This is a genomic window from Methanosphaerula palustris E1-9c (assembly GCF_000021965.1).
Classification (GTDB): Archaea; Halobacteriota; Methanomicrobia; order Methanomicrobiales; family Methanospirillaceae; genus Methanosphaerula; species Methanosphaerula palustris.
On record NC_011832.1, the window covers coordinates 1,831,301 to 1,946,643 of the forward strand.

The following is a 115,343-nucleotide window of genomic DNA, read 5'->3' on the forward strand; positions in this document are numbered from 1 at the left end:
GTCCAGTTCATCAGCAACACGGGAGAAAAAGACCTGGAGTTTCTGGCGATTGTCGACCCGATGTGGGATAAAGCAGATGAGATCTGTATCCCCTGCAATCGATAAACTGATAATAACAGACGAACAACCCCACCTTCCTTAAGAGGATGGTAGTTTGATTTCCTCTCAATGAGAGAACTTTCGGTATTGATCCTGTCACTTCAATATATTAATGAGGTGGTGAACTCCAGTACTGAAGAAATAAAAAAGGTGAAGATCCCTCGCAATATCAGGAGGTACACAAGATCGGGATGGAAGAACAATATATGCAGAACGTGTTATACTCTGAAATCAGAATCTACAATATTGCCACCCCATTTCAGGGAATCAGCAGACCTGACGATCTGCTGGTTGGAACCTTTGCAGGCGGATCTCTCCCTTTTGGGATCAGACCGATCCCGTTGAGATGATCATACATGGAAAAACAGCAACAGCAGCACTGCTGCATTCAAAACAAATCGGAACATGGGTCTGAACTTGTCCATATCGATTGTGTCAGCCATATCTATCCAGACGGGTCTGTGGGTATTCACCAGATGTGTTTTCGCGTTTACCAGCATGAGATCGTCGCACTCTGTGGAGCTAACGGTGCTGGAAAGTCGACCCTTATCGAACACCTGAATGGGCTGCTCGAACCTGCCGAAGGGAGGGTTCAGATCCGGGGAGAAGAGGTCACGCAGGAGATGAAGAAGTCCCTCTGGAAGACAGTCGGACTCGTCTTCCAGCGTGCAGAGGACCAACTCTTTGCTCCGACGGTTCTCGATGATGTGATGTTTGGGCCGTTGAACCTTGGACTATCTCCCGAAGATGCGCGCATCGAGGCTACACAAGCGCTGTCCGCAGTTGGGGCCCTGGACCTTGCAGAGAAGATACCGGCTTATCTGAGTGGTGGACAGAAGCGGCTGGCCGCCATCGCAGGGGTGCTGGCCATGAAACCGGCAGTGATCGCTATGGACGAACCGATGTCAGATCTTGACCCGTCCCATGCCGCGATCGTAGAGAAGATCATCTGTGAGTTACGCGACCAGTTCAACATCAGTATTGTGATCTCAACCCATGATCTCGATCTGGCAGCCAGAATCGCAGACAGGATCTGCATTGTCAAGGCAGGGTCGGTGGTCGCAGAGGGGTCTGCGGAGGAGATTTTCTACAATCAGCCCCTGTTGGCCGAAGCTTCACTGATAGAACCCCAGGTGGTGGCGTTATACCGAGCCTATTGCCAGAAAAAAGGCGTTCAGCCAGACCAGCACCCGATCACGCAAAAAGACCTGCTCGAAGCGATCACCTCATGATGGCATCAGAGGAAGCAGGTCTTCCAAGTCAGCGAAAAGAGGAGACGATAAAAAAGAATGGAGATCCTATCTCCGCAGCCCATTGATGACCAGCCAGAACCCGAGGAATATTACGAGAATGGCACTCAGATACGGATAGATCATCGCCGGGAACCAGAGAAGCCCCATACCATAGATCAGGAACAGGACGCCGATCAGCATCATCAGATATGACGATGTAGCCGAAGAGACTGGATAATTCTCCTCATTCTTCCTTCCCCATTCACGGAATACACCACTGAATATAAAGCCGGCACCAAGGCCGATCAGCACGCCTATGTCAGCTCGTCCAAAGATCATTCCTGTTCCAAGTCCAATCAGGATCCCACCAGGGATGAAGAACCCATACCTGTTATGTCGATGTTCAGCCAGAACCATCACCCTGCATTTCTATGGCCATTTATGGTAATAGAACCTTATCCTTTTGTTTTGATTGAGATTTATTCCAGGTAGTATCGATCAGGATGATAAAATTGGGAGATGGACATCCGGAATGAAATGAAACAGGAATGTCTATTTCGTTCCAGAACGAAGGATGGGCATGCAATTCCTGAAACGTCCTGGAATGAAGTTGATTATTGTCCTGATCATTGTAGGCGTGGTCCTGCTGATTGGTTTAAACCTCCACAAGGGGACCTCAGGACCTTCCTCTCCGACAGACACCCTGTACCAATACTCAACGATCGATGCACTGATGTTGGGGCTCTATGGAGGAGGAGTGACAATGCAGAACCTGACCACTCATGGAGATTTTGGTATCGGAACCTTCGATCACCTAGATGGAGAGATGATTGTGCTGGATGGAACGGTCTACCAGGCCAGAGCTGACGGAACGGTATCTCAGGCTGCTCCAGCAAATACATCACCATTCGCAGAGGTCACTTTCTTTAAACCAGACCGATCATATCCCCTCACCAGATCCGACAATATCTCATCCCTGACCTCGGCCCTTGATGCATTCCTACCCGGGAAGAACCACTTCTCCATGATCCGAATCGACGGCACCTTCCCGACCGTGAAGGTCAGGGCCATACCCGCTCAACAGATACCCTACCCAAAACTGGAAGATGCTTCAAAAGAGCAGAAGGTGTATACCCTCTCCAATGTGAGCGGCACGGTCGTGGGGGTCTGGTCCCCGTCATTTGTACAGGGAATAACAGTCCCGGGATATCACCTCCACTTCATCAGTGCTGATCGGAAGAGTGGCGGTCATATCCTCGACATTTCAATTGACCAGGCCACCTTCTCACTTGAAGAAATATCTGGATTCACCATGGATCTCCCGACCACAGGAGATTTCCTCACCACAGACCTCTCAGGCAACCAGTCGACAGCGCTCAATACCGTGGAGAAGGGGGCGGCATCAACCAGGTGATAAATGATCCTGGAATAGATCGAGGGGCACTGAAAGAAGAAAAGATCCTTTTTTAATATAGACCCAGACTTTAAATTGCAGTCTGGAGTATGCTGTATCCTATGGAGGTAAATCTGAAACGGTACGGACTGTACCTGATCCGGTGGCAGTTGAGCACTCCCATTCTAGCAGGTGTCCTGATGGTCCTCTCATCGATGAGCGCCCTTGTCGCGACCATCATCGCGAACCTGATCGGCGGACTGATCTTCTTCTGGGTCGACCGGTTCATCTTCACCTCCCGCACCCTCGAGGCACAGTGGGAAGTGAGGGACAATATCAGATGTGTGGACTGCGGAACGATAGCCCGTGGATACAGACTGGTGAAGACCGGCTCCTATGACCGTTCAGAGGACCGTGAGCCCGAGTTCAGATGTGAAACCTGTTCAGAGCGAAAATCTGAGGAACTTCGGGAACGGGGTGTAAAACACTAAGAATAAAGGTTGTTACCCCAGTTCAAACGTCGAAACACCAAAGATCTCATCGAGTGGCAGGTCAGGAATGAACCGTGTGTACATGCGCGCCGTGCCAAAAACCTGAATCATCTGGTGGGATGAGGCAAGGTCGACAGCCTTGCTGTTCGGTTCAGGGATATCGAGGAAGATCTCTTCACCCGGCACCGAGGCCGCAAGTCCGCAGAAGAGGGCTTCGGCCACTTCAGCGGAATCCGCAAAGAGCGGACCGATCTTATGCCCGACTCTGCACTGCCTGATAACCCCATATCCCCGTATTCCATCCTCATCGACTGATGCCAGTGCAGCCGCATCCTGCTGCGAGAGAAACGGTTTCAGGAACCGGGGGCGGGGGGCCGGGAAGTGGGCGGTATCATATGCCGCAATCTCGTCAAAGGAGATCTGGTCGATGGGAACCAGGCCAGGAGGTGTCGATCCACCCCCTGTCCCGGCATACCTGAAATTTCTATATGCATAGATAAATCCAACCTGCCGGTACCGCTCCTGCATCGCAAAGACTCCGTCGATCCCAAGGTTCAGGGATCCGGCAAGGTCCAGGGCATGCTGTTGCATCTGCAGTCCAAAACCCTGACCACGCTCTTTCGGGTTGAGGATATAGAGGCCACCAAATGCAAAGTCGTCGGAGTAGTGTACGATAGAGAAGGTACCGACGAGTTCGCCATCGATCTCTGCACCATAAAACCCGGTGGGATCGGTCTGATAAAAGATCTCTGCATCATGCAGCCCCGGGTTCCACCCCTCAACAGCAGCCCAGTCCAGTGCAGTCGCGACCTCTGAACGGGTCAAGGATCGAAAGGTAATATCCCGGGTCATAGGTCCATCACACTCCGATCATCGACGTGGATGCTTATCAACGATCTGATCGGGAGAGGCCCAAAAAAGGGAGGGTTCAAAGCATGTTGAAGAGCTGGACGATATCGTTGAAGTCAATCTGTCCGTTATGGTTGAAATCAAACGCTGCAAGCGGTTCATTTTCCGCGATCCAGTCCATCTGGTTGAAGAAGAGGACCACGTCGTTGAAGTCGATCACCCCGTTCCCGTTCAGATCCTCATACAGCCCGTCGTGATTGGGGTCTGTCGGCATCGCAGTCTGTCCATAGACACGGACCACACCACTGACCACCGGTGATGTAACCGTAATATAATTCGTTTTGGTGACGGTCATCACACCTCCGCTGTTTCTGACCATCAGGCTCACCGTATAGGTGCCGGCGGTTGTGTAATTATGCACAGGATTCTGTGCTGTCGAGGTCGCACCGTCACCGAACTGCCAGAACCAGTTGGACGGCTGGTTCAACGAGCGGTCCGAGAACTGGACCTGGAATGGAGCGGTTCCCTCCGTTGATCCCGCAGAGAAGTCCGCGATCGGGGACGGAAGGTTTGCAACCACACAGGCAATCTTCGAAGTGTTCGATACCCCATACTGGTTGAAGACGATCATCTGGACGGTGTAGACCCCTTCATGGGTATATGTATGGACCGGGTTCTGCAGCGTCGAGAAGTTTCCATCACCAAACTGCCAGTAATACCCGACCGCTGTTCCACCGGTCGACATGTCGGTGAAGGAGACGTCAAACGGCACGGTACCGACCTGCGGTGTGGACGTGAAGGCTGCAACCGGTTTTCCTGCGAGATGGATGTACGCGTCCTTCGTGACGGACGTGGTGCCATACGGGCTTGTGGCGGTCAGGGTGACCGTATAGTTGCCCCCATTCTGGTAGAGATGCACTGGATTCTCCTCCTTTGAGGTCGTTCCATCACCAAAGTCCCACTGCCAGGCCGTTTGACCATTCGGCGTGGTATCGGTGAACCTGATGGTCGTCGGCGCAATACCGGTGGTGGCGTCTACACTGAAATCAGGGTCGGCAACGATATAATCGGTCTTGGTCTCATGATCGCTGCTCCCAGGGAAGGAAGCGGTCAGCTGGACCGAATAGACACCAGTGACCCCGTACAGATGCTGTGGATTCTGGGAGGCGGAGACACTACCGTCACCAAAGTTCCAGATCCACCCCGAGGGGGCACCAGACGAGTGATCGGTGAACTGGATGGTCTGACCGGCGGTGATCGTTCGTGGGGTGGCCGTGAACCCGGCATAGACCCCTTCACCAACCGTGATAATCTTTGTGGTATTACTTGAGCCGAATGAATTTGAAACGGTCAGCGTGACCGTCTCTATCCCGTCTTCCAGATACTGGTGCTGGGGGTTCTGGAGGGTTGAGGTACTGCCGTCCCCAAAGTTCCAGGACCAGTTCGCAGGCGACCCGGTGGAGAGATCCGTGAATGAGACAGAGAGCGGTGCCGACCCGGTGAGAGGGGTCGCCTGGAACTGAGCCACCGGGGAATGAGTCGCTGGCTGGGTCGGCGTGACGTTCACCGTCGGGGTGACATTCCGTGAATCATTCGAACCCCAACTGAGCGAATAGGTGTTACCCTGCCCCTCCTGATTGATGATCGGCAGGGAGGTGTTGTTCCCATAGGCCGTGATATTGAAGGACGAATCGGTGACCGGGTACTGGTAGGCTTCCTCATCATAATACCATCCGAGCATCGACTGGTAATTCAGGTTACCGCCGATATTATTCTGTGAGAAATGATTCAACACGATATGATCTGCAAAGGCCGACCAGAGTCCCCAGAACAGATTGTCACTGGTCGTGCAGTTGTTCAGAGTGATATCGGAAGCGGCTTTCACAATCTTCCAGCCATAGGTCGAACCGGTATCTGTACAGCCGTTGAAGACCACATTATTCCCACCCTGGACAAAGTAGCCGGCATTCTTATTGTTCTCGGAGATACAGTTGGTCAGCACTGCATTGAAATGGACAAAGTAGCCTGAGAGGAAGGTGTCATGGTAGGGGAACTGCTGCGGGTTCCGCTGGCCATTGTCTCTGCTGACACAATCGGTCATGATGATTCCTTTCTTGACCGTGGGCGGGGTCTTGTCCTCACCCGGTTCAAAGTGGAACCCGGACTCCCAGTTATCCTCTGCAAGGCAGTCGATCAGCTGGACGTCATAGAGATCATTGTCCTCCTGCAGATCATACCCGGTGATCCACTCGGACGGGGAACCGCCAGACACCCCGAATCCACAGCGGATGGCCTGACAACTGATGAAGCGTATATTTCGGGTCTCCTTTGGCAGGTTGATCGCATTCAGATGGAATCCATGAGTCACCGAGTCGACAGCCTTGCAGTTGATGAAGATCACATCCTCGATGGTACTCCCGTCCCCCCAGAGATAGAACATTCCGTCATTCTTGGTCGAATACCGCTTGCCATCAAGGCCGATACTGGTCGCCGTCACATCCTGCACGATCACCTGACTGGCACGGATCGTCACCGCCCCCTGCCCCCGAAGGGTGAAGCCCCGGAGGGTGATCCCGGAATATTTGACACTGATCGAGATATAGGAGTTGAGCGGGTTGAGCATCTCGATCACCGTACTATCCTGCCCACTCCCCAACAACTCAGATCCAGCAGTCGGAAAGATCACATCAGAACAGTGAAAGGTGCCCTCTGTCAGTTGCACCGTCCCGACTTCACCAGGTAGGGCATTGAAAGCCGCGTTGATCTCAACCTGGTCATTATATCCATCACAGATATAATTAGCAGCTGCTTTGGATGCAGCGCTGCTGTCACTGGCGGCCACCGTCACCGTCTGCGCCGTCACCGGACCGATCAGCAGAAGCAGCAGCACGATACATCCAAGAGCAACGAAAAAGCCGGCTCTGCCCCCACAACGGGTCTCCTTTCCATCCATCATTCAGATCCACTCCAAAAAATTATTTTGTTCTATTCACCAGAACCCACCAGCCTCTACTCCCATGATCCAGACCCCCAGGGGGAGTGATCACACGGAACGACCCAGATCGAACCTTGAGAGAGATGCTGAAGATCCTCAAACAGGTATGCCACAAACAGAATGCTACCCCAATGAATGGGAGGATCCGCTGGTAGTCGTGATATCAATAAGTGAGTATTTTTTCTCACCATATTATTTATAGGTAGATATTCTAACCACCCCAAATATTCTGAGTAACCGGGAAACAACGTAATATTCTCGAATATCCATAAGGAAGATCATTTTTTTTTCAGGAGAGGTACCCTGGAGAAGTCTCCAGGGTCAGGGAATAATGGTCCACGTCCTGACAGGCGATGATCAGATAGAACTGATGGCGTGAGGTCTGCAGAATCCGACTCATGGTACCGGGATAGGAGAACTGCATACCAGTGACAATCGTGCCGGTATCGGCATCGACCAGTACCATCTGAAACTGTGCTTGTTCTGGATGGGTGACCGCCGTGACCGTACAGTTGATCTTCCAGATCGGATATTGGACAGTGAAATTGTTGGTCAAGCCACCCCGCTTATCTGAAAGATAGGCGAAGGCGATCGTATCATTGAACCGCCAGGCCGGGTCTGATGCACCAAAAACATTCAAATTGTCGGGCATTTGGTATCGCGGGAACAACCAGGGTGTCTTGGTGAACGTGAGTTGTTGGAGATCGGACTGCTGTCCAGTCGGAGCTGCTATCACAATCGGAAGAGGGATGGTGGGGATAGTGGTCTGATTGGAGGTGACAACGGTCATATTTACGGTTGGAACAGGAGTCTCCTTCACCTGTTGAACCCCGATTTGAGGTGGATGGAGCACCAGCGAGATGACCAGTACAATCACCACTCCCACTACAATCGTAAGGATGTCCCGTCTGTCCACGATTATAATATTGCAGAGTCTCGCTGAAATGGATTTCCATTCGTCCGGATGAACTCAATCGGGTCTTTGAACGGAAAAAAACCTGATGTATATGCGATAACGAGATGATCTGATATACCAGAGTTTATATCATCTGATCCATACAACAGTATGATATGGAGATCCCTGGCATCAGGACTTGGATCATCTACTATCTGATCTCATTTGTTGTGCTGCTGTGGGCAGTCTTTCTCTCGATACAGGGAGTGATGCTCTGGATAAGCCTGATGCTGGTGATCATCGTCGTAGGGATGAACTTCTATACACTATCAGGCGAACTGAAGAAGCATGCCGCACGGAGGGCGATGATGAGAGAGATCTCACAGTTCAATGAAATATCAGTTGAGACAATGCCAAAAAAATTACCCTGATCAGGGGGCCTTTATAAATATCTTCTGAATAGCGTTGACAGGTACAAAGAGTGACTCGATCTCACGCCCGAGGTACTCGGTCTTCCCCATCACATAATAGCCCCCTGACACTAGGGCTGTATGAAAGGTTCTGGCTAGGTCGTTCTTCTGCCCTTCAGTGAAGTAGATCGTGACATTTCTGCAGGTGACAAGATCCAGGTACCGCGCAATGGGGATCCCGGACATCAGATCATGTTTGCTGAACCGGATCATCGCCTTGAGATGGGGTTTTACGGCAAAGGTTCCATCTCCAAGATCAGTGAAGTGTCGACGGATCTGGTTATCGGTCAGTTTCTTCAGGGATTTCTGGTCATAAACCCCCTCTTTGGCCCTGGCGAGGATCTGATCGTCGATATCGGTGGCATAGATCACACCGGACAGATCAGTTCCGGAATTTGTGAGGTCATAGAGGATCATAGCCAGTGAGTATGGCTCCTCACCCGACGAACATCCGGCACACCAGATCCGGATCTTCTTTCGGTCCGAAAGCACCGAGGGGATCAGATCCCGTTTGATCAGTTCAAACACCTCAGTGTCCCGAAAAAACTCGGTCACATTGATCGTCAGAGCATTTCTGAGTTTTTCCGATTCCTCAGGATGTGACCGCAGGTATCGGAGGTACTCCTCATGGGTAGCCGTGTTGGTCGACCGCATGCGGGAGAGGAGGCGCCGCTTGATATAGGCCTCCTTGTAGTTCTCGCAATGAATATGAAGGGTCTGTTCAATCGCCTTCTTTAACGCCTCGAAATCGTCCATATCAGATCCTCTACTGGTTTACCAGCCGGCTCAGCACCTTCAGCATATCGATCCAGATGATCAGGTCGGTTGTCTTCCCCTCTGCATCGTCACCCTTTGCCTTGATGATCCCTTTTACAAACCCGGAGAGGTCGGATGAGGCATCATCCTTGATCTGCTCGATATCAGTCACCGGCACCTGGGTAACGCTCTGGACATTGTCGACGATGATACCGACATTGATCCCTTCTGCAGCATCAGGGACGAGAACGATGATCTTCTGGTTCTGATTGACCTCCTGCTCAGGGAGTCCCAGCAGTGTATACAGGTTCAAAATATTGGTGATCTCGCCCCGGAGGTTGATGATGCCTGAGATATATGGAGGAGAACGGGGGATCGGGGTGATCGGAATCATCTCAACGATCTCGCGTGCCAGCTGTATATCAAGTGCATACCGCTGACCAGCCATTTCAAATGCCACCACATCCACCATCGTGGTTGAGGCCTGTTTTTCCTCTCGATTCTGTTCTGTAGCCATAGATCTCTGTTCCTCTATCTTTGTGGGCATCCTCTGCTCCTGCAAAGGACTGACGATCTTCAGATCTGGTAGAACAGCTGCCGGCACTGATGATACTGGTTCAGGTACCAGATCCTCATCCTTAACGGGGGGAACCAGCGTTTCAGGAAGTTCCGTCTCAACAGGTGCTGCCTCAACCGGTACCGGCTCATGCTGTACTGCCAAAACCCCATAATCAATTGTGGGAAGAGCAGGTGCTGGAACTGGTGACTGGACCGGTGCGAGCCGGATACCTGCACTGTTCACGGCTCTCCGCACCTCAGAGAGCGGGTCCTGATCCTGAACCTGGAGGGAAGTGAACCCATCTGTCCCGAGCAGTGAAAGACCCAGCACAACCCCGGCGCTGCTCTCCTGCAGCCGGTCAGCGCTCTTCACCTGATCTTGCTTTATCGTTTCGATCGTATCGATCAGGGTCTGCTCCGCATCTGAGGGTCCCGCAGTCTCCGGTACCTGGTTCTGAACCTGTTGCCGGTCGGCCGTCTGTTCGTAGTCTTCGATCACTGCACGAACCCGGTCGACAGCAGTGTTGAACACCCCTTTGATCGAACCGAAGGGATCGCCTTCATCGATCTTCAAATGAGAGGTAAAGTCCCCATCTGCCAGACGGGAGATTCCCAGTCCCAGATCCTCAACACTCTGATCGATGAGAAGATCGCGACTCGATGCCTCCTCTTCGAGTGTCAGGATCGTCTTTTCCTGGGTTTTTTCATGCGTCTGATCATCGAAGAAGACCAGCAGGTTGGTCAATGTTCCCTGGTCGTCGCGGAGGGGGAAGCAGTAACGCTCAAGGTCGTGGATTCCGCTGACGAACTCCATCTTCACTTCCCCAAAGGCCCCTTCGCTCTGCTGCATGATCTCCTCAACCGGGAGTCCAGTCTCTGCAAGGAGGGAAAAGGCAGAGATCGGCATACCGAGAAGATTTTCCAGCGTGTATCCACTCATCGTGACAAAGGCATCATTGGCAGAGACGATGACCGCCTCGGGGTCGAGGAGCAGAATCGGGACGGGCGTCTCGCGCATCAGGGTATCGATCAGCCGTTTCTGCTGCAGAACGGTGCTGGAGAGTTCACTCACCTGGTGCTCGTCCGCTCTCTCTGAAGAGATGTCCTCGAGGGCACAGAGGATGATCATCCCCCTGGGAAGGCCTTCGCCAGGCTGTTCGGTGAGCAGGACCAGATCCTCTCTGAGAAGATGGAGGCCGGTTGGAAACTCCACCGAGATCTCACGAGAGATTCGACGCTGATCTGAGGAGAGAAACGCTCCTGCCGTGAGTGCAGTGAGGTTTGCATACTCGTTCAGCCGGACCGTCAGTAGATGCTCCCGGCTGTACCCGCTCATCTCACAGAACGCAGGATTGACATCGAGTATTGCATCTGCTCCGTCGATGATCATCACCGGCGTCGGAAGACCGTCCACCAGATTCTTGTTCTGCAGTTGTTGCCGTTCAATCTCCTCTGACAGAGATATCCGGGCTTTCTCCTCCTGTTTCAGAGCGGTCTGATCCGTAAAGATCACCTGCAGAGCCTCCACAGCCCCGAACCGATCGAGGATCGGAACCGCGTACTGTTTCAACATTTTGGTCCCAGCTGGCAGGTCGACGGTGATCTCCGCCTCCACAGGCAAACGCTGGCGGATGGCCGTGGCCAGGCCGTCACCCTGCCGCTCACGCTCAGCAATGACCGAGATCTGATGCCGGATCAACTGCGATCGCAGCAGTCCGCTCATCTGACAGAACGCACTATTCGCCTCGATGATCGACAGGTCAGGGGAGACAAAGAGCACCGGCAAGGGGTGCTGCTGGATGATCGCTGCGATCCGCTGCTGCAGATCCTCGATCTCTGCCTCTTTCTCTTTGAGCAGTGCAGGGTCAGGACCCGGTTCCGACACATGAGAGGGAGGGGGCGTCTCGGTGAGCCGGAAGACCGCTGCATTGACCGCTTCGACAAGCGGAGTATATTTGATATCCAGATCGGCAGGGTGCACCTCCGTCGACCTGGCACCGGATAACGCTTCAGTCAATGCGCTGGTGACCGTGCTGATCAATCGCTCTACACTGGGATCAGGGCCCCGTACTTCGGCTCTTTCTGCCACTGCCTCCCCCACAGGGGCCGGTATCGCCGTCCTCTTCTGTGCCGAGGTTCCAGCGAACAATGCTCTTCTGCCTGGTCGTTCTGCCATCTCAATCCCCTCCTCTCACGCTCGTGTTCTCTCCGGATCTATGATCTTTCATTCCGATTCACTCCAGCTGGAACTGAACGATCAGCCCCTTCACATGGTCAGACATCGTGGTGAGCTCCCCTGCAGCACTTGAGATCTCCTCAGAGGATGCACTCGTCTCTTCAGCGAGGGCAGCCAGATCCTCCATCATTCCCAGGTTTTCCTTGACATTGCCGGCAGATTCCTCGATCCCTTCCATCACCCGGTTGGTCGCCTCTGCCTGGTCTCCTGTCGCCCGTGAGATCTCACTGATCCCCTCAACCAGTTTGTCAGCTTCGACGGTGATCCGGTTCAAGGAATCGATCGTCTTTCCGACACTCTCGATGCCCACCTTGATCTCATTGTATGAGGTCTGCATTGAGGAGGCAGTCTTGTCAGAGTTCTTCTGGATCGACACGATCAGATCCTCGATCTGCTGACTCGCCTTCCTCGATTCACTGGCAAGGTTCTTGACCTCGCCGGCAACGACCGCAAATCCGCGACCGTGTTCACCAGCACGGGCCGCTTCAATGGCTGCATTCAGGGCCAGCAGGTTGGTTTGGTTGGCAATCTCAGTGATCAGGTTCACGATCTTGGTGATCTGGTGCATCTGTTCATTGAGCTGATTGATCTCATGCACACTCTGCTCAGAGATCTCCTCCACCACCTTCATCTTCTGCGTGGCATCCTTTCCAAGCCCGGCCGCCTGGTTCCCTTCCTGGGCAACTCTGGCTGCCAGGTCCCGGACCGTCTGGGAGGTACTGGCGATCTCCTCGATCGACGCCGAGAGATCCCCAATCTCTCTGCTTACCCCTTCGATTCGATCGAGCTGCACCTTTGCAGCCTCAGAACTTTTCTGGGTTGCGATCGCGACTTGTTCGACAGCCCTGGCCACCTCTTCAGTGGACCTGCTGGAATCCTCGATGGTGAGGTTCAACTGGACCATCGATCCTCTGATACTAGCAATAACATCCCGGATAGCCGCTATGGCGTCATTATAATCTCGCTTGACCCCGGTCAACGGGTCACCGTCCTCGATGGACACGACATGTGTCAGATTTTTCGCCGCGATCAGGGACATGCACTCGTCGAGATCGACACAACTCCTCGAGAGTTGATCAGCCTTCTGCTGCGACTCCTTCATCATCACCTGGATCTCCTGCTCCTGCGCACGCTGCGTGGTCACATCATTGTACACGATCAGGATGTTGACCAGGGAACCATCATCGGCAAGGATGGGGATTCCGTACTGTTCAAGAGTACGAGCGCCTATTGGAAACTCAACGGTCACCTCACCGGTAGCCGGCAGATGTTCCCTGACCACCCGACGGAGCCCCTCCCCCTTCTGCTCAAGGATCTTGAAATCACGTGCATTCATCCGCTGCAGACGATCCCGATCGATACTGGTCAGTTCCACATAGGCGTGGTTGGTGACCACGATATTGAATTCGGCATCAGTCAGCAGGATCGGCATCGGGTTCTCCTGCACTATCGTCTCAGACCGATGCTTCAACTGGCTGATCTGATGCATCTTCTGCCGTTCCTCGGTCACATCATTGTACACGATCAGGAGCCTCGAAAGTTCACCGGCTGTGGTGAAGACCGGAATGCCATGCTGTTCAAGGGTCTTTCTCCCTGCAGGGAAGTTGACGATCAGCTCGCCGTAGGTCCGCTGTTTCTTTTGGAGCAACTCACGCAACCCTTCGCCGCTATGCTCAATGACGTCGAGATCAGTGGCAGACATGGTGAGCAACCGCTCCTTCTCAATGCCGGTCAGTTTCACATAGGCATCGTTGGTGACCATGATATGGAACTTCTGATCCAGAAGAATGATCGGCATCGGATTCTCCTGCACTATCGTATCGGTCTGGTGCTGGAGCTCCCGGATCTCTGTCATATGCCGTACAAGTTCCTCTTCACCGCTCTTCCGGTCGAGGTAGGTCTTGAGCATGTCCGAGAGCGAGTTGATCAGGTTCCGCTCCTCTGCGAGGAACGGTCCCTCAGCCTCGGCCGGCTTCTCTTCGAGGTATACGACCTCGATGACACCCTCTTTTCCACCCTTCACACTGAACTGAGCAGTCTGTGACCAGGAAGTCTTCCGATAGTTCCTGGTCCTGACATCGACGTCACCCACCGTGATCCTCGCTGCTGTCACCTCGGGGTACTGCCAGCCGGGCGGGATCAACTCAACAATCTCGGAGAGAACCTCTGCCGTGGTGTGGAGATCATCCTGGATCAGCGTGGCTGTCGAGTAGAAGAGGGTCTGTTCCTTGACCCGCTCGCCATAATTATGGAGCAGTGCTTCCTGCTCTTTGATCCGCTCTGCCAGGTGCTCATCACCGCTCTTCCGGTCGAGATAGGTCTTGAGCATGTCCGAGAGCGAGTTGATCAGGTTCCGCTCCTCTGCGAGGAACGGTCCTTCGACCTCGGCCGGCTTCTCTTCGAGGTATACAACCTCGATGACACCCTCTTTTCCACCCTTCACACTGAACTGAGCAGTCTGTGACCAGGAGGTCTTCCGATAGTTCCTGGTCCTGACATCGACGTCACCCACCGTGATCCTCGCTGCTGTCACCTCGGGATACTGCCAGCCGGGCGGGATCAACTCAACAATCTCGGAGAGAACCTCTGCCGTGGTGTGGAGATCATCCTGGATCAGCGTGGCTGTCGAGTAGAAGAGGGTCTGTTCCTTGACCCGCTCGCCGTAATCATGGAGCAGTGCTTCCTGCTCTTTGATCCGCTCTGCCAGGTGCTCTTCACCGCTCTTCCGGTCGAGGTAGGTCTTGAGCATGTCCGAGAGCGAGTTGATCAGATTCCGCTCCTCTGCGAGGAACGGTCCTTCGACCTCGGCCGGCTTCTCTTCGAGGTATACAACCTCGATGACACCCTCTTTTCCACCCTTCACACTGAACTGAGCAGTCTGTGACCAGGAGGTCTTCCGATAGTTCCTGGTCCTGACATCGACGTCACCCACCGTGATCCTCGCTGCTGTCACCTCGGGATACTGCCAGCCGGGCGGGATCAACTCAACAATCTCGGAGAGAACCTCTGCCGTGGTGTGGAGATCATCCTGGATCAGCGTGGCTGTCGAGTAGAAGAGGGTCTGTTCCTTGACCCGCTCGCCGTAATCATGGAGCAGTGCTTCCTGCTCTTTGATCCGCTCTGCCAGGTGCTCTTCACCGCTCTTCCGGTCGAGGTAGGTCTTGAGCATGTCCGAGAGCGAGTTGATCAGATTCCGCTCCTCTGCGAGGAACGGTCCCTCGGCTTCGAACGGTTTATCCTCAAGATAGACCACCTCAAGAGTTCCACGGTTTCCATCTTTGATAGCAAAGGAGGCCTCCTGCTTCCAGGCAGTCTTTTGAAAGTGGGGGGTCCTGACATCGATATCACCCACCGTGATCCTGGCCGCCGTCACTTCAGGATACTGCCAGCCGGGTGGAATCAGGTTCACCACCTCTGAGAGCACCTCCTCAGGAGTCAGTGAATCATCCTGGATCAGCGCAGCCGTGGCATAGAATAACTTCTGCTCCTTGACCCGTTCACCATAGTCATGGAGCAGTTTCTGCTTGATCTTCTCGGTCTCTTCCTCCGCCCGGACTCTGCGGGTGATATTTTTGAAGATGAAGACCACTGTACTGATCTGTTTACCCTCTTCACATACAGGAATACAGTACTGTTCCAGGGTCTGCACCCCTGCAGGGAAAGTGATCGTGACGGTCCCGGTCGTTCTTCTTCGCTGGGTGAGGGCTTCACGAGCACCTTCCCCCTCCTGTGAAGAGATCATGAAGTCCTGGATCTTCTTGCCGACAAGTTTTTCCTGAGATATTCCACTCAGATCAACAAACGCTTCATTTCCCTTCAGAATCGAAAACTCACCATCGGTGATCAGAATCGGTTGGGGACTGAGTGAAAAAACGGTCGACCACTGGGAGGCGGCTTGATTGAGATCTAAGGAGTTCTTACTCTCCATATTCATATGTGATGCCACCGACCGCTGGTCAGCGCTGACCTTCTGTCCATCCATGCGACCAGAGTTGTTCTCTGTCACGACCTCTTTACGAGTCATCTCCATCTCATCACCTCATCTGCAATCTTCTTGTACGCTCGAGTTGCATCGGTATCCGGAGCGAACTGGGAGAGGGGGAGACCGCGCTGCTGCGCCTCGTAGACCTCGGGCTGGAACGGAACGGTGTATACCAGTTTGAACTTCTTTCTGACCACCATCTCCATCCGAAGCATCCGCTCACGTTCCTGCTCCTTTTCCCTCTTCACCCTGGTCTGATCTGCTGTGAGCACAGGTTCCTGTGCCTTAAAGAGTCGCCTGGCAAGAGCGGTGAAAAAACCGACGTTCTGCTCCAAGACCTCAGGTTCAGAGGTTTCAGACCGCCACCGGGTCAGTATGGCCATCTCTGGACTGACCTTCTTTCCAACCATCGACTCGATATCTGAGAAGATTGCTTCAAGGGCATCGATGCCACGGAGTGCAAAGATCCCCGCGTCAAGCGTGATGATGATATGATCCGAGGCGACCAGACCATTGATGACAAACTGGCCCATACTCGGCGGTGTATCGATCAGAATATAATCATACCCACCAACCACCGGGGCGAGCAACTCCTTGAGGACAGTCGCACGTTCATCGAGCGTGTACAGGGGCGGTTCGACCCCGACGAGATCAAGGTTTGAAGGGGCGAGGTCGATCCCGGATTCAGTCGGAATGATGATCTCATGCAGCGGCACTTCAGGGAACCCCTCGAATATGCCCATAAAAACATCATACATATTCTGCTTCTGTGAATCAGGGAAGATGCCCAACCCCATCGTTGCATTTGCCTGGGGATCACAGTCAACGATTAGCACCTTCTTTCCGGCGTCGACCAGCGCACCAGCTATATTCAGACACGACGTCGTCTTACCAGTGCCACCTTTATGGTGAGTGAACGCGATGACCGGCATAGATACCACTTAGTATGGTGTAAGTGTCAAAAGGATATATAAGGTGTATATCCGCGCCATCCGGGATTTCTGTCATTTGGGTGAGAACTGAACGATTCTATCGATTCATACGGGATGGTGGATCTGTCAGGAAAGGGATTGTGACCGGATCGGATTCACCAGTCACTGACCTGCAGTGATGACCTGATTCAGCGCAATCACCAGATCATTGATACTGTAGGGCTTGGGAACGACACCACTGAATCCATATGTCCTGAAATCAGCCATGATCGGATCATTGGAGTACCCACTTGATACGATCGCAGCCACGGTCGGATCGATCTCCTGCAGGGTAGTGATCGCCTCTTTTCCCCCCATACCTCCGGGGATTGTCAGGTCCATGATCACTGCATCAAACCTTTGATCCGCCAGGAATGCCTCACGATAAGCAGTGATCGCCTCAGACCCGTCCCGAGCGCAGACCACCTCAAATCCACGACGTTTGAGCATCTGACTCATCACATCGAGAATACTCTCCTCGTCATCCATCAGCAGTACCCGGCCAGAACCCATGACCTTTCCTTCCTGCCTCTTCTCCACCGTACCAGCTCCACCACTTCTGCAAATACATCTGTGGCTGAAAGATATATGGTGATCGCTCATTCCCCCTTCCATCGAGGAGATCCCAATCCATCTCCTTCACTGATCTTTCAAGAGAGTCTGATCACTTCAGGGTGAACTGCTGGACAAGACCCTTCAGTTCCACCGCCATCACCTTCATCCGACTTGCTGCGTTGGCGACCTCTTCTGTGGAACTGCTCGACTCCTCCGAGAGTACTGTCAGTCTGACCATCTGCTCTTCGTCGGCGTGCATCAGTTCATTGACCCGGTCCACGCTTCTGGTCATGTTGTTGGTAGCATTGGCCTGTTCCTCTGTCGCTTTGGATATATCTGCAATGCCATTGACTGTGTTGCCGACGTCAGCAGTCAGATTGTTCAGCGCACTGATCGCTTTATTCACAATCTCTATACCACCGATGACCTCACGGTAGGCATTGTTCATCGCCTCGGCAGTCTTCTCGCTGCTCGTCGTGATCTCGCCGATCACATCCTCGATGCTGGTGGTGGCCTGCTTGGACTCCCCGGCCAGCGAACGGACCTCGCCGGCAACAACGGCAAACCCACGGCCGTGTTCACCGGCACGGGCCGCCTCAATGGCCGCGTTCAGGGCCAGCAGGTTGGTCTGGTTCGCAATCTCCGTGATCAGCCTGACGATCTTACTGATCTCACCCAGTTTCTGGTTCAGGTGAGTGATCTGCCGGACCGCCTCGCTGGAGATGGCCTCCACCTTCTTCATCCGGTCGGTCGCCTCACTTCCCAGGGCAGCTGCTTCATTACCTTCCTTCATCACCTGCAATGAGAGGCCCCGCACCTCGCTGGAGGTGCTGGCGATCTCCTCGATTGAAGAACTGAGGTCCGAAACCTCCCCGGTCACACGATCGAGCTGGTCACGCTGGGTCTTTACACCATCAGCAGTACGCTGTGCCGTGCTGGCCACCTGCCGGGTCGATTGGGCCAGTTCTTCAGCACCTCTCCCCACATCGATCACCACCTCTTCGAGGCTCACAGCCTGTTTGGAGATCTGCTCCATCGTCTGTCGTAACTGTGAGATCGTCTCGTTCTGATCAGCCTTCACCTGCCCCAGCGGATCACCGGGATAGGTCTTTGCAGGGAGGGTGAGGTTTCCACGAGCCACAGCCGCAAGACTCTCAGCCAGTTCACCGACGCTCTGATTTAACTGCTTGTCACGTTCCAGCTTTTCGGTAATATCGCTGTACACCGACATGATATTGACGATCCTCTCCTCCTTGTCCAGCAGCGGGATGGTGTGTTGCTCAAGGTTATGAACCCCCGAAGGGAATTTGACGGTCACATGACCGGTCACACCCATCTTTGTCTGCAGCGCTTCACGGAGGCCGTGTCCGCTCTTTTCGAGGATCTTGAACGATTTGGCGCTCATGGATTTGAGTTGATCAGCAGAGAGACCACTCATCTTCAAGTATGCCCGATTGGCTGATGTGATGTTTAAGTCAAGGTCCATCAACAGGATCGGGAGCGGATTCTGTTCGATCATGGTGAAGGTATGCTGCTGAAGCTCGGCTATCTCCTCCATCTGCTTATACATCGCGCGTTCGTTCTTCTTCCGCTCGGTTGAATCACGAATGATCGCAAGGACAGCCCGATCCTTACTGAATACCACCTGGGAAAGCCTGACATCGGTATCAAAGAGAGAGCCGTCAGACCGTTTGAAGATCCACTCGGTCGCCTGAGCATCGCCGGCTTTTGCGTTCAGGAGCATCCGGCTGAACTCTGCCGGAGTGTTCCCCCCCTCCGGTGTGGAGGGACCAAAGAGTGTACTGATAGCAACCCCAAGCAACTGCTCCTTCGTCGGATACAGGAACAGGTCGGGCGTTCCACTGTTCATTTCAACGATCCGTTCATCCCGAATCAGCATGATCGCGTCATAAGCAGCGTCGATCATTGCCTGAAATTTCTTCTCTTCCTCCAGATGCTGTTCATCGTCACGGCGGTGCTGGAGACGGACAGCCGCCTCAGACAGTTCACGTTCAATAGCAGGGACCAGTCGGGCATACCGCCCCTTGGTGATGAAGTCCTGTGCTCCAGCCTTCATCACCCCAACAGCAGTGTCCTCGTCGATCACCCCAGAGACCATGATGAACGGGAGATCAGGATCAATCTTCCGGGTCAGGTTGAGGGCTGACAGACCATTGAATCCTGGCATGGCATAGTCGGATATTACCAGGTCCCATTGTTTATTCCGGAGCGCATCCTCCATCGCGACAGCGGTGTCGACCCGCACCCACTCAACATCATAACCACCCTTCTTCAGTTCATAGACGAGGAGTCCTGCATCGTCCTCAGAGTCTTCACCGATCAGTGCACGTACATTCTGCGTCATAACAACCTCACCTTAAAATTTTGTTCATATCCGGGGAATTCACGGATGATTTCTGTTCATCCTCAACAGGGGGGACTGACTGTTTCACCGGAAGGGTGAACCTGAAGACTGCGCCTCCAAGAGGCTGGCCCTCCGCCCAGATCACCCCGCCATGACGATGAACGATCCGTTGTACCGTGGCGAGGCCGATCCCGGTTCCGGGGAACTCAGAGATCGGATGGAGCCGATGGAATGGAGCGAACAGGTGTTCGGCTTGCTCCATATCAAAGCCGGCCCCATTATCCCTGACACCAATGACCTGCTCGCCACCCTGCTCCTCACTGAAGATCTCGATCTCCGCATCGACAGTCTTTCCAGTATATTTCCATGCGTTCTCGATCAGATTCCAGCAGACACTCTGGAGCAGTGAACGATCCGCCGTGGCCATGATCCCCGGTTCGACCCGCACCCGGACCTTCCGTCCCGGATGGGTATGCGTCAGCTCTTCAAGGATCTCGGATGCCATCCTGCTCACATCGATGGATTCATAATGGAGGGTAGTCCTGCTCAGCCGGGAAAGGAAGAGAAGTTCGATGATCAGGTCATCCATCTTCTTTGCAGCTGCCTGGATCCGGGACAGATACCCCTTTTCATCCTCCCCGAGTTTTTCATCACAGAGGTCGAGGAGGATCGAAGTGTAGCCGTCGATGGTCCTGAGCGGCGCCCTGAGATCATGAGAGACCGAGTAACTGAACGCCTCCAGTTCCCTGTTTGTTGCCGCGAGTTGTGCCTGTTGGGACTTCAACCGCTGCTCCACCCTGTGCCTGGAGAGAACCAGCTGGATCGAGGAATGAAGATCCCGTTCGCCGAACGGCTTGATCAGGTAACCATACGCTCCGGTCTCCACAGCCCGTGCAATCGTATCATCATCTGCATAGGCAGTCAGATAGATCACCGGAAGGTCATACCGCTCATGGATGATCTGTGCTGCCTGGATACCATCCATCCTACCCTGCAGGTGAACATCCATCAAGATGAGATCTGGTACCCGTTTCTCAACCGCAGCGATTGCATCATCTCCAGTAGCCACTATCCCGGTGACATTAAAATGAAGGCTCTTCAACCTTTTTTCAATAGACAGGGCGACAATCGCCTCATCTTCCACAATCAGTACCGACTCAAATGTCATGTGATTTTAACTCCAGACACCCATGCTCAGAGGAGCGAACTCCACGGTATGCTGATCCAGAAGGTGGACATTGCACCGTTCCCCATGGTATCAAGCGTCACCTTCTTTTGGTTGGCAGGATGATGACCTGTTCGATCGTTTAAAATCAGGGGGATGAAGTCCGGAGAGCCGGTTCAGGATCCGACAGTGCATAAACCACCTGAGATGAGATAATCAGGCAAAGTTGATTCCAACCTGCCTCAAGGCATCGCCTCTATTATCCACTCATTCATCTGTTCATTTAGGAGCGTATTAAATCTGTGATCTGTATCTCAATCTGAATTCGACCGGAACAACTGAAAATAGAACCATTCCCTAACCAGATATGACAGCCGACCTGGTGAAGCAGATCGAACAGAAGATTGGGACCGATCCGAATCCCCTTTGATATGCGCGGCATGGAGACCTGAAACAGTACTTTCCCATGCCCACCCCATCCAGGCAAGACCGTTGAGACCGGACGACATCTCATCTCACCTGAGAGATGAATGCAGTCCGGGTCAAGCCAGATGGGAATCGGTATCGCAGTCGTTCCTTCTCACCGATCGGTGCTCCTCTCGCCGGGAGTACTAAAGGGTATGATGGATCGAACTGAGAAGGTACCTGATATCGATCCAGATGATCAGTTCTGTGATCTCCTTCTCCTTTATTTTAGTCTTCTTTTTGATGATCCCAATGATGGTGGTGTCCTCAGTCGTGGTCACCCGGGTCTTGTCGACCTGGGTAAGCGAGAACGTCGAGACCGACGAGACATCATCGACCATGATACCTACCTTTGACTTGGTGATCCGGTCATCAAGCACGATGATCCTGCACTCTTCGTCCCGGACTTCGATGTCGGCCGGAATGTTCATCTGCTGTTTCAGATCGATGATCGTGGTGATCTCACCACGAAGGTCGATGATCCCTTTGATATAGGAAGGAGTGTTGGGGAGTTTTGTGATATTGGTATACTCCACCACCTCCCGCACATCGAAGAGATCGATGGCGAAGTGCTCTTTTCCGAGGAGAAACTCGACCACCTGAACGTCACCTGATAGTGCGCCCGATTTATCTCTTGCCGTTTGCGGCGAGAGGATGTTCCCGGGTTCTGCTGAAGGTTCTGTCATCTGTACACCCTCGTCATACCGTGAACTTGCTCATCTCTCTGGCGACGGTATCAGCGATCATATTCACATTCTCGACGATCTTCCGGACCTCGTCGATCGCAGCCGAGGTCTCTTCACTCGCTGCGGCTGCATCGCCGGCTTCACTGGCAGTGCCTTCAACCAGACTGCCGACTTCGTGAACACTGGCCGTAATCTCCTCGACGGTGGCTGCCTGCTCTTCAGAGGCGCTCGCGACCTCTTCGACCGAGCGGGTGATCTTCTCGACGTCTGCCACGATTCTATTGAAGACGTTCAGGGTCTCAGAGAGCACTGCAGATCCCTCGCGGACCTCCTTTGATGCGGATGCCGTGGCCAAAGCCGCCTTTTCAGACTTGGTCTTGAGCCCCCCGATCATCTCTGCGATCGACTCTGCAGAGGTCCTCGACTCCTGAGCCAGGGACTTCACCTCGGCTGCAACCACGGCAAACCCACGGCCGGCATCGCCGGCCCGGGCCGCCTCGATGGCCGCGTTCAGAGCGAGCAGGTTGGTCTGGCTGGCCAAGTCCGAGATCAGACCGACGATCTTTCCAATCTTGTCCATCTCAGCCTTGATTTCGACGATGATCTGGTCCACTTCTGTGGTGGACCGGGTGATCCCGACCATCCCCTGCTCGGCCTTCCGTGCGAGTTCTGCTCCGTCCTTGGAGAGCGTGTTCGCACCGTTGGCGAGGGTGGCCACGGACTCGGTACTGGCGGTCACCTCCTCGACGGCTGCAGAGAGATCCTCCATCGCCTTGAGCACCTGCTCGAGGCCCTGGTTCCCCTTCTCAGCGTTGGAACTGACCTGGCCGGCGTTGTCGGCGACCTGCTGTGCCCCAGAGACCACCTCCTCAACGCTGGCCGCTGCCTCCTCAGCCGAAGCGGCAAGGTCGGTCACCTGGATATTGATCGCACCGACGGCGTTCGTCACCGCGATACCGATACTATCCAGAGAATCCTCAAACCTGACAAAGTCTCCTGCAACCCCCAGACTCCGATCAAACCGGGCTGTGAAGTTATACTGGGAGAACTCGTGCGCGACCCGCAGCGCTTCGTTGACCGGCGCAATCACGGCATCGAGTGTCTTGTTGACCCCCTCGATGATCTTCCGGAAGTCGCCCTGGTGTCTGGTTGCGTCCGCCCGGGTCGCGAGCTTCCCTTCAACTGCTGCCACCGAGAGCATCCCCGCATCCGCGACGAGTGCATTGAGGTTGTCGATACAGTTGTTGATGCTCCTCTGCATCGCGACGATGTCGCCGTTCACCTTGTTGGTTCTCTTCGCAGGAATGTCACCATTACCGATTTTATTATAATAATCTATGGCTACATTCAATGGAGCGATGATGGCATCAAGCATCGCATTGACACCCTCCATCATCTTTTTGTTACCGCCCTGGAACTTGGAAGGATCGGCGCGTGTTGTGAGTTTACCCCCAATTGCAGCCTCTGTCAGCATATCGAGTTCAGTATTCCGCATCACAATCACATCGATCTGCTGATTCAGGTTATGCATCAGAACATTGAAGTCACCCTGATAATCCGCTGTGATCTTTTCAGGTGCGATCCCTGCGCTGATCTTGGCAACAAAATCGGCAGCGATATTCAATGGTCCGATGACCGCATCGAGGGTCTGATTGAATCCCTCGATGATCTTCCCGTAGTCGCCCTTATGTTTTGTTGCGTCCGCCCTTATCGAGAGTTTGCCTTCAACGGCCGCTTCAGCAAGCATCCCCGCATCGTTGATGAGGCCATTGATCGCCAGCTGCGCCTCCCGCAGGTTCTCATTCATCTTCACAAAATCATCATGCTCTGCCTGGGTGAATTTATCAGCCGGCTTGACGGCCAGATTGAAGTTGAGGTTTCCTTCTGCAAGCAGAGTGAGATTGGTGGCCATCCGGTCCACCTCGGCCTTGATGAAGTCACGGACCGCAATGACCGAAGTGAGATCCTCCACGACTTCAACATATCCAATCTGGTTACCATCCTGGTCGCGAAGGGACGAGGTGGTCTGTTTGCCATTCATATCGCCCCAGACGAAGTAACTCTCGGTGACCCCCTTGTGCAGCTGCCGGATCCCACACCCATCGGTGTTGCATATCGTCGCATTGGCAGTGGAGCAGGGCAGCCCCATAGAGGAGTCGCGGTTTTTAATTGTCCCCTGCTGGATCAACGTCTTCTCAAAGGCCGCATTCATCAGCGTCCACTTCATATCCATATCAGTGACATGGATCGGGAACGGCACCGCGTCGATGATCGCCTTGTACCAGTTGTTCTTCGCCACAAAGATGTCGAGGAGGTTGTTGATCCCATCGGCCATCTTCTTGAAGTCACCGGTATGAAAGGCCGGGTCCGTTCGTGCTGAAAAGTCCCCTTTTTCCACCTTCTTCGTGACGTTGACAATATCGGCGACTGCCTTCTTCTGTCCGGTCACTTCAGGGAAGTACTCGATTGCACCGATCACCTTTCCAGAACTGTCAGTCAGGGGTGCACCGGTCACATTGATGACCACATCCCCCATGGTGATCTCAACACTATAATTGATCCCCTTCTCCATCGCAATCCTGCACGGACACTCAGGGGTGTTGCAGTTTGGAGAGCGATAGAGGTCAGAGCACTTCTTGCCGATGATATCGTCCCGCTTTTTTCCTAGAAGCGTAGCTGCAGCCTCGTTCGTATAAAGAATCCGGTAATCTGTACCGATCACATGCATCGGAACGGGTATTCGGTCAAGCCCCTGAGTGAGGAGCGCCATCGTAGTTGGATCAGGTCCCAACGATCCAGATGAATTGTCCACGCTTTGCGGAGACATGTCAGGCACTCCTGCTGAAAAAATCTAACAGCATTCCAGATCTTCCTGCATACCACATATTCAAACCCGGAACGACCTCGCCGATCCAGGACTCCCTCACTCCTCTGAAGATTCTCATGATATTCCCTACTGAGTGCACATCTGCTATGCAGATCCGCATCATCTATCCAGTAGGAGGGTCTTGTATATAAATTAATTCTGTCGCATTGCAAATATGCTAATCACTATGCAAGGCATAAATACCCGGAGCAGACTATGTTTAAGATATATTATAACCCGGAGGTTAACAGGACGTGAAGAAGGTATGATCTCGGTAAAACAGAACCTGGCATCCATCAAGGAAGTCCTGAAGAAGAACCCGCGGGGACTTTCCATAACTGATATCTCACGGGAACTGAGCCTGAACAGGAATTCCGTGGCAAAATATGTCAATATGTTGATGGTCTCAGGCGACATTGAAATGAGATCCTTCGCTGCGGCGAAGGTATATTTTCTATCAGATCGGGTACCGATCTCAACGATGCTCGATTACGCATCAGATATGATCGTCGTGCTCAACAGTGAACTGAAGATCCTGCAGGCAAACGACAACTTTCTGACCTTCACTGGAAAGAAGCCGCAACAACTGCAAGGTCGCTCCCTCAGTTCCCTCAATCTGACCATTCTCAAGGAGACACCATTGCTCAACTGGATCGTCAATGCTCTGCATGGAATGTCATACAGCGATGAGATCGAATGGAAGATTGACGAACGATCCATCTCATTTCAGATTAAACTGATCCCAACGGTCTTTGAGAATGGCGGCGCAGGGGTGACTCTGGTCTTCGAGGACATCACCGAGAAGAAAGAGGCGGTGGCGGCTCTAAAGCAGAGTGAAGCACGCTATCGGGCCATCGTCGAGGAGCAGACAGATCTGATCTGCAGGTTTCTTCCAGACGGCACGCTGACATTTGCAAATAATGCCTACTGCACCTTCTTCAATATGGCAAAAGAGGAATTGATCGGGCATTCCTTCAAACCGATAATTCAGAACAGCGAGCAGAGGAGATTGAACCAGTTCGTCGATGACATCACACAGGAATGTCCGGTGTTGACACTTGATGAACAGGTGATCCGTCCAGATGGTGAGGAGGTTTGGCTTCAGTGGACCAATCGGGCGTTATTCGATGATTCAGGGAACATGGTCGAGTACCAGGCCGTCGGAAGGGAGATCACAGAACTGAAACATACCGAAGAACAGCTCAAGCAGGCCCTGAAAGAGAAGGAAGATCTGATAGAATCGGTGGGAAACCGGACACGAGGAATGTTTCAACTTATCCAGAGCCTCTTCGATCTTCAGAAACAGTACTGTACCATTGCTACCGATCTCGGAATCATCAGAGAATCCCAGAACAGAATCGCCGCCCTAGCCCTGATCCATGAAGTGCTTGAGGAGTCTGCCGATCCCGAGCATATCCCGATCAGAGACTATACACAACGACTGGTCGAACTGATCTTCTCCACATATATTCACGATACAGAACAGGTGACAGTCGATCAGAAGATCGAAGATGGACTGATCCAGACCGATATTGCCGTTCCCTACGGTCTGATCCTCACCGAACTGCTGACCAATTCATTTCTCTGGGGATTCCCGGAGGGAAGGCGAGGAACCATGACGATCGAGGTGGCCTGTCAGGACAGGTCGACCATCCTGACCATCAGCGACGATGGCGTGGGCATCCCAGACGATCTCGATCCTGCCAGGTCGGATACGTTCGGACTCGACCTGGTATATGCCCTGACTAGACAACTGGGTGGAACCCTTGATCTACAGAGGAAGAACGGTACCTCATTCAGGATCACCATCCCAGACCCGGTCAGGAATCACGACCAGAATATCCCTCCCCAGATCTCAATCAGATCATTTTAATCCCACCAGGATGAACATACAGAGTATATAATGTCCAGAAGTCGCGCATCCCTCCTGATCTTGCTCATCCCGGTGATACTGTTGACTGTTCTCTCCGGATGCATGACCACAGAATTCGGTACCATCTCCTATACCCCGGGCGCGCTGCATCTGAATGTCAGTGGTGCAGAGAACAGAACCGACGCTGTGTTGCAGGTGACCGTCTATGCTCTCCAGGATCTCCAGCAGCAAGAGATCTACAAACAGGCAGATTACATCTCCGTGAAGAAAGGAGAGAACAGTTACACCGAGTCCATGACCTTAGACCCCGGTTCCTACCGGGTCTACCTGTACCTGACCTATGGGAATGAACGAAAGGCCGCGGTGATCCGGGATCTGAAGGTCTGATCATGGATCGGTTGATCGCCGCTGCCAGAGGGGAGGTCCCGGCAGATCTCCTCTTCACGGACGCCGAACTCTTCAACCCGTTCACCTGTTCCTGGGAGTCGACCTCGTTTGGGGTGAAGGACGGGATTGTCCTTGGAACTGGTCTGTTTCATGCCCGTCAGACCTGCAGCCTGAAGCATGCCCGGGTGGTGCCCGGGCTGATCGATGCCCATGTGCATGTCGAAAGTTCGCTGCTGACCCCCTATGAGTACGCTCGCCTGGTCTCCAGCCACGGAACGACGACAGTGATCGCAGATCCCCACGAGATCGCCAATGTCCTGGGCAGTGCCGGGATCCGGTACATGCTCGCTGCACGGCCGGCCCTTTCGATCGATCTGCTGATCATGCTCCCCTCCTGCGTCCCGGCCACGCCCGACGACCTTGGAGGAGCCGTATTGAATGCCGGCGATCTCAAACCGTTCCTGGACCTGGACGGGGTCGTCGGTATCGGGGAGATGATGAACGTGCCCGGCGTCATCGGCAACGACCCGGAGGTCACGCGGAAATGTGCACTCTCCCCGATCGTCGACGGCCATGCCCCCCTCCTCTCCGGCCATTCGCTGGATGCCTATGTCCTCGCCGGGATACAGAGCGACCATGAATGTACCTCAGCAGGGGAGGCGAGGGAACGGCTCGACAGGGGGATGTATCTGTACCTCCGGGAGGGATCCACCGAGCAGAATCTGAAGGCCCTGGCCAGCGTGGTCTCCCGATGCACGGTTTCTCGCTGCTCGTTCGCCACCGACGACCGGCATGCCGACCTGCTGGCGAAGGCCGGGCATATCGACGATTGCATCAGAAAGGCGGTCGAGTACGGTGTCGATCCGGACGATGCGATCAGGATGGCCACCCTCTCGCCAGCCGAACGGTTCAGGCTCATCGACCGGGGGGCACTGGCGCCGGGCCGGCGGGCCGATTTCTGTGTACTGGAGAAGGGATCGGTCTTTACAGTTCGGCAGACCTTCCGGGGGGGACGGACGGCCGATGCAGAGGGCCGGGAGATGCCGCCGATGCCGCACCCGGTCAGGACGTACGCCTGCACAGCACCCGACCGGCACGACCTGGCGATCAGGGCCGATGGTCCCTGCCGGGTTATCGGCCTCGTCCCCGGGCAGATCCTGACCGATTCATTGATCCTCTCCCCCACAGCAGGCATCGTCCCCGATCTCGACGAGGACCTGCTGAAGGTCGTAGTCTGCGATGCCTATCGGGGATCGCGGTATGGTGTCGGCCTGGTACACGGGTTCGGATTTACGAGCGGAGCCATCGCGACGAGTGTCGCCCACGATGCCCACAACATCATCGCCGTGGGGACCTCGGACCAGGAGATCACCAGGGCGATCGATCAGGTGATCGGTGCCCATGGAGCTCTCGCCGCCGTCCTCAAGGAGAGAACGGCGGTTCTCCCGCTGGAGTGTGCCGGGCTGATGTCGGTTCTCCCCTACCAGCAGGTGGTGGCCGACCTCGATCTGGTCAACGACCTGGCAACCGATATGGGGGGGATCTGCGACCCGTTCATGTACCTCTCGTTTCTGGGTCTGCCGGTGATCCCGCATCTCCGGATCACCCCCGGAGGGCTCTTCGATGTCGATGCGCAGCATCCGGTTCCCCTTCGATATATCGAAGGGGATGAATGGACTGATCAGATATCTGAAAAAAGAGAATAATCAGATCAGGGCTTCTGAAATGTGGCCAGCACCTCGGCCCTGACCAGGGGTTCTCCCCGGACTGGCATCGTCCAGCGGTGGGTGGTGACGAACCGGGGGATCATACCGCTAAAGAGCGAGGCCACCTCCTCTTCCATGAAATAATGGGTGAGGATCCCGTTTCCCCGAAGATAGGTATCCTCCTCAACCCGGGCCCCTTTCCCTGCTCTGAGGTCCTCGCAGCTGAATCCCCGGAAGAAGAGGTCTCCGCCGGACCGGATCACATCTCGACACGCAGCCGCAAGCACCGCCCGATCGCCGGACCGGAGGTGCCCGGCCACATGATAGAGGATCACGGCGTCGAACGAGCCGGCCCGAAACGGAAGAGAACGGCCGTCGGCCACCAGCAGATCTGCCCGGAGACCCTGCCTGACCTGGACCTGTGCGAGAGAGATTGCCGATGGGGAAAGGTCGAATGCGGTGATCTCCACTCCCCGGGTCGCCAGGGCAGCCAGGTTCTTTCCGTCACCGCACCCGACCTCCAGTACCTTCATCCCCCCCAGGAAGGGAGGGATCCCCTGGGGGGTTCCCCCCCAGAGTCGACCCTTGCACTGGTATTCCCGGTCCCACGCCACCCCCGATCGGGTCAACATCTCCTTCACCATCAGGTTCTTCGATCAAACCGGTCGAGGGAGACCTCGTAGGTGTTCCTCTTCTCGATCACCCGCTTTTCAACCAGGGCTTTCATCTGCGAGTAGGTGAGCCTGGCGATCGCTCGTCGGAGCCGGTCCTCGAGGGTAGCTGCCTCGGAGGAAGGAACCTCGATCACATCCGGCGCTGCCGTCGATTCTGCGTCAAAATCCCGTTCATAGACCCAGTCGTCGGAGAGATCATCGTAGCGTTCATAATACAGGCCGCATTCATCGGAGAGGGCCCTGATCAGCATGGCCGGATTTTCTCGGGTGTACCTGCCCTTCGGCGGTACGATCACCCAGAAACGTGCATCCATGGTACGATCAGTGCACGGGATCGATATCAATCCATCCCAGAGACGGGTTCCCCATAAGATCTCACAGCAGAGAGAGGCCGATCGGGGACGATGCGTTCTCTATTATATAGGAACCAGAGTAAGTACTGATCAATAGGAGACCTCCGGACCAGTCACGATACCAGCAGACCCTGCCGGCATCCCGGTCCGAGAGACCAGGAACCAGAGACCCTGATGACGACACAGCCCCCTTCCTCCAGCGGAACGCCAGCATATACGAACCGGTACATCATCCTCATCATCGTCCTGACCGGGATCCTGATGGCAGTCATCGACGGGATCGTGGTGAGTATCGCCCTGCCGACGATGACCAGTTATTTTGGGGTGGATGTGGCCCAGTCCCAGTGGACGATCACCGCCTATCTGATCACCATGACGAGCCTGCTGCTGGTCTTCGGGAAGGTCTCAGAGTATACCGGAAAGGTTGTCCTCTTCATCGGGGGGATGGCTGTCTTCACCGTCAGTTCCCTGGCCTGCGGCCTCTCGACCAGTCTGATGATGCTGATCGGGTTCCGGGTCGTACAGGCGATCGGTGCGGCGATGGTCTTCTCGATCAGCGGGGCCATCCTCTTCACGGCCTTCCCGGTGACCGAACGGGGCAGGGCGATGGGGTACCTGGGTGCGACGGTGGCCGTCGGGTCCATCGCGGGCCCGGTCGTCGGGGGGTTTCTGGCCGGGACGCTCGGCTGGGAGTATATCTTCTTCATCAATGTCCCGATCGGGGTGGTGCTCCTCCTCGCCGCAGCCCGGTACCTGCGGGTCGACGAGCAGAGGAACGCACATCTCAACCTCGACCTGCCTGGCTCCATCTCGCTGGTGGTGCTGATGGTGGCGCTGATCCTGACGCTCGGCGACCTCGCCGACGGGGCCAGCCTGACGACGCTCCCCCTCGCCCTGGTCTTCCTCCTCGCAACAGGGTTCTTTATCCGGCACGAGCGGCAAGCGAAGAACCCGCTCGTCGAACTGGAGATCTTCCAGAATCCCCTCTTCTCCCTCCCAATGATCAGTATGGTCCTCTACTTCATTGCGAACTTCATGCTCGGCGTGATCGGGCCCTTCTACTTCGAAGGGGTGATGGGCATGGAACCGACCCAGGTCGGCCTGGTCTATCTGGTGATGCCGACGATCATGGTCTTCCTCTCCCCCCTGACGGGATGGCTCTATGATCGGCATCACTCTCCCCATTATGCCACCATCGGTATGGCCGTGGTAGCAGGGGCACTCTTTGTCGCGGGATATGCTTCGGTCAGACAGGACCTGACTCTGATTCTCCTCGCATTCGCCGGGGTGGGGATCGGATCTGCCTTCTTCCAGAGCCCGAACAACACCGACCTGATGAGTGCGCTGCCACCCCAGAAGATGGGGTTGGCGTCGAGTGTCACGGCAACTGGAAGAAACCTCGGGATGGCCCTCGGGGTATCGATCGCCACGATTCTAATCTCCGTGTTCCTGCGGGTCTTCGGAAACGAGGATGCCGTGATGGGAGCTCCGGTCTCCGTGCTCGCCGCCGCCGTCGGGATCGTCGCGGTCATCTCGGGGCTCATTTGCCTGCTCGCCGGGTTCTTCTCGTATCTGCGTGCCCGTTCCGCCCTGAAGGTCGATCACCCCACCCACCCCGTTCATTGATGAGAGCCCGGCCTTGCGCCCTCTGGAGCACTCAGGCAGGGATCGGTCATCAATCCCGACCAGAACAGACATTCCTCCCCGCCGGTAAATGGCTGATATACAAACAAATATTTCAGTTGAACTCCGAGATCCGATCATGACACCTGAATCCGGGTCCGGATGGGATGGTGAAACAGCGTACCAGAGTGGTGGTGCAGAACTTAGGATCACCAGTACATCGGCTGAGATAGCCCCGTTTGCAGAACTGGCAACCGCCGCCACCCCTGAAGGGTGGTGCAGGCAGGGGATGGCCGCCTATACGACAGGTGCCTATGAGGAGGCGGTGGACTGTTACAACCATGCCATCGAGGAAGATGCAGTACCGCATCATGCCTGGTTTGAACTGGGTGCGGCCCTCTACAATCTCGGCAGGTACCAGGAGGCCGTCGAAGCTTACGACCAGTACCTGGACCTGTCCGGTGATGACGCAGACGGCTGGTATAACCGCGGTCTCTGCCTTGGCATGGCCGGACAGCACGAGGAGGCGCTCCTCTGCTTCAATGAGGTGCTGACCATCGAACCGACCGATACCGCTGCCCTCTATGCTGGTGCCGAATGTCTCGAACGGACAGGGGAACTTTCAGAGGCAGTGCTCTGGTATCAGGAACTGCACACACTTGCTCCTGATGAAGAGAATGCCTGGCTCCGGGAAGGCTACGATCTGATCCGGCTGAAACAGGTTGATCTGGCTGTTGCATGCTTCGATCATCTCCTCTCTTCCGATGGCGGGAACCAGAGAGCCCTGCTGGCGAAGGCGTTCTGTCTGGCTGAACGCGGAGATCCGGATCAGGCGTTCTTGGTCTACGACCAGATTCTGTTGACCGATCCCGACTGTGAAGAGGCCTGGCTGGAGAAAGGGACACTCTGCAAGAAGACAGGGAATCATCAGGAGGCTCTTCGATGCATCGAGATGGTCCTCGAGGAGCATCCGGAGAACGAACGGGCCCTCATGGAGCGTGGCCATCTCCTCCGTCTTTGCGGGACGTATCCAGAAGCGATCAGGTGTTACCGGGAGGTGACAGCCCGCTCTCCAGAAAATACCGAGGCATGGTACCTGACCGGGCACTGCTATGCATCCCTTGAAAAGAATCTGGAGGCGATCGACTGCTTCGACCAGGTGTTGAAGTTTGGGGATGTCGGCACACGGGGATACGTGGGGAAGGCCCGCTGTCTGATCAGTATGGGCCGGTTCGTTGACGCACTCGCCTGTTACGAGCAGATGATCGAGGCGGATCCGCTGGACGAGACGGCGTTCTACCAGAAAGGAATCTGTCTTGTCGCGCTCGAACGTGAAAAAGAAGCACTCGAATGCTTCAACGAAGCTCTCGAACTCGAGCCGCTCTATGAGCGAGCGAAGATCGAACGGGACAAGATCCTCGGGAAGATCGGCTGCTTTGAAGAGGAGCCCTGTTGCTATTCCGAGTACGATCTGGATGAGGATCTCCCCAACCAGGATGAAGAATCGTATGGAGACTACGGGTTCAGCGATTACGAGGACTGAAGGGGTACCCCCTTCGTTCACGTCTCTCCGGATCTTCTCCGGCACTCTCTGATAATCACTTTTTTATACGCTCTCTCCTTTACCGGGAGATTTCACCTGAAAGATAAGCCTGAGGCCTGGAAAAAAAAGGGATTGTCCTTCCGCCCGTTCAGGCGAAGTTGATCCAGTTGATGTTGGCGTAGTTCCCCGGGAACGCAAGCTTCAGCCGGTGCTGCCCGGCCGGCAGGGTCACCAGGACCTGGAGGGTCTGGAAGGCCGCATCGTTGCCGGTGTTCGGGACGTTCACCACGGCGAGAGGTGTCGCGCCGTCGTCGAGATACATCTGGACGGACGAGCCGGCATGGGCCGAGGCGACCCGGAACCCGGCGGTGTAGGTGCCGGCCGTGTTGATGTTCACGGTGTAGGCGAGCCATTCGCCAGCACGGGTCCAGCCGACGCTCGGACTTCTGTCGGTATCGATCTGTTCGATGTCCACATCGTCATGCCGGTAGACCCCGCCCTCGTTGCCGGGTGTGGTGTCGTGGTAGGCGACGCCCTCGCCGCCGAGGTCGTAGTCCTCGGCCTGTAGCTGACCGGGGATCGCATGGGTGCCGTTGTAAACCGGAGCTGTTCCGGTCACGGTCGGCGAGACGGTGGTGGTTGGGATTGTCGTTGGGGTTGCCACCGCCGGCACGGTCACATTGATGGTCCTGGTGGTGGACCCGGCCGCGTTGGTTGCGGTCTGGTTGATCGTGTAGTTGCCGGGCTGCCAGTAGGTGTAGGTGAAGTTCGGATAGGCAGTGGTCGTCCCGTCGCCGAGGTTATAATGGACCGAGGTCGCATTCACTGCGGTGTTGGTGACCTGGATGCCCATCGAGCCCGAGCCTCCCTGGAATGTGATCGTGAAGTTGGCCACCGGCAGGTTCGGGTTTACGGGTGTCTGGGTTGGCGTCACAGTCATCGTCGTTGGTGAAACGGTCGTGGTCGTGGGTGACCCGGCCGGCACGGTCACCGTGACGGTCTTCGTCGAAGACCCGGCGTCGTTGGTCGCGATCAGGGTGATCGTGTAGGTGCCGGGCTGCCAGTAGGTGTACTTGAAGTTCTTATAGGCGGTGGTGGTACCGTCGCCGAGGTCGTACTTCACGGTGGTGGCGTTCGTCGTGGCGTCGGTGACCTGGATGCCCATCGAACCTGCTCCGGCCTGGTAGGTGACCACGAAGTTCGCGATCGGCAGGTCATGCCCGGACGAGGTCGGCAGCGGGGTCACGGTCGTCGTTGCGGTCGTCAACGTCACGGTTGGAGTGACGGTTGTTCCGGTTGGAGTTGGTGTCGTCGCGGTCGGCGAGACTGTCGGAGTCCCTGGACCGGTGACGGTGATGTACTGTGGGATCGTCTTCACCTCAGCCCCGGTGGAACCGATGGCGACGAGGGAGACGGTGTAGGTGCCGGCTGCCGAGTAGGTGTGGACCGGGTTCTTATCGAACGAGGCACCGCCGTCACCGAACTGCCAGAAGTACTGGCTGATCGTACCGGTCGACAGGTCGGTGAACTGCACAGCCAGTGGGGTCTGGCCGGTCGTCACGTTCGCCGTGAAGTTAGCCGTCACCGGCTGCATGGTCGGAGTCGGGGTCACCGGGATCGTCGTCGGAACTGTCGTCGGGATCTTTGTTGGTACTGTCGTTGGAATGGTTGTTGCTATCGTCGTTGGAATGGTTGTCGGTACGGTTGTTGGAGCGGTGGTGGTCGGTGCTGTTGTCGGTGCGGTCGTCGTTGGTTCTGTTGTCGGCGGCACCACAGCGTGGACGGTGATGTAGTTCGTCCTCACCGTGGTGTTGGACCCGCCGGCATTCGTCGCTGTCAGGTTCACCGTGTAGTTCCCGGCTGCCGCGTAGGTGTGAACCGGGTTCTGCATCGTCGAGGTGTTGCCGTCACCGAAGTTCCACGACCAGGTCACCGGAGCTCCGGTCGACAGGTCGGTGAACTGCACGGCCAGTGGGGCGGTGCCGTTCGTGATGTTCGTGTTGAAGTTCGCGACCGGAGCCGACGGGCTCTCGGACCCGGTGACGGTGATGTAGTTCGTCTTTGTGATGGTGTTACTCCCGCCAGCGTTGGTCGCCGTCAGGTTCACCGTGTAGTTTCCAGCCACGGTATAGGTGTGGCTCGGGTTCTGCACGGTCGAGGTGGTGCCGTCACCGAAGTCCCACGACCACGAGGCCGGAGTGCCCGTCGACTGGTCGTTGAACTGCACGGCCAGTGGGGCAGTGCCGTTCGTCACGCTAGCGCTGAAACCGGCGACCGGGGCCGGAGGCACGGCTGTAACCACGTAGCCGCTGGCCCCCGAATTTATGGGATTGTTTGTCCAGGTGATCCCCTGTCCCTGGTTCGAGGCACTGCACCAGGCGTACCCATTGAAGGCGGCCTGGGTGCTCATGTTGGTGAAACTGTAATCCACCTTCATGGCTCCGTTGTTGTTGAGCGTGGCACCCGGGAAGGTGCCGGGCTTCATGTTACCGGCCTTGAGATCGATGAACATCAGGTACTGTGCCGTCGAGGCATCGCTGATGTTCTGCCCGTAATAGAGGGGCAGCGATGGGGTCACCAGGTCGCCGGGACCCGGTTTCCAGGTCTGTGGTCCGTAGATGAAGTCTGCCTTTGAGAAGGTCTGGTCGATACCGGTCACGTAGGTGTAGTCGGTCGGGGCGGTCGGGTTGTAGACTCCGGCGGCTGCCGGCGTCCAGGTATATCCATTCGAGGTCACATGGATGCCGAAGTCGTTGGGGATCGGGCCCTTCACCGAGACGAGAAGGATGATGTCGTTATCGAATCCCCTCCCCCCGGTGTTCGAGACATAGAAGGTGCCGTTCTGGGCACTGGTCGTCGTGACCTGGCCGTAGGGTGCGTTCACGTCGTTGGTGAGGTGGAGCTCATTCATTCCGGGATCTTCGGCTTTGATGTAGTAGGTGTTGTTCGGACCGCCATAGGTCGCTCCGTCCAGGTTGTACTTCACGCCGTTCGCGGTGTTGATGAAGATATGCTTCGGGGCCGAGAGCGGGGCCACGGTGATCGTGGGCGTCGGGGAAGGTGTTGGAATCGCCGGTGAGGTAACGGTGATATAATTCGTCTTCACCAAGGTGTTGGAACCGCCGGCGTTCGTCGCCGTCAGGTTCACGGTGTAGTTCCCAGCCGCCGCGTAGGTATAGGCCGGGTTCTGCACCGTCGATGTGTTGCCGTCACCGAAGGACCACGACCAGGTCACCGGAGCTCCGGTCGACAGGTCGGTGAACTGCACGGCCAGGGGGGCAGTGCCGTTCGTGATGTTCGCGTTGAAGTTCGCGACCGGAGCCGTCGGGGTTTCTGACCCGGTGACGGTGATGTAGTTCGTCTTCACCGTGGTGTTGGATCCGCCGGCATTGGTCGCCGTCAGGTTCACGGTGTAGTTCCCGGCCGCCGTATAGGTGTGGCTCGGGCTCTGCGTTGTCGATGTATTGCCATCACCGAAGTCCCACGACCACGAGGTCGGGGTACCGGTTGACAGGTCGTTGAACTGGACCGCAAGCGGTGCAGTGCCGTTCGTCACGCTCGCATTGAAGCCGGCGACGGGGGCAGCCACAGGGGCTGTGACCGAGTAGCCGCTGGCGCCCGGATTAAAGACATTGTTTGTCCAGGTGATCCCCTGCCCCTGATTCGAGGCATTGGCCCAGGCGAATCCATTGAAATCTGCACGGGTGCTCAGGTTGGTGATACTGTAGTCCACCTTCAGGGCACCGTTGTTCAGCGTGGCACTGGGGATGACGCCCTGCTTTACGTTCCCAGCCTTGAGGTCGACGAACATCAGGTACTGGGCCGTCGAGGCGTCGTTGATGTCCTGCCCGGTGTAGAGCGGCAGGTATGGGGTCACCAGGTCGGCCGATCCCTGGTGGGGCCCGGGCTTCCAGGTCTGCGGGCCGTAGATGAAGTCGGCCTTCGAGAAGGTCTGGTCGATACCGGTCACGTAGGAGGAATCGGTCGGGGCAGTCGGGTTGTAGACTCCGGCGGCTGACGGTGTCCAGGTGTAGCCGTTCGAGGTCAGATGGATGCCGAAGTCGTCGGGGATCGGGCCCTTCACCGAGACGAGGAGAATGATGTCGTCATCGAATCCACGGCCGCCGGTGTTCGTCACATAGAAGGTGCCGTTCTGGGCACCGGTCGTCGTGACCTGGCCGGAGGCAACATTCGCGTCGTTGGTGAGGTGCAGCTCGTTCAGTCCGCCACCGTCGGCCTTGACATAGTAGGTGTTGTTCGGGCCGCCGTAGGTCGCACCGTCATAGTTGTACTTCACGCCGTTCGCGGTGTTGATGAAGATATGTCGAACAGCTGATAGGGGGCCCACGGTGACCGTCGGGGTCGGAGTTACCGATGCAGAGACGTTGATGTAGTTCGTCTTCACCTCGTTGTCGGACCCGGTCGCGTTCGTCACCGTCAGGTTCACGGTGTAACTGCCGGCTGCGGTGTAGTTATAGATCGGGTTCTGCACAGTCGATGTGTTGCCGTCGCCGAACGCCCAGGACCATGCCGTCAGGTTCACACCGAGCGAGGTGTCGTTGAACTGCACAGCCAGTGGGGCGGTGCCGTTTGTGATGTTCGCGCTGAAGTTCGCTATCGGAGCTTCCGAGGCGGTGACGATGATGTAGTCCGTCTTCGTGGTGGTGTTAGAGCCGGACGCGTTCGTCACCGTCAGGTTCACGGTGTAGCTGCCGGCTGTCGTGTAGTTGTTGATCGGGTTCTGCACCGTCGAGGTGGCGCCGTCGCCGAACGACCACGACCAGGCGGTCAGGTTAGTACCCAGCGAAGTGTCGTTGAACTGCACCGACAGCGGAGCGAAACCGGTCGTCACGTTTGCCGTGAAGTTCGCAACCGGCAGGGGCACGGCGGAGACGTTGATGTAGTTCGTCTTCACCGAGGAGTTCGACCCGCTCACGTTCGTCACCGTCAGGTTCACAGAGTAACTGCCGGTTGTTGCGTAGGTATGGATCGGGTTCTGTTCGGTCGAGATGTTCCCGTCGCCGAACGCCCAGGACCACGCCGTCAGGTTCGCACCCAATGAGGTGTCGTTGAACTGCACCGACAGCGGGGCGATACCGGTCGTCACGTTCGCCGTGAAGTTCGCCTCAGGCAGGGGCTGCCGGGCGACTGATATGTAGTCGACCTTCTCGGTCGAGTTGGAGCCGCCGGAATTGGTGACCGTCAGGTTCACGGTGTAGTTCCCGCCTGCTGCATAGGTGTGGACCGGGTTCTGCTCGGTCGAGGTGGCGCCGTCGCCGAACACCCACGACCACGCCGTCAGGTTCCCGCCCAGCGAGGTGTCATTGAACTGGACGGCAAGCGGGGCGGTGCCGTTCGTCACGTTCGCGGTGAAGTTCGCCTCAGGCAGGCCCGGGCGGTCGAGGACCGTGATATAATCGGTCTTCTGGAGATGGGTGCTCCCGAGCGAGTTCGAGGCGGTCAGGTTGACCGAGTACAGGCCGGCAGCCGTGTAGGTGTGGGTAGCGTTCTGCTCGGTCGAGGTGGCGTTGTCGCCGAAGTCCCACGACCAGTTCGTCGGGGACCCTTTCGAGGTGTCGTTGAACTGCACCGAGAGCGGTGCATACCCGGTGGTCGGAGTGGCGGTGAAGTCGGCCACGGCCTTATCGGTCAGGATCGAGAAGATACCGCAATAACCAGGGAGTGTATCCCTGTTGGTCTGCTGGATGGCAGAAGCTGTCGTCGGGTAATTTGAACTTGTACTACCACCCACAACGGCATCCCCCTGGTCGTTGACCCCGATACCATAGAAGAAGTTGTTACAGTTTTCACCATTGCCACCGATAACGGTCGAGTACAGCGCGTTCCCCGCGGGCCCGAACTTGACGACGAAACCGTCAGTGCGTCCAGAAAAGGCACTTTGTGCCCCGTTGATGATGGGGTAATCCGTGGACAGTGTTGCCCCGGCCACATACGCATCTCCAGCGCCATCCACGGCGATGCTGTATGGGGTATTCGTGCCCGAAGACCCTCCCCAGTAGGTCGAGTAATCGAGAGAGGTGCCGGAGGGATCGATCTTGGTGATGAAGGCGGTTGAGGTCCCCTTCATCGCACTCTGGGCCGGGTTGACCAGGGGAAAGTTGGTGGACCCGGTATTTCCAGTGACGTAGACCGCTCCTGCCGGATCGACGGCGAGGTCATAGGCGACGTCACTGGTCGTTCCTCCGAGGTACGTTGCATACACCTTCGAGCCTGTCGCGGTGTACTTGGCGACGAACGCATCGGTTACCGTGGTGGTCCCTCCATGAACCGATTGGTATGGATTCAGGGTCGGGAAGTCAGTGGACTTGGTGGAACCAGAGACGTAGACGTTGCCGGCCGAATCGAGGCCGATCCCCATGATGCCAGGGGTTGATCCGGCGGTGCTCACATAATTTGACCCCCCTTCATCCTTGGCGCCGCCGAGGTAGGTCAGATACATCAGTGAGCCATCAGAACCGATCCTGGCAAGGTAGGCATCGTACGTCCCGCTAAGGGCCGGCTGAGCGGCATCGGCGGTGACCGGGAGCGTGGGGCTGTTCGAAACCCCTGCTACATAGGCGCCTCCGGACGGGTCGGCGACGATGCCATTGGCACCTGTGCTAACCCCGTTTCCGGTGTTACCGTCGATATAGGTGGAGTAGACAAGCTGCGAGCCGGCAGGATTGGAGGGGTTCAACTTCGTCACGAACCCGGCCTTGCCCTCGTTGTTTGTGAGCTGGAAGGGCGACTGGAGAGGAAAATCAGTGGATGCCGTTACGCCAGCCAGGTAGATGTTTCCTGAACCATCGATACTCATGCCCCGGACGACATCGTCCCCGGAACCGCCGAGGTACGAAGAGTAGAGGACCGCAGTCCCCTCGGGGTTCAGCTTCGTCACGAAGGCATCATTTGAGCCTCCAGGAGCCTGGTTGGAGTTCTGAATTGTGAAATCGGCCGAGCTGGTCAAGCCCGCGAGATAGATGTTGCCGGCCGAGTCGAGGCGGACGCGGGTGATGAAGTCCTGATTCGATCCGCCGAAGTACGAGGAGTAGAGCAGGGTCGGGTCGATGACGAGCGGCCGGGACTGGTCGTAGGCTCCGACCGTGAACCCGACGGTCCCGTCGTCCTTCAGACGGTACGAAGACGTGACCGGTACCTTTATGCCGTCGATCGCCTGGTAGGCGACCGGGGCCTCGTCGGTCAGCACTCCGAGGGAGGTGGTGATGGCAAGCGAACCATTTTCAGCGATTGCGAGCCCGTCGATGCCGTCGTAGGCGATGGCGATCTGGTCGGGGCTGGTTCCGGGTGCGACGACGAATTCACGCTTCAGGACACCCTGGGTACCGTTGTACCGGAGGTCGATGCCGGGGTACAGCTGCTGGTACTCGACCGATCGATAGGTCGGCACGTCACTCTGCCATCTGGACGAGTCGTTGCCGAGGAAGAAGCTCGCGTTCCCGGGCAGGCGGTCGAGGCCGGCGATCGCCGGCGAGGCAGAGGAGCCGGGGAAGGTCATCGTGACTTCAGCGCTTTTCGTCGTGTTATTCACGTCCTGGCTGGCCGCGAGCACGATCCGATCCGGCTCAAACGCGATCGAGTGGCCGGCCGCATTGACCTGGTACTTCACCACGTCGGGCGACTGCCCCTGATTCTCGATGAAGCTGAGCGGGAGCGAGAGCGTCTGCTGGTTGATCGAGGCACCGGTGCCGGTGTCGTTGGGCAGTACAAGTCCGGCCAGGGCCGGGGTCGCCAGAGCGGCGATCATGATGATCATGAGGAGAAGGAACTCTCCTGGTTTACGGTAACGAATCATGAATCAAATCACCTGTTGTGGGGAGCAGGCTGTGAGCCGTCCTCGACGATGCCACCCGGTCTGAATGGGCGCTGAGCGATAGGCAAGCCTGAGCAAGGCGAGCACCGGGTACTCAGAAAGAACCGACCCGTGGTGTGTGTCGACGGGTTGTTCAGACCGGATGGAATCGAACAGAAGAGATTACAAAAACACAATAGTTAATCGTTGTGGTTTGAATTTTTGGAGGTAAGTTAACTGCATTGTTTATTTTGGATCGCCTGAATCGGTCGGGGCCAGGTACTGCCTGTTCATATCGATTATAGCCAGCCAGCGCGCGTCTATGCTACAAATAGGATCGCTCTCTCTGAATCAGGCAGGTTTTGACGTTCCTGTTCCGGGATTAAAACGGTTCCTTCCCATCTTTCATTCATCAGTGATCGTGAGAGGAGAGTCTGTCGAGAGAGGGCGGGTCGAAAAAAGGGATTGTCCTTCTGCCCATTCAGGCGAAGTTGATCCAGTTGATGTTGGCGTAGTTCCCCGGGAACGCAAGCTTCAGCCGGTGCTGCCCGGCCGGCAGGGTCACCGGGACCTGGAGGGTCTGGAAGGTCGCATCGTTGCCGGTGTTCGGGACGTTCACGGTTGCGATCGGGGTTGTGCCGTCGTCGAGATACACCTGGACGGACGAGCCGGCATGGGCCGAGGCGACCCGGAACCCGGCGGTGTAGGTGCCAGCCGTGTTGATGTTTACAGTGTAGGCGAGCCATTCGCCAGCACGGGTCCAGCCGACGCTCGGACTTCTGTCGGTGTCGATCTGTTCGATGTCGACGTCGTCATGCCGGTAGACCCCGCCCTCGTTGCCGGCGGTGGTGTCGTGGTAGGCGATCCCTTCACCGCCGAGGTCGTAGTCCTCGGCCTGCAACTGGCCGGGGATCGTGTGAGTCCCGTTGTAGGCCGGAACGGTGCCGGTCACGGTCGGCGAGACGGTGGTGGTTGGGATTGTCGTTGGGGTTGCCACCGCCGGCACGGTCACATTGATGGTCCTGGTGGTGGACCCGGCCGCGTTGGTTGCGGTCTGGTTGATCGTGTAGTTGCCGGGCTGCCAGTAGGTGTAGGTGAAGTTCGGATAGGCGGTGGTCGTCCCGTCGCCGAGGTTATAATGGACCGAGGTCGCATTCACCGCGGTGTTGGTGACCTGGATGCCCATCGAGCCCGAGCCTCCCTGGAATGTGATCGTGAAGTTGGCCACAGGCAGGTTCGGGTTGGTTGGTGTCTGGGTTGGCGTGATGGTCGGCGAGACGGTCGCCGTTGGAGTTGGCGTCACGGTCATGGTCGTGGGTGACCCGGCCGGCACGGTCACCGTGACGGTCTTTGTCGAAGACCCGGCGTCATTGGTTGCGATCAGGGTGATCGTATAGGTGCCGGGCTGCCAGTAGGTGTACTTGAAATTCTTATAGGCGGTGGTGGTACCGTCGCCGAGGTCGTACTTCACGGTGGTGGCGTTCGTCGTGGCGTCGGTGACCTGGATGCCCATCGAGCCTGCGCCGGCCTGGTAGGTGACCACGAAGTTCGCGATCGGCAGGTCATGCCCGGACGAGGTCGGCAGCGGAGTCACGGTCGTCGTGACCGGGATGGTCGTTGTCACGGTGGGAGTGATGGTTGTTGTAGTGGTTGGAGCTGGCGTTGTCGTTGTCACCGTTGTTGTCACGGTCGGCGAGACTGTCGGAGTCCCTGGACCGGTGACGGTGATGTACTGTGGGATCGTCTTCACCTCAGCCCCGGTGGAACCGATGGCGACGAGGGAGACGGTGTAGGTGCCGGCTGCCGAGTAGGTGTGAACCGGGTTCTTATCGAACGAAGCCCCACCATCACCGAACTGCCAGAAGTACTGTCGGATCGTGCCGGTCGACAGGTCGGTGAACTGCACCGAGAGCGGGGTCTGGCCGGCCGTCACGTTCGCCGTGAAGTTGGCCGTCACCGGCTGCATGGTCGGAGTCGGGGTCACCGGGATCGTCGTCGGAACTGTCGTCGGGATCTTTGTTGGTACTGTCGTTGGAATGGTTGTTGCTATCGTCGTTGGAATGGTTGTCGGTACGGTTGTTGGAGCGGTGGTGGTTGGTGCTGTCGTTGGTGGCACCACGGCGTGGATGGTAATATAGTTCGTCTTCGTGGTGGTGTTGGAACCGCCGGCGTTCGTAGCCGTCAGGTTCACGGTGTAGTTTCCGGCCGCCGCGTAGGTGTAGGCCGGGTTCTGCACCGTCGAGGTGTTGCCGTCACCGAAGTCCCACGACCAGGTCACCGGAGCTCCGGTCGACAGGTCGGTGAACTGCACAGCCAGTGGGGCAGTGCCGTTCGTGATGTTCGCGTTGAAGTTCGCGACCGGAGCCGTCGGAGTTTCTGACCCGGTGACGGTGATATAGTTCGTCCTCACCGAGGTGTTGGAACCGCTGGCATTCGTCGCCGTCAGGTTCACCGTGTAGTTCCCAGCCACAGTATAGGTGTGGGACGGGGACTGTGTCGTCGAGGTGTTGCCATCACCGAACGACCACGACCACGAGGTCGGAGCTCCGGTCGACGCATCGGTGAAGCCGACCGTCAGGGGGGCAGTGCCGTTCGTGACGTTCGCGTTGAAGTTCGCGACCGGAGCCGACGGGCTCTCGGACGCGGTGACGGTGATGTAGTTCGTCTTCGTGGTGGTGTTGGAACCGCCGGCGTTCGTCGCCGTCAGGTTCACCGTGTAGTTCCCGGCCACAGTATAGGTGTGGCTTGGGCTCTGCGTTGTCGATGTGTTGCCGTCACCGAAGTCCCACGACCACGAGGTCGGGGTACCGGTTGACAGGTCGTTGAACTGCACGGCCAGTGGGGCCGTTCCGTTCGTCACGCTCGCATTGAAGCCGGCGACGGGGGCAGCCACAGGGGCCGTGACCGAGTAGCCGCTGGCGCCCGGATTAAAGACATTGTTTGTCCAGGTGATCCCCTGCCCCTGGTTCGAGGCATTGGCCCAGGCGAATCCATTGAAATCTGCACGGGTGCTCAGGTTGGTGATACTGTAGTCCACCTTCAGGGCACCGTTGTTCAGCGTGGCACTGGGGATGACGCCCTGCTTTACGTTGCCGGCCTTGAGGTCGACGAACATCAGGTACTGGGCCGTCGAGGCGTCGTTGATGTCCTGCCCGGTGTAGAGCGGCAGGTATGGGGTCACCAGGTCGGCTGAGCCTTGATGGGGGCCGGGCTTCCAGGTCTGCGGGCCGTAGATGAAGTCGGCCTTCGAGAAGGTCTGGTCGATACCGGTCACGTAGGAGGAGTCGGTCGGGGCGGTCGGGTTGTAGGCTCCGGCAGCGGCTGGGGTCCAGACATATCCGTTCGAGGTCAGATGGATGCCGAAGTTGTCGGGGATCGGGCCCTTCACCGAGACGAGGAGGATGATATCGTCATCGAATCCACGACCGCCGGTGTTCGTCACATAGAAGGTGCCGTTCTGGGCACCGGTCGTCGTGACCTGGCCGGAGGCAACATTCGCGTCGTTGGTGAGGTGCAGCTCGTTCAGTCCGCCACCGTCGGCCTTGACATAGTAGGTGTTGTTCGGGCCGCCGTAGGTCGCACCGTCATAGTTGTACTTCACGCCGTTCGCGGTATTGATGAAGATGTGCCGTATGGCTGACAGCGGGGCAACGGTGATCGTCGGCGTCGGGATCACCGGTGCAGAGACCGTGATGTAGCTGGTCTTCACCTCGTTGTCGGAGCCGGTCGCGTTCGTCACCGTGAGGTTCACGGTGTAACTGCCGGCTGTCGTGTAGTTATAGATCGGGTTCTGTTCGAGCGACGTGTTGCCGTCGCCGAACGCCCACGACCATGCCGTCAGGTTCTCACCCAGCGAGGTGTCGTTGAACTGCACAGCCAGCGGGGCCGTACCGTTCGTGATGTTCGCGCTGAAGTTCGCGACCGGAACCGGGGTCACCGCTGTGGTGACGGTGATATAGTTCGTCTTCGTGGTAGTGTTGTTGCCGCCGGCGTTCGTCGCTGTCAGGTTCACGGTGTAGTTCCCGGCTGTCGCGTAGGTGTGGGCCGGCGACTGTTCGATCGAGGTGTTGCCGTCACCGAAGTTCCACGACCATGAGGTCGGGGTGCCGGTCGACTGGTCGGTGAAACCGACTGCCAGTGGAGCGGTGCCGTTCGTTACATTAGCGGTGAATCCGGCGACCGGAGCCATCGGGGTCTCAGACTCAGTGACCGTGATGTAGTTCATCTTCACCGTTGTGTTGGACCCGCCGGCGTTGGTGGCCGTCAGGTTCACGGTGTAGTTCCCGGCCGTCGCGTAGGTATAGGCCGGGTTCTGCGTTGTCGAGGTGTTCCCGTCACCGAAGTCCCACGACCAGCCCGTTGGAGAACCAGTCGATGCATCGGTGAACTGGACCGAGAGTGGTGCCGTGCCGTTCGTCACATTCGCCGTGAAGTCGGCGACCGGCTGCGACAGAGCGGAGAGAACCGTAACAACAGAGGTGTTACTGATTCCGCCATTCGAGGCGGTGATGTTTGCCGATCCTGGTGTAAGTGCAGTAAAGAGACCGGACTGGGAGATCGTGCCGACGGTCTCGTTGCTGGAGGACCAGGTATAGTTCAGGCCAGGGATATTCAGGCCGTCGCTATCGGTGGCTTTCCCGGCGAACTGTTTTGTCTCGCTGACATTGACCGTCGCCGATGCCGGGATGACGCTGACCGATGCCGTGGCTGAATGTGAGGCCCCAAAGTAGAACTGGGCCTGGTCCATCAGCGGAGCGGAATCGATCTGGTTCGAAACTCCAGTATTGTAAGAGGTATCCCCGATGCCATCCCCGTTAGCATCCGTGCCGGAATAGGTACTCCAGTAATTGCCGAGAATGCCAATATGGGATGATCCCTGATAGGTGTACGGAACCGCCGCGGACGTGACCCATGAGGCAATTGGGATGGTACCAGTGCCCAAAATAGGCGAAACCCCGTTAGGCACAATGAAATTGTTGCGGTCAATCACGTTTCCTGTGCCCATGGTTGACCCCAATTGGATGCAAGAAATCGTGTTGTCTTTAAACGTATTATTTTCAATAACTGCCGAAGTCGCGGGGACAGTTATTGAGATGACTCCTCTATTTAACATCGACGCGGGCGCAGTGTTCACGAAGGTATTGTTCAGCAGGCGGTTACCCGAGCCGGTTCCAAAATAGATCACTATGGGTGCAACATTATTTCTGAAGGCATTATCTTGAAATGTATTATTTGTACCAAGGAGTTGAATAGCTGAATAATATGAAGGGCCATTGAAGGTCAGACCCTCAAAGATACACTGTCGGATGATCATATTCTGGGCGATGGGTGCAGCACCGGTTAATTGAATCCTTCCATTCGTAAACCTCATCTGCTCGATAATCGTTCCAGATCCCCTAATCGTACTTCCGGATCCTCCGAGATTGAGTGTTACGAGATCTGCTCCCTCCCCAGTGAGGGTAATGGCTTTTGTTAGTCCAGTGAAGGAGTAAGTCCCATTATAGACATAGATTGTGTCGCCATCGACAACTGATGCACTATTAATCGCATCCGTCAGCGTCGTGAAGTCGCACCCGCTGGCACCAACAGTTACAGAAGATGCTGTAACCGGAGCCAGCAGCAGGACAGATGCCAGTAATATCATAATCAGAATCAAATCAAATCGTTTGCTTTGTATCATAATTCGTTCACCTGTTGAGGAAGACGGCACACGACCATCCATGACGATTCCAGCCGGCCTGAATCAGCGCTGAGAGAAAGGCAGGCCCAAAGAGGCACCACCTGGTGATCAGAAGGAACCGACCCGTGGTGTGTGTCGACGGGTCGTTCAGACCGGGGGGAATCGAATAATTGTAGTTAAAAAATTATGATAGTTAACTGTTGTGCTTTATCTTCATTGATGATAAGTTAACCACATTGTTTATTTGAGATCACAGGTCCCAGTTTGGGCCATGTACCGACCATTTATCCCAGTAAAGACTGGTCGGCGCGCGCAAAAAAAAGATTAGATGTTGATCTCCCAGCCGCTTGACCCGGTCCCGGAGTTTTGGTTCGTCCAGGAGACACCCTGTCCCTGGTTTGACTGGTTGCACCAGGCATAACCGTTGAAGACGAGCTGGGCCGTTCCGAGGTCCTGAACAGTGTAGTCAACTCTCGTCGCACCACGGTTAACCAGGGACATGTTGTAGGTCTGGTTCACATTGGTGCCGAGGTTCCCCACCTTCAGATCGACGAATGACAGGTTGAAGTTCTTCGAAGTGTCTGACATACTCTGCCCATAATAGATGGGGTAGGCCGAACCTGTTGTACATGGTTTCCAATTCTGGGGGCCGTAGTCCTCGAAGTTGCTCGAAGTGAGGGTTTCGTTCACCCCAATGCCTTGACTGATAATGGATTTGTCAGGGAGAGAGCCATCTGCCGTCGGGGTCCAGGTATACCCACTCGAATTGACCTTGAGGGCAAAGTTGGATCCCGGTGTCCCGTTGAGGGCGGCCATCAGAATGAGGTCGTCGTTATACCCGCGTCCACCGGTGTCAGAGATATAGAACGTGCCGGTGGAGTTGCTGCCGTGGTTCACCTGTCCACTGGGGGCATTCCAGGGATCGTTTGTGATGTGAAGCGCGTTGAGCCCTCCTCCTGTCAATTTGAAATAATAGGAGCCAGGATCAGTTGTATAATCAAATCTCGCTCCATTAGTCATCCATACATCCAATTGATTAAAACTTGACAGTGGATCTGCCGAGACCGGGCAGAGACTGACCAGACCAATTGATAGCAACAGCAGAACCATGGTAAGTCCCGCGGCTCTTTTGAATCTTTCTTCTTTTAATTTCATATAAACACCTTTACTCGGGACATCGACACACCATGTTCGATATACCCAGAATGCATCTTTGCTGAGGAATGATAAATAGTATTCTATTTAATCTTGGGTTAAATTAATCTAATAATGTTAATGTCCCGAAGATCAGACCGGGCGGTGCAGCCCGAATGATGGTAACCAGATCTTTATCACCAGATGGACTCCGTCGACAGAACGATTGCTGAGAACGGAAAGAGCGATCGAAAAAGAATCCAGGGGGCGTTCGAAAGGAATCCCGCCTTCGCGCTCCCCCAGGGATCAACAGGGTTTGGAGGAGGCCGGCCGTCCATCACCACCGCCCGGACGGGATCTGATCTGGAAGAAGCGGCGATCACATCGGTGACGTCGACCCGGCCTCAGTCGCGGTGCTGGGATCCTGGGGATGTCCAACCATGTTCCCGGTGCGAAAGGGAACGAGGCCTCATCGGGAAAGCCGGCATCACGGTAACCGAATTCGACACCCGTCTGTGGAAAGGGGGAGGGGTGCCAGACGACAACGCCGTCGCCTGTGAAGACCGCCCGGCTCGGTGGTCTCCACCTGCGAAAAAGATCCAACCGTCGAGGGTCGTGAGCTCGCTCGCGGACGTCGGACCACCACGGATTCGCCTGCCCTGCTGTCAGTACTCGAAATGCTCTTTCTTTCCGACGGCCAGGACACAGATGACGAGCCGGTTGCGAATGATCCGGAACGTCGCCCGATATTCACCGATCCGAATCCGGTACCGGGGCTTCTCGGGCGGGCAGCCCCTGACCTTCTTCACGTCCTGACGATGAAATGGATTCGCCGCATACCGCTCGAGTGCGATCTCGATCCTGATACGTGCTGCCTGGGGCAGCACTGCAAACGCTCGCTCGGCCTGATGGGTGAAGACCACCTCATAGACCATTATTCCACCAGGGATCGGATCGCCCGATCATCCCCGAGGTCCCTCATGATCTCCCGCAGGCTGCGAACGCGGCCGGCCTCGATATCTCTCTCGCTCACCCGGATCGCTTCGATCTCTTCAGGGGAGAGCGATTCGTCATCGTACGCTGCATCAGCCAGCCGTCCGATGAGCTCATCGTAGGTCTCCCGCGGGTAGAGTTTCAGATCGTCCAGTTTCGCCTTGGTCTCTGATCGGAGCTGGACCGTTGTCGTCGACATGATTGGTTATAGGGCGCTATAGATGGTTATATTTTTTGGCACACCGACCGGGATCTCGACGCCCTGTGATGCGTCCCCCCGGTCCGGACCGGCCGGCTAACCTCGATCGCACCCGGACCGATCCCCGGACGACCGGCTCCGGCCGGAAGGGAACGTGGATCCATTAAAAAATACATGAAATATGATCCTGACAAACGGATCGGGTCCTGAGGCAAAGAATATAAAAAAGGCGGGTAGTAACCAATCGGATGAAATTATTCTCTATCTTTCTCCTCCTTCAAAATTCGTATGAGTGCGATCTTCAGGGGAGGGAGATCCTGTTCAACCGTCGTCCATAACCGCTGGACATGCACATCAAAATAAGCATGGACCGATGTGTCCCGGGTGCCGGCAATAGCCCGTCAGGGAACATCCGGATATTTCTTCCGGGCTGATTCCAGGACGTGCTTTGCCGCTTCACCGATAATCTCAAGCGCACGGGTTACGGCAAAGACCTTCTCTTCATTAATCAGGAAATCCCCGGGTTCCATACCTTGAATATAGTGTTGAACGCAACATCCTTGACCAATCGTAGACTCACAGGAGTCGGAGATTGGTCTATTTTGGATTAGGTGCGTTAACACTATTTGAGAAAACCGGGAATGTATCAACTTTCAGGTTTTCGAATAAAAAAAATTGCCTTTTCTGCAGCATGCAACATATCCTCAAGATATACCATGTATTCCCGCGAAGATTTCATAAGGGAACTGCCTCACCAAGGATACGATGGCGGAGCGCAGGCTTGATGGTCTCTTCTTCAACAAGGTCGACCGGGACACCGAGATAGGCGGACAATTCCTGTTCAAGGGCGACCAGATTAAAAAGAGAGATCTTCTGAACCGGATCAAACGCTATCAGGATATCCAGATCGCTTCTTGTTGTCTGTTCATCCCGCACCCACGAACCAAAAATCTTCATGGAGGTGACCCCGTATGTACGCCTCAATTCCGGCAACCTCTCCCGAAGAAGACCTTTCATATCTTCCAGAGACCGTGTCATCCGGGTTCTATGGATCATTCTTTTCATGATAATTCTCCCAAGGCTCCACATATTCCTTGTTTTGGGGTTTCTGTAAGGACAGGGTTTGATCGCACCTACGGTGTTTCTCTCCAGTAATGATGAATGATCGAATAACCATAAAGGTATACCCATCAAAAAGACTCTCAAGAGATCATAAAAATGGGGGATCAAGAGGGATCTTCCCATTCACCCTGAGGAGGAACGAGTTGCATGCTGTAACCGATGCCCCGGGATCCCGGTGATACAATTCACCCGGCGATCCGAAGAATCCGGTGAAAAAGACCAAAACCAGGTGAGATGCTGGAATGCAATGGAGAGATCTGGAACCAATGGAGGGATTGAACACCATGGACCCGGAAACCGATATCACGCAGCTCCTTCTCAGAAAACGGGATGAGATCATCTCGATGGCAGAGCAAAGAGGAGCCAGAAATATCCGAATCTTTGGATCCATTGCACGGAACGAAGCCCGTCCTGACAGTGATATCGATCTCCTGATCGACCTGGACCCGGATCGGAGTCTTCTGGATGTCGGGGGTCTTGCCATGGATCTTTCACGGCTGCTCGATCGACCGGTCGACATCGTGACCGAAGCAGGACTCCGGGACCGGATACGTGCACGGGTGTTGCGGGAAGCACGGGCCTTATGAGAGATGATCCCGAGCGTCTCCTGGATTGTCTGGAAGCCATTGAGCGAATTGAAAAGGTTGCAGGAGACCTCCCCGGAGTTCAGGGATCGAAACCCTGGCATCCTAGGGTCGGATATCATCGGTTTGAGAGACATCCTCACCACCATTTCGGGATCGACCGTGATGCAGTCTGGAACGTGATCGAACACAACCTGCCGGCATTAAAAAAACAGGTTCAGGAATAACAGCCGGAAAAATCACGGCGAGGAGAGCCGGTATCCCCTGGGAGGGAATGACCCCACAGCCTGCCAGCGTCAGAAACGGATCTCTGGTCGGATCGATAATCTCCTCGTCATCCCCCGCCGTGACCCTTGCCATCGCCGTGATGATGCTTCCCCCCACCACCACCGCCGCCGTCGCCCTTCCTCCCGGTCGGCCGGTCGCCGACATAGGCGTGGACGCCGTTGATCACCACCTCCCGGTCCGGCCCGGACGGCCCTTCGAGCGTGACCATCTGTCCGGTCTTCACCTTCGTCTCCTTCAGCAGGTTATCCCGCTTCCCGTGCATCTGGATATCCTCGAGCCGGACGTGGAACCCGAACGACTTCTTCAGCACCATCTGCACCACCCCGGTGTGGGCGATCTGGCGCATACAGTTCGCCGGCAGGAACCGGGCCCGGAAACCGATCGCCGGCTCGGTCCTGATCAGGTCCGCCCGCCCCTCGAACGCGACCTCCCGGTACGCCTTCAGATCGAAGACCTTCGGACTCCGCCGGGCTGCCAGCGGCCCGACCGTGTGACAGCGGAGGATCCCCGAGACCGGGTCCCCGTCGAGCACCCGGAGGACATGCTGAATCGGGCATCCCGGGTCGACCGGCCGGCCGATCACGATCGCCCCCGGCCCGATCCCCAGACGTTCGACCAGCTCCGGCCGAAACGGCTGGATGTACCGCTGCGCCGAGGGCTCACCCGGGAGCGGTCTGAGGATGAAATCGTACTCCGACCCGAGCAGGTCGGTCCCGTCGTAGACCTCCAGCAGCGCCGACTCATCCAGGTCCAGCCGGCGGGCCTGGTGCGGGCAGTCGGCGAGGACCCGCGTCCCGTTCCGCATCCCCTCGACAAACTCGCGGCAGCTGCGGACCCCGCAGGCCCCGCAGTCCTTCCCCGGCGGCTCCCACACCACCGTTCAGTCCCCCCGGTAGAGTTCGTCGGTGGTGTCCAGGGTCCGAATGACCCCGAAGTGGTTCCGCCAGCCGATCTCCTTCTTCCCGGCACAGATCGTGCAGACCCCGAGCGGCGGAGCCCCCCGGAGGACGATCCCTGCCGGGTCGTCGATCGGAGGACAGCCCTCGACCGCCCGGAAGAGGTACCGGAGGCCGGTCCCCTCGATCGCATTCGTCTCGATGATATCGATCCCCGGCGTCACCCGCCGAATCGCCTCCCGGAAGACCTCCTTCTCGGCCTGCGAGACCAGGTCCGTCTTGGTCACGACCGCGATATCGGCGAAGGCGATCATCGGCGCCATCTTCAGCGGCGAGTTCGTCCCCGAGATCGCCGGCAGCACCACGATCCCGAGCGACTGAGTGGTGTACGGCGTGCACCTGAGACAGAGCCCGGCCGACTCGACGATCAGCAGGTCGGCCTTCTCCTCCACGGCCCAGGTCAGCGCATCGGCGAGCACCAGGATCCCGGTGTGGTCCGGACAGAGATCCCCCGAGTAGACCTTCTTCGTCGGGATCGAGAACTCGGCCGCGAGCTCCTCGGCCTCGAAGGCCTGGACCACATCGATCTTCAGATAGACCGTCCGGTACCGTCCGGCGAACTGCCTGAGGAGCTGCCGGACAACGGCCGTCTTCCCGGCGCTCGGCGGGCCGGCCACGATGAGGAGACGCATCCTCATACCCCCCCGGTCAGGAGCTCGCCGGCCCGGATCCGTTCCCGGATCGCATGCAGCCGGCCGTCCATCGCGGCCACCTCGGCGAGCGTCTCGGCCTCGACATCCCCCGGCTCGAGCACCGAGACGACGGCCCCGTTCCGCATCACGATCCGCCGATCCGAGAGGAGGGCGACGAACGGGTCGTGGGTGACGAAGAGGACGGCCCTGCCGTACTCCCGCAGCCGGGCCATCACCCGGTCCTTGAAGATCCCGGCGTTCTCCACCTCGTCGAGGAGGATGATCGGGGTGTTGCTGACCAGCAGGGCGTCGGCGATCATCAGCGACCGGGTCTGCCCCCCGGAGAGCCGGGTCATCCGCATCTCTCCCGAGAGCGCCTCGCCGGTGAACTCGTTCGCGAGCGCGATCGTCTCGTCGACCGTCTCCGCCGAATCGAGCCCGCGGGCCGCACAGTGCATCTCGAGGAACTGCCGGACCTGCAGATCGGCCAGGCACTTGCTCGTCTGGGCAATCAGGGCGATTGGCTTGTTCGCCGGATCCCGGCAGATCTGCTCGGGCGGCGCCTCTCCGTTCACCAGCACCGTCCGGCCGGTCACCGTGTCCTGCTCGGCGAAGACCTCGATGTCGTTGATCAGCGCCGACTTGCCCGACCCCGTCGGGCCGACGATCGATATCGTATCGCCGGCGCGGATGGTCAGTTCGTCGAATGGCTCTCGATGGCCGTCCTTCGCCGTTCCCGGAAGGATGGTGATTGTCTGAATCGTGAAGTGTTCCACAGAACTGCTTCGAACCGGACAGGAATAAACATAACGTTAAGTTGATTTAGTGAATTTGATAAGAACATTTGTTATCCATTGAGATACTACTTCAATCATACAACTCGCAGGCAGGAGATGACAGATGCAGAGAAGAGATGAGAACGGACACGGTTGGTATCGCCAGAAGACACAGCCCCCAAAGAGAAGGGGAGGAGGGCTCGCCCTTCTTCTCTTCCTGGGCATCCTCCTCTTCATCCCCCCGGGTGGAGCGGCCCCCATCGCCGACTATAATAATGTCATGATACACGTGGCCAATCCCGAAGGCCCGGCCTACAATGTCTTCGGAAACGGGTCCTACCTGAGCCGGTTCGAGGGGGTCGACCGCGGGCTCAACGCCCTGCACATCTCCACCGACCCTGCCGTGAACTTCGGCCAGGTGACGACGACCGCCAACCAGTCAGGAACCTTCTACGCCACCGACTCGGGCGGCAAGGGCTACGAGGACGATATCCTCCTCCTCGTCGCCGTGAACGGCACGATCCCCGACGACTTCAAACTCCATGTCACGGCCGACGGCTACACCTGGACCCCGAACCCCATCAGCAATACGGCCCCGACCTCCTCCACCTACAACGCCACCACTCTCGACGAGACCTTCACGAAAGCCGACCTCATCTACGGCCCGCAGAACTGGAAACCGACCGGCAACGGCTACTCCTATCCGATCTATTACGGACAGGACACGAACGACACGACCAACACCTTCCAGGTGATGCTCATCGATCTGAACGCCGGCGTGCTCAGACCGAACGCAGCGCTCGAGAACCAGGGAGCCGTCAGGATCCACTACTCGTTCGAGAACCTCTCCTCGTTCGCGGCCTTCAACGTCTACGGCTACTGCAAGACCTCGAACAACGGCTTCGACATGATCGCCTGGACGAACTCGCTGATGCCAGACCGGACCCCAAGCGGCTACTCGGTCACGGCCTCGTCGCCGGTTTTGAAGATCCTTCCCCTCCCGGATCAGCAGCATGCCCCCCTGGACCATGACGGCGACGGACGATACGAAGACCTGAACGGAAACGGACAGGCCGACTTCTCAGACGTGGTCCTCTTCTTCAACCAGATGGACTGGATCGCGGAGAATGAACCCGTCGACGCCTTCGACTTCAACAAGAACGGAAAGATCGACTTCGGCGACGTGGTCTCCCTCTTCATCAGGATCTGACCATTCCCCCCTTTTTTCCAATCGACCCGCACCCCGGAGATCGAAGGTTTTCGTTCCCGGACATATAAACAAAGTTAGGTTAACTAAAAAGAATACTTAATAACATTTATATCAACCCACTCCAACACTAGTTTAGGTAGATTTCGTTTGGTGAAATCTCCACTTTCTCTGCCAGTGATCGATGTGTGGCCCATACTGGATATGTACAGACCCCACTGGACCCGTCCACTCCCTGGCAGGGAATCATTCGGATAAAAAATAACTGCAATCGGTGATACTGTGACCACGCCTGTTCTCTGGATAGACCCTTCATGCGTCACTGATTGTACACCCCCCACTGGTGATGGAAACCATGCCTGACACAAAACATACGATACAGACCTACCTCATGGTAATACTGCTCCTGACCATGGCGCTGCTGGTAGCCCCTGCAGGTGCAGAACTTGTACAGTCGAACGGAACAACCTCTATCGGTGTCGATCAGACCCAGGAACTGAAAGATACTGCAGCCTTCTCCGCCAACAAACATGTATTCTTCAATGTGGCGAACGACGCCGGCGTGAAGTACAACTATGACGGCGCACTCTACAGCGGCCCGAGCAACACCTACTACATGAAGTTCGATGGAGGCGGATTGAATGCCCTTCATATCACCAGCGACCCCGCGAGCCCGTACGGGAATGTGATCGCGTCGAACGCCCAATCCGGTACCTTCTTTCTCTCCGACACCGGGGGGAGAGGATTTGATGACGATGGCATCCTGATGATCGCCGTAAAAGGGGATGTCCCGAACGACTTCAGGGTCCATATCCGGGCGAGCGGCTACACCTGGACACCGGCCACTTCCGGAGTTTACAATCCAACCATCCCGAGCTCAGTCACCTACCAGCCGGTCTCCCTTGACGAAACGTTCACCAGGGACGACCTCATCTACGGCCCGCAGAACTGGAAACCATGTTCGGTGGCGAACTATCCGATCTATAACGGACAGGATATGACGAACACCCAGGACACCTACCAGATGATGTTCGTCGATCTGAAGTCAGGGATCATCGGCAAGAATTCCACCGCCGGCGCCCCGGCACTTACGGACAATGGTGCGATCCGGGTCGATTACTCCTTCGAAAACCTGAACACCTTCGCTGCCTTCGATGCCTTTGCATGGTGCAGTGCCTCCAACCAGGGGCAGGGGATCACCTGGACGAATGAGGTCGCCGCAGCCGGCTCGTCCTCGGGGTCCGCGAACGGCTACACCGTCACCGGTGTCCCACGGGCACCGGTCGCCGCCTTCACCGCAAATACCGTAAGCGGCCCGGCACCCCTTTCGATCGGGTTCACCGATCAGTCGACCAACACCCCGACGGCCTGGTCGTGGAACTTCGGCGACGGGACCACCTCGACCGAGCAGAATCCATCCCACACCTACACGACAGACGGTACCTACTCGGTCGCCCTGACCGCGAGCAACGCCGGCGGCAGTAACACGGTCACCAGGACCAGTTATATCACCGTCCGCTCCACGACCCCCACGACAGGGCCGACAACGGTGCCGACAACCGGCAACACCACCGTGCCGACGACGGTGACGACGATCCCCACCACCGGAACGACAACGGTCGCGACACCAACCCCAACCATCACAACACCGCCGCTGGCGGCCAACTTCACGGCGAACGTGACGGCCGGCCAGTCCCCACTCGCCGTGCAGTTCACCGACTCGACGACCGGTGCGGTCCAGAGTTATTTCTGGCAGTTCGGCGACGGCGGGGCCTCGTATGACAGGAACCCGGTGCACACTTACACGACAGCCGGCACCTACACCGTCTCCCTCATCGTCAGCGGCCCCACCGGAACCCAGGTGAAGACGAACGAGCAGTACATCACCGTCACGGCGGTAGTGCCGACCATGACGACGGTGGCCCCGCTCACCAATTATCACCACAACTATCTCCAGGTCTCAAACACTGAAGGTGCCCGCTTCGATCTCCACAACAACGGTACCTATTACCAGAAGAGCGACGGGGGCGGGACCAATGCGATCTGGATGACCGGAACCCCGTCGGTTCCGCAGGGTCAGACGATCAACACCACCAACCAGTCGGGCGTCTTCTACCTGACCGATACCGGGGGAAGAGGGTTCGACGACGATGGCATCCTCATGCTTGCGGTCAACGGGACGATCCCTGACGACTTCAAGGTCCATATCCGAGCGAGCGGGTATGCCTGGACACCGATTCCAAACTACCTTTCACCAACCGCGAACGATATAACCTATGTCGACGGCTCGATCGATGAGATCTTCACCAAGGACGACTTCATCTACGGCCCGCAGATCTGGAAGCCGGCCGGGCAGGCGAACTACCCGATCTATAACGGACAGAATCTGTCCGACACGCAGAACACCTTCCGGCTGATGTTCATCGATCTGCGTGCAGGCATCCTCGGCAAGAGCTCCAAAGCCGGAATCTCCACGCTGCAGAACAACGGTGCGATCAAGGTCGAGTACTCGTTCGATCATCTGAACACCTTAGCCGCCTTCAACGCCTACGCCTGGTGCGAGAACTCCACCCTGGGCGAAGGGATATCATGGACGAACGGGGTCAACGCCATAGGCCAGTCCTCGGTTGCAAGCGGCTACACCGTGTCGGGGATGTCGACTTCGACGGCCCCGATCACTATCCCATCGGCGACCCGCCCCCCCACCGACCCCAACAGGGATGGACTGTATGAAGACCTGAACGGAGACGGCGTGGCCGACTTCAACGACGTGGTCCTCTTCTTCAACCAGATGGACTGGATCGCGGTGAACGAGCCGGTCACCGCCTTCGACTTCAATAAAAACGGCTCCGTCGACTTCGATGACGTCGTTCTGCTCTTCAATATGCTCTGAAGAGAGTCCCCTTTTTTTCAGATCTGGTAAAATCTTCAACAATCACGACTGATTGAGTCACTGGTGTGGGTATGGAGAATCCTGTTGACCGTGATCCCCCTGAAAGGGTTCCGATAGTAGAGTGCCTTTCAGGTCCACTCCGAATCTAAAAAAAAGTTCACTGTTTTCTCTCATGATATTTTCTCTCATGATAGCATGCTGAAGAGGGATGGGAATGCCCGCATCGTCATCAAATTCCTTCCCCGGGTCGTGGGGGTACACACCGTCTGTGACCGGACGAATCGTAGCGGACAGCCATCCCCTTCACAGTAAAAACGGGATCAGCATCTTCGTCTCGTTCATATATGCCCGGTATTCATCCCCGAACTTCGCGACCAGCGCCTTCTCCTCGACATGGATCCGGTATCCGTACACACCACAGGAAGCCAGCAGCAGGACCAGAACCGCACCCCACGACAGGAGGGCAACGCCTATTCCGATCATAATCATAATTCCCCCCGTATAGGACGGGTGGCGGACATACCGGTACGGTCCTTTCCGGATGATAGTCTGTCCTTCCTGGACACTGACGAGCGCGGAGAAGAACCCCCCGAGGAGGGCAATGGACCACTGCCGGAGGAAGACCCCGAAGACCATCAACGCGATTCCGGGATAGAACAGCCAGCCGGGCAAGAGAGCAACGCCTGCCAGGGAAAGACCGAAGGCCAGATAGATTGCTACGAGGAGACCGAAAATCACAACCAGCCCAGACCGCCGATCCTTCGTCTCGAGTCTTGTCCCTTCGCGGTAGCGGCGGAGCCGTGGAAAGATCATGGCCCCGATGATCTCACTGGCCATCCAGCCGAAGAATGCGATCGTAAAAAGGAGTGCCTCAGTGCCGGAAGCGGAGATGGGAAGCTGGGAGATTATCACCATTGAACGATCACCGACATACTGCGAGAATATGAGAGTCGACCAGATATAGGATTGCTGCCTGAACAATCCACCTCTCGTGATCGTCTGTGAGGAGATAACCGGAACAGAGTAATCTTGTTCATACCGGAAAAGATCGTTCGGGAAAGAGACCCGATCGATCGAATGTCAAAAAAAGAGAGTGGTTCAGTCTTTCTCCTGCAGATCATCCAGCAGACCGTCCTTCAGATTCCTCCTCTGCCTGAGGTACAGAAGCCCGATCACGAGCAGGAGGAGAAGCAGGATCATGATGATCAACCCTGCAAAGACGAGCAGAGCGAACAGGAGTGCTGCCCCAATCAGCAGAAGCAGACTCAGGTCCGACGATGAGAGCCGATCGATGGTCGACTGGATCATCGAGAGGAAATTCTGTGACGAACTCTGATCGCGGGAAGAGGCGGCACCCGACGAACCGGAGATAGAGACCGGCGAGTACTCGTTCTGGTTTCCGGTATCGATCAGAGGGAGCGTCGGTGTCGTCATCACCGGGGTGCTGGTATTCACCAGCGTCGGGGTGGGCGTGGTATCGGCTGACTGTGTCTGGGTCGGCGTGGCGGTCGTGGGAGCCGGCGTCGCCGTCGTCCCGACCGTCCCACCGACTCCAGTGTAATCGTCGCTCGAAGAACCGGAGGAGGAGTCGCCGGTCGAGACTGGCCCTCCGGCGGAATTACTGCTGGTACTACCCGTCGACGGTGAAGAAGACTGGGTAGCGATCGTCTGGGTACTCCCTGAGGAAACAGTCGCCTGCACGGTGGTGGCGCTGGATGCGACCGTCTGTGTACTCTGCGAGGTCACGGTTGCCTGCACAGGCGGAACAGTTGCTCCGACCATCCATGCACCTGATGTGGAAGACGCGACCTGAGAACCACTGGTCGCAGCCTGGGTCGGAACGGCGGTCTGGACATGTGAGGGGAAGAGCGTGCTCAGGACAGGAACTGAAACCGACGGTTCGGGACTCTGAGTTGTGGTGACCGAGGGAGCGACGGTCAGCGATGGTTGGGCGGTGGTCTGGGAGACGGTGACCGCGGCGGTCGTGCCGGTGGTCACCGGAGCACTGGTCGTGATGACGGTGCCGGCTGTCTGCGTGGACGTCACCGTTGCAGTCCCGGCCACCGTCACCGTCGCAGATGTCGTCGGCGTGGTCTTGATGGTCGTCGTGGAGGTCGGAACGGTGGTGAGGGTCGCCGACGTGGTCGGCTCGGTCGTCAGGGTGGTGACCGGGACCATCGTCGTCGATGTCGGCTCGGTCGTATTGACGATGACGGTCGGCGTGGCATTCACCGTCGTCTCGACAGAGGTTGGGGTCTCTGTCGGTGAGACTGATACCGTCGTATTCGGGGTCGTAGTCGTGGTGGTCGGTTCTGTTGTGGTCGGTACCGTTGTCAGGGTGGGCTCGATCCCTTTCACTGTGACACCGCTGCTCCCCGCTTCAGAGAGCCGGTTGGTCCAGGAGATCCCCTCTCCCTGGTTGGAGTTCAGGCACCAGGCATAGGTGTTGAACGCAGCGAACGAGTTCAGATTCGAAAACGAGTATTCGACCCTGATCGCTCCGTTGTCCGTAAGGGGAGGAGCGCTGGTGTTCACACTTCCCTGGCCGAGGATGCCTGCATGCAGATCGATGAACATCAGGTGGAACTGCTGCGTGGAGTCACTCATATCCTGGCCGTCATAGATCGGGTAGTTCTCCGGCCCGGCTGGCCTCCAGTTCTGAGGACCGTAGGCGAAATCGGATTTGGTGAAGGTGCTGTCGACGGACCCATCCTGGTAGGTGATCTCCTCCGGCTTCTGGTTAATCACCGTGGACGGCGTCCAGGTGTAGCCGCTCGCCCGGATATGGACGCTGAAATCGTCGGGGACATCCCCCTTCACCGCGAGCATGAGGATCCCGTCGTCGTCAAACCCTCTCCCTCCGGTATCGGTCAGAAAGAAGGAACCCGACTGGGAGTCAGACGCGATCGAGTTCCCACCATAATTCGAGGAGTCGCTGGAGATATGAAGCGCATTCAGACCGCCTCCATCGAACTTGAGATATCGCTCTCCGCCATTCGCCATGGCGAGATTGATATGATAGTGATCGGGGAGTACGCTCTCTGCTCCGACTGGAACAGTAATGGTGAGTGCGAGCAGTATCAGGGCGAAACTGATCAGCACTGACAGCGATGCACGGTAGTTCAGGTTACGTAAATGTTTTGTCATAATATCATCTCATAGTATCAGAAATTTGCTGGAATGATCATCTATCCGGGTATGAACCGGGGATAGACGACGGTCACGCCAACCAGCCAGGGCGGCAGATCCGGGCATGGTTCAATTCTCATGCTGTTCCTCCCTCCTCTGCCGGAGATACAGGATCCCGACCAGAAGCAGCAGCAGGAGCAGGACCATGATGATCAACCCTGCAAAGACGAGCAGGAAGAAGAACAGGACCGCTCCGATCAGCAGAAGCAGACTCAAGTCCGACGATGATAGCCGATCGATGGTCGACTGGATCGTCGAGAGGAAACTCTGAGATGAACTCCGATCGCGGGACGAGGCGGCACCCGACGAACCGGAGATAGAGACCGGCGAGTACTCGTTCTGGTTCCCGGTATCGATAAGGGGGAGCGTCGGCGTCGTCATCACCGGGGTGCTGGAATTCGCCTGAGTCGGGGTGGGCGTTGTATCGGCTGACTGCGTCTGGGTCGGCGTGGCGGTCGTGGGGGCCGGCGTCGCCGTCGTCCCAACCGTCCCTCCGACTCCGGTGTAGTCGTCGCTCGATGAACCGGAGGAGGAGTCTCCGGTCGAAACCGGCCCTTCTGCGGAATTGCTACCGGCCGGCTGTGAAGAGGATTGGGTAGCGATCGTCTGGGTACTCCCTGAGGAAACAGTCGCCTGCACAGTGGTGGCGCCGGACGCGACCGTCTGTGCATTCTGCGGGGTCGCGGTTGCCTGTACAGTGACATCTGATACGACCGTCCCTGTACCGACTGTTGGAGACTGCGTCTGAGGAGCACTGGTCACTGCAGCCTGGGTCGGAACGGCGGTCTGGGCATGTGAAGGGAAGAGTGTGCTCAGAACAGGAACTGAAACCGACGGTTCGGGACTCTGGGTCTCCGTGGCCGATGGAACGGTGGTCAGCGATGCCGGGACTGTCGTCTGGGAGACGATGACTCCGGGGGTCGTGCCGGTTGGCAGGGAGGTCGGAGTCACCAGAACGCCAGCAGTAGTGGCGGTGCTGACCGGCTGCGTGGACGTCACTGTCGTACCGGTCGCTGCAGTCGGCGTGGTCGGAGCGGAGGTGGGAGATACCGTGGTGGAGGGGACCGCCGTCGTTGTCGGTGTGGTTTCATTGATGGTGACGGTTGATGTAACATTCACGGTCGTCTCGACAGACGTTGGGGTCTCTGTCGGCGTGACCGATACCGTCTCGTTCGGGGTTGCAACCGTCGTTGTCGGTTCTGTTGTCGTCGGTTCTGTCGTGGGGGTGGGTTCAGTCCCCTTCACCGTGAAACCGCTGCTGCCCGCTGCAGAGAGACGATTGGTCCATGTGACCCCTTCCCCCTGGTTGGAGTTCAGACACCAGGCATAGGCGTCGAACGCGGCGAAGGTATTCAAATTCTCGAACGAGTACTCGACCCTGATCGCACCATTATCCTGAAGAGTCGAAGGATCGATGCCTGATTTCTGGCCCAGAATCCCTGCATTCAGATCGATAAAAACCAGATGGAACTGCTGCGAAGCATCCCCCATATCCTGGCCATCATAGATCGGATAGTTCGACGCAGGGCTCGGCTTCCAGTTCTGAGGTCCGTAGGCAAAATCTCCCTTTGAGAAGGTACTGTCGACAGATCCATCCTCATGAGCATAGATACTGGGTTTTTGATTAACCACAGAGGACGGCGTCCAGGTGTAGCCGCTCGCCCGGATATGGACCTTGAAGTCGTCAGGGACGTCACCCTTTACGGCGAGCATCAGGATCCCGTCGTCATCAAACCCTCTCCCCCCGGTATCGGTCATAAAGAAGGAGCCCGACTGGGAGTCAGACGCGATCGAATTTCCAAAATAATTCGAGGAGTCGCCGGAGATGTGAAGCGCATTCATCCCGGGATCGTCAAGCTTGAAGTATCGCTCTCCACCATTCACCGTGGCGATATTGATATGATAGTGATCGGAAAGTACACTCTCTGCTCCAACAGGAACAGTAATGGTGATTGCGAGCAGGATCAGGACGATACTGGTCAGTACTGACAGCGATGCACGATAGTTCGGATCAGTCATCTGGTTTGTCATTGAATTGTCCCATAGTCTCGGAAATTTTTCGAAATACTCGTCTATCCGGGAACGAGCCGGGGATAGACGACGGTCAACCCCACCAGCCCGGCCAGCAGGGCGCCCATGATCAGGTCCCGCTGCCCGGGATGGGGGGGGTGGTAACAGGTCGTTCTCGTTCCCGATCCAAATCCCCTGGCCTGCAGGGCATCGGCCACCAGCCGGGCCCGGTTCAGCACCGCGATGATCATCGGGATCACCAGAGCCATCAGCATCTCTGCTTTCCGGACCCAGGACCCCTGCTCGAAGTCGAGCCCCCGCGAGCGCTGGGCATCCATGATATGCCCGAGATCGGCGCTCAGAGCCGTGGTGGAGCGGAGCGCATACCCGAGAGAGAAGGTGAAGGTGTCCGGGACACCCAGGGCCTTCAGAGCGTGGATGACCGACGTGCAGGAGGTCGTCATGATGAAGAGGACGCCGAACCCGGCGATCGTGAGCAGCCGGACACCCATCGCCGCGGCGAAGAGGAACCCCCCGGTACTCAGGGTAGGATGGAGCATGCCCAGGTCCACTGAGTAAAAGACCGTGCCCGTCGACTCCTTCGGAAAGAGCATGTCGATGAAGACGATGAAGAGGAGCAGGGGGGAGAACGTCCAGAAGGCCCGACCCAGGGGCTGGAGCAGACCGGAGATCCCGGCCAGCATCAGGACGAAGAGCAGGGCTGCCAGCAGGGGGAGGAGGGAGTCCTGGATCAGCGAGACTCCACTGATCACGACCAGCGCCCCCATCTTGGTCCGGGGGTCCAGGCGGTGAAGAAACGAGGTCCCGGGGGTGAACCTCGCCCAGGCCGCATTCCCCTCCAGCCGCCGACCTGAGGAACGGCGATTATGCACCAATCCCATCGGTCACCTCCTGGATGCGGCCGCCGGTGAGGGTGACGACCCGGTCCGCACAGAGCCGGACGAATGCCTGGTCATGGGTGACCACGAGGACCGTCCTGCCGGCATCCCCCAGCAGGCGGAGGACCCGTGCCAGTTTCAGCTTCAGCGTCCAGTCGAGACCGAGGGTCGGCTCGTCCATCACCAGGATCGGGGACTCCATCATCAGCAGCCCGGCGATCGCGACCCGCTGCTTCTCCCCGACAGAGAGGGCCAGCGGCGGGGCCGTGAGCCTCAGGGAACCGAGATTCAGATCTGCAAGCACCTGCTTGATTCTCCGGTTGATCTCAGGGGCAGGAACCCTGAAATTCTTCGGCCCAAAGGCCAGTTCATCGGCGATCGTCTCAGCAAAGAGCTGGTAATCGGCATGCTGGAAGAGCACACCCACCGTCTGTGAGATCTGGGCGACCGTTGAACCGGCGATCGATCTCCCATCCACCAGCACCTCCCCAAAATCCGGCTTTATCAGACCGTTGAGCAGGCGGAGCAGCGTCGACTTCCCGGAACCGTTGGCCCCGACGAGGACCGTGATCTCAGAGGGCCGGATCCGGAGGTCGACGGCGTTCAGGACAGGAGCGACCGAACCGGGGTACTGATAGGTCACCCCGGAGAGGCGAAGACCCGGGGAACGATCCCCCCCGAAGTCACTCCCTGACTCCCTTCGCATGTTCCGGCCCACAGGTCTGCACTCGTCTTCTGGAGGGAGGAGAATGTCGTCCCTCTCCAGAATCCCGGCCATCACCGCATCCGGGGAACCGTCATAGATGAGACGCCCCCTATTCAGGACGAGGTACCGCCCCTTCAGCGAGCCAAGCCGGTCCAGCCGGTGCTCGGTGATGAAGAGGGTCATCCCCCGCTTTTGAACGAGGGAACCGAGACACGCACTGAGAGCCTCGGCTCCCAGGCGATCGAGGCCGGAGAAGGGTTCGTCGAGGATGAGCAGATCGGGCCCGGTCACCACCACCGAGGCTACCGCGACCCGCTGCCGTTCTCCCCAGGAGAGCTGGTCCAGCGAGCGGCCCAGCAGGTGGGTGATACCGAGCAGGTCCGCGATGGACGCGATCGCCTGCTCCATCGCTTTCTCCTCCACCCCCCTCTGCTCCAGCCCGAAGGCCAGTTCGGTGTCGACCTCGCTGGAGAAGAACTGGGTGTCGGGATCCTGAAAGACCATGCCCACGGTGGAGGCCAGTTCATGGACCGGGCAGGTGCTGGTATCCTTTCCTGCCACCATGACCTGCCCCGTCATCGTACCGCGGGTGCTCTGCGGGATCAGACCGTTCAGGCATCGGAGAAGGGTCGACTTCCCCGAACCGCTCGGTCCGGTGAGGATGACGATTTCACCCTGTTCGACCGAGAAGGAGATATGATCGAGGGCAGGCACACTCTCACCCCCGGAAGTACGGGAATACTGAAAGGAGAGATCTGCGATCTCAAGGATGTCAGGTCCGCTCATCTGCCTCGATCACCCCAGCCTTGAGAAGGCGCCTGAGGACCAGCGATGCAAGGATGCCGCCGATTCCTCCGAAGATCAGGTGGGTCACCGAAGCGACACCGATCCCGATCAGAATGAGATTGGTCTGGACTCCAAAGAAGAACTGGACCCCGTAGTTCACCACCATCTTGGCCATATTTCCGAATACTCCACCGATGAACCCGACCAGGGGGTTGGTGAACTGGTACCCGAAGATGAGGGCGGTGAGATCGATCGCTCCACCGAGGGCCAGGTACTTGAAGAGGTCGAAGAGATGAAGCGGATCGTTCCCGAAGAATGAGGCCAGAACCCCGGATATCAGACCGATATAGAGCCCTGCCCCCGGCTTTCTGACCACCCGTACCCCGATGATGACCGGGATGACCCAGTAGATACCGGAACTACCCGGAAGATGAAGGGGAATCTCGAAGAGCCGGTTCAGAACAAAGACCATCGCCCCGATGAGGGAGAGGAGGGCCGTCTCATAGAGGGAGAAGTAGCCCCTCAGTTCCACCATTCAGAGCGCCTCCGAAGGGGCCGAGGTGATCGAAAGTTTGAACGAGTCAGGCTGAGGCCGGTCGACGGCGATCATCAGAAGCACGTGATCCACCTCGCTCCCTCCCGTCGTGGTGATAAAAAAACTCCCATTCTGTGCTGTCGTGTTCGTCATCTGCCCCTTCTTCGCAGCCGTATCGGTGGTGATATGAAGGGCATCGAGCCCGCCCCAGGGATGATCGAAGGAGATGTTCACCGGCCCTGAGGTCGCTGCATCCCGGCCGGCAACGATCACAGAGAAGGGGCCGGTCTGAGCGAGGGGGGTGACCCCGGCTACTGGCTCGCCTGGCTCAGCTTCCCCCTGGACCATATACCCGTTGGCACCATACCCGGTCTGCCGGTTCGTCCAGAACTTGCGTGGCGTGCCGCCCCACCCGTAGATAGCAAAGACCATCCTTCCCGAAAGGTTCTGGACCCTGTACGAGACCCTCACGGGATTGCTCTGATCCTGATACATGTTCTGTCCCTCGGGGGTGCCGTTCAGATCGATGAAACTGAGATACCAGCCTTCCTCTGTCTGGTTCTTCTCGTCCGGGTCGATGTTGAGTGGAGGCACATATGGACGCCAGGACTGCGGGCCGTACATGAGATCCGCCATTGATAGGGAGACACTCTGGTTGATGTTCGTTTCAGCGGTATCCTGATCGGTCTGGTCCACACCTCCTGCAGTCATCTGAAGAGCCACCATGAGGATGGTGAACGCTCCCATCAGAACCAGTGCGGCCAGAATCCGCCGTGCATACTTCAGTTCAGTCCCTCTTGATCGGGAAGAGTTCGCCGTCGCGCTCCTCTACAAACAGGATCGCCCTTCCATTGACCGGACAGGCTTTGGGAGATTTCCCTTCCGGATTCTGCACGGTTCCGCTGGTGACTCTCGGCCCTGCGATATTCCAGACCTCATCGATGCCGCCCGCGAGCAGCTCCTCCACCGTGCTGGGACCGGTGAAATCCCGGATCTTGCCCAGTTGCAGAAACCGCCCGTCATTCCGCGTCGAAGCGAGCGCGAGCCCTGCCATCGCCCCGATCACCCCGTCCTCAGTCCCGCCAAGCCCCAGGAGTGGGATATTCAGATTTCGGGCAAGGGTCCGCGCCCTGATCTGGTCCAGGATCGTATGCTGCGCATCGCGTCCATAGGCCACCAGGGAAGGGGCTATCTGTTCGGTGAGGGCGACCGCGACTCCAGGATCGCTCCCATCGATGAAATCGTCGAGCATCATATCCTGCGCCAGGGAGAAAACATATGCTGCAATCCGCGGATTCTCTTCGCAGATATGGATGACTCCACAGGAATTATGAGAGGTGTAGGGAATATCCTCATGAACATAGAGTTGATGGCGAGTCACCCCGTAGACCAGGAATTCTTCTGCTATGGCATCGGCAATCGTTCTGGCCAGTCGACCTGTTCCACGGGACTCCAGATTGTCTGTATCATCAAGTGCGAGATAAATCGTCTTCTCCTCCTCGGATATATTACTATTAAATAGACATAATTTAAATTTTTTGATTTTTTATTAAAGTTAACTTAATTGTATAAACTACTTCCCAGACTTCGGGCCGGCATCCCTGATGATCCCCCTGACCGCTGCCAGGATCCCGGCAAACTCCTCCGCATCGGGGCTCCATTTCGCAAACTCCACCAGGCTGCACCGCTGGAGAATCATCTGAACCTTCAGAAGATCGGCACCCTGCCCGACAGGGAGAGCGAGCACCTCCTGATCGGTGGACGAGGTTCCATCGCCGTAATGATACGAGAGGAAGAGACGGAGCGCCTCTCCTGCCGAGCCATAACCTCGCTGAGGAGCACCCTGTGCATAGTAAGCAGCAGCCATCACCAGAAGATCCTCAGCTGCCTTCCGGTAGTCGAAGGGCGACTGGACCTCCAGAGCCAGAGCCGAATCCCTCCTCCTCCGCCACCGTCGGTACAGGATGACCCCGCCGGCGAAACAGAGCACCGCGAGCAGGGTGAGGACTACCGGATGCAGCAGCGCGAGGAGCATCGGAATCAGATTGGAGGGGACGGCCGGAGGCCGGTGAAGGGTGAGCCCCGAAATCGTGGTATTGTTGATCACCGTCGCTGCCGCGGTGGCCTTGTTCTCCTTGCGGTCCGCCCAGGTCAGGGCCACCACCGCCGTTCTGTTGGTGGTGGTGTTGATATCGGTCTGCACCCCCGAGTAGCCGTCGCCGTGGAGATTGTCGGCGAATGCCCGGTAGGTGGCATTCTTCTCCAGCAGCGGCGGAAGGGAGAGCAAGGCTGAGGACTTCTGGTCGGCGAAGAGGAGGGTGGCATTGTCCATCCCCCCGTTCAGGGTCGCCTCCTCCCCGGACTTCTTTGCGAAGTGGTAGAGGAATTGCCCGGTGGTGTTCGAGACCGGCGTCACCTGCCGATCATCGACCGTGAACCCCTGCACCTGGAGGGAGGCGAGGATATCGCGGATCGTGGAATCGTTCTCGATCACCTGTTCGAGGGCCGTCTGCCGCAGGGCGGTCAGGTTCTCCTCCTGTCTGAACTGGTTCTGCAGTGCCCCGGCATCGCTCGGGATCTGTCCGCTCTGCAGGGCCTGATCGATACTCTCCCCCTGCCCCTGCTGATCCGCCGGCACCGTTGTCCGGGGTGCCGGCAGATCCGTGCTGACCAGGGGATCCTTCACATTCTTCTGCCCGGGATCGTTCGCCGTCACATGGACGACGAGCGGAGAGAGGGCGACCTCGCGGTCGACCCCTGCTTCGGTATAGGCAAACCTGAGCGAGACCGTCAGCGTCATCGGCTGATCATAGGGCCCCAGGTGCAGGTTCAGACTGTGCGCACCGTCAGGGATCTTGAATGAGGCGGACTGGACCGCAGATTCCGGACCTGCGCCTTCATCACCGACCGACGTTCGTTCGAGCGTCCCCTTGACCTCATGGCCATAGGTATTGGTCAGGACCAGGGGGATGGTGGCCTGGGCCCCCTGCTGGATATAATACTCCTTCTGATCCGAGGTGATGGTGATCTCCTGGGCCGCTGCAGAACTGAACAGGACGAGAGAGAGCAGCAGCACGAGGCAGAGTGCTCGACGCATCATGGAATGATCCGCCTCTTGCCGTAGCGAAGGTAGAGCTCAGCGAGGAGGACCAGGAGTACCCCGGCAAACAGAATCGGCTGAATGCTGGTCTCCTCCTTCTCCCGGACGATCTCCTTGTTCAGCCCGGCATAGATCTGGTGCAGGGTCTGCTCGTCCACCGAGGTGTAATAGGTCCCGCCGGTCTTCTCTGCGATCGACTGCAGGGCCGCTTCATCGAGGGTCGCGTACTGGGGCGTGCCCGTCGGGTCGGTTCCGAGCAGGACCGGACTCTTCGAGCCCAGCCCGACCGTAAAGACCTGGACCTTGTTCTGAGCGGCGAAGGCCGTGGCATCCTCAGGGGAGATCACGCCGGCGTTGCCCACCCCGTCGGAGAGGAGGACGACCACCTTCTTCTGGTTCGGGATCGAGTCGGCCATGTCGACGGCCAGGGCCAGCCCGTCACCGAGCGCCGTCTGTCCGTTCTTCTGCTCGATCGCCGCCGTCTTCTCCATCACCCGGTCCTTGTCCGGGGAGAGATACGCCGCCGTCGTCGCTCCGGACTCGAAGATCACGACACCGGCATAGTCCTTCGGGTCGAGGGATTTGATCAGCACCGAGGCCGATTCCTTCGCCGCCTCAAGGCGGGTCGGCTGGTAATCGTTCGCTGCCATACTCCCGGAGTCGTCAATGGCGAGGACGACGCTGACCCCGTCCCGGGTCTGGTCCAGGGGAAGGTGCGGATTCGCCAGCCCGACGATCACGAGCGCGATCGCCACCAGCGAGAGGATGAACAGGTACTGGGGACGCCGGGACGGCTTCTTCTCGCCGAGGGCAGACTTCAGAAAGGCGACATGCGAGAAGGCCATCGCGGTGTTCTTCCTGCTTCTGACCGCACGACGGTACAGATAGCAGAGAATCGGTATTCCGATCAGACCCACGAGCCAGAGGGGATTGGTAAAGCCGGGCATGACTATCTCCCCCCGGCGGTACCGGCCCGCCGGCCGCAGAAGAGGCGTTTGAGCGGGATGTCGTAGGGTTCATCGGTCCCGAGGTCGACCTGGCCGACCCGGCACCGCCGGCACATCTCAGTGAAGGTACCGGTCGCGGCCTCGGTCGCCAGCCGGTATCGCTCCCGGATCGCCGGGTCCGAGGTGTCGACGAGCAGCTGTTCGCCGCTCTCCTCGTCCTCGAACATCATCAGCCCGCAGTCGGGGAGGTCGTGCTCCCGGGGATCGGTGACCCGGATCGCCGAGACCTCGTGGTGCAGGCGGAGGAGCGAGAGGGCACGGGCCGGGTCCTCAGTGAAGAAGTCCGAGATGACGATCACCGAGGACTGGCGCTTGAGAAGGGGAGTGAACTCCCGGAGGACCTTGCCGAGATCGGTCCTCCCCGGATGCGGGGTGAAGGCGATCAGGGTGTTCAGCAGGGCGATCAGGTGCCTTCGTCCCCGCCGGGCCGGAATATACTGTTCGATCCGATCGGTGAAGATGCAGAGACCGATCAGTTCGTGCTGTTTCTGGGCCGCGAACATCAGCGAGGCCGTCACTTCAAGGATGCGCTGGGCTTTGCTGACGTCGCTGCCGAACGAGCCGGAGGCCGACCCGTCGATCAGGAAATAGTACCGCTGATCCCGCTCTTCTGAGAAATCCTTGATATACGGCTTGTTCAGCCGGGCGGTCACCTTCCAGTCGATCGTCCGGACGTCGTCGCCGGGGACGTACTCCCGGATCTCGGAGAACTCGATCCCCTGTCCTTTGAAGAGGGACCGGTGTTCGCCGGCTGCGAGACCCTCCACCAGGATACCGGTCTTCAGTTCGATGGTATGCAGGCTGCGGAGCAGTGTCTTGAGGTCTGTCATCATACGCTCCAGCCGGGATCACGGGACACGGATGGTGTCGAGGATCGTATCGATCATCCGATCGGTCGAGATCTCCTCTGCTTCGGCCGTATAGGTCCTGATGATCCGGTGACGAAGGACGCTGTGGGCCACGACCTTGATGTCGTGGGGGATCACGTACCCCCGTCCGTTCAGCAGGGCATGAGCCTTCGCAGTCAGGACGAGGTTGATGGAGGCACGCGGCGAGGCCCCGCAGGCGATGTATTCTCCGATCGACAAGCCATAGGTCTTAGGGTTGCGGGTGGCGTCGACCAGTTCGGCGACGTACCGCTTGATATCAGGGCTCGCATAGATCGTACGCGTGAAGGCCTGCATCGCGCGGAGTTGCTGCTCGTTCAAGAGAGGCGACGGGCGAACCGGGACCGTCTCCGAGAACCGGTCTAGGATCCGGATCTCCTCCTCCAGGCTCGGATAGGTCATGAGCACCTTCAGCATGAACCGGTCGAGCTGGGCTTCGGGAAGCGAGTAGGTCCCTTCGGATTCGATCGGGTTCTGGGTGGCCAGCACGAAGAACGGCTCTTCGAGCGGGAAGGTGTCTCCCTGGATGGTCACCTGCCGCTCCTGCATCGCTTCGAGCAGGGCCGACTGGACCTTCGGCGGGGCACGGTTGATCTCATCGGCGAGGACGAACTGGTGGAAGATCGGCCCCTTGGTGGTGCTGAAGACCGCCTCGTTCTGGTTGTAGATCTTGGTGCCGATGATATCGGCGGGGAGGAGGTCCGGGGTGAACTGGAGGCGGACGAACCCGCAGTCCAGGCATTCGGAGAGGGTCTTGATCAGCAGGGTCTTGGCGATGCCGGGCACCCCTTCGAGCAGGACGTGGCCGCCAGCGAGGAGGGCGATCATCAACTGATCGATCACCGCCTCCTGGCCGACTATTATGGTGCTGATCTCCTGCCGGAGCTCTGTGAGCGGTTGTTGGTATGTCAGTGCGGTGGTGTTCTTTACGGCAATATCCGGGGCTATCATCAGTGGTACTCCAATTACATCATCATGTGGTTCAAAAAGGGTTGTAAAGAGAGAATGGGATCGATCTCTCTGTCGCGATCATGGGGACCCACTCAGTCCAAGCGAATGGAAGAGCGTTGAGATCCAGCCGGTGATCGTCTCCATCAGACCGGAAGGATGCTGTGCTGCCGGCGATGACGTCGGTGCTGCGCCCGAATTGTTACCATTGCGAGGATGAGCCGGCGTGGATCGGCTGGCAGGATCCAGAGTGGTCGTGTTCGAGGGGGTGAAGTCGGAGAGGGACTCTGAACCGTAGACCACATACCCGCTACTCCCGGTTTCAGAGACCTGGTTGGTCCACGAGATCCCCTGGCCCTGGTTGGACATATTGTTGTAGGCATAGGTGTTGAAGGCGGTCTTGGTCTTCAGGTTGTCAAAGGAGTACTCCACCTTTGCAGCCCCGCTATCCTTGATGCCACTGAGATTGCTGTTGGAACCCAGGGCACCGACCTTCGTATCGACGAAGAGAAGCGAATAGGTGTTGGCCGGGTCCTTCATATCCTCACCTTCGATCAGGGGATAATTCGCAAGCCCGGCCGGTTTCCAGGCCTGGGGCGCATAGGTGAAATCAGATGCTGTGAAGGTTTCGTTCAGGGCCCCGTCCACATAGGTGAGGTCGTTCTTATCCGGCGGCTGGTTCAGGACAGGAACCGGGTCCCACTGGTACCCGCTCGAGTTGATATGGACCTTGAAATCATCGGGAACCTTTCCCTGAACCGCGAGCATCAGGATGAGATCGTCATCAAAACCCCGTCCCCCGGTATCCGAGAGGAAAAAACTCCCCGAGGTACTGGTGGAATTGGTCACCTGCCCAAACGGCTCAGCAGGATTAGTCGTGATATGCAGGGCATTCAACCCGCCACCATCAAACTTGATGTAATAGGTGTTGTTATGGAAGAGATCAAATCTGGCGCCATCACTGTTGGCGACCTGGATATTGATATGGTTCTTCGCGGGAATCTGTTCCTTAACGGTATCTGCGGCCAGCACCGGCAGGACACAGACCAGGAGCAGCGCCAAAAGCATCACGCAGCTGAGTACGGCATATCTCCTCCGGGTTGTATGATTGTGCATCGTTCTTTCATCCATGTCTGGTACGTCTCCGATCTCTTGTTGAGAGACTGTGGATAACATTATCCTAGTTTTAGGTAATCAATCTTCTTAAACTTTTCACATATAAATTATATTTAATTAACATGATGTGAATTGTCCCGATATCACCCGATTCAAGACCGTATCGTGATAAAACACAGGGAGATATCACCTGAGGTCAGATCAGAACCTGCAAAAATTTCGCCCATGAGAGCAGATACGCCGACAGATCTACCACGGATACAAAAAAAACAAAGATATCCGAACTCGGTCGAATTCTCGATGTATTGACATTTTTACCCAGATTAGAGGGATAGTGAGGTATAATAAGAGGGTTTCAACAGAGTCCATTTTTCAAAAGAGCCTTCCTCGCTCTGGGAGATCTCATCTGAAAGATAAGCCTGAGGCCTGCGAAAAAAAAGGGATTGTCCTTCCGCCCGTTCAGGCGAAGTTGATCCAGTTGATGTTGGCGTAGTTCCCCGGGAACTTCAGCACGAGCCGGTGCTGCCCGGCCGGCAGGGTCACCAGGACCTGGAGGGTCTGGAAGGCCGCATCGTTGCCGGTGTTCGGGACGTTCACCACGGCGAGAGGTGTCGCGCCGTCGTCGAGATACATCTGGACGGACGAGCCGGCATGGGCCGAGGCGACCCGGAACCCGGCGGTGTAGGTGCCGGCCGTGTTGATGTTCACGGTATAGGCGAGCCATTCGCCAGCACGGGTCCAGCCGACGCTCGGACTTCTGTCGGTGTCGATCTGTTCGATGTCGACGTCGTCATGCCGGTAGACCCCGCCCTCGTTGCCGGCGGTGGTGTCGTGGTAGGCGATCCCTTCACCGCCGAGGTCGTAGTCCTCGGCCTGCAACTGGCCGGGGATCGTGTGAGTCCCGTTGTAGACCGGAGCGGTGCCGGTCACGGTCGGCGAGATGGTTGTTGTTGGAATTGTCGTTGGGGTTGCCACTGCCGGCACGGTCACATTGATGGTCCTGGTGGTGGACCCGGCCGCGTTGGTTGCAGTCTGGTTGATCGTGTAGTTACCGGGCTGCCAGTAGGTGTAGGTGAAGTTCGGATAGGCGGTGGTCGTCCCGTCGCCGAGGTTATAATGGACCGAGGTCGCATTCACCGCGGTGTTAGTGACCTGGATGCCCATCGAGCCGATGCCGCCGGGGAAGGTGACGGTGAAGTTGGCCACCGGCAGGTTCGGGTTTACGGGTGTCTGGGTGACTGTTGGTGTGACCGGTACGGTCGCCGTTGGAGTTGGCGTCACGGTCGTGGTCGTCGGCGAACCGGCCGGCACCGTCACTGTGACGGTCTTTGTGGAAGACCCGGCGTCGTTGGTTGCGATCAGTTTGATCGTGTAGGTGCCGGGCTGCCAGTAGGTGTACTTGAAGTTCTTATAGGCGGTGATGGTACCGTCGCCGAGGTCGTACTTCACGGTGGTGGCATTCGTCGTGGCGTCGGTGACCTGGATGCCCATCGAGCCTGCGCCGGCCTGGTAGGTGACCACGAAGTTCGCGATCGGCAGGTCATGCCCCGACGAGGTCGGCAGCGGGGTCACGGTCGTCGTTGCGGTCGTCAACGTCACAGTTGGGGTGACGGTTGTTGTAGTGGTTGGCGCCGTTGTCGTTGTCGTCACGGTCGGCGAGACCGTCGGTGTTCCCGGACCGGTGACGGTGATGTACTGTGGAATTGTCTTCACCTCTGCCCCGGTCGAACCGATGGCGACGAGGGAGACGGTGTAGGTGCCGGCTGCCGAGTAGGTGTGGACTGGGTTCTTATCGAACGAAGCCCCACCGTCACCGAACTGCCAGAAGTACTGTCGGATCGTGCCGGTCGACAGGTCAGTGAACTGCACCGACAGCGGGGACTGGCCAGTCGTCACGTTCGCCGTGAAGTTGGCCGTCACCGGCTGCATGGTCGGGGTTGGGGTCACGGTCGTCGGGATTGTCGTCGGGATTTTAGTTGGTACTGTCGTTGCGATGGTGGTTGCTATCGTCGTTGGAATGGTCGTCGGTAGGGTTGTTGCGATGGTTGTTGCTATCGTCGTTGGAATGGTTGTCGGTACGGTTGTTGTCGGTGCCGTCGTTGGTTCTGTTGTCGGCGGCACCACAGCGTGGACGGTGATGTAGTTCGTCCTCACCGTGGTGTTGGACCCGCCGGCATTCGTCGCTGTCAGGTTCACCGTGTAGTTCCCGGCTGCCGCGTAGTTGTGAACCGGGTTCTGCATCGTCGAGGTGTTGCCGTCACCGAAGTTCCACGACCAGGTCACCGGAGCTCCGGTCGACAGGTCAGTGAACCCGACCGAGAGCGGGACGGTACCGTTCGTGATGTTCGCGTTGAAGTTCGCGACCGGAGCCGACGGGCTCTCGGACGCGGTGACGGTGATGTAGTTCGTTTTCGTGATGGTGTTCGACCCGCCAGCGTTCGTCGCCGTCAGGTTCACAGTGTAGTTTCCAGCCACGGTATAGGTGTGGCTCGGGTTCTGTACCGTCGAGGTGTTCCCGTCACCGAAGTTCCACGACCATGAGGTCGGGGTGCCAGTCGACTGGTCAGTGAAGCCGACCGAGAGTGGGGCAGTGCCGTTCGTCACACTCGCGTTGAAGTTCGCGACCGGAGCCGGGGTCACCGGCGTGGTGACTGTGATGTAGTTCGTCTTCGTGGTGGTGTTGGACCCGCCGGCGTTCGTCGCCGTCAGGTTCACCGAGTAGTTTCCGGCCGCCACATAGGTGTGGGACGGGGACTGTGTCGTCGAGGTGGTGCCGTCACCGAAGTCCCACGACCACGAGGTCGGGGTACCGGTTGACAGGTCGGTGAACTGGACCGAAAGCGGAGCGGTGCCGTTCGTCACGTTCGCGCTGAAGCCAGCGACCGGGGCCGGCAACGGGGCCGTCACCGAGTAGCCGCTCGGGGTCCGATCTGACATGAGCGAGTTCGACCAGGCGACCATGTCGCTGCCGTTGTTCGAGGTCTGGCAGTAGCCGTAGACGTTGAAGGCCGCGAGCGAGGTGAGGTTCTCGAACGAGTAGTGGATCCGGACGGCTCCCTGGTTGGTGAGCGCCGCGTTCGGTCTGAGCACGCCGGCGTTCAGGTCGACGAACATCAGTTTGAAGGTGTTGGTCGTGTCGGCGGTGTCCTGTCCGTAGTAGATCGGATAGGAGTAACCGTTGCCGGTCGGTTTCCAGACCTGCGGCCCGTAGATGAGGTCGGCCTTCGTGAAGGTCTCGTCAAGGGTGGTACCGTTGTAGGTGGAGGAGGTCGGGGGCTGGTTGCTGATGGGGTTCGGCGTCCAGGTGTAGCCGTCGGCCGTGACATGCAGTTTGAAGTCGTCAGGGACCGTGCCGTTCACAGCGACGAGGAGGAGGATCTCGTCCTCGTAGCCCTTGCCGCCCGAGTCGGTGGCGTAGAAGGTTCCGGACTGTGCCGCCGTCTGGGTCACCTGGCCGAAGTTCACGGCCGGGTCGGTGGAGATGTGCAGGGCGTTGAGCCCGCGGTCGGCACCTTCGAACATGATCTTGTAGGTGTTGTTGCCGAAGGCGTTGTACTTGATGCCACCGGTATTCGCCATGGTGACGAAGATGTTGTTGTAGTCGGGGAGGACGCCGCCTGTCGGCGCTGTGACCGTCGGCGTCGGGGTCACCGCTGCGGTGACCGTGATGTAGTTCGTCTTCGTGGTGGTGTTACTCCCGCCGGCATTCGTCGCCGTCAGGTTCACCGTGTAGTTTCCAGCCGCCGCGTAGGTGTGGCTCGGGTTCTGCAGGGTTGATGTGTTGCCGTCACCGAAGTTCCACGACCAGGTCACCGGAGCTCCGGTCGACAGGTCGGTGAACCCGACCGAGAGCGGTGCCGTGCCGTTCGTGATGTTCGCGCTGAAGTTTGATACCGGAGCCGGGGTCATCGGCGTGGTGACGGTGATATAATTCGTCTTCGTGGTGGTGTTGGATCCGCCGGCGTTCGTCGCCGTCAAGTTCACGGTGTAGTTTCCGGCCACCGAGTAGGTGTAGACCGGGTTCTGCACCGTCGAGGTGTTGCCGTCACCGAAGTTCCACGACCAGTTCGTTGGGGAACCGGTCGACGCATCGGTGAAACCGACCGAGAGCGGAGCGGTACCGTTCGTCACGTTCGCCGTGAAGTTCGCCGTCGGGGCTGTCAGGGCGGGCGCCCCCAGAACCTGGTAACTGCTGGTGGTGACGTCATTGGTCATGATGGTCCCGGTGCCGTGGTTGGACTGCATGAACCAGCCATAGGTGTTGAAGACGGCCGTGCTTGAGAGATTGGTGAACTCGTAATCGACCTTGATCATACCGTTGTCCGGTACGCTCGCGTTCTGAAGCGCCCCGACCCTGAGGTCAACGAACATCAGATGGTACTGGTTCGCCGGGTCGGACTGGTCTTCGCCGCCAAAGATCGGGTAGTCTGGCTGCCCGGCCGGCTTCCAGCTCTGCGGACCATAGACGAAGTCGTTCTTCGTGAAGGTCTGGTTTACTGCCCCGTCAAGGTGGGTGGAGACAGCCGGCAGGTCCTGGTTGGTGATGCCCGGAGTTCCTGGATCAAAGTCATTGCCGCTCGATCGTATGTGGACCTTGAAGTCATCGGGGATCGATCCATTGACGGCCAGCATCAGGATCCCATCGGCTGCGGTCTTCTGGCCACCGGAGAAGGTGATCCAGAACGAGCCGGTCTGGCTGGCGGTCCTGGTGATATCGGCAGCGGTCCAGGCATTGCTTGCCGATGAGATGTGCATGGGGTTCAGCCCGCCGTTGTTCTGCCGGAAGTTGACAAAGTACGTATTGGGAACATACGTGTACGTTATGCCGTCAGTGTTACTGGCAACAACACCGCCCGGGACATCATATTTCACGCCTTCATCATTGGCTACGCGGATGTTGATGCCGCGGTAGTTCGAGAGCGGAGCGGAATTGGTGTTCAGTACGTCGATGAAATCTGTTTTCGTTGAGATGTTATAGTCATCCGAGTTGGAGACGTTGAGCGAAACCGTGTAGTTCCCGATCGCTGTGTAGGTGTGGCTCGGGTTCTGCACCGTCGCGGTGTTTCCGTCACCGAACGACCACGACCAGTTCGTTGGCGAGCCGGTCGACAGGTCGGTGAAACCGACCGAGAGCGGAGCCGCGCCATTCGTCACGTTCGCATTGAAATTCGCGACCGGAGCCGTCGGGGTCTCTGACCCGGTGACGGTGATGTAGTTCGTCTTCGTGGTGGTGTTGGACCCGCCGGCGTTCGTCGCCGTCAGGTTCACGGTGTAGTTCCCGGCCGCCGCATAGGTGTAGACCGGGTTCTGTACCGTCGAGGTGTTTCCGTCACCGAACGACCACGACCAGTTCGTCGGGGAGCCGGTCGACTGGTCGGTGAAACCAACCGATAGGGGTGCGGTGCCGGTCGTCACGTCCGACGTGAAGTTCGCTGCCAGAGGCATCGGGAGTATGGGGGAGTAACTCTCAACCGGGGCCATCAGGGGTGCAGGATCGACCTGGTTATAACCCATACTATACGGGGTATCCCCTATACCATCCCCATTGGCATCCACGCCCGTGTAGGTGGAATAGTAATTACCGAGGACCCCGGTGTACTGTTTATTCTGATAGGTATAGAGTACTGCCGTTGGTGTACTCCATGGGAACTGTGAAGGGCCAATACCTAACATTATGATCGGATTTATCCCAGCGGGTGCGGTAAAACGGTTGAGATAGACGGCACCGGGTTTTCCCCCTCCATATAACTCCAGACTGGGAATGTTGTTGTTACTGAATGAATTATTCCGGATTATGGACCCCGTAGCAAAATTATCGATAGTTATTACACCCCTATTAACTAGAGCACCTTTATACAGCGGGGAGTTGGTGTTCGTAAAAGTATTATTTTCGACGATATTTACTCCCTTGGTCATATAGATCAGGGAATATACAGCATTATTTCTGAAGATATTTCCAGAAAAGGTGTTATTTGTTCCAGATAGCGTTATATCACTAGCAGTAGTTCTAGATCCCGACCACCCCACTTTCATCAATTCAAAGATGCAATTTCGAATTATCATGTCCTTTGCCGGGAAATTATTATTAAGATCTTGGGAGGGAAAACTCATAAGCCCATTCGTGAAACGGACATTCTCGATTATTGTCCCGGTTCCCGTGAGAGTAGCAGGATTACCATTGAGATCAAATGTTACAGAATTTGCATCTTCACCACTGAGTATGATGGATTTTGAAAATGTGCTGGGGAATATGTAGGTGCCATTGTAAACATAGACGGTATCGCCGTCGACCACCGATGCGCTATTCATCGCATCCATCAGCGTCGTGAAGTCACATCCGCTGGCACCAACCGTCCAGGTCGTTGCCCCGGAGACCGTGATATAATTCGATTTGATCGTAGTGTTGGTCCCATCTGAATTGGTGACCGTCAGGTTCACCGAATAGACACCGTGTTTCGGATAGGTGAAGGTCGGGTTCTGTGTGGTGGCGTCGACCGTCCCGTCGTTGTTGAAGTCCCAGGACCAGGCCGTTGGGCTGCCGGTCGAGGCGTCGGTGAACTGAACCGTGAGTGGTAAGGAACCGGAGGTCACGTTCGCCGTGAAGCCGGCGACCGGAGCCATCGGGGTTCCTGAACCGGTGACGGTGATGTAGTTCGTCTTCACCGAGGTGTTGGAACCGCCGGCGTTCGTCGCCGTCAGGTTGACGGTGTAGTTCCCAGTTGACGCGTAGGTATGGCTCGGGTTCTGTTCAATCGAGGTGTTACCGTCACCAAACGACCACGACCAGTTCATTGGAGAACCGGTCGACGCATCGGTGAAACCGACCGAGAGTGGTGCGGTACCGTTCGTGATGTTCGCCGTGAAGCCGGCGACTGGAGCCGGGGGTATAGCCGTGACCGAGTAGCCACTGGCAGTTAGGCCGGTGAGCGCATTGGTCCAGCCCATGCCGGACTTCCCGGTCCCGCCGGCGTTGTTGTTCCATCCATAAATATTGAACGCCGCGGAATCCGTCAGGTTGGTGAAGGTGTACTCGACCTTCACGGCCCCTTCATTCATCAGGCTTGCATAGCCCGTGTACTTGCTCCCGATTAACCCAGCACGGGTGTCGATGAATGCCAGGCTGAACTGGTTATCGGAGCTGGCCATATCCTCCCCATAGAAGATCGGATAGAGGCTGTTGCTGCCGCTTGGTTTCCAGTTCTGTGGCCCATACACGAAGTCGCTCTTGTTGAAGGTCTCGTCCAGCGCAGTTGCCTGGTACGTGTATGCGTCTGAGGAGGGCGCTGCTGAACTGGGGGTCCATGTGTACCCGCTGGTCTTGATCCGGACCGCGAAATCGTCCGGCAGGGTACCGTTGACCGCGAGCATCAGGACGGCCTCGTCCTGGTAGCCCCGACCCCCACTGTCCGTTACATAGAAGGTCCCGGATTGGGCCGGCGAGACGGTGACCTGCCCGGCGTTGACCGCGGGGTCGGTGGAAATATGGACAGCGTTCAGCCCGCCGCCGTTGTTGTTGATGTAATACGTGCCGTTGCCGGCCGTGTCCCACCGTATGCCGCCATCGTTGGCAGCCCGGACATAGATGCCGGTGTAGTCGGGGAGGACGCCGCCCGGTGCGGGCGTGACCGTCGGCGTCGGGGTCAACGGTGCGGTGACGGTGATGAAGTTCGTCTTCACGGTATTGTCAGACCCGGTCGCATTCGTCACCGTGAGGTTGACCGTATACGTGCCGGCCGCCGTGTAATTGTTGACCGGGTTCTGCTCGGTCGAGGTGTTTCCATCGCCGAATGCCCACGACCAGTTCGTGAGATTTTCACCCAGCGAGGTGTCGTTGAACTGCACGGCCAGCGGAGTGGTGCCGGTCGTCACGTTCGCCGAGAAGTTGGCGACCGGCATGACCGGGCGGTCGAGAACCGTGATGTAGTTAGTCTTGAGCAGGTGCGTGCTCCCAAGTGAGTTTGAGACGGTCAGGTTGACCGAGTAGATGCCGGGTGAGGTGTAGTTCTTGATTGGGTTCTGCTCGGTCGAGGTGGTGGTGTCGCCGAAGTCCCAGGACCAGTCCATCGGAGAGCCGGCTGAGGTGTCGTTGAACTGCACGGAGAGCGGCGCGTTGCCGGAGATCGGCGTGGCGGTGAAGCCGGCCACGGCCTTGTTGGTCAGGATCGATAAGGCGCCGGTATCGAAATAAGGCGTGATCGCCCTGTTGGTCGTCTGGAGTGCGGAGTTGGTCAGCGGGTAATTCGAGGCTTGGGTCATACCACCCACAACAGCGTCACCCGCGTCATTGACGGCGATGCCATAGAAGTAGGTTGTGCTATCGGCGAGTCCGATACAGGTCGAGTAGAGCATCGTTCCAGCGGGTGAGTACTTGACGGCAAAACCCCTACCAGAGTTGGTCGCCCCTGCTGTCCCATTCATGATCGTGAAATCATTACTGGTCGAATAACCAGTCACATACGCATCGCCACTTCCATCAACTGTGATGCCATATGGATTACTACTACCAGTCCCTCCAAACTTGGTCGAATAATCCAGGGAGACGAACGAGGGGTCGATCTTCGTGAGGAAGACACTCCCGCTCCCCGCCCACCCGTATGCCGCGGTTAAGGAATTTGTGAAACCAGTAACATAGACCGCCCCGGCAGCATCGACAGCGAGATCGTATATTTTATCAGCAGCACTCCCACCGAGGTATGACACATATACCTCCGAACCGCTCGAGGTGTACTTGGCGACGAATCCATCGTATTTAGATGCAGTCGCTCCCGAGTTACCGCCACAGATCGGTTGGAATACACCGGCTGTGATCGGGAAGTTGTTGGCGGAGGCGAGGGACTTGGTATAACCACCCATGTAGACATTACCTGCCGCGTCGAGGGCAAGCCCCATAGAACACTTAGTACTGGAAGAACTATCTAAATAGGAATCCCCTTCGTTCAAAGAGCCACCGAGATAGGTCGCATAACTGAGTGACCCGTCGGAGGCGAACCTGGCAAGGTAGGCGTCATCCCACCCGCCGGTCTTATTCTGAGCGGCATCGGCAGTGACCGGGAAGTTGGTGCAGTCCGTATAACCTGATACCCAGGCCCCTCCAGACTGGTCAGCGACGATTGAGATGGCACCCGTTGTATTGGTTGTCGAAGCCGTGCCGGGGTTACTATCGAGGCTGCCGAGGTACGTGGAGAAGACGAGTTGCGAGCCGGGAGGATTGGACGGCTTGATCTTGGCGACAAATCCCGCCGCGGTACCGTTCTTAGCTGTCTGGAAGGGGGACTGAAGGGGGAGATCTGTGGCGGATGTCGTGCCACCGCAGATATAGATGTTCCCTGCGCCATCGACACTCAGTCCCTGGGCGTTCTCGTTCCCGGAACCGCCGTAGTACGTGGAGTAGAGGACCGCGGTCCCCTCGGGGTTCAGTTCCGTCACGAAGGCGTCGCTGCCTCCACTTTCAGATCCCTGGTTCGCGTTCTGGAGGGGAATGTCTGTCGACAGGGTATATCCTGCAATGTAGATATTTCCCGCCGCATCGAGGCGAACACGATTGATGCAGTCCATGTTCGACCCGCCGAAGTACGAGGAGTAGAGGAGGGTCGGGTCGATGATGAGCGGTCTGGAGCAGTCGTACTTTCCGACAGCGAACCCGACGGTACTGTCGTCCTTCAGACGGTACGAGGCATTGACCGGTACCTTCACGCCATCGATCTCCTGGTAAGCGACCGGGGCCTGATCGGTCAGCGCGCCGAGGGAGGTGTTGATCAAGAGCGAACCGTCGGCTGTGAGCGCCAGTCCGTCAATACCGTCGTAGGCGATCGCGATCCGGTTCAGATCGGCGCCTGCTGCGACGGCGAACTCACGCTTCAAGACCCCCTCGGTCCCGTTATAGCGGAGGTCGATGCCCGGATATAACTGCTGGTACCTGATCGATCTATAGGTCGGCAGATCACTCTGCCACTTGGACGAGTCACTCCCGAGGAAGAAACTTGCCTTCCCCGGCAAGGGTTCGGTGCCGGTGATCCCCGGGGAAGTCGATGCGCCCGGGAAGGTCATCGTGACATTGCTCCTCTGAGTCGTGTTGTTCACGACCTGACTGGTCGTGAGCACGATCCGATCGGGTTCGAAGGCGAGTGAGTGCCCGTCGGCATACACCTGATACTTCACCGCATCAGCCGCCTGACCGTGATTCTCGATGAAACTGAGCGGGAGCGAGAGCGTCTGAGCCTGCACCGTTGCAGAATCGACTGTAGTATTCGTGGGCAATACAAGTCCGGCCAGGGCCGGGGTCGCCAGAGCGGCGATAAAGATGATCAGGATGAGAAGGAACTCTCCTGGTTTATGGAAACTAATCATGAATCATTTCTCCTATTGAGGAAGAAGGCGCGTGGCCGTCCTCGAAGATACCCATCCAATTGTATTGGGTACGTGCCAGAGACACACTGACGAAAGATGAAACCCAATCATCGGATAGGACCATATCGATTGCGTTTTCAGGACCGTTTTAGCCGGACACCAGTGCTAATATGTATTTAAAACAATAAAATAACATATAAATGTTTTTAATTTTTACTTAAGATTAATAAAATTTGTTTTACTATTTTCCGATTGATCCAACCAGCCGAGATAGCAGATCTGTAACTCCCTCCGTCTCTGACGGAGGGAGATCGATGTGGGAAAAATGGGGATTATTCGTAAGGGTTGTTAATGTCCAGGCCGCTTGCACCAGTGGTGGAGAGGGCGTTCGTCCAGGAGATACCCTTACCGGCGTTCGACTGGTTGCACCAGGCATAGACGTTGTAGGCCAGCGGGATATCCTCTCCTCCAGAGGTAAGGCCCGTTACATTGTAATCGACCTTAACAGTCCCGTTGTTGATCAGCGAGTCCGCATATTTGACCGTATAGTTCGAACCGAGGTCGCCCAGGTTCAGATCGATGAAGCTCACATCATATGATGGATCTGTGCTGGTTCCCTGACCATCGAAGATATCATATCCTGCAACAGAATTAGGCTTCTGGTCCTGAGAGGTATACTCGGAGAAATTACTCGCGGTGAAGTACTGGTTCACGGCGCCATTGACATAGTGAAGGTCACTTTTGGCGGGGACCTGGTTTAAAACTGCAGTGGGCTGCCACCGGTACCCACTCGCATTGATACCGAGGCTGAATCCACTCGGGACAGGGTGTTGGACCGCGACCATCAGGACGAGGTCGTCGTTGAACCCGCGACCCCCGTTGTCGGCGAGGTAGAAGGTTCCGGATTCACTGCCACTCGCGGTGTAATTATGGTTGACCTGACCGGCAGATACGAGAGGCGAATTGGTGATGTGGATCTGGTTTCCACCGCTGTCATACTTGACATAATAGGACTGGTTGAGGCCGCCTGAGGAGAGGTTGGACCAAAACGCACCATTCGTCATATCGATCCAAGTGTGATGGTACGGGATATCAATCGCCGCCACTGGGCTGAATGCGACCATCCCGACTGAGAGTAACAGTACGATCATTGTGAGTCGTGCTGCTCGTTTAATTTTAGCATCTTCTTTCAAGATTTCACCTTTCTTTGGGCGCCCCGATTTCTTGAGTCGAAGAACCCTGAATAGCCCTATAGCTTGACCCGCATATTAATATTTTCATTTTAATTTTTAAATATTGTTTAATAAATGAAATTTACAAATCGCACCTAAAAAAATTTTACCAATTAATCTGGTTCTGGTCTTTAGACCGCCTGTTGGTTCACCTCCATGGGGTGAAGAAGATATCAAGAACAGGTCCGTTGAAACCCCCTAAAAACCAACCATGTCCCCTCCTCTCCATTGAAAAGGGAAAGATCCTCATCTACTGAAAGAGATACTAGAACATATGAGCGAGAGCCCTGATCCTCTCAGAGACGAAAACTGTGTCAAAATTGATCGATATAGGCCAATTATATGCTTCCGAGGGCTGAAAGGCACACCTGAGCGAACAAAGACAGAGAAGAGAATCCCCGATCATCCTCTACCATGACCATCGCCGTGGCGCTTTTCCCCCACTACCCCCGCTGCCGTCTACCCTTCTTCCCGACTAACTTGGCCGCCTACATAGGCGTGGACCCTGTGGATCCCCACCTCCAGTTGGAATGGTTCACCTGGTGATCCGAAGAATCCAGTGAAGAAACACTGGGACGTGGTGAGATATCGAAATACATTTTAAGTTCTGGTTCCTGGAGGCACTGAACACCATGGACCCGGAAACCAGGCATCCCGTGGTCGATATCATCATAGGTATAAGGTGGTGTTACACTGAATCATCAATGTCCACCCCAGGACTGTAACGGCGACGGACGATATGTGAACCAGAACGAAAACGGGCAGGCTGACTTCGACGACGTGATGCTCCCCCATTCATTCAGATCTGACCGGATTGATCAACCTTCAACCGGGGTGTGGATCTGATGCAGATCTTCAAACCCGATCTTCGCAGACAGTAAATCATTTTTTATTGATTAGATAGGTTATTTAATAATGTTTATATCACTATACTTCAACTGGTGATCAGGTAGATTTCGCTTCGTGCAATCTCCCCCTTCTCTGTCAATGATCACGGCGTAGTCCATTCTGGATATGTACAGACCTTTACCAGAGTGATACACCGCCACTGGCAGTGAATCATTCAGAAAAAGACCCGCAAATCCGTGATACGGTGACCATGCCTGTTTAGGGAATGATCTTCACGCATCGCTTATAGTTCCCCCCAACCTGGTGAAATGAATCATGCCCGACTCAAAACATACGACACTGACCTTTCTCATACTGATACTGCTCCTGGCCGTGGTGCTGCTGGTAGCACCCGCAGGTGCAGAACCTGTACAGACGAACGGAACATCATCCATCGGAGTCGACCAGACCCAGGAACTGAAAGATTCCGCAGCCCTCCCCGCACCCCGGCATATCTTCATCAACGTGGCGAACGATGCCGGCGTGAAGTACAACCTGGACGGAGCGGCCCTGGGCGGCCCGGACAACACCTACTATATCAAGGCAGACAACGGGGGCCTGAACGAACTGCACATCACCAGCGACGTGAACGCACCCTACGGCCAGGTCACGACCTCCGGCGCCCAGTCCGGAACCTTCTATGTCTCGAACACCGGGGGGAGGGGCTCTGATGACGACATCATCCTCCTCGTCTCGGTGAAGGGACCGATCCCCGACGATTTCAGTTTCCATGTGAAGTCGAGCGGCTATACCTGGACCCCGTCGACCGTCATGAATGCGAATCCCACCGAATATCACTATGTGACAGGAGTCGACGAGACCTTTACGAAGTCGGACCTGATCTACGGACCACAGACCTGGAAACCCGGCTCTGGAGATCTGCCCCTCTACTACGGACAGGACATCAACGACGCCTCGACGGCACAGTACCTGATGTTCATCGATCTCAAAGCCGGAAACATGAAGCCGGCAACATTCCCGAATGACACCCTGATCAACAATGGAGCATTGAAGATTGATTACAGTTTCACAAACCTGAATACCTTTGCCGCCTTCAATGGATACGCCTGGTGCCTTTCAACGACCCAGGGGCAGGGGATCACATGGACGAACCAGCCCTTCACCGATGCCGCCAGCGGATACACGGTGACCGGCATCCCACGCCCGACCACAACAGCAACCACCACGGTTCCAACTTCGGCACAAACAACAGCAATCACCACGGTTCCAACATCAGCACAAACAACAGTACCGACCACAGGTCCGACTGCTGTGTATACGACTGTACCAACGACACGAGCAACAACCATCGCAACGACAGTATCTACGTCTGTGCCGACGACACCTCCAGTGACCCCGACTCCCACGGTGCAGCCGCTGGTGACCAACTTCACGGCGAACGTGACTGCCGGCCAGTCCCCACTCCCGGTGCAGTTCAACGATACGACGACTGGTGCAGTCCAGAGTTACTTCTGGCAGTTCGGCGACGGCGGTGCCTCGTTCGATCAGAACCCTGTGCACACCTACACGACCGCCGGCACCTACACCGTCTCCCTCGTCGCCAGCGGCTCGAACGGAGCTCAGGTGAAGACGATCGAGCGGTACATCAATGTCACCGTACCAGCGACACCAACCCCAACCGTGACGATGGCAGGTCAAATCCCCAATCACTACCACAACTATCTCCATGTTGCAAACGATGAAGGTCCGCGTTTCGACTCTTATAACAATGGAACCTACTACCAGGGGCAGGACAATGGAGGGCTCAACGCCGTCTGGCTGACCCAGAACCTGTCTACCGTTCAGGGTCAGAAGATCACCACCAGCAATAAATCGGGCACCTTCTATATGATGGATACCGGTGGCCGGGGATGGGAAGATGACGGACTGGTGATGCTCGCGGTCAACGGGACGATCCCGGATGACTTCAAGGTACACATCCGGACAAGCGGCTATACCTGGACTCCGATCTCAAAGAATCTCAGACCAACCATCGACCAGATCACCTATGTGGACGGGGCGCTCGACGAAACATTCACAAAGGACGATCTCATCTATGGCCCACAGCTCTGGAGGCCGGCAGGGGCGGCAAACTATCCGATCTATGACGGCCAGAATATGACGGATACCAACAACACCTTCCGGATAATGTTCATCGACCTGCGTGCAGGAGTCATCGGCTCGAACACCACCGCGGGATCTCCGCCCCTTCAGAACAATGGTGGAATCAGGGTCGATTACTCGTTCGAAAACCTGACCACGTTCGCCGCCTTCGATATCTATGGCTACTGCAAGGACTCCAACGCGGGAGAGGGGATCTCATGGACAAATGCTGTGAACACCTTCAGCCAGATCTCACACGGTCAGGCGTCGATTGGAAGTGGACTCTGTGTGATTGGTGTGCCGTCTTCGACAGCCCCGATCACTATCCCATCAGCGACCCACCCCCCCACCGACCCCAACGGCGACGGTCTGTATGAAGACCTGAACGGAGACGGAGCTGCAGACTTCAACGATGTGGTCCTCTTCTTCAACCAGATGGACTGGATCGCCGACAATGAACCGGTCACCACCTTCGACTTCAATAAAAACGGCTCCATCGACTTCGATGACGTGGTCCTCCTCTTCAACATGCTCTGAGAGCGATCCCTTTTTTTAAAAAATATTGTTGAATACCGGATACTCTTCCGATCACCTCGATCACCGACACCCACCAGATGATGAGTATGAGGGGTCAGCTACCAGGGAGAGGGGCCTGGCCGCCGGCACGTGAGTCTCCGACGATCACTCCAGCATGACGGAGTCATGGTCAGAGTGTCAATGCAGGAAACCAGAATAGATCGTTCTATAGAGATCCCGATCGATCAAAAAAAAGGGTGGTTCAGTCTTTAATCTGTAGATCTTTCTGCAGATTCGTCCTCTGCCGGAGATACAGAAGCCCGATCACGAGCAGGAGCAGAAGCAGAACCATGATGATCAGCCCTGCAAAGACGAGCAGAGCGAACAGTAGTACTGCCCCGATCAGCAGAAGCAGACTCAGATCTGACGATGAGAGCCGATCGATGGTCGACTGGATCGTCGAGAGGAAGTTCTGTGACGAACTCCGATCCCGGGACGAGGCGGCACCGGACGAACCGGAGATAGAGACCGGCGAGAACTCGTTCTGGTTCCCGGTATCGAGAAGAGGGAGGGTCGGCGTCGTCATCACCGGGGTGCTGGTGTTCATCTGCGTCGGAGAGGGCGTTGGAGCGGCGGACTGCGTCTGGGTCGGAGTGGCAGTCGTGGGGATCGACGTCGCCGTCGTTCCGACCGTCCCTCCGACTCCGGTGTAGTCATCGCTCGAAGAACCGGATGATGAGTCGCCGGTCGAAACCGGCCCTCCGGCGGAATTACTACTGGTACTACCCGTCGACGGTGAAGAAGACTGGGTTGCGATCGTCTGAGAATATTGAGAGGAGGAAGTAGCCGGCACCGCGGTGGCGATCGATGCGACTGTCTGCACACCCTGAGCGGTCACGGTCGCCTGGGCAGAGGAAGCACTGGGTACGACCGTCCCCGCACCTGATGTGGGAGACTGGACCTGGGAAGCACCGGTCACCGCCTGGGCCGGAGCAGAGGTCTGGATGCGTGAAGGGAAGAGCGTGCTCAGGGCGGGCACCGTCACCGACGGCTCAGAACTAGTGGTCCCCATGGCCGATGGAACAGCGGTGAGCGATGCCTGCACTGTGGTCTCTGAGACCGTGACCCCGGTGGTGGTGCCGACGGTCACAGGAAGAGCGGTGGCGGTGTTGACCGGCTGAGATGACGTCGCCGTCACCGTCGAGGTGACCGTCACGGTCGTACCGGGCGTGGCAGTCGGCGTCGTCGTCGACGTGGTGAGCGGCATCACGGTGGAAGGAACCGCCATCGTCGAAGTCACGGTGATCGTCGTTGCAGGTGTCGTTTGATTGACGATGACGGTCGGCGTGACATTCAGCGTCGTCTCGATGATAGTGGGTGTCTCTGTCGGGGTAACAGATACCGTCGTGTTCGGCGTCGTAACCGTCGTGGTGGGTTCTGTCGTGGTCGGTAGTGGTGTGGGGGTGGGCTCGATCCCTTTCACCGTGAACCCGCTGCTGCCCGAATCAGAGAGACGATTGGTCCATGAGATCCCCATACCCTGGGTGGAGTTCAGCACCCAGGCATAGGCATCGAAGGCGGCGAACGTGGTCATGTGTTCGAACGAATACTCGACCTTGATGGCACCATAGTCCGTAAGAGGAGGAGCGCTGGAATTCACCCCATTCTTACCGATGACCCCGGTATGCGTATCGATGAACATCAGATGGAACTGCTGCGAAGCATCCCCCATATCCTGACCGTCATAGATCGGATAGTTCATGGGCCCGGCCGGCCTCCAGTTCTGGGGTCCATACGTGAAATCCGACTTGGTGAAGGTGCTATCGATCGTCCCATCCACATACGTGGTTTCATTTGGTAACTGATTGGCCACAGTGGATGGGGTCCAGGTATAGCCGCTCGTCCGGATGTGAACCTTGAAGTCATCCGGGACATCCCCCTTCACCGCGAGCAGGAGAATCCCGTCATCATCAGAACCTCTCCCCCCGCTATCGGTGATATAGAAGACCCCCGACTGGGAATCTGAAGCGATCGAACTCCCGTAATATTGCGAGGGGTCTCCAGAGATATGAAACGCATTCAGACCTCCTCCTGAATCAAATTTAAGATATCGCTCCCCCCCATTCGCCATGGCGATATTGATATGATAGTTGCCAGGGAGTACGCTCTCAGCTCCGACAGGAACAGTAATAATGAGTGCGAGTAGGATCAGGGCGAAACTGATCACCACCGACAGTGAAGCATAATAGTTTGGGTGAATTATCTTAAGTGTCATTGAATCATCTCCATCGAATAGATTTTAAGGCCCGTCCATCCGGAAACAGGCAGGCGATAGACAAACACCAGATCGTCTGGCCAGCAAGGCAGCGGCCATCAGCATCTCGGCTTTCCGGATCCTGGAACGCTGAGCATCCACGATATGCCCGAGACCGGCGGTCAGGGGACTCGGAGAGGGTTTTGATCAGCAGGATCTTTGCGATATAGGGCACACCTTTGAGCAGGAGATGCCCGCCGGGCGAGGAGGGCGATATCAGATGATCGATCACCGGCGCCTGCCCCACACAGATCGTGTTGATCTCCTGACAGAATGGGGTGAGCGGTTGCTGATAGGTCAGTGCATTCGTGTTTGTTATGGCAATATCCAGGGCTATCGTCTTTGGTGCTCCATCAAATCATCTTGCAGTTCAAACCGTTCAATGAAGAGAGAGGATGAGATCGTTCTCTCTGTCGTGATCATGGGGACCCACTCAGTCCAAGCGAATGGAAGAGCGCTGAAAACCAGCCGGTGATCGTATCCACCAGACCTAGATTATGCTGTGATGCCGGCGATGACGTCGGTGCCGCGCCCGAATTGTTGCCATTACGGGGATGCGCCGGCGTGGATCGGCTGGCAGGATCCAGGGTGGTCGTGTTCGATGGGGTGAAGTCGGAGAGGGACTGCGAACCATAGACATCATAGCCGCTGCTGCCGGTATCGGAGACCCGGTTGCTCCATGAGATCCCCTGGCCCTGATTGGACTGATCATTGTAGGAGTAGATATTGAAGGCAGCCTTGGTCGTCATATTCTCAAGGGAGTACTCCACCTTTGCAGCCCCATTGTCCCGCATGCCGGCGAGATTACTGTTAGAACCCAGGGCACCGACGTTCAGGTCGACGAAGAGGAGCGAGTAGGTGTTGGCCGGGTCCTTCATATCCTCCCCTTCGATCAGGGGATAATTCTCCGGTCCGGCTGGTTTCCAAGCCTGAGGTGCATATATGAAATCAGATCCTGTGAAGGTCTCGTTCAACGCCCCCTCAGTATAGGTCATATTGCTCAGATCGGGTGGTTGGTTCAGGACAGGAACTGGAACCCACCGATATCCATCTGATCGAATATTGACCTTGAAATCGGCGGGAACTTTCCCCTGCACCGCGAGCATCAGAATGAGATCGTCATCAAAACCCCTCCCGCCGGTATCTGATACATAAAAGAACCCGGACGAACTGGTGGTATTGGTCACCTGCCCGAACGGCTCATTTGGATTGTTCGTAATATGCAGAGAACTTAACCCGCCACCATCAAATTTGATATAATAGGTGTTGTTGTGGAAGAGATCAAACCTGGCGCCATCAGTGTTGGAAACCTGGACATTGATATGGTTCTTCGCGGAGATCTGTTCCTTAACGGTATCTGCGGCCAGAACCGGCAGAACACATACCAAAACCAGGACCAGGGTCATCACACAGATGAAAGCAGCGAATGATCTTCGGTTTTTTGAAAATTTCACAGGTCTTTTATTCATAGAGAGCGCGCCTCCATTCCCATTTTGAGTGATACCTGGAGACTATATTCATAACTAGTATGTAATCAATCTTCGTAAACTTATCAGATATTTAATCAATTTAATTAACCTTACGAGATCGTTTTTTTGTTCAGAGAGATCCGAAAGCCAGTGCACTTCGTGATAGGATGAGTACGGTGGAAGCACGTGTTCAAATAAAAATTCCAGAAATTGCCTCCTCTGTTGTCAGAATTAGAGAGAAGATTCTGGGGAAAACCTGAAATCAAAAGATTTTTGTGGGCGCTCCTCATAATTAGCCATTGCAGGAGGGATCGCAATAGATTTCCCAACCATTCTCCACACCCTGAAGAGTGTCGACCAGGAGTTGAATGATAACGATCTGGCATCGGTCTGGGTCAGGCGTGGAGAAGAGAATCTGAAGGATGGCAACTACAGGAAGGCAGCCTGGTGCTTTACGAATGCGATCGAGCGCGAACCAGAGAACAGTCTGGCATGGATGGGGAAGAGCAGATCCCTCAAACACCTCGGAAAAGAGGAGGAAGCGCTCGCCTGCTATGATCGAGCGATAAAGATCGGACCGCACAAGTTCGACACCTGGCTTGAGAAGGGATTTGGTCTGATCGATCTCGATCAGCAGGAGGAGGCGATCTGGTGCTTTGAGATCGCCCTGGAGATCAATGCTAAAGACAGCACGGCATGGCTGATGAAAGGGCTCTGCCTGAAGGCACTCGATCGATCAGAGGACGCATTGGAGGCGCTCGAATATTCCCTGGACCTTGACCCACAGCGGGGCACAACCTGGGCGGTGACCGGTGAGGTGATGGATCTTCTCGATCGACCGGACGAGGCGAGGATCTGCAGGGAGACGGCGAAGAAGCTCGGCGTCTAGGCAGGGCACCCAGGTATAAATAGTCCGATGACATCCACCATGCATGGAACAAACGGCAGATGGGACTCATTCGGTACCGATCTTCTCCGTGGCAACCGGCAGGATCGATATGGTTGAGATGGTCGTGCATACCGACGCCGAATGGCAGCGCCTGCTCACAGAAGACCAGTTTAGAGTGGCACGAAAGAAGGGGACTGAGCCGGCCGGCACCGGGATTTATGCCCATTGCGAAGCAAAAGGGATCTATACCTGTGTCTGCTGCGGAACCGACCTCTTCTCCTCAGCGAAGAAGTTCGAGTCAGGGACCGGCTGGCCGAGTTTTTCAGCGCCTGTCGCTGAAACGAACGTACACCGTGTTCAGGATACCAGTTTTGGAATGAACCGTACCGAGGTGCTCTGCAGCAGGTGCAACGCCCATCTCGGCCATGTCTTTGATGACGGGCCGGCACCCACCCACCAGCGGTACTGTATGAACTCGGCCTCACTCAGGCTGGTCAGAGATGACTGAGTTGTTCGGATCGGATGGCATCGCACCTTTTGTTCCCAGCAGAATCGACTGGATCAGTTCTTCCATCGCAGTGAGTTGAAACGGTTTGGGGAGAAGACCGACGAAACCATAGTCCAGATACGAGGCCATCACCGGGTCGTTGGAGTAACCGCTGCAGACGACGGCCCGCACCGCCCGATCAAGGGAGAGAAGACCTCTCATCGTCTCCTCACCACCCATCCCCCCGGGGACGATCAGGTCGAGAAAGACGATATCGAACGGCCGGTGCTGGATCATCGCCTCCTGATAGGCCTGAATCGCAGAGACCCCATCATCGGTGATCACCGGATCGTATCCACGCCGGGTGAGCCAGATTCTGAGGATATCGGTGATGGCCTCCTCATCATCCATGATCAGGACACGGGTGCGGCCGGTGGGGAGGCGCGGGGCAAGGTCCAGCGGGCGGTCATGTCCGATCGGGATCATAAAGGTGACGATGGTCCCCCCGCCAGGACCAGAAGATACCTCGATCTCCCCCCCGTGCTTCTGGATCACCGAGCGGGCGAGGGGAAGTCCGAGTCCCGCTGCCCCGTCCTTGGTGGTGAAGTTGAGCTCAAAGATCTTCTTCTGGTTCTCGTCAGGGATCCCCTGACCGATGTCAATCACACGAATGCAGAGTTGAGGCTCCCTTTCTCCATCTGTTCTGTCGCAGAGTTCTGCAACAATAGTGATGGTGCCACCTCTGGGCATCGCCTCCATGGCATTCGTGATCAGTTGCTGCAAGGCCTCAACGATCTGATCCCGATCGAGGAATACCCTGGGGAGATCGTCACTGACCCGGTATTCGATCTGATACGATCCACGTCCATTACAGTTTTCAGCAGCCTCGTGGAGCAGCGGTTCAACCTCCTGGAAAGACCGGAGCGGCTCGCCGCCTCTGGAGAAGGTGAGCAGTTTGTTGGTCACCATCCTCGCCCTGGTGAGCTGGTCTTCAGCCTCGTCAAGTCGACCGAGCAGAGCCTCCCGGTCATAGAGCATCGACCTGGCAAGTGTCAGGTTCCCAAGGATACTGGTGTGCAGGTTGTTGAACTGGTGAGCCAGTGAACCGGACATCACCCCCAGAGTCTCGAGCTTTGCCAGTCTGAGCCGATCCTCCTCCATCTGATTCTCCTCACTGATATCTCTGGCCGCCACCAGCACTCCGATCAGGGTTCCCTCATAATCCCGAAAGAGTGATGCAGTACAGTGAAGTGGAATGATATGACCTTCACGATGACGGATACAAACTTCTGACTCCCTGCGAATACCGTTATCCAGCACCCCCTGACAGCAGTCTCTAATAAGGGCAGGCTCAGTGAAGTGCTCGGCGAGCCGGGTACCGATCATGTCCTGGCGAAGGAATCCAAGCACCTGTTCAGAGGTCGCATTCAGATCCGTGATGATTCCATCCGGATCGACGATGATCAGCAGATCACGACTGATCTCGATCAGCGACCGGTTGTAGGCATTCATATACCGTATCGTCTCTTCCACTCGTTTCCGCTCGGTGATGTCCCGGGCAATTCCCATCACTTCACCAAATCCCCCGTCAGGATTGATGAGGGGGATCACCTCCACATCAAAGCAATGGTCAGAACCGGCGATCGTACCATCGACCTCAAAACGATTGGGGGTCCTGGTCTCGAGGACCATCTGAAACACAGTGGCGGCCGAAGAACTCTCCTCTGATGAAAAGAGCCCGGTGAACGTCTGCCCAAAAGACTCCCTGCTGGTCATCCTGAGCGTGGCCAGAGCGGTCGGATTCGCATAGGTGAGCCGGCCGTCCGTTCCAAAGAGGAAGATCAGGTCCTGCGCGGACTCTGCAAGGGTCCGGTACCGTTCTTCGCTCTCCCGGGTCGACTGATGGGCCAGTGAGAGTTCATCCAGCATCCCGTTGATCGCAGCTGAGAGGAGGGCCAGTTCGTCACTGCCGGCGATACCTTCTATTCGTGCATTCTCGCCATTCATCCTTATCGCCCTGACACCCGTAATCAGACGGTTCAACCGTGTAAGGACCGTCCGGTCCACAAATCCAAGGCTCAGAAACACGAAGAGGAGACTGATCAGCATCGTGGTCATGATGAAGGTTCTGGCACTTTCAGCCCCATTCAAAACGATCGTGCGTGGCTCCTGCACCCGGATCAGCAGCGATCCGGTGCCGGCGACGTCGGAGAGTGGCAGCACAGCAGCGACCTGGGAACTGTTCAGTGAAGAGATCGATACGCTATCCATCGAGACGGGACCGACTGCAGACCGGTTCTGAACCAGAGTGAAGGGAACACCAGATTGTTCTGCAAGACGGTTCACCTGTGCGGGGTCCAGATACTGCCCCATCATCATGACCCCTGGACTCGGACCGAGAAAGGAACTGGTCAGAACCGGTTGCGAAGCCAGCAGCATCGGCTGATCCCCGACCATCAGAATCCCGGTCTTCGACCCCTCCTCTGCAGTCACATTCAAAAAACCTGGCGTTGTTGAGATGGTATCGAGGAGGAGAGGAGAGAACTGCTCAAAAGTATCGCTGCTCAGGTTGAACCCCTGACCGTATAGCAACCGGTGATCATGATCATAGATCAACAGAACATTGATGTCGCAGGTTGTAAAGGTCTGGGAGATATTGTTTGTACTGACATAACTCCGATCAGTGGGATCGGTGACAAAGGTGAAGGTGTCATTCCATGCAGCCCGTTCCATCAGATGGGAGTTGATGGTGGAGAGATCGGCATCGACTGCTGCCCGGGCCTGACTCGCTTCGTGCTGCATCTGATCGGTCTCGAGGTTGACGTAGCCGTCCCGTATGACCGTCGCCGTAAAGAAGAGCATCACCACAAGCACAGAGATAAGGGTGACGGCGAGTGCAAGCAGGATCTTCTCACGGAGTTTCATCGGATCCACCTGAAACCAGGAGAGAACGGTTCGGCCTCTGGCCGACAGGATTATTCCGGCACCGACAGATACTCCCGGAATCGGAAGGTCCACGATCAGAAGGCTGGTGAAGGTCGGCCCCCCCACGCAGGGGGAGGGCTGCTGGTATGAGAATAGATGGCGCCCTACCCCGGTCAGCAGTCTTTTGAGTCATATTCAAACCATAATAATCGCCGTTCTGTAAATCACCACCTTTACAGAACGATCGGATATACCGGCAATTAAAAGTAATAGCAGATAAATACTCCGATTTTAATCTGATCATGAGAGAGACAGATATTCATGACCATACCAAATTTGAATATACGGAGAAGAGAGGATGCAGAGCACACTGGAGATAACATGGCGGCACAGCAGCGACATCAGGGAGACGGCGATCAGGAGTACAGACACCGGGAAGACCATCCCTGAGATCCAGAAAGAGATCGAGCGATCATTGACCGATGCTGGCATCAGCGTCAGGTTCGCTGAGGAACTGGTTCCACCAGGGAGTGTTGGGGTGGATGAGATCCTCCTGAACGGCCGGCCCTTTTTGGAGCTGTACAGCGGGGTGAAGGCATCGCATGACTACTGCCATGCACGATCGAGGAGAGAGGAACTCTGCTGTCATCCACTCGGCGAGGAGGATCAATCCGCTTCCGACATGACCGAGTTTCTGATCAGAAAGACGATTCTGCTCGCACTGGAAGAGGATTAGATCCACGATCCGCTGATCGCCATCAGGATACCCACCAGGATCGGCTGGTGGATCAGATAGATGAAGAGCGAGTGCCTGCCGATGAAGAGGATCGGCTCTGCCAGTTGGGGTGCAGGTGGAAGGGAGCGAAAGCCGCGCTGACCTCCCGGGTACAGCATCCTCCCACACCAGAGACCGATCAGGATCACCCCGAACCACGGAAGGAGGGGGGTATAGTCGACACTGGCAAAATCCGCAGGATGGATCCCGGTCCAGAGCAGCCAGAGCGGACCGTTGATCCCCGCCACCACCTGGCCGGCCCCGATACAGAGGAGCCCGAAGAGCAGATTCAGGTGTTTGAATCGGAGGAAGAGCAGGGAGAGGAGGATCGAGATCCCGATCAGGTGCAGGATCCCAAAGAGGATCGCGAGGTCGCCGAGGAAGAGATACGTGACCAGCGTGACCAGCAGTCCGCAGGAGAAGACCGTGAGCCCGTGTCTGACCAGCCGGCAGTACGGCCAGCCGGCGCCTGATCGCTGCTCCGCTCTGGCCGCACTGATCGTCACCGAGAGACCGGCGAGCAGCACGAAGAGCGAGGCGGTGGCGAGGGCGAAGTACCGCCAGAAGCCGGTCTCGACCTGGACAGGCATGATCGAAAAGAAGGCCAGATCGAAGAGGAAGTGATAGAGGATCATCGCCAGCACCGCGATCCCCCGCAGGAGATCGATCTCCCAGTACCGTCCCGGCTTCCTCGGGAAGAGACGGGCCGGGAGATTCGAGAGGGACGGGAACTCCACGCTCACCAGGACTCCTGATTGGGGGCTGACATCTCTATCCAGTTTTAATCCAGGGGCATATTAATGGATCTTCGGGGATGAACAGATCAGAGGGGTCGTCCTCCCTCTTTTCAATCAGATCTCTCCATCCTCGGCAGCACGGGCATTGAGCTGCTTGATCCGCTCGCGAAGGGCAATCGCCCGCTCGAAGTCGAGCACCTCGGCGGCCTGCTTCATCTCGGCATCGAGGGCGATCAGCAGGTTCGGGATCTCCTTTCGCGGCAGGTGCTTGACATCCTTCAGGTCGATCTCCTTCTCCCGGATCGGCTTTCTGATCGTCTCGGGGACGATATGGTGCTCCTCGTTGTAGGCGATCTGCAGGGTCCGCCGCCGTTCGGTCTCGCTGAGGGCCGTTTTGATCGAGTCGGTCATGGTGTCAGCGTACAGGACCACATACGAGTGCATGTTCCGGGCAGCCCGCCCGATGATCTGGATCAGGGACCGGGCGTCCCGCAGGAACCCCTCCTTGTCCGCATCGAGGATCCCGATGAACCCGACCTCGGGGATGTCGAGCCCTTCCCGAAGCAGGTTGATCCCAACCAGCACATCGAACTCCCCGAGCCTGAGCTGTCGGATGATCTCGGTCCGTTCGATCGTGTCGATCTCAGAGTGCAGGTACCGGGTCCGGATCCCACGGTCGGCGAGGTACTCGGTCAGTTCCTCAGCGAGCCGCTTGGTCAGGGTGGTGATCAGGGCCCGGTCGCCCCGGGCGATCACCTTCTTCACCTCCCTGATCACATCGACGGTCTGCCCATCGGTCGGCCGGATCGTCACCGGCGGGTCGATGAGGCCGGTCGGCCGGATGATCTGTTCGACCACCTGGATCGACGTCTCGCGCTCGTACCGGGACGGGGTCGCAGAGACATAGATCACGTCCTTCATGTACCGCTCGAACTCTTCGAACTTCAGCGGCCGGTTGTCAAAAGCGCTCGGAAGCCGGAACCCGTAGTCGATCAGGGACTTCTTGCGTGAATAGTCCCCTTTGTACATCCCGTGGACCTGCGGAATCGTCTGGTGGCTCTCGTCGATCACCATCAGGAAGTCGTCGGGGAAGTAGTCGAGGAGGCAGTACGGCTTCTCCCCGGCCTTGCGAAAGTCGAAATGACGGGAATAGTTCTCGATCCCCTTGCAGCTCCCGGTCTCCTCCATCATCTCCAGATCGTACTGAGTCCGCTGGGCGAGCCGGTGCGACTCGATCAGCCCGAGTTCAGGCAACCGTTCCTCGAGTTCCTCCCGGATCGACGCCATCGCACGCTTCCGGGTCTCCTCGGGGATCACGAAGTGGCGGGCCGGGTAGACGAAGAAGTAGTCCATGCTCTCCCGCTTCTCCCCGGTGTTCCGGTCGATCTCCATGATCCGCTCGATCTCGTCGCCGAAGAGTTCGATCCGAATAATATTGTTGAAGTACCCGGGGATGATATCGATCGTGTCCCCCTTCACCCGGAACCTCCCGGGCATCAGTTCGAGATCGTTCCGCTCGAACTGGATCTCGACCAGGCGCAGAAGGAGCGCTCGACGCTGCACCCGGTCGTGCACCTTCAGTTCGAACCCCATCGACTGGAAGTTCTCCGGATTGCCGAGACCGTAGATGCAGGAGACCGAGGCGACGACGATCACGTCGCGCCGGCTCATCAGCGATGCGGTCGTCGCGAGCCGCATCTGCTCGATCTTCGGGTTGATCTGCGAGTCCTTCTCGATGTACTGATCCCGTTGCGGGATATAGGACTCGGGCTGGTAATAGTCGTAGTACGAGACGAAGTACTCGACCCGGTTCTCAGGGAAGAAGTCCTTGAATTCATTGTACAGCTGGGCGGCCAGGGTCTTATTGTGGGCGATGACCAGCGTCGGCCGCTGGACGGCTGCGATGACGTTCGCGATCGTAAAGGTCTTCCCTGACCCGGTGACCCCGAGCAGGGTCTGGCGGGCGGGCCCGTCAGAGAGACCCTGCACCAGCTGCTCTATCGCCTCGGGCTGGGACCCCTTCGGTTCGAAGGGTGAAACAAGTTTGAATGGATGCTGCTGATCTTCTGTCCTCTTCATGGTACCACCTTCTTCCTCCGGAGGGTTCTATTGTAGGTGATCGCACTCCGATGGGTCTCGTCCCGGATCTGCTGCAGAAAGAGCGAGGCCTTCGAGCGCCGGTCGAGCGGCATCGGCAGGGAGAGCCCTGGCATGAAGACCTCCTCCTCCCGCTTGGCGAGCGCGATCAGCGGAACCTTCAGCCCGAGGGATGCCAGTTCGTCGGCTGCCGCATGGAGCTGCCCCTTACCGCCGTCGACGACGATCAGGTCGGGCATCCGCTTCTGCTCCCGCTGAAGCCGGCTGTACCGCCGCCGGACCACCTCGGCGATGGCACGGAAGTCGTCGATCCCCTCGACCGTTCTGATCCGGAACTTCCGGTAGTTCTTCCGGTCGGGCCGGCCGTCACGGAACTGGACCATCACCCCGACCATCGCCGTTCCGCTCAGGTGGGAGATATCGAAGCACTCGATCACGCCGGGTGATGTCGGGAGGTGGAGCGCCTTTTTGAGTTCCTCCACCTTGATCCGATCGCCGAAGAACTGGGTCTCGATATTGGTTTTGACCAGGTCGAGCAGGTTCTTCCGGTCCCCCCGCTGCGGAACGGTGACCCCGACCTTCTGCCCCTTCATCTCCCCGAGGAACTCTGCGATCGACCCGTCGACCTCGTGGGGGACGAGCACCTCCTTCGGGACCGGGTGATCGGCATAGTACTGGACGAGAAACTCATCCAGAAACCCCTGGTGGAACGGAAAGACGTACTCCTCCTTCTGACCGAGCGTCCCCCGGTAGATGTTGAAGAGGGCGAGGTAGACCGTCCCGTCGACGACCAGGTAGTTGATGACGTCCTCATCATAGTTCTTCTGCCGCTGCACCCGCTGATGCTCCTGCAGCCGTTCGATCGCCTGGATCTGATCGCGGATGACGAGGGCCTGCTCGAACTCCTCCGCCTCGGACCGGGCGGCCATCTCCTCCTTCAGGGCCGCGATCAGATCGTCCCCTTTCCCACTCAGCACCGCCTCGGCCCGGCAGACCTGTTTTGCGTACTCCTCCCGGCTGATCGCACCGACACAGGGCCCCAGGCAGGACTGCATATGATACCGAAGGCATGCCCGCTTCTGCAGGCGCCGGCACGATCGGATCAGAAACGCGTGTTTGAGGGCACGGAGGAGGTAATCGCGCTCAAGGCCCGAGGTGAACGGACCGAAGTAGGTCCCCGGCTGGTCCCGGTCCCGCGCCACCACGAACCGGGGGAACTCCTCATCGGTCCTGAGGATATACGCATAGGTCTTCGAGTCCTTCAGGCTGATGTTGTACTTCGGCCAGTGCCGCTTGATCAGGTTGTTCTCAAGGAGGAGCGCCTCGACCTCGTTGTTGGTGACGATGAACTGGATCGAGGCGATATGAGAGACCAGGGCCTCGGTCTTGGGATCGAGGTCGTGCCGCTGGAAGTAACTCGACACCCGCCGTTTCAGGTTCTTGGCCTTGCCGACATAGATGACCGTCCCGTCCACATCATGGTACAGGTAGCAGCCCGGAGCCGTCGGAAGGGTGTTCAGATCGACAGGAGGCTCGACGGTCATAACACCTTCTTCAGGTACTCCCCTGTGTAACTGCCCGGCGTCGCCGCGATCTCCTCCGGCGTTCCGGTCGCGATCACCTGTCCGCCCCGGTCACCTCCGTCCGGTCCGAGGTCTATCACATGGTCGGCAGACTTGATGACGTCCAGGTTGTGCTCGATCACCAGCACCGAGTTCCCCTTCTTGACCAGGTCGTCCAGCACCTGGATCAGTTTCTTCACATCATGGAAGTGGAGGCCGGTCGTCGGCTCGTCGAGCAGGTAGAGCGTCTTGCCGGTCGCCCGCTTGGCCAGTTCCCGGGTCAGTTTGATCCGCTGCGCTTCACCGCCGGAGAGAGTCGTCGACGACTGTCCGAGTTTGATATAGTCGAGGCCGACCCGGGAGAGGGTCTCGAGTTTGGTTCTGATCGCCGGAAGCGACTCGAAGAGATGGAGCGCCTCATCGACGGACATATCCAGCACATCGGCGATGGAATGACCCTTGTACTTCACCTCAAGGGTCTCGCGGTTGTACCGCTTCCCCTTGCACTCCTCGCACTCCACATAGACCTCGGGCAGAAAGTTCATCTCGATCTTGATCAGCCCGTCGCCCTGGCAGGCCTCGCACCGTCCGCCCTTGACATTGAACGAGAACCGGCCGGGTTGGTACCCCCGCACCTTCGCCTCCGGCACCCCGGCGAAGACCGACCGGATCTCGTCGAAGATCTTGGTATACGTGGCAGGGTTGGACCGGGGGGTCCGACCGATTGGACTCTGGTCGATCACGATCACCTTGTCGATCTCGGAATCGAGCGTCAACGACTCGTGTTTTCCAGCCGGTTCGCTGCTTCTCTTCAGTTTCTTCTGCAGGGCCTTGTACAGGATATCATAGACCAGCGTCGATTTCCCGGAGCCGGAGACACCGGTCACCACCGTCAGCACCCCGATCGGGAACTGGACATCGATCCCCTTGAGGTTGTTCTCGGCCGCCCCGGTGATTCTGATGAAGTGGTCGCTGGACCGCCGCCATTTCGGAGTATCGATCTTGAGCGAGCCGGCGAGGTACAGCCCGGTCAGCGAGTTGATCGACCGCTCGATCTGAAGCGGCGTCCCCTTGGCCACCACCTGACCGCCGTGCACCCCGGCCCCGGGGCCGATGTCGACCACGTAGTCGGCATGACGGATCGTCTCCTCGTCATGCTCGACGACGATCAGCGTGTTGCCCAGATCGCGGAGCGCACAGAGTGAATCGATCAGTCGCTGGTTATCCCTCTGATGGAGACCGATCGAGGGCTCGTCCAGCACGTACAGCACCCCCATCAGGTTCGCCCCGATCTGAGTCGCCAGCCGGATCCGCTGGGCTTCTCCACCAGAGAGCGTCCCTGCCGACCGCGAGAGGTTCAGGTACCCGAGCCCGACCCGTTCGAGGAAGTTCAGCCGGTCGGTGATCTCCTTGACCACCAGCATGGCGATCTCTGCCTGTTTCGGGGTCAGCGTCAGGTTAGCAAAGAAATCCCGACAGGCGGTGACCGAGAGACGGGTCACATCGACGATGGATCGATCATTGATCCGGACCGCCCGGATCTTCTCCTTCAGCCGGGCTCCCTTACAGGTGGGGCACTCATAGATCCGCATGAACTTCTCAAGTTCCTTCTTCCGGTATTCAGACTGCGTCTGATGATACAACCGTTCAGCCTGCGGGAGGAGCCCCTCCCAGGTACCCCGGTGAGACCAGTGTACATCCCCCTGCTTCATCGTGACCGAGAAGTCGATCTGCTTGTCAGAACCGAACATCAGCCCATTGTACTGCTCTTCAGTCAGATCCTGGATGGGCGTGAAGAGGTCGAAACCGAAACTCTTGGCGACGGTGTCGAGCTGCTGACCCCGGAAGCCCTCCAGGACATTCCGATACAGGGCGATCGCCCCGTCCACGATACAGAGGCTCTTGTCAGGGATGATCAGGTCCGGATCGAAGACCATCCGGAAACCGAGACCGTTGCACTCCTCGCAGGCGCCGAACGGACTGTTGAACGAGAACATCCGCGGCTGGAGTTCTTCGAAGGAGATCCCGCAGATCGGGCAGGCCATCAGCGAGGAGTAGGTCGTCTCTTTCCCCTCCTCGTCCACAACGATGATCAGCCCCTCGGCTCGCTTCAGCCCGACCTCGATGCTCTCGACGAGGCGGGTCCGGTCGATCGTATCGAACCGGTCGAGCACGATATCGATAGTGTGCTTCTTGTACCGGTCGAGGGTGATCTCCTCGTCGGTCCGAACGATCGTCCCGTTCACCCGGACCCTGGCAAACCCCTCCCGGTTCAGGTCCTTGAAGAGTTGCTGGTAGGTCCCCTTCTTCTGCCTGATGATCGGGGCGAGAATCGTCACCATGCCGGCCTGCTCCGCGGTGATCGTATCGGCGATCCGTTCCGGGGTCTGCGATTCGATCTTGATGTTGTGCACCGGGCAGTAGGGTGTTCCGATCCTCGCATACAGAAGCCGGAGGTAGTCGTAGATCTCGGTGATCGTGCCGACCGTGGAGCGCGGGTTCTTGGAGGTGGTCTTCTGCTCGATCGAGATCGCAGGAGAGAGCCCTTCGATCGAGTCCACATCCGGCTTGTGCATCACCCCGAGAAACTGCCGGGCATAGGTGGAGAGGGATTCCACATACCGCCGCTGCCCTTCGGCATAGAGCGTATCGAACGCGAGCGTCGATTTTCCTGAACCGGACAGGCCGGTGAAGACGATCAGTTTGTCACGGGGGAGCACCACGCTGATATTCTTGAGGTTATGCTCCCTCGCCCCTTTGATGATGATCTCCCTCATGGTATCGTCAGAAATTAGAGGGTTCGCTCCCATATAGAGACTTCTTTTGACGCACGGGCCGACGGACCACATCGATTATACATATCTGCACGGAGACCCAATAGATGGAGACTCATCCGGATGGGGGGATTCATATCAATAGTATCTATGTGATCGGACATAAACAACCGGATACTGACAGTATCTGCAGCGTCATCGGCTACGCAGAACTCCAGAACAACGAGCCCTCGAACGAGGGAACCAGAACCTACATCCCTGCCAGGTGCGGCGAGGTGAACCCTGAGACCGCCTTTGCATTGGAGACCTTCGAGGTCGAGGCACCGGTGTACATCGAGAGCGTGGAACCCAACGTGGCCGATATTCCGTTCATCGACACCCGGTGCGCCCAGAAGGATCTTCCGACCGTCGACGTGGCCACGATGATGGACCAGTACGACATGCGGAACATGCCGATCACCGACGACCGGGGGATCCTGCTCGGTCTTGTCAGCGAATATGGGCTTGCGAGGGCGTATGTGACCAGGCAGCGGATGGAGCAGTTATCCATCGGGCCGATCCGGCTGGACGTGCTCGAACAGATCCTGAGTGCACAGACCGTGGTGGCCGCCGAGGAGCAGCTGGAAGGAAAGGTCTACACCGCGATCGATGCCCTCCACGTCACCCTCTCCCGGCTGACTGCGAACGATGTCGCGATCGTCGGGGATAACGAGCCGGCCCAGCTCGCCCTCATCTCAGCAGGGATTGCAGCCCTGATCATCGCCGACGGCGCCCCGGTCGGCGACCGGGTGATCAATGCAGCCCGGGCCCAGGGGGTATCGGTGCTGGCCACGGCGCTCGATGCGTTCGGGGTCGGAAAGATGATCCACCTCTCCCTGCCGGCCAGTCTGGTGATGGAGACCGACATTCCGATCGTCAGCAGGGAGGACTCGCTCGAGTTTGCCAAGAACCAGATCTCGACCTCGAAGTTCCGGACCGCCTGCGTGACCGGGGAGGGAGGGACCTTCCTCGGGATGCTCTCGCGGACGACCCTGATGCAGGAGATCCAGAAGTCGGTCGTCCTGCTCGACCACAACGAGGCCGCCCAGGCCGTGGACGGGATCGAGTACGCCGACATCGTCGAGATCATCGATCACCACCGGCTCGGGGTGATCTCGACACTCCGACCGATCCGGTTCATCAACGAGCCGGTCGGTTCCACCTCCACGATCATCACGACCATGTTCACGGCCCGGGGACGCACGCCGTCCCGGTCGACGGCCGGGCTCCTCCTCTGCGGGATCCTCTCGGACACCCTGGTCCTCCGGATGTCGACGACCACCGAGGCCGACCGGAAGGCGGTCACCTACCTCTCGGACCTGCTCGGCATCGATTTCCAGGATCTCGGCACCCGTCTGATCGAGAAGGGGATGGCCCTCGAGGGTCTGCCGATCACCGGGCTGCTGGCCAGGGATACCAAGCACTACGACCTCTTCGGGAAGTCCCTGCTGATCGGACAGGTGATGGTCCCGTCGTTCGCATTCACCAGCCAGCATGCCGAAGAGATCCGTGCAGAACTGGCAGCCCAGCGGAGAGCTCAGAAGGTCGACTTTGCGATCACCCTCTTCACCAGCGTCTTCGAGAACGCCAGCGAGGTCTTCGCTGCCGGGGATGAACTGGCCCTGCAGAAACTGGAACTCTGTCTGCAACCACGGCGGCTCGAGAACGTGATGTCCCGAAAGAAGGACTTCCTGCCCCATATCGGTCAGCTGGTCAGGAGACTCTAATCTCTTCTTCGTCGGATCCTCTGATCCGACAATCATCCTTTACATGATGAGAGAGCATAACGCATCTCTATGAACGAAGAAACACGTGCGGTCAGGATGGTGGCCGACCTGATGGCCCTCTCTGCACGCACAGCCCCCAAAGCCAAAGGTGAAGATTCCCTGGTGATACGGGTCGCTGAAGGCGAGGAACTCCTGGCCCTGGCGGAGGAGATGCGAACGATCAGCGAACAGCGGAATATCCGGTTTTTCGTTCGCGATGCTGAGAATATCAGCATCAGCGATGCCTGCCTGCTCGTCGGGACGCATGGGGAGGTGACAGCCGGCGTCAACTGCGGGGGCTGCGGGTTCCCGACCTGTCGCGAGATGCTGGATGCCTTTGAGAAGAAGGAGAACGAATCCAACGAGAGCCCCTTCATCGCCCCCAGTTGTGTGCTCCGGATCACCGACCTCGGGATCGCCATCGGGTCGGCGGTGAAGACCGCGTCGATTCATAACGTGGACAACCGGGTGATGTACTCGGCAGGGGTCGCCGCCCTCTCGCTCGGATGGCTGGAGGACTGCACGGTGGCCTTCGGGGTGCCGGTCAGTGCCAGCGGAAAGAGCCCGTACTTCGATCGGCAGCGGATGTAACGAGCATGGCCACGATGATGATCAGAGGCGGGGACCTGGACCTCGTCGAATACGATTTCAAGACCTTTCAACCTGGGGAGTACCTCCAGACACTGGGCTTCGACCTGACAGATGCTGTGAGACCGGTGGATGGGCCGGTGACCGTGCGTGCACCGTCCCGCATCCACCTGACCGTGCTGGATATGAACCGGTTCGCCCCTGAGCATCCTGGTGGGGGAGGGATCGGGTTTGCCATTCAGCTGTACTGCACAGCCACGGCCGAGTGCACGCCGGCAGGGATCGAGATCTCCTACTCCCGCGAGCCGCTGCTCCGTCACCTCGTCTCCCTCATGGTGAAGCTCACCGGGTATACCGGCGGGCTGAAGATCACTGCCGAGGACCACACCTATGCCCATATCGGACTCGGGTCGACCTCCACGATCCTGACCGTCGTCGCCCACGCCATCAACACAGTGCTCGGTTCTCCTCTCACCGACGAGCAGATCCGGCTGCTGTTGGGGCACAACTACGTCGAAGAGACCGCCGAAGGGACGATCGCGTTCGGGTTTGAGACTGGTGTCGGTCCTGCAGTCAGCACCTACGGCGGCTTTGCGGTGATGGGCGACGAACTGGTCCTGGCCTACCAGCATCCGTTCGCCGAAGGCTACCAGGTCTACATCGTGATACCGGAGAGCGACACATCCTCGGCCGGTGCGCAGGAGTTCGACCTGCTGATGAACAGGGCCAGATCGCTCGACTATCAGGACCGGGAACTGAAGGCCTACATGGTACTGATGGACCTGATCCCTGCCCTTGAGAAGGAAGACGTGAAGCGGGCGGGGGATGTGATCTGGGAGATCGAGTTCCGCGGCTCCAAGCGGGCCGAGGTGGAGCACCACAGCTTCGAACTCTATTATCAGATGAGCCGGCTTCGGAACGCAGGGTTCGAGTTCGTCGGGATGTCCTCGGTCGGCCCGTCGATCGCCCTGATCACACGAAAAGACCGGAAAACCGTCGAAGAACTGCTCAAACCCCTTGATCTTTCCGTGGCCATCGAGACGATGGTTGACAACATCGGACTGCAGATACAGTATCCGTAAGGAATTATTCCCTTTTTTGGTCGGTTTGTGAAAGCGCCGACAATGCTGATGCCATCAATTGATGAGAAAAAAAGTGTTGTATCCGGTCTGGTCGCTGTCGATCAGAACGGAAGTGCTGTTGGAAGTGCGGTCTGGATTGGCTGTGGAAGCTGGGTCGTGGAAGGCGCTGCAGTTGGCACAGTTGGAACCGAAGTCCGTTCCGTGGTCGGCGCTGCAGTCGGGGAAGAGGTCCTCTCTGTGGTCGGCGCTGCAGTCGGGGAAGAGGTTCTCACGGTAGTCGGCTCTGCAGTGGGGGAAGAAGTTCTCACTGAGGTTGGCGAAGAGGTTCTCACCGAGGTCGGCACTGCGGTCGGTGAAGAGGTTCTCACCGTGGTTGTTGAACCGGTTGAAGACTGGGTCGTGACTGCAGCACCTGTGGTCGAAACACCGGTGCTGGAGATGGTGCCGGTCGATCCAGTCGATACCGTGCCAGTTGTTGTGCCGGTTGTTCCGGTGGTTGCGCCGGTTGTTCCAGTCGTCGTGCCGGTGGCTGTGCCAGTGGCTGTGCCGGCATCAGTACCGGGGACCAGAACCGATGGAAGGGTGGTTGCAACGACGATGCTGCCGTCCGGGTTCGTGACAACCGGGCTGACGGTGGACAGCCCTGTCACCAGTGCAGTATCTCCGTAACTGACAGCAGAGCCTGAGTCCTGCTCGATGTAATCAGTTGGTGTGACATTGGCGGTGGCGTTGGCCGTAGCGTTGACCGTTTTATTGCCGGTCGCATTCAGAGTCGTGTTCACCACAGTCGTATTCAGCGATGCATTGGTGGTGATATTACCAAGCGTCGGGGTAATATTCGGCTTTATCGACACGTTCGGGGCGACCGTCGCAGTGGTGTGACTGGCAGTAACGGTCACGTTGGCGGTGACAGAGGTTGTAGTGGTGTTAACGGCTGTAGGAGAGGTATTCACACATCCAGCAAAGAGCATACTGAATAGTAAAACCAGACCAAGACCCATCATCAGAGATCTCTTCGACATAGATGAACTAATTTTGAATTACCCCGATTTAAATATATCTGAATCACCTCAATCAGATATCTGACGAGTTTCCTTAAAAAATGAATGAAAATTGGGTTTGGAGGGTTCAATACCTCCGATCAGGGCAAAGGATCACTGCTCTTTAAACATACGATCGATCGCCGCTGCTGCGGTCTTTCCGGCACCCATCGCAAGGATCACCGTAGCAGCGCCGGTGGCCACATCCCCACCGGCAAAGACATGCCCGATACTGGTCCGCCCGTCATCGTCGACGACCAGATTTCCACGCGCACCGATCGAGAGGCCGCTGACCTCCCGGATGAGCAGCGGGTTCGGGCTCTGACCGATCGCCTCGATGAAGACATCGGCATCGATCACAAAGGTCTGGTCGGCCACCGGCTCAGGGGTGGGCCGGCCGCTGCCATCGAGCCCGCACATCTTCATCGTCACGCATTCGACACCAGTGACCACCCCGTCGCCGAGGAGACGAATTGGAGCGGCGCAGTTAATGATCTCGACTCCTTCCTCCAGGGCGTGCACGACCTCTTCCCTTCGAGCCGGGAGATCCTCCTCCCGCCTCCGGTAGACCAGCGTGACCCTGGCACCCATCCGGCGGGCGACACGGGCCGCATCCATGGCGACATTGCCCCCGCCGGCCACAACGACCCGGCTCCCGGCTTTGACCGGGGTGTCAAAGACCGGGAACTGGTCTGCATGCATCAGGTTCACCCTGGTCAGGTACTCATTGGCCGAGTAGACACCATTCATCTGCTCGCCCTCGATCCCCATGAACCCGGGCAGACCTGCGCCGGTGGCGATGAAGACCGCATCGAAGGCGAGCAGTTCCGGAACAGAGACCGACCGGCCGACCAGGTAGTTCACCTTCAGGTCGACCCCCATGGCGAGCACCTGATCGATCTCGGCCTTCACAATCTCTTTGGGGAGTCGGAATGCCGGGATCCCATAACTGAGCACCCCCCCGGCTTCGTGAAGCGATTCAAAGATCGTAACCTTATGTCCGCGGCGGGCCAGCTCTGCTGCTGCAGTCAACCCGGCCGGGCCCGAACCGACGACCGCCACACGGCGGCCGGTCTGTTCCCGTGACTTCTGTTCGGCGGAAAAACCACGTTCCCGCTCCCAATCCGCGGCGAACCGTTCCAGGGCACCGATATTGATCGGTGTGTCCTTGTTCTTCAGGACACAGGCCCCCTCACACTGGGTCTCCTGCGGACAGACCCTGCCGCAGATCGCAGGGAGCATGTTCTGCTCCTTGATCGTGGTGGCTGCAACCGAGAAGTCCCCTGCAGCGATGGCGCTGATGAACGCCGGAATGTCGATCCCGACCGGGCAACCAGTCACACAGAGCGGTTTTTTGCACTGAAGGCACCGCTCTGCCTCGAGGATCGCCTCGTCTGCTGAAAAACCGAGCGCGACCTCATGAAAGTCCCGGATCCGTTCGTTTACCTTGCGATCAAGCATGATGGTTTCCTCCCTCTTCACAGCCACAATGAGCTGCCTGGTGCCGCTCGAGAGCCACCTTCTCCTCCTCGGTATAGACGCGCTGCCTGGCCATCAGACTGTTGAAGTCGACCTGGTGCGCATCGAACTCGGGGCCGTCCACACAGGCGAACCTGGTCTCGCCACCGACGATCACCCTGCAGGAACCGCACATCCCTGACCCGTCGACCATGATAGGGTTCAGACTCACGAAGGTCTTCACCCCGAACGGCTGCGTAACCCCAGAGGTGACCTTCATCATGATCGCCGGACCGATGACCCAGACCAGATCGAGTTTCCGCTCGGCGAGCAACGTCTTGAGAACATCGCTGACGAAACCGTGGGTTCCCTTGGACCCGTCATCGGTCGTGATGAAGAGTTCGTCGCAGACGGCACGCATCTCGTCCTCAAGGATCAACAGACCGGCGTTTCGCGCCCCGATGATCCCGATCACATGATTGCCGGCATCCTTTGCTGCCTTCGCGATGATCGGGGTGGAGGCGACACCAACTCCTCCCCCGATCACCACGCAGGTCCCGCCGCTGATCATCTCGCTCGGTCGGCCGAGTGGCCCGGCAACATCCCGAACATGCTCCCCTGCCGCCAGGGAGGCGAGGTGATGGGTTGTCTTCCCGACTGCCATAAAGATCACTCTGACCAGGTCTCCGTTCACCCCGGAGATCGTCAGCGGTATCCGTTCACCCTGCTCATCGATCCGTATGATCACGAACTGGCCTGCCTGTGCATGATGAGCCACATGCGGGGCCCGGATCCATATCTGATGGACCCGATCAGCCAGCTGCGTCGTCTCTTCGATCTTATACAACCCGTTCACTCCACTCGTTCCTACCTACGTGTATTCTATACTTTTCACCTACCGTTTCATTACCTTACGCCTTCTGACCGCCACACCATGGTTGGAACGGGCCATCTCGAAGGCCCCCATCGCAGCTCTGCCGGTGGCGAGCGCATGCGGCCCTTCGACCAGGACCTCGTCCCCTTCCCTGATGACCGGGTCTGCACTGAGCACACCCGGCGCCAGGATATCCCCCTGCGGAACAAAATCGTCGATGACCACCCGGTATCCACGGGGGATTAGCGACCAGCCCTCGAAGGTCGGTCTGAGCATCCCGGTGGTGGTGTCGAGGCTGAAGAGCGGTCGGCGGTTCCGCATCACCGAGAGACGCGGGAACTTGCCCCGGACCTGCATCCCGGCCGTGTCGACATCGGCATCGAACTGGAACGAGAGCATCCCCTTGATCTGATCGGACCGGACCCGCCGTTCCCCGGCAAGCGCCGCATCCAGCGCCGAGAGCGATCCCCCAGAGGTCGGGTGATCCCTCACCGTGCATTCGAGAGTGATCCCGCAGATGTCGGCGGCCATCGCAGCCACCTGCATCGCCCCTCCCTCCAGATGAGCGATCACGCGCCGATACTGGTGTTTGGCCAGGTACTTCGCCAGCACATCGGCCAGAACCGCCACCTCTTCGCGGTCCCAGTACCCAGTCACGGGCACATCGTAGTGGGCGGCCGGGTAACAGAGTTCGATCTCACGGGGAACGACACCGAGCGGAGAGGTGATGATGATCTCATGCGCCCTGCCGGCGACGGTGTTGATGAACTTCCGGTGGCTCTGCGACCGCGAGTAGGGTTTTCGTGCAGAACAGGGAAGGAGGACGGCGACCTCGGCAGATGGCGGGATGTACCGGGTCAGAAGCCGGTCCATATACCGTTTCACCTCGGGCCGGTTCATCGAATCGCCTGAGTTGGCCTTGAAGGTGGCAGTCCGGGCCACCGGTGTCCACTGCTCGACAAAATCATAGTGGTTGTCGAGGTGCCGGAGGACCGAGACCTGCGCGGCATTCAACCGGCACCGGGCCTCGGCCAGTTCCCTGAGCTGGCCCTTCTGCAAAAAGACACCGACCCTGTTCACCTCAGCCTCTAGCGCGAGCCGGTTGTGAACCTTCAGATCATGGTCCCTGCACCCCTGACAGGCACAGACCCCCTGGTCGAGCAGGTCGGCCGGAAACTCGCCTTCAGGCAGACAGAAGATCCCCTGAGCCGACTTCAGATCGACAGCCGTGGTGTCGAAGAGATCGAACCCCGTGGCGATCAGCATCCAGACCGTCGAGGGCAGGGCCGCTGCCGGGGCATACCAGGCGGTATCGGCCCGGACATCGGTCTTCAGGCTGATCAGCCAGTCCACATACTGGCGCGGATTCTGCAGTGCCGTGTGCCAGTTTGCGACCATCGCGATATCGCCGTCCGGCACAGGAACAGGCTTCTGCGGATGGACTGTGGTCGGATGTTCTCCGGCGACCAGATACTGTTCGGCCAACCCCTGCGGGGCTCCGAGCGGTACGTTGGTGAACGGGCGGTCCAGGCTGGTGGAGAAGAATGAAGACGCATCCACCACAGCCGGCAACCGCAGGGAGGTCTCACCCTCCCTGAGGATCCCCGACCGTGCCAGCCCGTCCCGTGATCGGATCTCAAATATCATTGAGGATCACCCCGACATCCGGCAGTGCCGCCCGGACCAGCGGTTCCCATTCCCTGGTACAGAGCACGGTGATCGCTGAATCGGGATGGCTCTCCTGGAGAGCAGCGATCCCCTCGCACCCCCGGAGCACCATCTCGTCATCCCAGTCAGGAACCTCGTGCTGCCCCACCGGGAACGTCTCGGAGAGCCCCTGCGGCAGCGGCCCAAAAGGCGGGCGGAAGAGGAGACAGTCGTCATAGCCTTCGATCTCAGTGCCGTCGAACGACACCAGCACCTCCGCACCGAGCGTGAACCGGGAGACCATCTGATGATACCGGCCGACCTCGGTCCGGAGGCAGCTCTCGCTCCCCCGGTAGAAGAACCGGCGCTTAGAGACCCGGTCAGACTGTTCGAGTTCATCGGCATAGGTGAGCAGTTCGCGGTAGCCTGATAAGAGGCGCGGATGCCCCCGGCACCGCTCGTCGACCAGTTCCCAGAGCGTGCCGTCCTGAATGGCCTGCCGGATTCGACTGATCTCGGCGAGGGTCACATACAGGTTGTGCAGCGCCAGCAACCGCTCACGGTCTGGCGCCTTGTTCAGTTCATCGGCGGTATGGCTCCGGCAGACCGAGCAGGCGCAGGGGAGTTCGGCCAGTTCCCCGATCTTGAAGGATCCATGCACCGTCATGTACCTCCCCTCCTTGGCATAGAGGGCATAGGCAGCCGAATCGAAGAGGTCGCACCCCATCGCAACGGCCAGTGCGAACATCGCCGGATGTCCGGCTCCGAAGAGATGGATACAGGCGGCAGGGGAGAGACCCTTCTTCGCGGCCATCACGACCCTGACCAGATCCTGGTACCGGTACGACTCCATCAGCGGCACAACGGCCCCGATCGGACAGAAGGTGAACCCGCGTTCACTGACAGCAGCCCCGGCCTCCTCCCGGAGATCGGTATAAATGCCGCCCTGCACCGGCGCTGCGAGCTGACAGTCCTCACCCATGAACTCCCTGGCTTCATCGAGCCGTTCGAGGGTCACCGCCAGTTCGTGTTTCGCCGTCTCGTAGTCAGCTGCAGGAGAGGTGGGAATATCGAGCGGGACGATGATCTCCGAACCGATCGCCTTCTGGAAGGAGAGGGTGTCCTTATTGGTCACCTCGACGTCCCCGTAGACCGAGAGCTGGAACGACCCTGAATCGGTCATGATCACGCCGTCGAAGTCAAGAAGTTTATGAAGCCCCTCTGCAAGTGCCTGCTCTCGATATTGAGCGGAACGGTAGAAGATGTAGGCGTTCGTGATCAGAGCCTCAACCCCGAGGTCTGCCATCTCCCGCGGCGTGACCAGCTGGAGGTGAGGGTTGATCACCGGCAGCAGGGCCGGCGTCCGGATCACCTTCTCCCCGACCTTCAGCTTTCCAACTCGCCCGGCTATATCCTTATGAATGACTTCAAAACCAAATGACATGCATTCTCCTCTTATTCATGAAAGATCTGGCCCTCAAAGGTGGAGACCTCCACATCCTGATCACGCCAGCATCTGCCAGCCATTCCGGCCTTAGCACAGACACTGTTCAGGAACTCGTCACTCTCCCAATTGAACTCGGTCGCCACCTGGGGAAGGAGGAGACCGCTGGTCCCCCGTCCCTTGACGATCAGACCGTGCCGGCCGACCTCGACCTTCTCTTCCCTTTCAGCCGCCGGCCCTTCGATCACCACTGGTTCGGTCAGGACGGTCACCTCAACCCTGATCGAATCCAGTTCCTCAACACGAACCGGATGAAACCTGGGATCCTCAACGGCAGCAGCATGGGCAGCGTTGACGATCGCTTCTCCGAGCGGGGCGACCGGATAGGGAAAACCGATGCATCCCCGCAGTTGACCGGACCTGGTCAGGGTCACAAAGACGCCCCTCTTCTCGTTAAAGACCTGTGGGAGGGACGGGAGCGGATTCTGTTCTCCGGTGACCGTTGAATGGAGAGACTGACGTGCAAGGCGCACCGCCAGTCTCCCTTCCTCTTCACGTAAGTCAGACATGGTGTCTGGATGTATTGCATTCATGATTATTATGTATAGCAGGAGGCCGATCCGCTCGTCAACGTATAATCAGGACCACACCATTCTCCAATTCTGAAATCAGATCATGAGTCAGATTGTTCAGTCTACCATTTGACAATTCAAAATTGATCTGAACCGATCATCACGGATCAGAGAAAAAAAGGGACCTCGGGTTCCTTCAGGAACCTTATAACATCGAGTTCAGTTTCACCACATCACCGAAATCGATTCTGGCATTCGCATTGAAGTCGAATGCTATAATCTGTGCGGGATCGGTGATTGAATCGAGATCGTTATAGAGGGTCACAACATCGTCAAAGTTGAACTTCCCATCGCCATTCACATCCTCATACCGGTGATCCCCATCAAGGTCCCTCGGCGGGGTGGTCAGGGTTCCGATCGGCTTGATCGGATCAGACTGCTTATCGGTGATGGTGACCGTGGGCGTCGCGATTGGGGTCGTGTTCGTCACAGGAGTGACGATCGTCCCTGTCGGCACAGGAATCGTAACCGGAATCGATGGAGTCGTGTTGGCCACAGGTGTCTGCACCGTCGTTGATGTATTGGGTGTCGGCTCTGGCGGCATGACAACGACCGGCAGTGAAGTCACCACTACCACAGGAACCGTCACCTGTGGATCGGGGGTGACCGTGGTCACCGGCACCGTGGTCGCGTTCGGCAATGGAATGGTGGGGGTCGGTCCTGACCCGGTTGATGTTGATGCGACCAGAGGATATTTATCGACGTTCGCACCGCTGAACTGGTAGGACTGATCGCAGATACCGTCGTTGTTCGCATCGGCATGCGTCTGCGAGAATCCGGTCCCACTTGGAGTACCCCAGAAGTTCCCACCAAGTGTGGACCCGCCGGTGATCGAGGAGCCGGCCTTGGTCTGGACACTCCAGACACTGGCGAGGTCGGTTCCACCGATCATGACATCCCGGGTGTTGGAGAGGTAATTGTTGGTGATCGTATTCCCTGAAGACCGGCAGAGGAAGAGACCTGATTCACTGTTGTCAGTGATCTTGTTCCCGTTGACGATATTCTGATCGGAG

The 115,343-nt window shown here is 57.4% G+C and carries 74 protein-coding genes and 1 pseudogene (2 of these 75 running past the window's edge); 22 read left to right on the forward strand and 53 right to left on the reverse strand.

What is annotated here, in order from left to right; all coding sequences use genetic code 11:
* Both MPAL_RS08750 and MPAL_RS08755 read left to right on the forward strand, forming a co-directional pair.
* Nucleotides 1-105 carry the 3' end of a cupin domain-containing protein gene (locus MPAL_RS08750; protein WP_048145879.1) on the forward strand. The gene continues 234 nt to the left of window position 1, outside the view, so only the last 105 of its 339 coding nucleotides appear in the window; its start codon lies off the left edge, out of view; its stop codon occupies nt 103-105.
* A gap of 470 nt (nt 106-575) precedes the next feature.
* On the forward strand, nt 576-1,331 hold the full coding sequence (locus MPAL_RS08755; protein ID WP_236610357.1) for an energy-coupling factor ABC transporter ATP-binding protein: 756 nt from the start codon (nt 576-578) through the stop codon (nt 1,329-1,331).
* Nucleotides 1,332-1,397: 66 nt separating this feature from the next.
* Here the strand turns inward: MPAL_RS08755 and MPAL_RS08760 are convergent, their stop codons facing one another.
* Nucleotides 1,398-1,748 (reverse strand): hypothetical protein, encoded by a 351-nt coding sequence (locus tag MPAL_RS08760; RefSeq protein ID WP_012618386.1) that lies wholly within the window; start codon nt 1,746-1,748, stop codon nt 1,398-1,400.
* 163 nt (nt 1,749-1,911) lie between these two features.
* On the opposite strand from MPAL_RS08760, the gene budA reads away from it, so the two are divergent.
* Together budA and MPAL_RS08770 are read left to right on the forward strand one after the other, a co-directional pair.
* Nucleotides 1,912-2,745: an acetolactate decarboxylase gene (budA, locus tag MPAL_RS08765; RefSeq protein WP_012618387.1), complete on the forward strand. Its 834-nt coding sequence runs from the start codon at nt 1,912-1,914 to the stop codon at nt 2,743-2,745.
* Between the two features lie 101 nt (nt 2,746-2,846).
* Entirely contained in the window at nt 2,847-3,215 is a 369-nt protein-coding gene (locus MPAL_RS08770; RefSeq protein WP_012618388.1) for a hypothetical protein, read from the forward strand.
* Nucleotides 3,216-3,227: 12 nt separating this feature from the next.
* Here the strand turns inward: MPAL_RS08770 and MPAL_RS08775 are convergent, their stop codons facing one another.
* The 3 genes from MPAL_RS08775 to MPAL_RS08785 all read right to left on the reverse strand — a co-directional run bounded on the left by MPAL_RS08775 (nt 3,228) and on the right by MPAL_RS08785 (nt 7,975).
* Nucleotides 3,228-4,067: a GNAT family N-acetyltransferase gene (locus tag MPAL_RS08775; protein ID WP_012618389.1), complete on the reverse strand. Its 840-nt coding sequence runs from the start codon at nt 4,065-4,067 to the stop codon at nt 3,228-3,230.
* Nucleotides 4,068-4,143: 76 nt separating this feature from the next.
* Nucleotides 4,144-7,020, reverse strand: coding sequence for a PKD domain-containing protein (locus MPAL_RS14575; protein WP_012618390.1), 2,877 nt, complete (start codon nt 7,018-7,020; stop codon nt 4,144-4,146).
* Nucleotides 7,021-7,348: 328 nt separating this feature from the next.
* Nucleotides 7,349-7,975, reverse strand: coding sequence for a hypothetical protein (locus tag MPAL_RS08785; protein WP_012618391.1), 627 nt, complete (start codon nt 7,973-7,975; stop codon nt 7,349-7,351).
* A 155-nt stretch (nt 7,976-8,130) separates the two neighbouring features.
* Here MPAL_RS08785 and MPAL_RS08790 point away from each other — a divergent pair, with 155 nt between their 5' ends.
* Nucleotides 8,131-8,385, forward strand: a complete 255-nt coding sequence (locus MPAL_RS08790; RefSeq protein WP_012618392.1) for a hypothetical protein — start codon at nt 8,131-8,133, stop codon at nt 8,383-8,385.
* Here MPAL_RS08790 and MPAL_RS08795 read toward each other — a convergent pair whose 3' ends face one another.
* From MPAL_RS08795 to MPAL_RS08835, 9 genes are all read right to left on the reverse strand, one after another.
* A complete protein-coding gene (locus MPAL_RS08795) occupies nt 8,386-9,180 on the reverse strand; it encodes a CheR family methyltransferase (RefSeq protein WP_012618393.1) in 795 nt (264 codons plus the stop codon).
* A 10-nt stretch (nt 9,181-9,190) separates the two neighbouring features.
* Nucleotides 9,191-11,914, reverse strand: a complete 2,724-nt coding sequence (locus MPAL_RS17320) for a chemotaxis protein CheW (protein ID WP_012618394.1) — start codon at nt 11,912-11,914, stop codon at nt 9,191-9,193.
* Nucleotides 11,915-11,972: 58 nt separating this feature from the next.
* Nucleotides 11,973-15,998, reverse strand: coding sequence for a methyl-accepting chemotaxis protein (locus MPAL_RS14580; RefSeq protein WP_158303660.1), 4,026 nt, complete (start codon nt 15,996-15,998; stop codon nt 11,973-11,975).
* A complete protein-coding gene (locus tag MPAL_RS08810) occupies nt 15,995-16,888 on the reverse strand; it encodes a ParA family protein (RefSeq protein ID WP_012618396.1) in 894 nt (297 codons plus the stop codon). The genes MPAL_RS14580 and MPAL_RS08810 overlap by 4 nt, the downstream gene beginning before the upstream one ends.
* Nucleotides 16,889-17,050: 162 nt before the next feature.
* Nucleotides 17,051-17,467, reverse strand: coding sequence for a response regulator (locus tag MPAL_RS08815; protein ID WP_236610358.1), 417 nt, complete (start codon nt 17,465-17,467; stop codon nt 17,051-17,053).
* A 124-nt stretch (nt 17,468-17,591) separates the two neighbouring features.
* Nucleotides 17,592-19,847 (reverse strand): methyl-accepting chemotaxis protein, encoded by a 2,256-nt coding sequence (locus tag MPAL_RS14585; RefSeq protein WP_012618398.1) that lies wholly within the window; start codon nt 19,845-19,847, stop codon nt 17,592-17,594.
* Nucleotides 19,848-19,854: 7 nt separating this feature from the next.
* A complete protein-coding gene (locus tag MPAL_RS08825; protein ID WP_012618399.1) occupies nt 19,855-21,015 on the reverse strand; it encodes a sensor histidine kinase in 1,161 nt (386 codons plus the stop codon).
* Between the two features lie 608 nt (nt 21,016-21,623).
* Complete coding sequence (locus tag MPAL_RS08830) at nt 21,624-22,163, reverse strand: chemotaxis protein CheW (RefSeq protein WP_012618400.1); 540 nt, start codon at nt 22,161-22,163, stop codon at nt 21,624-21,626.
* A gap of 13 nt (nt 22,164-22,176) precedes the next feature.
* Nucleotides 22,177-24,933, reverse strand: a complete 2,757-nt coding sequence (locus MPAL_RS08835) for a methyl-accepting chemotaxis protein (RefSeq protein WP_148208200.1) — start codon at nt 24,931-24,933, stop codon at nt 22,177-22,179.
* Between the two features lie 361 nt (nt 24,934-25,294).
* Between MPAL_RS08835 and MPAL_RS14590 the strand changes: the two genes are divergently transcribed.
* From MPAL_RS14590 to ade, 3 genes are all read left to right on the forward strand, one after another.
* Nucleotides 25,295-26,902: a sensor histidine kinase gene (locus MPAL_RS14590; protein ID WP_012618402.1), complete on the forward strand. Its 1,608-nt coding sequence runs from the start codon at nt 25,295-25,297 to the stop codon at nt 26,900-26,902.
* Between the two features lie 102 nt (nt 26,903-27,004).
* Nucleotides 27,005-27,289 (forward strand): hypothetical protein, encoded by a 285-nt coding sequence (locus MPAL_RS08845; protein ID WP_148208201.1) that lies wholly within the window; start codon nt 27,005-27,007, stop codon nt 27,287-27,289.
* Between the two features lie 2 nt (nt 27,290-27,291).
* Nucleotides 27,292-28,995: an adenine deaminase gene (ade, locus tag MPAL_RS08850; RefSeq protein WP_012618404.1), complete on the forward strand. Its 1,704-nt coding sequence runs from the start codon at nt 27,292-27,294 to the stop codon at nt 28,993-28,995.
* A 5-nt stretch (nt 28,996-29,000) separates the two neighbouring features.
* On the opposite strand, the gene MPAL_RS08855 is transcribed toward ade, so the two are convergent.
* Together MPAL_RS08855 and MPAL_RS08860 are read right to left on the reverse strand one after the other, a co-directional pair.
* A complete protein-coding gene (locus MPAL_RS08855) occupies nt 29,001-29,639 on the reverse strand; it encodes a class I SAM-dependent methyltransferase (RefSeq protein WP_012618405.1) in 639 nt (212 codons plus the stop codon).
* Entirely contained in the window at nt 29,639-29,983 is a 345-nt protein-coding gene (locus tag MPAL_RS08860; protein WP_012618406.1) for a hypothetical protein, read from the reverse strand. The genes MPAL_RS08855 and MPAL_RS08860 overlap by 1 nt, the downstream gene beginning before the upstream one ends.
* 213 nt (nt 29,984-30,196) lie before the next feature.
* On the opposite strand from MPAL_RS08860, the gene MPAL_RS08865 reads away from it, so the two are divergent.
* Both MPAL_RS08865 and MPAL_RS08870 read left to right on the forward strand, forming a co-directional pair.
* On the forward strand, nt 30,197-31,648 hold the full coding sequence (locus tag MPAL_RS08865; protein ID WP_012618407.1) for an MFS transporter: 1,452 nt from the start codon (nt 30,197-30,199) through the stop codon (nt 31,646-31,648).
* Between the two features lie 136 nt (nt 31,649-31,784).
* Entirely contained in the window at nt 31,785-33,188 is a 1,404-nt protein-coding gene (locus tag MPAL_RS08870; RefSeq protein ID WP_012618408.1) for a tetratricopeptide repeat protein, read from the forward strand.
* 148 nt (nt 33,189-33,336) lie between these two features.
* Here MPAL_RS08870 and MPAL_RS16685 read toward each other — a convergent pair whose 3' ends face one another.
* From MPAL_RS16685 to MPAL_RS16955, 7 genes and pseudogenes are all read right to left on the reverse strand, one after another.
* Complete coding sequence (locus MPAL_RS16685; protein WP_012618409.1) at nt 33,337-41,001, reverse strand: PKD domain-containing protein; 7,665 nt, start codon at nt 40,999-41,001, stop codon at nt 33,337-33,339.
* Nucleotides 41,002-41,479: 478 nt separating this feature from the next.
* Nucleotides 41,480-45,940, reverse strand: a complete 4,461-nt coding sequence (locus tag MPAL_RS16690) for a PKD domain-containing protein (RefSeq protein ID WP_236610359.1) — start codon at nt 45,938-45,940, stop codon at nt 41,480-41,482.
* A 1,062-nt stretch (nt 45,941-47,002) separates the two neighbouring features.
* Nucleotides 47,003-47,641, reverse strand: a complete 639-nt coding sequence (locus tag MPAL_RS08890) for a hypothetical protein (RefSeq protein ID WP_148208202.1) — start codon at nt 47,639-47,641, stop codon at nt 47,003-47,005.
* Nucleotides 47,642-48,477: 836 nt separating this feature from the next.
* Nucleotides 48,478-48,747: a type II toxin-antitoxin system RelE family toxin gene (locus MPAL_RS08895; RefSeq protein ID WP_012618412.1), complete on the reverse strand. Its 270-nt coding sequence runs from the start codon at nt 48,745-48,747 to the stop codon at nt 48,478-48,480.
* A complete protein-coding gene (locus tag MPAL_RS08900; RefSeq protein WP_012618413.1) occupies nt 48,747-49,004 on the reverse strand; it encodes a DUF7557 family protein in 258 nt (85 codons plus the stop codon). The genes MPAL_RS08895 and MPAL_RS08900 overlap by 1 nt, the downstream gene beginning before the upstream one ends.
* A gap of 254 nt (nt 49,005-49,258) precedes the next feature.
* Nucleotides 49,259-49,627, reverse strand: a pseudogene (locus MPAL_RS17325) (HepT-like ribonuclease domain-containing protein).
* Nucleotides 49,628-49,739: 112 nt separating this feature from the next.
* Nucleotides 49,740-50,249 carry a nucleotidyltransferase family protein gene (locus MPAL_RS16955; RefSeq protein ID WP_236610360.1) on the reverse strand — a complete coding sequence of 170 codons (510 nt, stop codon included), beginning with the start codon at nt 50,247-50,249 and terminating at the stop codon, nt 49,740-49,742.
* Between the two features lie 119 nt (nt 50,250-50,368).
* On the opposite strand from MPAL_RS16955, the gene MPAL_RS08915 reads away from it, so the two are divergent.
* Complete coding sequence (locus tag MPAL_RS08915) at nt 50,369-50,713, forward strand: nucleotidyltransferase family protein (RefSeq protein ID WP_012618415.1); 345 nt, start codon at nt 50,369-50,371, stop codon at nt 50,711-50,713.
* A 331-nt stretch (nt 50,714-51,044) separates the two neighbouring features.
* Here MPAL_RS08915 and MPAL_RS08925 read toward each other — a convergent pair whose 3' ends face one another.
* From MPAL_RS08925 to MPAL_RS08935, 3 genes are read right to left on the reverse strand one after another with little or no spacing between them, the layout of a single operon-like run.
* Nucleotides 51,045-51,875: a (Fe-S)-binding protein gene (locus MPAL_RS08925; RefSeq protein WP_012618417.1), complete on the reverse strand. Its 831-nt coding sequence runs from the start codon at nt 51,873-51,875 to the stop codon at nt 51,045-51,047.
* A 3-nt stretch (nt 51,876-51,878) separates the two neighbouring features.
* Nucleotides 51,879-52,586, reverse strand: a complete 708-nt coding sequence (locus tag MPAL_RS08930; protein ID WP_012618418.1) for a GTP-binding protein — start codon at nt 52,584-52,586, stop codon at nt 51,879-51,881.
* Between the two features lie 2 nt (nt 52,587-52,588).
* Nucleotides 52,589-53,362, reverse strand: a complete 774-nt coding sequence (locus tag MPAL_RS08935; RefSeq protein ID WP_012618419.1) for an ATP-binding cassette domain-containing protein — start codon at nt 53,360-53,362, stop codon at nt 52,589-52,591.
* Nucleotides 53,363-53,486: 124 nt separating this feature from the next.
* Here MPAL_RS08935 and MPAL_RS16960 point away from each other — a divergent pair, with 124 nt between their 5' ends.
* Nucleotides 53,487-54,572, forward strand: coding sequence for a hypothetical protein (locus tag MPAL_RS16960; RefSeq protein ID WP_012618420.1), 1,086 nt, complete (start codon nt 53,487-53,489; stop codon nt 54,570-54,572).
* Between the two features lie 343 nt (nt 54,573-54,915).
* Nucleotides 54,916-57,462, forward strand: coding sequence for a PKD domain-containing protein (locus MPAL_RS14600; RefSeq protein ID WP_012618421.1), 2,547 nt, complete (start codon nt 54,916-54,918; stop codon nt 57,460-57,462).
* A 303-nt stretch (nt 57,463-57,765) separates the two neighbouring features.
* Here the strand turns inward: MPAL_RS14600 and MPAL_RS08955 are convergent, their stop codons facing one another.
* From MPAL_RS08955 to MPAL_RS09025, 15 genes are all read right to left on the reverse strand, one after another.
* On the reverse strand, nt 57,766-58,377 hold the full coding sequence (locus MPAL_RS08955) for a methyltransferase family protein (protein WP_012618422.1): 612 nt from the start codon (nt 58,375-58,377) through the stop codon (nt 57,766-57,768).
* Nucleotides 58,378-58,560: 183 nt separating this feature from the next.
* Nucleotides 58,561-60,609, reverse strand: coding sequence for a hypothetical protein (locus MPAL_RS08960; protein WP_012618423.1), 2,049 nt, complete (start codon nt 60,607-60,609; stop codon nt 58,561-58,563).
* 111 nt (nt 60,610-60,720) lie between these two features.
* Complete coding sequence (locus MPAL_RS08965; RefSeq protein WP_012618424.1) at nt 60,721-62,682, reverse strand: hypothetical protein; 1,962 nt, start codon at nt 62,680-62,682, stop codon at nt 60,721-60,723.
* Between the two features lie 41 nt (nt 62,683-62,723).
* A complete protein-coding gene (locus MPAL_RS08970; protein WP_012618425.1) occupies nt 62,724-63,563 on the reverse strand; it encodes an energy-coupling factor transporter transmembrane component T family protein in 840 nt (279 codons plus the stop codon).
* Nucleotides 63,547-65,052 carry an ABC transporter ATP-binding protein gene (locus MPAL_RS08975; RefSeq protein WP_012618426.1) on the reverse strand — a complete coding sequence of 502 codons (1,506 nt, stop codon included), beginning with the start codon at nt 65,050-65,052 and terminating at the stop codon, nt 63,547-63,549. Before MPAL_RS08975 ends, MPAL_RS08970 begins: the two co-directional genes overlap by 17 nt.
* Nucleotides 65,039-65,587 carry an ECF transporter S component gene (locus tag MPAL_RS08980; RefSeq protein WP_012618427.1) on the reverse strand — a complete coding sequence of 183 codons (549 nt, stop codon included), beginning with the start codon at nt 65,585-65,587 and terminating at the stop codon, nt 65,039-65,041. Before MPAL_RS08980 ends, MPAL_RS08975 begins: the two co-directional genes overlap by 14 nt.
* Nucleotides 65,588-66,334, reverse strand: coding sequence for a hypothetical protein (locus MPAL_RS08985; protein ID WP_012618428.1), 747 nt, complete (start codon nt 66,332-66,334; stop codon nt 65,588-65,590). It abuts the gene before it with no gap.
* 40 nt (nt 66,335-66,374) lie between these two features.
* Complete coding sequence (locus tag MPAL_RS08990; RefSeq protein WP_012618429.1) at nt 66,375-66,968, reverse strand: hypothetical protein; 594 nt, start codon at nt 66,966-66,968, stop codon at nt 66,375-66,377.
* A gap of 192 nt (nt 66,969-67,160) precedes the next feature.
* Nucleotides 67,161-68,687: a hypothetical protein gene (locus tag MPAL_RS08995; protein ID WP_012618430.1), complete on the reverse strand. Its 1,527-nt coding sequence runs from the start codon at nt 68,685-68,687 to the stop codon at nt 67,161-67,163.
* On the reverse strand, nt 68,684-69,634 hold the full coding sequence (locus MPAL_RS09000) for a vWA domain-containing protein (protein WP_012618431.1): 951 nt from the start codon (nt 69,632-69,634) through the stop codon (nt 68,684-68,686). The genes MPAL_RS08995 and MPAL_RS09000 overlap by 4 nt, the downstream gene beginning before the upstream one ends.
* Nucleotides 69,635-69,636: 2 nt before the next feature.
* Complete coding sequence (locus MPAL_RS09005) at nt 69,637-70,527, reverse strand: DUF58 domain-containing protein (protein WP_236610361.1); 891 nt, start codon at nt 70,525-70,527, stop codon at nt 69,637-69,639.
* Between the two features lie 15 nt (nt 70,528-70,542).
* Nucleotides 70,543-71,532 (reverse strand): AAA family ATPase, encoded by a 990-nt coding sequence (locus MPAL_RS09010; RefSeq protein ID WP_012618433.1) that lies wholly within the window; start codon nt 71,530-71,532, stop codon nt 70,543-70,545.
* A 78-nt stretch (nt 71,533-71,610) separates the two neighbouring features.
* On the reverse strand, nt 71,611-72,660 hold the full coding sequence (locus tag MPAL_RS09015; protein ID WP_148208203.1) for a nitroreductase: 1,050 nt from the start codon (nt 72,658-72,660) through the stop codon (nt 71,611-71,613).
* A gap of 444 nt (nt 72,661-73,104) precedes the next feature.
* On the reverse strand, nt 73,105-82,992 hold the full coding sequence (locus MPAL_RS16965) for a PKD domain-containing protein (RefSeq protein WP_012618435.1): 9,888 nt from the start codon (nt 82,990-82,992) through the stop codon (nt 73,105-73,107).
* Between the two features lie 332 nt (nt 82,993-83,324).
* Entirely contained in the window at nt 83,325-84,143 is an 819-nt protein-coding gene (locus tag MPAL_RS09025) for a hypothetical protein (protein WP_012618436.1), read from the reverse strand.
* A 1,245-nt stretch (nt 84,144-85,388) separates the two neighbouring features.
* Here MPAL_RS09025 and MPAL_RS09030 point away from each other — a divergent pair.
* Nucleotides 85,389-87,752, forward strand: coding sequence for a PKD domain-containing protein (locus MPAL_RS09030; protein ID WP_012618437.1), 2,364 nt, complete (start codon nt 85,389-85,391; stop codon nt 87,750-87,752).
* 241 nt (nt 87,753-87,993) lie between these two features.
* Here MPAL_RS09030 and MPAL_RS09035 read toward each other — a convergent pair whose 3' ends face one another.
* Both MPAL_RS09035 and MPAL_RS09045 read right to left on the reverse strand, forming a co-directional pair.
* Complete coding sequence (locus MPAL_RS09035) at nt 87,994-90,006, reverse strand: hypothetical protein (RefSeq protein WP_012618438.1); 2,013 nt, start codon at nt 90,004-90,006, stop codon at nt 87,994-87,996.
* Between the two features lie 458 nt (nt 90,007-90,464).
* Nucleotides 90,465-91,433, reverse strand: a complete 969-nt coding sequence (locus tag MPAL_RS09045; protein ID WP_236610362.1) for a nitroreductase — start codon at nt 91,431-91,433, stop codon at nt 90,465-90,467.
* A gap of 445 nt (nt 91,434-91,878) precedes the next feature.
* Between MPAL_RS09045 and MPAL_RS09050 the strand changes: the two genes are divergently transcribed.
* Together MPAL_RS09050 and msrB are read left to right on the forward strand one after the other, a co-directional pair.
* Nucleotides 91,879-92,403 (forward strand): tetratricopeptide repeat protein, encoded by a 525-nt coding sequence (locus tag MPAL_RS09050; protein WP_012618441.1) that lies wholly within the window; start codon nt 91,879-91,881, stop codon nt 92,401-92,403.
* Nucleotides 92,404-92,446: 43 nt separating this feature from the next.
* The gene (gene msrB, locus MPAL_RS09055; RefSeq protein WP_012618442.1) at nt 92,447-92,911 is read left to right on the forward strand and encodes a peptide-methionine (R)-S-oxide reductase MsrB; all 465 of its coding nucleotides are present in this window, start codon (nt 92,447-92,449) and stop codon (nt 92,909-92,911) included.
* On the opposite strand, the gene MPAL_RS09060 is transcribed toward msrB, so the two are convergent.
* Nucleotides 92,885-95,815: a CHASE4 domain-containing protein gene (locus tag MPAL_RS09060; RefSeq protein WP_012618443.1), complete on the reverse strand. Its 2,931-nt coding sequence runs from the start codon at nt 95,813-95,815 to the stop codon at nt 92,885-92,887. The two genes, msrB and MPAL_RS09060, sit on opposite strands and share 27 nt — an antisense overlap.
* A gap of 358 nt (nt 95,816-96,173) precedes the next feature.
* Here MPAL_RS09060 and MPAL_RS09065 point away from each other — a divergent pair, with 358 nt between their 5' ends.
* The gene (locus MPAL_RS09065) at nt 96,174-96,551 is read left to right on the forward strand and encodes a DUF2703 domain-containing protein (RefSeq protein ID WP_012618444.1); all 378 of its coding nucleotides are present in this window, start codon (nt 96,174-96,176) and stop codon (nt 96,549-96,551) included.
* Here MPAL_RS09065 and MPAL_RS09070 read toward each other — a convergent pair.
* From MPAL_RS09070 to uvrA, 4 genes are all read right to left on the reverse strand, one after another.
* Nucleotides 96,548-97,333, reverse strand: a complete 786-nt coding sequence (locus MPAL_RS09070) for a DUF1624 domain-containing protein (protein WP_012618445.1) — start codon at nt 97,331-97,333, stop codon at nt 96,548-96,550. The two genes, MPAL_RS09065 and MPAL_RS09070, sit on opposite strands and share 4 nt — an antisense overlap.
* Before the next feature lie 108 nt (nt 97,334-97,441).
* Entirely contained in the window at nt 97,442-99,406 is a 1,965-nt protein-coding gene (gene uvrB / locus MPAL_RS09075; RefSeq protein WP_012618446.1) for an excinuclease ABC subunit UvrB, read from the reverse strand.
* Nucleotides 99,403-100,968 carry an excinuclease ABC subunit UvrC gene (gene uvrC / locus MPAL_RS09080; RefSeq protein ID WP_012618447.1) on the reverse strand — a complete coding sequence of 522 codons (1,566 nt, stop codon included), beginning with the start codon at nt 100,966-100,968 and terminating at the stop codon, nt 99,403-99,405. The genes uvrB and uvrC overlap by 4 nt, the downstream gene beginning before the upstream one ends.
* Entirely contained in the window at nt 100,965-103,763 is a 2,799-nt protein-coding gene (uvrA, locus tag MPAL_RS09085; RefSeq protein ID WP_048145301.1) for an excinuclease ABC subunit UvrA, read from the reverse strand. Before uvrA ends, uvrC begins: the two co-directional genes overlap by 4 nt.
* 104 nt (nt 103,764-103,867) lie before the next feature.
* Between uvrA and MPAL_RS09090 the strand changes: the two genes are divergently transcribed.
* From MPAL_RS09090 to MPAL_RS16305, 5 genes are all read left to right on the forward strand, one after another.
* A complete protein-coding gene (locus MPAL_RS09090) occupies nt 103,868-105,526 on the forward strand; it encodes a putative manganese-dependent inorganic diphosphatase (RefSeq protein WP_012618449.1) in 1,659 nt (552 codons plus the stop codon).
* A gap of 69 nt (nt 105,527-105,595) precedes the next feature.
* Nucleotides 105,596-106,156, forward strand: coding sequence for a ferredoxin domain-containing protein (locus tag MPAL_RS09095; RefSeq protein ID WP_012618450.1), 561 nt, complete (start codon nt 105,596-105,598; stop codon nt 106,154-106,156).
* 5 nt (nt 106,157-106,161) lie between these two features.
* Nucleotides 106,162-107,235, forward strand: coding sequence for a GHMP kinase (locus tag MPAL_RS09100; protein WP_012618451.1), 1,074 nt, complete (start codon nt 106,162-106,164; stop codon nt 107,233-107,235).
* A gap of 48 nt (nt 107,236-107,283) precedes the next feature.
* Nucleotides 107,284-107,904: a hypothetical protein gene (locus MPAL_RS09105; protein WP_148208205.1), complete on the forward strand. Its 621-nt coding sequence runs from the start codon at nt 107,284-107,286 to the stop codon at nt 107,902-107,904.
* Nucleotides 107,905-107,976: 72 nt separating this feature from the next.
* The gene (locus tag MPAL_RS16305) at nt 107,977-108,117 is read left to right on the forward strand and encodes a hypothetical protein (RefSeq protein WP_158303662.1); all 141 of its coding nucleotides are present in this window, start codon (nt 107,977-107,979) and stop codon (nt 108,115-108,117) included.
* Between the two features lie 272 nt (nt 108,118-108,389).
* Here the strand turns inward: MPAL_RS16305 and gltA are convergent, their stop codons facing one another.
* The 6 genes from gltA to MPAL_RS09135 form a co-directional block, all read right to left on the reverse strand.
* A complete protein-coding gene (gene gltA, locus MPAL_RS09110) occupies nt 108,390-109,736 on the reverse strand; it encodes an NADPH-dependent glutamate synthase (protein ID WP_012618453.1) in 1,347 nt (448 codons plus the stop codon).
* Nucleotides 109,729-110,580, reverse strand: a complete 852-nt coding sequence (locus MPAL_RS09115) for a sulfide/dihydroorotate dehydrogenase-like FAD/NAD-binding protein (RefSeq protein WP_012618454.1) — start codon at nt 110,578-110,580, stop codon at nt 109,729-109,731. The genes gltA and MPAL_RS09115 overlap by 8 nt, the downstream gene beginning before the upstream one ends.
* A 48-nt stretch (nt 110,581-110,628) precedes the next feature.
* Complete coding sequence (gene arcS / locus MPAL_RS09120; RefSeq protein ID WP_012618455.1) at nt 110,629-112,254, reverse strand: archaeosine synthase subunit alpha; 1,626 nt, start codon at nt 112,252-112,254, stop codon at nt 110,629-110,631.
* Entirely contained in the window at nt 112,244-113,698 is a 1,455-nt protein-coding gene (gene tgtA / locus MPAL_RS09125; RefSeq protein WP_012618456.1) for a tRNA guanosine(15) transglycosylase TgtA, read from the reverse strand. Before tgtA ends, arcS begins: the two co-directional genes overlap by 11 nt.
* Before the next feature lie 11 nt (nt 113,699-113,709).
* Nucleotides 113,710-114,267 carry a TIGR00296 family protein gene (locus MPAL_RS09130; RefSeq protein WP_048145303.1) on the reverse strand — a complete coding sequence of 186 codons (558 nt, stop codon included), beginning with the start codon at nt 114,265-114,267 and terminating at the stop codon, nt 113,710-113,712.
* 208 nt (nt 114,268-114,475) lie between these two features.
* A protein-coding gene (locus tag MPAL_RS09135) for a right-handed parallel beta-helix repeat-containing protein (RefSeq protein WP_012618458.1) crosses the window boundary here: on the reverse strand, nt 114,476-115,343 show its 3' portion. 920 nt of this gene lie beyond the right edge of the window; 868 of the gene's 1,788 nt are visible here — the last part of the coding sequence; the start codon falls outside the window, past its right edge; it ends in the stop codon at nt 114,476-114,478.

Bases quoted from the DNA above. Each gene is read 5' to 3' on its own strand.
- MPAL_RS09065 (WP_012618444.1), top strand. From the start codon at position 96,174: ATGCAGAGCACACTGGAGATAACATGGCGGCACAGCAGCGACATCAGG.
- MPAL_RS16685 (WP_012618409.1), bottom strand. From the start codon at position 41,001: ATGATTCGTTACCGTAAACCAGGAGAGTTCCTTCTCCTCATGATCATC.
- msrB (WP_012618442.1), top strand. From the start codon at position 92,447: ATGGAACAAACGGCAGATGGGACTCATTCGGTACCGATCTTCTCCGTG.
- MPAL_RS09005 (WP_236610361.1), bottom strand. From the start codon at position 70,527: ATGATGACAGACCTCAAGACACTGCTCCGCAGCCTGCATACCATCGAA.
- MPAL_RS09060 (WP_012618443.1), bottom strand. From the start codon at position 95,815: ATGAAACTCCGTGAGAAGATCCTGCTTGCACTCGCCGTCACCCTTATC.
- MPAL_RS14575 (WP_012618390.1), bottom strand. From the start codon at position 7,020: ATGATGGATGGAAAGGAGACCCGTTGTGGGGGCAGAGCCGGCTTTTTC.
- arcS (WP_012618455.1), bottom strand. From the start codon at position 112,254: ATGATATTTGAGATCCGATCACGGGACGGGCTGGCACGGTCGGGGATC.
- MPAL_RS08995 (WP_012618430.1), bottom strand. From the start codon at position 68,687: ATGATGCGTCGAGCACTCTGCCTCGTGCTGCTGCTCTCTCTCGTCCTG.
- MPAL_RS16955 (WP_236610360.1), bottom strand. From the start codon at position 50,249: ATGGGAAGATCCCTCTTGATCCCCCATTTTTATGATCTCTTGAGAGTC.
- MPAL_RS08835 (WP_148208200.1), bottom strand. From the start codon at position 24,933: ATGGCGCTCCTCACTCAGGGGCTTGACCGAATACCCGTTCCGATGCAT.
- MPAL_RS09010 (WP_012618433.1), bottom strand. From the start codon at position 71,532: ATGATAGCCCCGGATATTGCCGTAAAGAACACCACCGCACTGACATAC.
- MPAL_RS08960 (WP_012618423.1), bottom strand. From the start codon at position 60,609: ATGACAAAACATTTACGTAACCTGAACTACCGTGCATCGCTGTCAGTG.
- MPAL_RS08900 (WP_012618413.1), bottom strand. From the start codon at position 49,004: ATGTCGACGACAACGGTCCAGCTCCGATCAGAGACCAAGGCGAAACTG.
- MPAL_RS09090 (WP_012618449.1), top strand. From the start codon at position 103,868: ATGGAGACTCATCCGGATGGGGGGATTCATATCAATAGTATCTATGTG.
- MPAL_RS08825 (WP_012618399.1), bottom strand. From the start codon at position 21,015: ATGACATTTGAGTCGGTACTGATTGTGGAAGATGAGGCGATTGTCGCC.
- MPAL_RS08760 (WP_012618386.1), bottom strand. From the start codon at position 1,748: ATGGTTCTGGCTGAACATCGACATAACAGGTATGGGTTCTTCATCCCT.
- MPAL_RS09035 (WP_012618438.1), bottom strand. From the start codon at position 90,006: ATGACACTTAAGATAATTCACCCAAACTATTATGCTTCACTGTCGGTG.
- MPAL_RS08980 (WP_012618427.1), bottom strand. From the start codon at position 65,587: ATGGTGGAACTGAGGGGCTACTTCTCCCTCTATGAGACGGCCCTCCTC.
- MPAL_RS09025 (WP_012618436.1), bottom strand. From the start codon at position 84,143: ATGATCGTACTGTTACTCTCAGTCGGGATGGTCGCATTCAGCCCAGTG.
- uvrB (WP_012618446.1), bottom strand. From the start codon at position 99,406: ATGAAGAGGACAGAAGATCAGCAGCATCCATTCAAACTTGTTTCACCC.
- budA (WP_012618387.1), top strand. From the start codon at position 1,912: ATGCAATTCCTGAAACGTCCTGGAATGAAGTTGATTATTGTCCTGATC.
- MPAL_RS08795 (WP_012618393.1), bottom strand. From the start codon at position 9,180: ATGGACGATTTCGAGGCGTTAAAGAAGGCGATTGAACAGACCCTTCAT.
- MPAL_RS09100 (WP_012618451.1), top strand. From the start codon at position 106,162: ATGGCCACGATGATGATCAGAGGCGGGGACCTGGACCTCGTCGAATAC.
- MPAL_RS09130 (WP_048145303.1), bottom strand. From the start codon at position 114,267: ATGTCTGACTTACGTGAAGAGGAAGGGAGACTGGCGGTGCGCCTTGCA.
- MPAL_RS09105 (WP_148208205.1), top strand. From the start codon at position 107,284: ATGCCATCAATTGATGAGAAAAAAAGTGTTGTATCCGGTCTGGTCGCT.
- MPAL_RS09095 (WP_012618450.1), top strand. From the start codon at position 105,596: ATGAACGAAGAAACACGTGCGGTCAGGATGGTGGCCGACCTGATGGCC.
- MPAL_RS08865 (WP_012618407.1), top strand. From the start codon at position 30,197: ATGACGACACAGCCCCCTTCCTCCAGCGGAACGCCAGCATATACGAAC.
- tgtA (WP_012618456.1), bottom strand. From the start codon at position 113,698: ATGTCATTTGGTTTTGAAGTCATTCATAAGGATATAGCCGGGCGAGTT.
- uvrA (WP_048145301.1), bottom strand. From the start codon at position 103,763: ATGAGGGAGATCATCATCAAAGGGGCGAGGGAGCATAACCTCAAGAAT.
- MPAL_RS08775 (WP_012618389.1), bottom strand. From the start codon at position 4,067: ATGACCCGGGATATTACCTTTCGATCCTTGACCCGTTCAGAGGTCGCG.
- MPAL_RS16965 (WP_012618435.1), bottom strand. From the start codon at position 82,992: ATGATTAGTTTCCATAAACCAGGAGAGTTCCTTCTCATCCTGATCATC.
- MPAL_RS17320 (WP_012618394.1), bottom strand. From the start codon at position 11,914: ATGGCAGAACGACCAGGCAGAAGAGCATTGTTCGCTGGAACCTCGGCA.
- MPAL_RS14585 (WP_012618398.1), bottom strand. From the start codon at position 19,847: ATGACGCAGAATGTACGTGCACTGATCGGTGAAGACTCTGAGGACGAT.
- MPAL_RS08895 (WP_012618412.1), bottom strand. From the start codon at position 48,747: ATGGTCTATGAGGTGGTCTTCACCCATCAGGCCGAGCGAGCGTTTGCA.
- MPAL_RS08975 (WP_012618426.1), bottom strand. From the start codon at position 65,052: ATGAGCGGACCTGACATCCTTGAGATCGCAGATCTCTCCTTTCAGTAT.
- MPAL_RS08855 (WP_012618405.1), bottom strand. From the start codon at position 29,639: ATGGTGAAGGAGATGTTGACCCGATCGGGGGTGGCGTGGGACCGGGAA.
- MPAL_RS16960 (WP_012618420.1), top strand. From the start codon at position 53,487: ATGCAGAGAAGAGATGAGAACGGACACGGTTGGTATCGCCAGAAGACA.
- MPAL_RS08870 (WP_012618408.1), top strand. From the start codon at position 31,785: ATGACACCTGAATCCGGGTCCGGATGGGATGGTGAAACAGCGTACCAG.
- MPAL_RS08755 (WP_236610357.1), top strand. From the start codon at position 576: ATGTGTTTTCGCGTTTACCAGCATGAGATCGTCGCACTCTGTGGAGCT.
- MPAL_RS14580 (WP_158303660.1), bottom strand. From the start codon at position 15,998: ATGACTCGTAAAGAGGTCGTGACAGAGAACAACTCTGGTCGCATGGAT.
- MPAL_RS09000 (WP_012618431.1), bottom strand. From the start codon at position 69,634: ATGCCCGGCTTTACCAATCCCCTCTGGCTCGTGGGTCTGATCGGAATA.
- MPAL_RS08770 (WP_012618388.1), top strand. From the start codon at position 2,847: ATGGAGGTAAATCTGAAACGGTACGGACTGTACCTGATCCGGTGGCAG.
- MPAL_RS08810 (WP_012618396.1), bottom strand. From the start codon at position 16,888: ATGCCGGTCATCGCGTTCACTCACCATAAAGGTGGCACTGGTAAGACG.
- MPAL_RS08790 (WP_012618392.1), top strand. From the start codon at position 8,131: ATGGAGATCCCTGGCATCAGGACTTGGATCATCTACTATCTGATCTCA.
- gltA (WP_012618453.1), bottom strand. From the start codon at position 109,736: ATGCTTGATCGCAAGGTAAACGAACGGATCCGGGACTTTCATGAGGTC.
- MPAL_RS14600 (WP_012618421.1), top strand. From the start codon at position 54,916: ATGGAAACCATGCCTGACACAAAACATACGATACAGACCTACCTCATG.
- MPAL_RS09030 (WP_012618437.1), top strand. From the start codon at position 85,389: ATGCCCGACTCAAAACATACGACACTGACCTTTCTCATACTGATACTG.
- MPAL_RS08860 (WP_012618406.1), bottom strand. From the start codon at position 29,983: ATGGATGCACGTTTCTGGGTGATCGTACCGCCGAAGGGCAGGTACACC.
- MPAL_RS08970 (WP_012618425.1), bottom strand. From the start codon at position 63,563: ATGGGATTGGTGCATAATCGCCGTTCCTCAGGTCGGCGGCTGGAGGGG.
- MPAL_RS08985 (WP_012618428.1), bottom strand. From the start codon at position 66,334: ATGGGAGCGTTCACCATCCTCATGGTGGCTCTTCAGATGACTGCAGGA.
- MPAL_RS08965 (WP_012618424.1), bottom strand. From the start codon at position 62,682: ATGACAAACCAGATGACTGATCCGAACTATCGTGCATCGCTGTCAGTA.
- MPAL_RS14590 (WP_012618402.1), top strand. From the start codon at position 25,295: ATGATCTCGGTAAAACAGAACCTGGCATCCATCAAGGAAGTCCTGAAG.
- ade (WP_012618404.1), top strand. From the start codon at position 27,292: ATGGATCGGTTGATCGCCGCTGCCAGAGGGGAGGTCCCGGCAGATCTC.
- MPAL_RS08930 (WP_012618418.1), bottom strand. From the start codon at position 52,586: ATGCGTCTCCTCATCGTGGCCGGCCCGCCGAGCGCCGGGAAGACGGCC.
- MPAL_RS08830 (WP_012618400.1), bottom strand. From the start codon at position 22,163: ATGACAGAACCTTCAGCAGAACCCGGGAACATCCTCTCGCCGCAAACG.
- MPAL_RS08915 (WP_012618415.1), top strand. From the start codon at position 50,369: ATGCAATGGAGAGATCTGGAACCAATGGAGGGATTGAACACCATGGAC.
- uvrC (WP_012618447.1), bottom strand. From the start codon at position 100,968: ATGACCGTCGAGCCTCCTGTCGATCTGAACACCCTTCCGACGGCTCCG.
- MPAL_RS08845 (WP_148208201.1), top strand. From the start codon at position 27,005: ATGACCACAGAATTCGGTACCATCTCCTATACCCCGGGCGCGCTGCAT.
- MPAL_RS09015 (WP_148208203.1), bottom strand. From the start codon at position 72,660: ATGGATGAAAGAACGATGCACAATCATACAACCCGGAGGAGATATGCC.
- MPAL_RS08955 (WP_012618422.1), bottom strand. From the start codon at position 58,377: ATGGTGATAATCTCCCAGCTTCCCATCTCCGCTTCCGGCACTGAGGCA.